77 protein-coding genes, 4 pseudogenes and 1 riboswitch are annotated in these 108,542 nt (G+C 71.2%); of the genes and pseudogenes, 60 read left to right on the plus strand and 21 right to left on the minus strand.

Annotated features, from left to right (window positions below; all coding sequences use genetic code 11):
- The first annotated feature begins 55 nt into the window (after nt 1–55).
- From ABZ621_RS25770 to ABZ621_RS25785, 4 genes are all read left to right on the plus strand, one after another.
- The gene (locus tag ABZ621_RS25770) at nt 56–1,408 is read left to right on the plus strand and encodes a pitrilysin family protein (protein WP_360608425.1); all 1,353 of its coding nucleotides are present in this window, start codon (nt 56–58) and stop codon (nt 1,406–1,408) included.
- A complete protein-coding gene (locus tag ABZ621_RS25775; RefSeq protein WP_360608427.1) occupies nt 1,405–2,799 on the plus strand; it encodes a pitrilysin family protein in 1,395 nt (464 codons plus the stop codon). The genes ABZ621_RS25770 and ABZ621_RS25775 overlap by 4 nt, the downstream gene beginning before the upstream one ends.
- A 246-nt stretch (nt 2,800–3,045) precedes the next feature.
- Nucleotides 3,046–3,206: riboswitch (cyclic di-AMP (ydaO/yuaA leader) on the plus strand.
- An 8-nt stretch (nt 3,207–3,214) separates the two neighbouring features.
- Entirely contained in the window at nt 3,215–3,985 is a 771-nt protein-coding gene (locus ABZ621_RS25780; protein WP_360608429.1) for a M23 family metallopeptidase, read from the plus strand.
- A 216-nt stretch (nt 3,986–4,201) separates the two neighbouring features.
- Nucleotides 4,202–4,885, plus strand: a complete 684-nt coding sequence (locus ABZ621_RS25785) for a GntR family transcriptional regulator (RefSeq protein ID WP_360608431.1) — start codon at nt 4,202–4,204, stop codon at nt 4,883–4,885.
- A 165-nt stretch (nt 4,886–5,050) separates the two neighbouring features.
- On the opposite strand, the gene ABZ621_RS25790 is transcribed toward ABZ621_RS25785, so the two are convergent.
- On the minus strand, nt 5,051–5,332 hold the full coding sequence (locus ABZ621_RS25790; protein WP_043227291.1) for an HPr family phosphocarrier protein: 282 nt from the start codon (nt 5,330–5,332) through the stop codon (nt 5,051–5,053).
- Nucleotides 5,333–5,535: 203 nt separating this feature from the next.
- Here ABZ621_RS25790 and ABZ621_RS25795 point away from each other — a divergent pair, with 203 nt between their 5' ends.
- The 7 genes from ABZ621_RS25795 to ABZ621_RS25825 all read left to right on the plus strand — a co-directional run bounded on the left by ABZ621_RS25795 (nt 5,536) and on the right by ABZ621_RS25825 (nt 16,472).
- Nucleotides 5,536–8,478, plus strand: coding sequence for a GNAT family N-acetyltransferase (locus ABZ621_RS25795; protein ID WP_360608433.1), 2,943 nt, complete (start codon nt 5,536–5,538; stop codon nt 8,476–8,478).
- A 39-nt stretch (nt 8,479–8,517) separates the two neighbouring features.
- A complete protein-coding gene (locus ABZ621_RS25800) occupies nt 8,518–9,117 on the plus strand; it encodes a DUF5998 family protein (protein ID WP_189955404.1) in 600 nt (199 codons plus the stop codon).
- Nucleotides 9,117–10,322: a nucleotide pyrophosphatase/phosphodiesterase family protein gene (locus ABZ621_RS25805; protein WP_360608435.1), complete on the plus strand. Its 1,206-nt coding sequence runs from the start codon at nt 9,117–9,119 to the stop codon at nt 10,320–10,322. The genes ABZ621_RS25800 and ABZ621_RS25805 overlap by 1 nt, the downstream gene beginning before the upstream one ends.
- A 65-nt stretch (nt 10,323–10,387) precedes the next feature.
- Entirely contained in the window at nt 10,388–11,038 is a 651-nt protein-coding gene (locus ABZ621_RS25810) for a thymidine kinase (protein ID WP_360608437.1), read from the plus strand.
- A gap of 357 nt (nt 11,039–11,395) precedes the next feature.
- Entirely contained in the window at nt 11,396–14,056 is a 2,661-nt protein-coding gene (locus tag ABZ621_RS25815; RefSeq protein WP_360608582.1) for a YfhO family protein, read from the plus strand.
- Between the two features lie 98 nt (nt 14,057–14,154).
- The gene (locus ABZ621_RS25820; protein WP_360608439.1) at nt 14,155–15,120 is read left to right on the plus strand and encodes a glycosyltransferase family 2 protein; all 966 of its coding nucleotides are present in this window, start codon (nt 14,155–14,157) and stop codon (nt 15,118–15,120) included.
- 2 nt (nt 15,121–15,122) lie between these two features.
- Complete coding sequence (locus ABZ621_RS25825; protein ID WP_360608441.1) at nt 15,123–16,472, plus strand: polysialyltransferase family glycosyltransferase; 1,350 nt, start codon at nt 15,123–15,125, stop codon at nt 16,470–16,472.
- A 43-nt stretch (nt 16,473–16,515) separates the two neighbouring features.
- On the opposite strand, the gene ABZ621_RS25830 is transcribed toward ABZ621_RS25825, so the two are convergent.
- Nucleotides 16,516–17,289, minus strand: a complete 774-nt coding sequence (locus ABZ621_RS25830; protein ID WP_360608443.1) for a VOC family protein — start codon at nt 17,287–17,289, stop codon at nt 16,516–16,518.
- Nucleotides 17,290–17,448: 159 nt separating this feature from the next.
- On the opposite strand from ABZ621_RS25830, the gene ABZ621_RS25835 reads away from it, so the two are divergent.
- Complete coding sequence (locus ABZ621_RS25835; protein WP_360608445.1) at nt 17,449–18,276, plus strand: sulfurtransferase; 828 nt, start codon at nt 17,449–17,451, stop codon at nt 18,274–18,276.
- A gap of 65 nt (nt 18,277–18,341) precedes the next feature.
- Here the strand turns inward: ABZ621_RS25835 and sepH are convergent, their stop codons facing one another.
- Nucleotides 18,342–19,391 carry a septation protein SepH gene (sepH, locus tag ABZ621_RS25840; protein WP_360608447.1) on the minus strand — a complete coding sequence of 350 codons (1,050 nt, stop codon included), beginning with the start codon at nt 19,389–19,391 and terminating at the stop codon, nt 18,342–18,344.
- 411 nt (nt 19,392–19,802) lie between these two features.
- Between sepH and ABZ621_RS25845 the strand changes: the two genes are divergently transcribed.
- A complete protein-coding gene (locus tag ABZ621_RS25845; protein WP_360608449.1) occupies nt 19,803–20,780 on the plus strand; it encodes a hypothetical protein in 978 nt (325 codons plus the stop codon).
- Between the two features lie 7 nt (nt 20,781–20,787).
- On the opposite strand, the gene ABZ621_RS25850 is transcribed toward ABZ621_RS25845, so the two are convergent.
- Entirely contained in the window at nt 20,788–22,125 is a 1,338-nt protein-coding gene (locus tag ABZ621_RS25850) for a D-arabinono-1,4-lactone oxidase (RefSeq protein ID WP_360608451.1), read from the minus strand.
- Nucleotides 22,067–23,326 (minus strand): MFS transporter, encoded by a 1,260-nt coding sequence (locus ABZ621_RS25855; RefSeq protein ID WP_360608453.1) that lies wholly within the window; start codon nt 23,324–23,326, stop codon nt 22,067–22,069. The genes ABZ621_RS25850 and ABZ621_RS25855 overlap by 59 nt, the downstream gene beginning before the upstream one ends.
- 161 nt (nt 23,327–23,487) lie before the next feature.
- Between ABZ621_RS25855 and ABZ621_RS25860 the strand changes: the two genes are divergently transcribed.
- Entirely contained in the window at nt 23,488–24,615 is a 1,128-nt protein-coding gene (locus tag ABZ621_RS25860; protein WP_360608455.1) for a ferrochelatase, read from the plus strand.
- A gap of 11 nt (nt 24,616–24,626) precedes the next feature.
- A complete protein-coding gene (locus ABZ621_RS25865) occupies nt 24,627–25,436 on the plus strand; it encodes an inositol monophosphatase family protein (RefSeq protein WP_360608457.1) in 810 nt (269 codons plus the stop codon).
- 90 nt (nt 25,437–25,526) lie between these two features.
- Here the strand turns inward: ABZ621_RS25865 and ABZ621_RS25870 are convergent, their stop codons facing one another.
- Nucleotides 25,527–25,709 carry a hypothetical protein gene (locus ABZ621_RS25870; protein ID WP_360608459.1) on the minus strand — a complete coding sequence of 61 codons (183 nt, stop codon included), beginning with the start codon at nt 25,707–25,709 and terminating at the stop codon, nt 25,527–25,529.
- A gap of 420 nt (nt 25,710–26,129) precedes the next feature.
- Between ABZ621_RS25870 and ABZ621_RS25875 the strand changes: the two genes are divergently transcribed.
- From ABZ621_RS25875 to ABZ621_RS25890, 4 genes are all read left to right on the plus strand, one after another.
- Nucleotides 26,130–26,783, plus strand: a complete 654-nt coding sequence (locus ABZ621_RS25875; protein ID WP_360608461.1) for a response regulator transcription factor — start codon at nt 26,130–26,132, stop codon at nt 26,781–26,783.
- Nucleotides 26,784–26,787: 4 nt separating this feature from the next.
- Nucleotides 26,788–28,026: a HAMP domain-containing sensor histidine kinase gene (locus ABZ621_RS25880; protein WP_360608463.1), complete on the plus strand. Its 1,239-nt coding sequence runs from the start codon at nt 26,788–26,790 to the stop codon at nt 28,024–28,026.
- 396 nt (nt 28,027–28,422) lie between these two features.
- Complete coding sequence (locus ABZ621_RS25885; protein ID WP_003955561.1) at nt 28,423–28,719, plus strand: DUF4193 domain-containing protein; 297 nt, start codon at nt 28,423–28,425, stop codon at nt 28,717–28,719.
- A 58-nt stretch (nt 28,720–28,777) separates the two neighbouring features.
- A complete protein-coding gene (locus tag ABZ621_RS25890; protein ID WP_360608465.1) occupies nt 28,778–29,797 on the plus strand; it encodes a hypothetical protein in 1,020 nt (339 codons plus the stop codon).
- Between the two features lie 99 nt (nt 29,798–29,896).
- On the opposite strand, the gene ABZ621_RS25895 is transcribed toward ABZ621_RS25890, so the two are convergent.
- Entirely contained in the window at nt 29,897–30,403 is a 507-nt protein-coding gene (locus tag ABZ621_RS25895; protein WP_360608467.1) for a DUF3093 domain-containing protein, read from the minus strand.
- Between the two features lie 58 nt (nt 30,404–30,461).
- Here ABZ621_RS25895 and ABZ621_RS25900 point away from each other — a divergent pair, with 58 nt between their 5' ends.
- From ABZ621_RS25900 to ABZ621_RS25935, 8 genes are all read left to right on the plus strand, one after another.
- Nucleotides 30,462–31,046: a PaaI family thioesterase gene (locus ABZ621_RS25900; RefSeq protein ID WP_189955336.1), complete on the plus strand. Its 585-nt coding sequence runs from the start codon at nt 30,462–30,464 to the stop codon at nt 31,044–31,046.
- The gene (gene dut / locus ABZ621_RS25905) at nt 31,046–31,558 is read left to right on the plus strand and encodes a dUTP diphosphatase (RefSeq protein WP_043230240.1); all 513 of its coding nucleotides are present in this window, start codon (nt 31,046–31,048) and stop codon (nt 31,556–31,558) included. Before ABZ621_RS25900 ends, dut begins: the two co-directional genes overlap by 1 nt.
- 1 nt (nt 31,559) lies before the next feature.
- Nucleotides 31,560–32,327 carry a DUF3710 domain-containing protein gene (locus ABZ621_RS25910; RefSeq protein WP_360608470.1) on the plus strand — a complete coding sequence of 256 codons (768 nt, stop codon included), beginning with the start codon at nt 31,560–31,562 and terminating at the stop codon, nt 32,325–32,327.
- Between the two features lie 252 nt (nt 32,328–32,579).
- Nucleotides 32,580–33,308, plus strand: coding sequence for an ABC transporter ATP-binding protein (locus ABZ621_RS25915; protein ID WP_360608472.1), 729 nt, complete (start codon nt 32,580–32,582; stop codon nt 33,306–33,308).
- 145 nt (nt 33,309–33,453) lie between these two features.
- Nucleotides 33,454–36,000 carry a sensor histidine kinase KdpD gene (locus ABZ621_RS25920; RefSeq protein WP_360608474.1) on the plus strand — a complete coding sequence of 849 codons (2,547 nt, stop codon included), beginning with the start codon at nt 33,454–33,456 and terminating at the stop codon, nt 35,998–36,000.
- A 129-nt stretch (nt 36,001–36,129) separates the two neighbouring features.
- Complete coding sequence (locus tag ABZ621_RS25925; RefSeq protein WP_360608476.1) at nt 36,130–36,816, plus strand: response regulator; 687 nt, start codon at nt 36,130–36,132, stop codon at nt 36,814–36,816.
- A 45-nt stretch (nt 36,817–36,861) separates the two neighbouring features.
- Nucleotides 36,862–37,260, plus strand: a complete 399-nt coding sequence (locus ABZ621_RS25930; RefSeq protein ID WP_360608478.1) for an OB-fold nucleic acid binding domain-containing protein — start codon at nt 36,862–36,864, stop codon at nt 37,258–37,260.
- A gap of 3 nt (nt 37,261–37,263) precedes the next feature.
- Nucleotides 37,264–38,007, plus strand: a complete 744-nt coding sequence (locus ABZ621_RS25935) for a DUF3159 domain-containing protein (RefSeq protein ID WP_360608480.1) — start codon at nt 37,264–37,266, stop codon at nt 38,005–38,007.
- Nucleotides 38,008–38,137: 130 nt separating this feature from the next.
- Here ABZ621_RS25935 and ABZ621_RS25940 read toward each other — a convergent pair whose 3' ends face one another.
- Nucleotides 38,138–38,812, minus strand: a complete 675-nt coding sequence (locus ABZ621_RS25940; protein ID WP_169094115.1) for a TrkA family potassium uptake protein — start codon at nt 38,810–38,812, stop codon at nt 38,138–38,140.
- A complete protein-coding gene (locus ABZ621_RS25945; RefSeq protein ID WP_360608482.1) occupies nt 38,812–39,480 on the minus strand; it encodes a TrkA family potassium uptake protein in 669 nt (222 codons plus the stop codon). Before ABZ621_RS25945 ends, ABZ621_RS25940 begins: the two co-directional genes overlap by 1 nt.
- Nucleotides 39,481–39,715: 235 nt before the next feature.
- Between ABZ621_RS25945 and ABZ621_RS25950 the strand changes: the two genes are divergently transcribed.
- The 9 genes from ABZ621_RS25950 to ABZ621_RS25990 all read left to right on the plus strand — a co-directional run bounded on the left by ABZ621_RS25950 (nt 39,716) and on the right by ABZ621_RS25990 (nt 49,857).
- Complete coding sequence (locus ABZ621_RS25950) at nt 39,716–41,767, plus strand: APC family permease (protein WP_360608484.1); 2,052 nt, start codon at nt 39,716–39,718, stop codon at nt 41,765–41,767.
- Between the two features lie 71 nt (nt 41,768–41,838).
- On the plus strand, nt 41,839–43,167 hold the full coding sequence (locus ABZ621_RS25955) for a TRAM domain-containing protein (RefSeq protein WP_360608486.1): 1,329 nt from the start codon (nt 41,839–41,841) through the stop codon (nt 43,165–43,167).
- Nucleotides 43,168–43,992: 825 nt separating this feature from the next.
- Nucleotides 43,993–44,178, plus strand: a complete 186-nt coding sequence (locus ABZ621_RS25960) for a hypothetical protein (protein WP_360608488.1) — start codon at nt 43,993–43,995, stop codon at nt 44,176–44,178.
- A 182-nt stretch (nt 44,179–44,360) separates the two neighbouring features.
- Entirely contained in the window at nt 44,361–45,602 is a 1,242-nt protein-coding gene (locus ABZ621_RS25965; protein ID WP_360608490.1) for an N-6 DNA methylase, read from the plus strand.
- The gene (locus tag ABZ621_RS25970) at nt 45,599–46,798 is read left to right on the plus strand and encodes a hypothetical protein (protein WP_360608492.1); all 1,200 of its coding nucleotides are present in this window, start codon (nt 45,599–45,601) and stop codon (nt 46,796–46,798) included. Before ABZ621_RS25965 ends, ABZ621_RS25970 begins: the two co-directional genes overlap by 4 nt.
- Nucleotides 46,799–46,803: 5 nt before the next feature.
- On the plus strand, nt 46,804–48,306 hold the full coding sequence (locus tag ABZ621_RS25975) for an N-6 DNA methylase (protein ID WP_360608494.1): 1,503 nt from the start codon (nt 46,804–46,806) through the stop codon (nt 48,304–48,306).
- Nucleotides 48,307–48,653: 347 nt separating this feature from the next.
- A complete protein-coding gene (locus ABZ621_RS25980) occupies nt 48,654–48,944 on the plus strand; it encodes a transposase (RefSeq protein ID WP_360608496.1) in 291 nt (96 codons plus the stop codon).
- 92 nt (nt 48,945–49,036) lie between these two features.
- A complete protein-coding gene (locus ABZ621_RS25985) occupies nt 49,037–49,483 on the plus strand; it encodes an IS3 family transposase (protein WP_360608498.1) in 447 nt (148 codons plus the stop codon).
- Nucleotides 49,453–49,857 carry an integrase core domain-containing protein gene (locus tag ABZ621_RS25990; RefSeq protein ID WP_360608500.1) on the plus strand — a complete coding sequence of 135 codons (405 nt, stop codon included), beginning with the start codon at nt 49,453–49,455 and terminating at the stop codon, nt 49,855–49,857. The genes ABZ621_RS25985 and ABZ621_RS25990 overlap by 31 nt, the downstream gene beginning before the upstream one ends.
- 165 nt (nt 49,858–50,022) lie before the next feature.
- Here the strand turns inward: ABZ621_RS25990 and ABZ621_RS25995 are convergent, their stop codons facing one another.
- Nucleotides 50,023–50,694 (minus strand): hypothetical protein, encoded by a 672-nt coding sequence (locus ABZ621_RS25995; protein WP_360608502.1) that lies wholly within the window; start codon nt 50,692–50,694, stop codon nt 50,023–50,025.
- Between the two features lie 278 nt (nt 50,695–50,972).
- Between ABZ621_RS25995 and ABZ621_RS26000 the strand changes: the two are divergent.
- From ABZ621_RS26000 to ABZ621_RS26035, 8 genes and pseudogenes are all read left to right on the plus strand, one after another.
- Nucleotides 50,973–52,641 (plus strand): annotated as a pseudogene (locus ABZ621_RS26000) (SWIM zinc finger family protein).
- Nucleotides 52,642–52,812: 171 nt separating this feature from the next.
- Nucleotides 52,813–53,202: a hypothetical protein gene (locus ABZ621_RS26005; protein ID WP_360608504.1), complete on the plus strand. Its 390-nt coding sequence runs from the start codon at nt 52,813–52,815 to the stop codon at nt 53,200–53,202.
- Between the two features lie 368 nt (nt 53,203–53,570).
- Nucleotides 53,571–54,830: a hypothetical protein gene (locus tag ABZ621_RS26010; RefSeq protein WP_360608506.1), complete on the plus strand. Its 1,260-nt coding sequence runs from the start codon at nt 53,571–53,573 to the stop codon at nt 54,828–54,830.
- A 159-nt stretch (nt 54,831–54,989) separates the two neighbouring features.
- Complete coding sequence (locus tag ABZ621_RS26015; protein WP_360608508.1) at nt 54,990–57,836, plus strand: competence protein CoiA family protein; 2,847 nt, start codon at nt 54,990–54,992, stop codon at nt 57,834–57,836.
- A 93-nt stretch (nt 57,837–57,929) separates the two neighbouring features.
- On the plus strand, nt 57,930–58,223 hold the full coding sequence (locus tag ABZ621_RS26020) for an AbrB/MazE/SpoVT family DNA-binding domain-containing protein (protein WP_360608510.1): 294 nt from the start codon (nt 57,930–57,932) through the stop codon (nt 58,221–58,223).
- 21 nt (nt 58,224–58,244) lie between these two features.
- Nucleotides 58,245–58,562 carry a hypothetical protein gene (locus ABZ621_RS26025; RefSeq protein ID WP_360608512.1) on the plus strand — a complete coding sequence of 106 codons (318 nt, stop codon included), beginning with the start codon at nt 58,245–58,247 and terminating at the stop codon, nt 58,560–58,562.
- Between the two features lie 137 nt (nt 58,563–58,699).
- Complete coding sequence (locus ABZ621_RS26030) at nt 58,700–59,896, plus strand: ATP-binding protein (RefSeq protein WP_360608514.1); 1,197 nt, start codon at nt 58,700–58,702, stop codon at nt 59,894–59,896.
- Entirely contained in the window at nt 59,893–60,963 is a 1,071-nt protein-coding gene (locus ABZ621_RS26035) for an AAA family ATPase (RefSeq protein WP_360608516.1), read from the plus strand. The genes ABZ621_RS26030 and ABZ621_RS26035 overlap by 4 nt, the downstream gene beginning before the upstream one ends.
- Here ABZ621_RS26035 and ABZ621_RS26040 read toward each other — a convergent pair.
- Nucleotides 60,960–61,136 (minus strand): annotated as a pseudogene (locus ABZ621_RS26040) (DUF397 domain-containing protein); the annotation flags it as partial. The gene ABZ621_RS26035 and the pseudogene ABZ621_RS26040 overlap by 4 nt on opposite strands.
- 345 nt (nt 61,137–61,481) lie before the next feature.
- Nucleotides 61,482–62,734 (minus strand): annotated as a pseudogene (locus tag ABZ621_RS26045) (IS256 family transposase).
- 445 nt (nt 62,735–63,179) lie between these two features.
- On the opposite strand from ABZ621_RS26045, the gene ABZ621_RS26050 reads away from it, so the two are divergent.
- A complete protein-coding gene (locus ABZ621_RS26050) occupies nt 63,180–64,841 on the plus strand; it encodes an N-6 DNA methylase (protein ID WP_360608518.1) in 1,662 nt (553 codons plus the stop codon).
- Between the two features lie 13 nt (nt 64,842–64,854).
- Here the strand turns inward: ABZ621_RS26050 and ABZ621_RS26055 are convergent, their stop codons facing one another.
- The 3 genes from ABZ621_RS26055 to ABZ621_RS26065 are packed head-to-tail and all read right to left on the minus strand — an operon-like array spanning nt 64,855 to nt 70,074.
- Nucleotides 64,855–66,996 (minus strand): UvrD-helicase domain-containing protein, encoded by a 2,142-nt coding sequence (locus tag ABZ621_RS26055; RefSeq protein WP_360608520.1) that lies wholly within the window; start codon nt 66,994–66,996, stop codon nt 64,855–64,857.
- Nucleotides 66,997–67,036: 40 nt separating this feature from the next.
- Nucleotides 67,037–68,248: a restriction endonuclease gene (locus ABZ621_RS26060; RefSeq protein WP_360608522.1), complete on the minus strand. Its 1,212-nt coding sequence runs from the start codon at nt 68,246–68,248 to the stop codon at nt 67,037–67,039.
- The gene (locus ABZ621_RS26065) at nt 68,245–70,074 is read right to left on the minus strand and encodes a DUF4357 domain-containing protein (protein WP_360608524.1); all 1,830 of its coding nucleotides are present in this window, start codon (nt 70,072–70,074) and stop codon (nt 68,245–68,247) included. The genes ABZ621_RS26060 and ABZ621_RS26065 overlap by 4 nt, the downstream gene beginning before the upstream one ends.
- Before the next feature lie 76 nt (nt 70,075–70,150).
- Here ABZ621_RS26065 and ABZ621_RS26070 point away from each other — a divergent pair, with 76 nt between their 5' ends.
- The gene (locus ABZ621_RS26070; RefSeq protein ID WP_360608526.1) at nt 70,151–72,439 is read left to right on the plus strand and encodes a DUF2786 domain-containing protein; all 2,289 of its coding nucleotides are present in this window, start codon (nt 70,151–70,153) and stop codon (nt 72,437–72,439) included.
- On the opposite strand, the gene ABZ621_RS26075 is transcribed toward ABZ621_RS26070, so the two are convergent.
- Nucleotides 72,429–72,884 (minus strand): ATP-binding protein, encoded by a 456-nt coding sequence (locus ABZ621_RS26075; RefSeq protein ID WP_360608528.1) that lies wholly within the window; start codon nt 72,882–72,884, stop codon nt 72,429–72,431. The two genes, ABZ621_RS26070 and ABZ621_RS26075, sit on opposite strands and share 11 nt — an antisense overlap.
- A gap of 250 nt (nt 72,885–73,134) precedes the next feature.
- On the opposite strand from ABZ621_RS26075, the pseudogene ABZ621_RS26080 reads away from it, so the two are divergent.
- Together ABZ621_RS26080 and ABZ621_RS26085 are read left to right on the plus strand one after the other, a co-directional pair.
- Nucleotides 73,135–73,577 (plus strand): annotated as a pseudogene (locus tag ABZ621_RS26080) (DUF5753 domain-containing protein); the annotation flags it as partial.
- Nucleotides 73,574–73,759, plus strand: a complete 186-nt coding sequence (locus ABZ621_RS26085) for a DUF397 domain-containing protein (RefSeq protein WP_360608530.1) — start codon at nt 73,574–73,576, stop codon at nt 73,757–73,759. The pseudogene ABZ621_RS26080 and the gene ABZ621_RS26085, both read left to right, overlap by 4 nt.
- A gap of 41 nt (nt 73,760–73,800) precedes the next feature.
- Here ABZ621_RS26085 and ABZ621_RS26090 read toward each other — a convergent pair whose 3' ends face one another.
- The 3 genes from ABZ621_RS26090 to ABZ621_RS26100 are packed head-to-tail and all read right to left on the minus strand — an operon-like array spanning nt 73,801 to nt 87,214.
- Nucleotides 73,801–77,958, minus strand: a complete 4,158-nt coding sequence (locus ABZ621_RS26090) for a DNA methyltransferase (protein WP_360608532.1) — start codon at nt 77,956–77,958, stop codon at nt 73,801–73,803.
- Entirely contained in the window at nt 77,958–80,870 is a 2,913-nt protein-coding gene (locus ABZ621_RS26095; RefSeq protein WP_360608534.1) for a DEAD/DEAH box helicase, read from the minus strand. The genes ABZ621_RS26090 and ABZ621_RS26095 overlap by 1 nt, the downstream gene beginning before the upstream one ends.
- A gap of 29 nt (nt 80,871–80,899) precedes the next feature.
- Nucleotides 80,900–87,214 carry a protein kinase gene (locus ABZ621_RS26100; protein ID WP_360608536.1) on the minus strand — a complete coding sequence of 2,105 codons (6,315 nt, stop codon included), beginning with the start codon at nt 87,212–87,214 and terminating at the stop codon, nt 80,900–80,902.
- 185 nt (nt 87,215–87,399) lie between these two features.
- On the opposite strand from ABZ621_RS26100, the gene ABZ621_RS26105 reads away from it, so the two are divergent.
- The 5 genes from ABZ621_RS26105 (at nt 87,400) to ABZ621_RS26125 (ending at nt 96,922) form a co-directional block, all read left to right on the plus strand.
- Nucleotides 87,400–89,466, plus strand: a complete 2,067-nt coding sequence (locus ABZ621_RS26105; RefSeq protein ID WP_360608538.1) for a sigma-70 family RNA polymerase sigma factor — start codon at nt 87,400–87,402, stop codon at nt 89,464–89,466.
- A gap of 53 nt (nt 89,467–89,519) precedes the next feature.
- Nucleotides 89,520–92,639, plus strand: coding sequence for a helicase-related protein (locus ABZ621_RS26110; RefSeq protein WP_360608540.1), 3,120 nt, complete (start codon nt 89,520–89,522; stop codon nt 92,637–92,639).
- A 32-nt stretch (nt 92,640–92,671) separates the two neighbouring features.
- Nucleotides 92,672–94,489, plus strand: coding sequence for a DrmB family protein (drmB, locus tag ABZ621_RS26115; protein ID WP_360608542.1), 1,818 nt, complete (start codon nt 92,672–92,674; stop codon nt 94,487–94,489).
- A gap of 8 nt (nt 94,490–94,497) precedes the next feature.
- Entirely contained in the window at nt 94,498–95,586 is a 1,089-nt protein-coding gene (locus ABZ621_RS26120) for a DNA helicase (RefSeq protein WP_360608544.1), read from the plus strand.
- A gap of 745 nt (nt 95,587–96,331) precedes the next feature.
- A complete protein-coding gene (locus tag ABZ621_RS26125; RefSeq protein ID WP_360608546.1) occupies nt 96,332–96,922 on the plus strand; it encodes a TetR/AcrR family transcriptional regulator in 591 nt (196 codons plus the stop codon).
- On the opposite strand, the gene ABZ621_RS26130 is transcribed toward ABZ621_RS26125, so the two are convergent.
- Together ABZ621_RS26130 and ABZ621_RS26135 are read right to left on the minus strand one after the other, a co-directional pair.
- Nucleotides 96,911–97,537, minus strand: a complete 627-nt coding sequence (locus ABZ621_RS26130; protein WP_360608548.1) for a ScbR family autoregulator-binding transcription factor — start codon at nt 97,535–97,537, stop codon at nt 96,911–96,913. The genes ABZ621_RS26125 and ABZ621_RS26130 overlap by 12 nt on opposite strands.
- A gap of 151 nt (nt 97,538–97,688) precedes the next feature.
- A complete protein-coding gene (locus ABZ621_RS26135) occupies nt 97,689–98,471 on the minus strand; it encodes a response regulator transcription factor (RefSeq protein ID WP_360608550.1) in 783 nt (260 codons plus the stop codon).
- A gap of 317 nt (nt 98,472–98,788) precedes the next feature.
- Here ABZ621_RS26135 and ABZ621_RS26140 point away from each other — a divergent pair, with 317 nt between their 5' ends.
- The 7 genes from ABZ621_RS26140 to ABZ621_RS26170 form a co-directional block, all read left to right on the plus strand.
- Nucleotides 98,789–99,796: a ScbA/BarX family gamma-butyrolactone biosynthesis protein gene (locus ABZ621_RS26140; protein ID WP_360608553.1), complete on the plus strand. Its 1,008-nt coding sequence runs from the start codon at nt 98,789–98,791 to the stop codon at nt 99,794–99,796.
- Between the two features lie 415 nt (nt 99,797–100,211).
- On the plus strand, nt 100,212–101,435 hold the full coding sequence (gene metK, locus ABZ621_RS26145; RefSeq protein WP_360608555.1) for a methionine adenosyltransferase: 1,224 nt from the start codon (nt 100,212–100,214) through the stop codon (nt 101,433–101,435).
- A 68-nt stretch (nt 101,436–101,503) separates the two neighbouring features.
- Complete coding sequence (locus ABZ621_RS26150; protein ID WP_360608557.1) at nt 101,504–102,487, plus strand: carbohydrate kinase family protein; 984 nt, start codon at nt 101,504–101,506, stop codon at nt 102,485–102,487.
- The gene (gene metH, locus ABZ621_RS26155; RefSeq protein WP_360608558.1) at nt 102,484–105,951 is read left to right on the plus strand and encodes a methionine synthase; all 3,468 of its coding nucleotides are present in this window, start codon (nt 102,484–102,486) and stop codon (nt 105,949–105,951) included. Before ABZ621_RS26150 ends, metH begins: the two co-directional genes overlap by 4 nt.
- A complete protein-coding gene (gene metF, locus ABZ621_RS26160) occupies nt 105,948–106,853 on the plus strand; it encodes a methylenetetrahydrofolate reductase [NAD(P)H] (protein ID WP_360608560.1) in 906 nt (301 codons plus the stop codon). The genes metH and metF overlap by 4 nt, the downstream gene beginning before the upstream one ends.
- The gene (gene ahcY / locus ABZ621_RS26165; RefSeq protein ID WP_360608562.1) at nt 106,831–108,240 is read left to right on the plus strand and encodes an adenosylhomocysteinase; all 1,410 of its coding nucleotides are present in this window, start codon (nt 106,831–106,833) and stop codon (nt 108,238–108,240) included. The genes metF and ahcY overlap by 23 nt, the downstream gene beginning before the upstream one ends.
- Nucleotides 108,241–108,468: 228 nt before the next feature.
- On the plus strand, nt 108,469–108,542 hold a 74-nt coding region (locus ABZ621_RS26170; protein ID WP_271058894.1), incomplete at its 3' end, for a biotin carboxylase N-terminal domain-containing protein.

A 108,542-nucleotide genomic window follows, 5' to 3' on the forward strand; every position in this document is an offset into this window, starting at 1 on the left:
CTTGCATACAGTGGCAGGACTTTTCCAGATCGCGATCGAAGGGATGTACATGCCCATGGGTCACACGGCCACGGCCGAGGCCGGCTCCGGCGGCCTGACAGCGACCGAGCACCGGCTGGCGAACGGCCTGCGGGTGGTCCTCTCCGAGGACCACCTGACCCCGGTCGCCGCGGTCTGCCTCTGGTACGACGTCGGTTCGCGCCACGAGGTCGAGGGCCGCACGGGCCTCGCCCACCTCTTCGAGCACCTGATGTTCCAGGGCTCGAAGCAGGTGCACGGCAACGGCCACTTCGAACTCGTCCAGGGCGCCGGCGGCTCGCTCAACGGCACGACCAGCTTCGAGCGCACCAACTACTTCGAGACGATGCCCACCCACCAGCTGGAGCTCGCGCTCTGGCTGGAGGCGGACCGGATGGGCTCGCTGCTCGCCGCCCTCGACGACGAGTCGATGGAGAACCAGCGGGACGTCGTGAAGAACGAGCGCCGCCAGCGGTACGACAACGTGCCGTACGGCACCGCCTTCGAGAGGCTCACCGCTCTCGCGTACCCCGAGGGCCACCCGTACCACCACACCCCCATCGGTTCGATGGCGGACCTGGACGCGGCCACCCTGGAGGACGCGCGGACCTTCTTCCGCACGTACTACGCGCCCAACAACGCGGTCCTGTCGGTGGTCGGCGACATCGACCCCGAGCAGACGCTCGCCTGGGTCGAGAAGTACTTCGGCTCCATCCCCGGCCACGACGGCAAGCAGGCCCCGCGCGACGGCGCCCTGCCCGACGTCATGGGCGGGCAGCTGCGCGAGGTCGTCGTCGAGGACGTCCCGGCCCGCGCCCTGATGGCCGCCTACCGGCTGCCGGAGGACGGCACGCGCGCGTGCGACGCGGCCGACCTCGCCCTCACCGTGCTCGGCGGCGGCGAGTCCTCCCGGCTGCACAACCGCCTGGTCCGCCGCGACCGCACCGCGGTCGCCGCCGGCTTCGGCCTGCTGCGGCTCGCCGGCGCCCCCTCGCTCGGCTGGCTGGACGTCAAGACCTCCGGCGGCGTCGAGGTCCCCGCCATCGAGGCGGCCGTCGACGAGGAGCTCGCCCGCTTCGCGGCCGAGGGCCCGACCGCCGAGGAGATGGAGCGCGCCCAGGCCCAGCTGGAGCGCGAATGGCTCGACCGGCTCGGCACGGTGGCCGGCCGCGCCGACGAACTGTGCCGCTTCGCCGTGCTGTTCGGCGACCCGCAGCTCGCCCTGACCGCGGTCGACCGCGTCCTCGCCGTCACCGCCGACGAGGTGCGCGAGGTGGCCGCGGCCCGGCTGCGCCCCGACAACCGCGCGGTGCTGGTCTACGAGCCGGTGTCCACCGACGGCACCGACGACAGCGCCGACGGCGACGACGAGGAAGGAGCGGACCGATGACCGACGCCGCCACGTCCCTGACCAGCATGGAGTTCCACCCGCAGCCGAAGGCCGGCACGGCCAGGCCCTGGGCCTTCCCGGCCCCCGAGCGCGGCGCGCTCGACAACGGCCTGACGGTGCTCCGCTGCCACCGCCCCGGCCAGCAGGTCGTGGCCGTCGAGATCTTCCTCGACGCGCCGCTGGACGCCGAGCCCGAGGGCCTCGACGGCGTCGCCACGATCATGGCGCGCGCCCTCTCCGAGGGGACCACCGAGCGCGGCGCCGAGGAGTTCGCGGCCGAGCTGGAGCGCTGTGGCGCCACGCTCGACGCGCACGCGGACCACCCCGGCGTCCGGGTCTCCCTGGAGGTCCCGGTCTCCCGGCTCACCAAGGCGCTCGGTCTGGTCGCCGAGGCGCTGATCTCCCCGGCCTTCGACCCCGACGAGGTCAAGCGCCTGGTGGACAACCGGCTCGACGAGATCCCGCACGAGGCCGCCAACCCGAGCCGCCGGGCAGCGAAGCAGCTCTACAAGGAGCTCTTCCCGGCCACGACCCGGATGTCCCGGCCCCGCCAGGGCACCGAGGAGACGGTGAAGGCCATCGACGCCGCCGCCGTCCGCGCCTTCTACGACGCGCACCTGCGGCCCGCCGCCGCCACCGCGGTCGTCGTCGGCGACCTCACCGGCGTCGACCTCGACAAGGTGCTCGCCGAGACCCTGGGCGGCTGGACCGGCAAGCCGGCCGCGCCTCGTCCGATGGCGCCGATCACCGCCGACGACACCGGACGGGTCGTCATCGTCGACCGCCCCGGGGCGGTCCAGACCCAGCTGCTGATCGGCCGGATCGGCCCGGACCGCCACGACTCCGTGTGGGCCGCGCAGGTCCTCGGCGTCTACTGCCTCGGCGGCACCCTGACGTCCCGTCTGGACGCCGTCCTGCGCGAGGAGAAGGGGTACACGTACGGCGTGCGCGCCTTCGGGCAGGTGCTCCGCTCGGACGGCGAGGGGCACGGCGCCTCGATGCTCGCGATCAGCGGCTCGGTCGACACCCCCAACACCGGTCCGGCCCTCGGCGACCTGTGGCAGGTGCTCCGCACCCTGGCGGAGGGCGGTCTGACCGACGCCGAGCGGGACGTGGCGGTGCAGAACCTGGTGGGCGTGGCCCCGCTCAAGTACGAGACGGCCGCGTCGGTCGCCGCGACCCTCTCCGACCAGGTGGAGCAGCACCTCCCGGACGACTACCAGGCCCGGCTGTACGCGCGGCTCGCCGAGACCGGCACGGTCGAGGCCACGGCCGCCGTCGTCAGCGCCTTCCCGGTGGACCGGCTCGTCACGGTCCTGGTGGGCGACGCGTCGCAGATCGAGGAGCCCGTGCGGGCCCTCGGCATCGGCGACGTGACCGTGGTGAGCTGACCCGTGGTGAGCTGACCCTGGGGTGAGTCGACCCGTGGTGAGTTGACCGGTCGTCAACCCCGGGCGGAGGTCTCCGGCGCGTAGAAGCGCCGGAGACCTCCGCTTTGTCCGTTACGGCGTCAAAGATGATTGTATGCCCTGTGGCATGTCTTACAAATGAGCGTGTCTGTTTGGCGATCGACATCCGTCCGGCCTAGCGTCGATCCGTCTGTCCGACCCGACGTACGCGCCGCACCCGCGGCAACCGGACAGACATCGCCGAGTCCCCGTCAGGCGCGAGCCTGGGGAGCCGGGGACCCACGCAGTCCCTGGGGTGAATCGGACGCCTTCGCCACGCGGAGGGGCCCGTAGGAGACCTTCCTGCTCCGAACCCGTCAGCTAACCCGGTAGGCGAGAAGGAAGGAAAGGAACCGTCTTGGCGTTCACCCGTGCCACCGGGAAGCATCGTGGTGCGAGCCGACTGGCTCGCCGCAGCGCCGGCATCGCCGGCGTGGCCGCCCTCGCGACCACCGGCGTCGTCGGCACCCTGGCCTCCCCGGCGCTCGCCGCCGACACGGACGACCGTTCCCCCGAGGACACCGGCCTCACCCAGGTGATCGCCGACGAGTCCATCGCCGACCAGGTCAGCGCGCAGGCCGCCGCCCAGGAGCGCGAGGCCACCGAGGCCGAGGCCCGGGCCAAGGCGCGCGCCGAGGCGAAGCGCAAGGCCGAGGCCCGCGCCCAGGAGATCCGCGAGGCCAAGGAGCGCGCCGCCCGTGAGGCCGAGCGCCGCCGGCTCGCCTCCTTCAACCTCCCGGTCGCCGGCTCGTACGTCTCCACCGGCTACAAGACCGGCGGCTCGCTCTGGTCCTCCGGCAGCCACTCCGGCGTCGACTTCCACGCCTCCTACGGCAGCTCGGTCGTCTCCGTCGGCTCCGGCACCGTCGTCGAGGCCGGCTGGGGCGGCGCGTACGGCAACAACATCGTGATCCGGATGAACGACGGCACGTACACCCAGTACGGCCACCTGTCGTCCATCGGCGTCTACGTCGGCCAGAGCGTCGAGCCCGGCCAGCAGATAGGCGTCTCCGGCTCGACCGGCAACTCCACCGGCCCGCACCTCCACTTCGAGGCCCGGACCACCGCCGAGTACGGCTCCGACATCAACCCCGTCGCGTACCTCCGCGCCCGCGGCGTCAGCCTCTGACGCTTCGCGGCCCCCGCTGCACCGAAAGCCCCGGCTCCCGCGAGCCGGGGCCTTTTCGCGCCCTGCCGGGCGCTGCGGAGCTCCGGATCCGGAGGGATTCCGCCGCGAACCGGACGAATTCCGAGGGGGCATCGGAATTTCCGGCGCCCTGCAATAGAGTCGCGTGAACGGCGCTGCTCGAATTCGGTGCGCGCGGAGCGAATACGGAGGTCGGACATGCGGGTTCCCGCGCAATCGGTATGCACGGCGATCCGGGACGACATCGTCTCGGGGATCTTCGAGCGCGGCAGCCGGCTGACCGAGGAACAGCTCGCCCGCCGTTACGGCGTCTCCCGCGTCCCGGTCCGCGAGGCGCTGCGCACCCTGGAGTCCGAGGGCTTCGTCGTCAGCCGCCGGCACGCGGGCGCCCATGTCGCCGAGCCCACCGACCAGGAGGCCTCCGACCTCCTCGACGTACGGGCGCTGCTCGAACCGCTCGCCGCCGCCCGGGCCGCCCAGCGGCGCACCGACGCCCACCTCAAGGTGCTGCGGGGCCTGGTCAGGCTGGGGCAGGAGCGGGCGCGGCGGGGGCAGGGCGAGGATCTGCGGGCGCTCGGCGGCTGGTTCCACGAGACGCTCGCCCAGGCCTCGGGCTCCCCGGCGCTCGCCGCGCTCCTCACCCAGCTGCGCCACAAGATCGCCTGGATGTACGCGGTGGACCAGCCGGACCGGCCCGTCGAGGCCTGGGCCGAGCACGGGGCGATCGTCGACGCCATCGCCCGCGGGGACGCCGAGCGGGCCCGCGGGCTCACCGCGCAGCACGCCGAGCACACGCTTCCGCTGCACCGGCTGAAAAGGCCCGAGCGGGGCCGTGTGAGGGTTTCGCAACATGCCGTCAACACGGCGAGCGTCCGGAATTAACACGGACGCCGTATACAAAGAATAGCAATTCCAGGGCTTCTTTCGGGCTGCCCGGAAACTCTCCGAAAAGGCAATTCTCTGACCCCGGAAATACCGGACGGCCGCGTCCGCCGGGAATTTCCGGGGACGCGGCCGTCGGGAAGAGCTGTGGATCGACCCGCCGGGTCAGACCGTCTCGGGGAGCTCGTCGAGGCCCTCGGCGACGAGCTTGGCGAGGCGCTCCAGCGCGGCCTCGGCACCCTCGGCGTCCGAGGCGAGCACGATCTCCTCGCCGCCCTGCGCGCCCAGGCCGAGGACCGCGAGCATCGACGCGGCGTTGACCGGGTTGCCGTCGGCCTTGGCGATGGTCACCGGGACACCGGAGGCCGTGGCGGCACGGACGAAGATGGAGGCGGGGCGGGCGTGCAGGCCCTCGGCCCAGCCGACGTTGACGCGGCGCTCAGCCATGGTGTTGCCCTTCAGGTCTTCAGCGGTTGTCTAGACCAGTCTCTCACGGGATGCGGCGTGCTCCTGCCGACCTGGGTCCCGCATCCGTGCGACGTTCGGCCCTCCTACCTTGCACGGGGCCGGGAGGCCGCGCGAGCCGTGTACCGCCAGGGAGTGGGCGCGCGGACGGTGCCGGTGCCGGACCCCGGCCGTAGGCTTTGCCCATGCGCAGCGCGTCGGAGCAGACGGACGGACCGGGCGGGGCCGGAGGCGGTACCGAGGCCGGGGCCGCGGGCGGGGCGGCGGCCGGCCGGCCGGAGCCGGAGGGGCACGCCTACCCCGACCACTGGGAGGCCGACGTCGTGCTCCGGGACGGCGGCACCGCGCGCATCCGGCCCATCACCGCCGACGACGCCGACCGGCTCGTCAGCTTCTACGAGCAGGTCTCGGACGAGTCGAAGTACTACCGCTTCTTCGCCCCCTACCCCCGGCTCTCCGCCAAGGACGTCCACCGCTTCACCCACCACGACTTCGTCGACCGGGTCGGCCTCGCCGCCACCGTCGGCGGCGAGTTCATCGCCACCGTCCGCTACGACCGGATCAACGACCTCGGCCGCCCCGCCTCCTTCCCCGCCGACGAGGCCGAGGTCGCCTTCCTCGTCCAGGACGCCCACCAGGGCCGCGGCGTCGCCTCCGCCCTCCTCGAACACATCGCGGCCGTCGCCCGCGAGCGCGGCATCCGCCGCTTCGCCGCCGAGGTGCTCCCCGCCAACACCAAGATGATCAAGGTGTTCACGGACGCCGGCTACACCCAGAAGCGCAGCTTCGAGGACGGCTCCGTCCGCCTCCACCTCGACCTCGAACCGACCGACCGCTCCCTCGCCGTCCAGCGCGCCCGCGAACAGCGCGCCGAGGCCCGGTCCGTCCAGCGGCTCCTCGCCCCCCGCTCGGTCGCCGTCGTCGGCGCCGGCCGGACCCCCGGCGGGGTCGGCAGGACCGTGCTGCGGAACGTCCTCGCGGGCGGCTTCACCGGGCAGGTGTACGCGGTCAACCCCGCGCTCGGCGCGGACGCGGAGGCCGAACTCGACGGCGTGCCCGCCTTCCCCTCCGTCGCCGCCGTCGGAGCCCCCGTCGACCTCGCGATCGTCGCCGTCCCCGCCGAGCGGGTCCCCGAGGTCGTCGCCGACTGCGGCGAACACGGGGTGCGCGGACTCGTCGTCCTCTCCGCCGGCTACGCCGAGAGCGGCGGCGCCGAGGGCCGCGAGCGGCAGCGGGCCCTGGTCCGCCAGGCCCGCTCGTACGGCATGCGGATCATCGGCCCCAACGCCTTCGGCATCATCGACACCGCCGAGGACGTGCGGCTCAACGCCTCCCTCGCCCCCGAGCTGCCCGCCGCCGGCCGCATCGGCCTCTTCACCCAGTCCGGCGCCATCGGCGTCGCCCTCCTCGCCCGGCTGCACCGGCGCGGCGCCGGCCTCTCCTCCTTCATCTCCGCCGGCAACCGCGCGGACGTCTCCGGCAACGACGTCCTCCAGCACTGGTACGACGACCCCGCGACCGACGTCGTCCTCCTCTACCTGGAGTCCCTCGGCAACCCCCGCAAGTTCGCCCGGCTCGCCCGTCGCACCGCCGCCGTCAAGCCCGTCGTCGTCGTCAAGGGCGCCCGGCACAGCGGCAGCGCCCCGCCCGGCCACCGCGTCCCCGTCAGCCGCATCCCGCACGCCACCGTCTCCGCGCTGCTGCGCCAGGCCGGCGTCATCCGCGTCGACACCGTCACCGAACTCGTCGACGCCGGGGTGCTGCTCGCCGGACAGCCGCTGCCCGCGGGCCCGCGCGTCGCGATCCTCGGCAACTCCGAGTCCCTCGGCCTCCTCGCGTACGACGCCTGCCTCACCGAGGGCCTGCGCCCGCAGCGGCCCCTCGACCTGACGACCGGCGCCACCCCGGCCGACTTCCGAGACGCGCTCGCCGCCGCGCTCGCCGACGACTCCTGCGACGCGGTCGTCGTCACCGCGATCCCCTGGGTCGGCATCGAAGGGACCACCGAGGTCCTGGCCGCCTCCCTCCGCGAGGCCGTCGCCGGCAGCGGCGCCGCGGGCGCCGCCAAGCCGGTCGTCGTCGTCCACGTCGAGATGGGCGGCCTCGCCGAGGCCCTCTCCGCCGCCACCAGCACCCGCCCCGCCCCCGCCCGCCCCCGCCGCACGACGGCCGCCGCGCCCGCCCCCGTACCGCAGGGGGACCGAGAGGCCCCGGAGGAGCGGGAGGCACCGGACCCGGCCGCCCCCGCCCGGAACATCCCCGCCTACCCCGCCGCCGAGCGGGCCGTCCGCGCCCTCGCCGAGGCCGTGCGGTACGCGCAGTGGCGGCGGCAGGCCGCCGACCCGGGACGCGTACCGGAGTACGACTCCATCGACGAGGCCGGCGCCGCCGCGCTCATCGACCGCGTGCTCGGCGAGCGCGGCGCCGGACAGGAGTCCCGGGGCGTCACCCTCACCGCCGACGAGACCGCCGAACTCCTCGGCCGGTACGGCATCGCGCTGCGCCCCACCCTGCCCGCGCCCGGACCCGACGCGGCCGTCGCGGCCGCCGCCCGGCTCGGCTACCCGGTGGCGCTCAAGACCACCGCCCCCCACCTGCGCCACCGTCCCGACCTCGGCGGCGTCCGGCTCGACCTGGCGACCGAGCAGCAGCTGCGCACCGCCTTCGCCGAGCTGACCGAGGCCCTCGGCAAGCCCGAGGAGCTGCAGCCGGTCGTCCAGGCGATGGCGCCCCGCGGCGTGGACACCGTCATCCGCGCCGCGATCGACCCCGCCGTCGGCGCCGTCCTCTCCTTCGGGCTCTCGGGCGCCGCCTCCGAACTCCTCGGCGACACCGCCCACCGCCTCGTCCCGGCCACCGACCGGGACGCCGCCGAGCTGGTCCGCTCCATCCGCACCGCCCCGCTGCTCTTCGGCTGGCGCGGCTCGGCCCCCGTCGACACCCCCGCCCTGGAGGAGCTGCTGCTCCGGGTCTCCCGGCTGGTCGACGACCATCCGGAGATCGTCTCCGTCGCGCTCGAACCGGCCGTCGTCGCCCCCTCCGGCGTCTCCGTCCTCGGCGCCGCGGTCCGGCTCGCCCCACCCGCGCCCACCACCGACCTCGGCCCCCGCCGCCTGCCCAGCTACTGAAGGGCCGGAGGGGCCGCGCGGCCCCGTAGGATGGAGTCCATGGTGAAGAGCGGTACGACGACCCAGGGGCTGCGCGCGGCGATCGAGCGCAGCGGCTACTACCCGGCCCTCGTGTCCGAGGCGGTGGAGGCCGCCGTCGGCGGCGAGGACGTGGCGTCGTACGTGGTCCACCAGGAGACCACCTTCGACGCCAACGAGGTCCGGCGCCACGTCACCGTCCTCGTCCTGACCCCGAGCCGTTTCATCGTCAGCCACACCGACGAGCAGGCGGCCGACAACAGCTCGCCCAGCCCGTACGCCACCACGTCCACCGAGTCCGTGAAGCTGGACCGGATCTCCTCGGTCGTGGTCAGCCGGGTCGTCGCCAACCCGGAGTCGTACACCCCGGGCTCCGTGCCCCGCGAGGTCGTCCTGACCATCGGCTGGGGCGCCGTCTCCCGGATCGACCTGGAGCCCGCCGCCTGCGGCGACCCGAACTGCGACGCCGACCACGGCTACACCGGCAACGCCACCGCGGACGACCTCAGCCTGCGCGTCAGCGAGGCCGGGGACGGCCCGGACACGGTCCGGCAGACCCTCACCTTCGCCCAGGCGCTCTCCGAGGCCACCGCCGACACCGCGCCGACGGCCGGCCGCTGATGGCGCAGCCGACCTCCGTCGCCCACGGCTGGCCGGACGATCCGGTTCCGCTCGCGCCCGAGTCCGCCCCGCTGCCCGAGTACGGCTCCGGCTCCCTCGCCGACCTGCTGCCCACGCTCGTCGCGGGCCAGGGCGTGCCCGGCCACGACGCGCGGATCGCCGAGCTGACCCCCGCCGACCGCGTCTGCGTCTTCCTCGTCGACGGGCTCGGCTGGGAGCAGATCAAGGCCCACCCGGACGAGGCCCCGTACCTGACCTCGCTGCTCGGCTCCTCGCGCGGCGGCACCGGCCGGCCCCTCACCGCCGGCTTCCCCGCCACCACCGCCACCTCGCTCGCCTCCGTCGGCACCGGCCGCGCCCCCGGGACCCACGGCCTCGGCGGCTACACGGTGCGCAACCCCGAGACCGGCGAGCTGATGAACCAGCTCAAGTGGCGGCCCTGGACGCCGCCGAAGGCCTGGCAGCCGTACCCGACGGTCTTCCAGCAGGCCCACGCGGCCGGGATCCACACCGCGCAGGTGTCCTCCCCGATCTTCGAGCAGACCCCGCTCACCCAGATCGCGCTCAGCGGCGGCACCTTCCACGGCCGCCTGTCCGGCGAGGAGCGCATGGACCTCGCCGCCGAGCAGCTGGCCGGCGGCGACCGCTCGCTCGTCTACACGTACTACAGCGAGCTCGACGGCGCCGGGCACCGCTTCGGCCTCGACTCCGACGCCTGGCGCGGTCAGCTCATGCTCGTCGACCGGCTGGTCCAGCGGCTCGCCGAGCAGCTGCCCGCCCGCTCGGCGCTGTACGTCACCGCCGACCACGGCATGGTCGACGTGCCCTTCGACGAGGAGCACCGGATCGACGTCGACGAGGACTGGGAGCTGCGCGCCGGCGTCGCCCTCCTCGGCGGCGAGGGCCGCGCCCGGCACGTCTACGCCGTCCCCGGCGCCGAGGCCGACGTCCTCACCTGCTGGCGCGAGGTCCTCGGCGAGCAGTTCTGGGTGGCGGGCCGCGACGAGGCCATCGCCCTCGGCTGGTTCGGCGACACGGTCGACGAGCGGGTGTACGGCCGGATCGGCGACGTCGTCGCCGCGGCCCACGACGACGTGGCCCTCGTCGCGTCCGTCGGCGAGCCGCTGGAGACGCGGATGACCGGCATGCACGGGTCGATGACCCCCGCCGAGCAGTTCGTGCCGCTGCTCGAAGTCCGGTCCTGACCCCGCCGCCGTCCCCCCCCCCCCGAACCCCCGTCCCTTCCCCTCCGAAAGGTCTTCGACCCGTCATGCCCGAGCTGGTGTTCTTCTCCGGAACGATGGACTGCGGAAAGAGCACGCTGGCGCTCCAGATCGCGCACAACCGCGACGCGCGCGGACTCCAGGGCGTGATCTTCACCCGGGACGACCGGGCGGGCGCCGGGAAGCTGTCCTCGCGGCTGGGCCTGGTGACCGAGGCCGTCGAGGCGCCGGACGGCATGGACCTGTACGCGTACCTCGTCGACCAGCTCTCCCAGGGCGGCAAGGCCGACTACGTGATCGTCGACGAGGCGCAGTTCCTCGCGCCGGTCCAGATCGACCAGCTCGCGAGGATCGTCGACGACCTCGGGCTCGACGTGTACGCCTTCGGCATCACCACCGACTTCCGGACCAAGCTCTTCCCCGGCTCGCAGCGGCTGATCGAGCTCGCCGACCGGATCGAGCAGCTCCAGGTGGAGGCGCTCTGCTGGTGCGGCGCCCGCGCCACCCACAACGCCCGGACCGTCGACGGCCACATGGTCGTCGAGGGCGAGCAGGTCGTCGTCGGCGATGTGAACACCGCCGCGGAGGTCGTCGGGTACGAGGTGCTGTGCCGGCGCCACCACCGCCGCCGGATGACGAGCGCGAGCGCCCGCGCGGCGGCGCTGTCCCCTGACGTACTGCCGGTGACCCCCGCCTGAGGCGCCGGGCGGGCGGCGACCGGAGGCCCGGGGCGCGGGGCGGGCGGTGACCGGAGGCCTGGGGCGTCCCGTTGGACCCGGCACCCGGGACGAGTGCCTCTCACCCGGTTTCCGCCGGACGCGGTACGCCTCCGGTCGGTGACACCGGGTGTTCACCTGGGCGCTGCCGGGACATCGCCCGGTGATCCACTCCGGGACGCTCCAACCGGGAGTAATGGGTTCGTCCCGCCGTGCGTTCGCCGCGGGTGATCGACGAGCCGTGCGCTCCCTGGAGGACCCGTGCCACCCGCCGCCCCGCCCGCGCCCACCCCTGCCCGGGACGGAGTACGGGGACTCCGCGCGGCCCGGAACCCGCTGCTGCTCGCCCCCGCCGGCGCCGGACTGCTCACCGCCCTGGTCTTCGTCCTGGCCACCGCGCTCGCCCGCAGCCACCCGCTCGGGCCGTACACCCGGAACGTCGTCGACCTGGGCCAGCAGTACCTCCCGTACCACGCCTACTGGCGCGCCTTCCTGCTCGGCGACACCCACGGCGACGCCTTCCTCAACTGGAACTCCGGCTTCGGCGCGGGCTTCCTCGGCGACATCGGCACCTATCTGAGCAGCCCGTTCTCGCTGCTCGTCGTCCTCTTCCCGGCCGACCGGCCCGAGCTCGCGCTGTACGTCATCACCGCGCTCAAGATCACCGCGGCGGGGGCGGCGATGGCCGCGCTGCTGATCCGGCTCCGCCCCGCCGGGCGGTCCGGCGGTCCCTGGCCGCTCGCCGCCCTCCTCGGGGCCGCGTACGCGCTCTCCGGCTGGACCTTCAACCACGGCGCGTCCGTGCCGATGTGGCTGGACGGGCTCATCGCCTTCCCGCTGCTCTGCCTGGTGGCGGAGTGGGCCCGGGCGGGGCGGCGGCCGGTCCTCGGCCCGCTGGTCGTCGCCGTCGCCTGGATCGCCAACTTCTACACCGCCTACATGGCCACCCTCGGCGCCGCGCTCTTCCTCGCCGTCCGACTCCTCACCGCCGACACCGCCGATACCTCCGGCGCCGCCGATACCGCCGATACCGCCGACACCTCTGGCACCTCCGGCACCTCCGGCACCTCCGGCACCTCCGGCACCGCCAGCACCGCCAGCACCGCCGGCACCTCCGGCGTCCGGCCGCGCCTCGCCGCGCTCCTGCGGGCCGTGTGGACCGTCGGTCTCGGCGTCGGGCTCGCCGCGCCGCTCGTCCTCGTCGTCTTCAGCGGCACCAAGTACGCCGACCCGACGCCCGAGTCGGTCTTCGCGCCCGCCTCCTGGGCCGAGCTGTTCGGGCGCTTCCTGCCCGCCACCGCCAACGTGCAGACGCCGGCGCTCTTCATCGGCACGCCCGCCCTCCTCCTCGCCCTCACGCTGCCCTTCAACCGGGCCGTCGCCCCGCGCGTACGGTACGGCTGGACGGCGCTGGTCGTGCTGGTCACGCTCTCCCTCCAGTGGGGCCCCACGCACCTCCTCTGGCACGCCGGCGCCTCGCCCAACGGCAACCCGTACCGCCAGACCTTCGTCCTGTGCGGCCTGCTCCTCGTCGCCGCCTGGCTCTCCGGCGCACCCGGCGTGCCCCGCCCGGCCGCCCTGCTCGGCGCCGCCGCCCTCCTCGGGGCGCTCGCCCTCGCCGCCCGCGCCGGCACCGACATCGACGCCTGGACGTACCCCGTCGCGGGTGCCGCCCTCCTGCTCGCCGTCGTCGCCGCGCTCCTCCTGCTCCTCCGCGGCCGCGTCCGGACCCCCGCCCTCGCCGCCGGCGCGGCCGCCCTCCTGCTCACCGCCCAGGCGGGCGAGGCGGCCCTCGGCGGGGCGCGCGTCGAGCGGCAGCAGCGCGCCGACGTGGCCTGGTCGCCCCGGATCGGCGACTGGCAGCGGGCGGTGGGCACCGAGGTGACCCGCGCCGACGCCTGGCCCGCGCACCGCACCGACCCCGGCCCGCTGCCCGGCGGCAACGAACCCCTCCTCCTCGGTGGTGAGGGCGCCGACGCCTACTCCAGCCTCACCACCGAGAACACCTCCCGCACCCTCGACTCCCTCGGCTTCGGCCACTACGCCAAGGGCCGGCACCCCGAGACCCTCGACAACCCGGTGACCGACGCGATCTTCTCCATCGGCACCCGGATCCGCTCCGAGGCCGCCGAGCCGGTGCGCCAGGACGCGGCGCCCCGCGGCACCGCGACCGCCACGACCACCCCCGTACCGCCGCTCGTCACCGTCCATCCGGGCCGCCCGGCCGCCGTCGACCCGGCGGACTCCGCCTTCCGGAACCAGGAACTGCTCCTCGGCTCCTCCGTCTACGCCCTGCCCGCCGTGCGCCGCACCGGCACCACGCTCACCGCCCGCTGCCCGGCCGGCGCCGAGGTCTGGTTCTGGGCGCCGGAGTACCACGGCACCGCCGCCCTCGACGGCGCCGCCCCCGCCGACTACGACGGCCGTCCGCCCGCCGTCCGCGCCCCGATGCGCGCCCTCGGCACCGTCCCGGCCGGCGGCGAGGTCCGCATCCGGCTCGTCCCCGAACGGAAGCCGGCCCTCCCGGGCCAGTCCGTCGGCTGCCTCGACCGCGCCCGGCTCGCCGCCGCCGTCACCCGGCTCACCGCCACCGGCGCCACCCGCGTCACCACCACCGGCCACACCCTCACCGCCGAACTGCCGCCCGGAAGCACCGGCCTCGCCGTCGTCGCCGTCCCCCGCGCCACCGGCTGGCGGTGCGCCGCCGGGGACGCCGAGCCCGTCTCCGCCCGCTCCCACCGGGGCCTGCTCGCCGTCCCCCTGGACGGCCGCGTCACCCGGGTGAGCTGCTCCTTCCGGCCCCCGGGCGTCCGGCTCGGCGCCGCCGCCGGAGTCGCCGCGCTCCTCGCGCTCGCCGGCACCGCGCTGCTCGCCCGGCGCCGCGCCCGGCGGCCGGAGGGCGGTTCGCACGAGGGACGACAAGAGTTCACCGGCCGTCCACACGAGGCTCGTTCGCGTGCTCAGGACGCCGATTACGCTGCCCGCCGTACCGGCGCCTGACAGCCGGACGACACCCCGAGTCCACCGCGTACGGCACTCCTCCGTACGCCCCCCGAGCCCTCCGTGTCCGTCTCCGATCCAGTGTGGGGATTCTCCGCGTGCCCAAACTCTCCGTCGTCGTCCCCTTCCACAACGTCGGGCCGTACGCCCCCGACACCGTGCGCAGCCTCGCCCACAACGCGGACCCGGACTTCGAGTTCCTGCTGATCGACGACTGCTCCACCGACGAGACCCCGGACGTCCTCGACCGCTGGCGGGACCGCATCCCGAACACCCGGGTGATCCGCCACGAGACCAACCTCGGGGTCGCCCAGGCCCGCAACACCGGCATCGACGCCGCCACCGGCGACTACATCACCTTCCTCGACGGCGACGACTGGTACGCCCCCGGCCACCTCCGGGCCGCCGTCGACGGCATAGAGCGGCTCGGCTGCGACTTCGCCCGCACCGACCACGTCCTCGCCGAGGGCCGCAAGCGGAACATCAAGTACGCCCCCGCCAAGGTCCGCGACGCGGTCATGGACCCCCGCGACGGCATCGCCCCGGCCAGCATGATCACGATGGTGGACTACCCCTTCGTCCCCTTCGGCGTCTACGGCCGCACCCTCTTCGAGAACGGCGAGTCACGCTTCGAGACCAAGCTGCGCACCGCCGAGGACCGGCTCTGGGTCTGGCGCCTCCACCTCAAGGCCCGCACCTACGCCGCCCTCTCCCTGCACGGCGTCTTCTACCGCCGCGGCGTCACCACCTCGCTGACCCAGATCAGCGACAACCGCCAGCTCGACTTCATCCCCTCCTACGACCTGCTCCTGGAGGAGGTCTCCCGGGACCGCGACGCCGAACGCTTCCTGCCCAAGGCCGTCCGCACCTACTGCGCCATGATCGCCTTCCACGTGAACAAGGCCGGGAAGTACGAGCCCGAGGTCGCCCAGCGGCTGCGCTCCGACGTCGCCGACGCCCTGCACCGCATGCCGCAGGACGTCCTCGAAGAGACCCTCGCCACCATGGACACCCCCCGCGCCACCCTTCTGCGGAGCCTGCGCGAGACCGGAAGGACCGTCTGACCATGACCACCGACACCGCCACCGGGGCCGGCACGGTCCAGATCTTCCAGGTCTCCACCCTCTACGGCGCCGCGACCGTCGCCGCCGCGATCGACGCCGGACTCTACGGCGCCCCCGGCGACGCCCGCCGCCTCCTGCTGCTCTCGCACAACGCCGAGATCCCGGAGACCGCGCTCCGCCTGGAGTCCATGACCGGCTACGCGCGGATCGCCGCCCGCTTCGACGGCGTCCTCGACTGGAACGAGACGATCCACCCGTACCACCCGGCCGCCTGGGCCCCCCGCCCCGAGGAGGCCCCGCTCTGGCAGCGGGTGCTGCGCACCGCCTGGGACCTCGGCACCGCACGCGTCGAGCTGATCGTGGAGTCCATCCAGGTCAACCCGGCCAAGGCGCTCGGCGCCTGCTTCCCGGAGAGCTCCGTGGAGGTGTACGCCGACGGACTGATGAGCTACGGCCCCACCCGCACGGACGTCGCCCAGTCCCTGGCCTGCCGCATCCGCCGGCTGCTCCACCTCGACCTGGTGCCCGGCCTCACCCCGATGCTCCTCACCGAGTACGGCACCCCCTCCGCGCTGGTCCCCGACGCCGCCTTCCGCGCGGTGCTCGCCGAGATCGCCGCCGACGCGGGCGACGACCCGGCGGTCGCCGAGGCCGTCGCCGCCGCGCCCACCGCGCTCCTCCTCGGCCAGTACCTCGCCGCCCTCGGCCTCCTCACCGTCGAGGAGGAAGAGGAACTGCACGTCCGGATGGTCCGCGGCGCCGCCGCCCTCGGTCACCGCAGCATCGTCTTCAAGCCGCACCCCACCGCGCCCGCCGGCTACTCGACCGTGCTGCGCGAGGCCGCCGAGGAGGCCGGCGTCCGGCTCACCGTCCTCGACGTGCCGCTGCTCGCCGAGACCTTCTACGAGCGCTGCGCGCTGCGGCTCGTCGTCGGCTGCTTCTCCACGGCGATGCTCACCGCGGCCGTCTACTACGGGGTCCCCGTCGCCCGGGTCGGCACCGAGGAGCTCCTCGAACGGCTGACCCCCTTCGAGAACAGCAACCGGATCCCGCTCACGGTGGTCGACCACCTCGTGCCCGGCCTGGAGTCCGGCGCGGAGCCCGTCGTGCCGGGACCGGCGCCGGCGTCGCTCGCCCCGCTCGTCCGCGCGGTGGGCTACTGCATGCGGCACAAGGCCCACCCCGGCCTGCGGGCCGAGACCGAGCTGTACCTGGCGGCGCACCACGCCGACCCGGCGGTCGCCCACCACTTCGGCGCCGTGCGCCTCACCCAGCTGGGCCTCCCGGGCGGCGAGCCCGCCCCGGCCGGTCCCTCGCTGCTCCGACGGAGCCTGGCCCGCGGCCGCCGCTGAGGCGGGCGGCGGTGCCGGTACGGGCCCCGGGGCCCGCGCGGCGTCAACGGGAGCGTGACCTCACGAGGGTGAACACCGCGCCCTCCGGGTCCGCCACCAGGGCGAGCCGCCCGGCCGTGCCGTCCCGGGGCGGCCGCAGCACCTGGCCGCCCAGCTCCACCACCAGCCGGGCCGCCGCGTCCGTGTCGTCGACCTCGAAGTACGTCATCCAGTGCGGGCCCCGGTCCCGGGCCAGCTCCTCGCCCACCCCGTGCAGCGAGGCGACCGGGCGCCCGTCGACGTGCAGGGTGGCGTAGTCGAAGTCGGCCGAGACGACGGGCTCGACCTCGTACCCGAAGACCGACCGGTAGAACTTGCCGACCGTGGCCGTCTCGTAGGTGAGCAGTTCGTTCCAGACCGGCGTCCCGGGCGGGCCGGCGAGCGCGGTGCCGTGGTGGGCCTCCGCCTCCCAGACGCCGAAGACGGCGCCCGTCGGGTCGGCGCAGATGACGAGGCGGCCCGCCTCGCCGGCGTCCAGCGGGCCCACCGCCACGGTCCCGCCGCAGCAGCGGATGGATTCGGCGGTCTCCCCGGCGTCGTCGGTGGCCAGGTAGGTGGTCCAGGCGGTGTTCAGGTGGCGGTCGGGGGGCAGCTGTCCGATGCCGGCCACCTCGCGCCCGCCGAGGAGCGCCCGCACGTACGGACCGAGCTGCCGCGGACCGGGGACGAACTCCCAGCCGAAGAGTTCCCGGTAGAAGTCCTGTGTGCCCTCGATCCCGTGCACCATCAGACTCACCCAGCAGGGTGTTCCCGGGCTGCGTCGAGCGGCCTCGGTCATCGTCACCCTCTCCTCGGACCTGGTCGTGGCCGTGCTCCGCCACCGGTGACTTCGCCGGGTCGCGCACGGCGCGCCCCGGTCGCACCCTGTCTGGCGCGATCCTCCGGGAGGACGCCGGGTCCGTCCCCGACGCGGGCATGGCTGCGCGAGGATGGCCCCATGAAGCCCATCATCTCCGCAAGCGAACTCGCGAGCGAGTCGGCGGGAGCCCGGCCGCCGGTGCTCCTGGACGTGCGCTGGACCCTCGGGGGCCCGCCCGGACGCCCCGCGTACGAGGCCGGGCACCTGCCCGGCGCGGTCTATGTGGACCTCGACGCCGAACTGGCGGGGCCGCCCGGGGAGGGCGGCCGGCACCCGCTGCCCGACCCGGAGGCCTTCGGGGCGGTGATGCGCCGGGCGGGGGTCCGCGCCGACCGCCCGGTGGTGGTCTACGACGGCGGGCTCGGCTGGGGCGCCGCCCGCGCCTGGTGGCTGCTGCGCTGGACCGGTCACCAGGACGTGCGGGTGCTCGACGGGGGCCTGGCGGCCTGGCCGGGGGAGCTGTCGACCGCGGTGCCGGAGCCGGAGCCGGGCGACTTCACGCCGAAGCCGGGCGGGCTGCGGCTGCTCGACGCGGACGAGGCGGCGGCGCTGGCCCGCTCCGGGCTGCTCCTGGACGCCCGGGCCGCCGAGCGGTACCGCGGCGACGTGGAGCCGATCGACCGGGTCGGCGGCCACATCCCGGGCGCCCACTCGGCGCCGACCACGGAGAACGTGGCGGGGGACGGCCTCTTCCTCGCCGCCGACGCGCTGCGGGAGCGGTTCGAGGGCCTCGGCGCGGTGGCGGCGGGGGAGGTGGGCGTCTACTGCGGTTCGGGCGTCTCGGGCGCCCACGAGGTGCTGGCCCTGGAGCTGGCAGGCATCCCGGCGGCCCTCTACGCGGGCTCCTGGTCGGAGTGGTCCTCGGACCCGTCCCGCCCGGTGGCCACCGGCCCGGACCCGCGGTAGCGGAGACGTACGGCGGGGGCCCGCGCCGAGGGTTCGGCGCGGGCCCCCGCCGGGGCGTACCGGGACTACTCCTGCTTCTTCCGGCGCGTCCCGAAGACGATCTCGTCCCAGCTGGGGACCGCCGCGCGGCGGCCCGGGCGGACGCCGTCGGCCTCCGCCTGCCGGTCGGTGGCGCCGTGCAGCCGGTCGCGGTGGCCGGAGACGGCGCGGGGCATGAGGACGTCGGCGTAGGCCGCGCCCGCCCCGGCGGAGGCGGCGGGAGCGGGTGGCTCCTCCGCCTCGACCTCGTCGGACGGCTCGGTGTCGGGCTGCTCCGGCACGACCAGGTCGCCGCGGAAGCTGGGCACCGCCTCCAGGAGGCTGGTGAGCGAGTCCCGCTCCTCCTCGGGCTCGGCCGAGGCGGTCAGCGGGGCCCGGTCGAGCTGCCGGTCGAGGGCGCGGTCGAGCGGCCGGTCCAGGGTCCGGTCGAGCGGCCGGTCCCGGGGCAGCCGGGCGATGCGCGGTACGAAGGGGAAGCTCGGCTCCGGCGCGGCGGCGAGGGTGTCGTCGGTCTCGCCGATCAGCGCCCGCGCCTCGTCGTCCACGGCCTGGACGAGCCGGCGCGGCGGGTCGTAGGTCCAGCTGGCGGTGTGCACCTCGCCCGCGACGCGGTAGACGAGCAGCACCTCCCAGGTGCCGTCGTCGCGCCGCCAGGAGTCCCACTGCACGGTGTCCTTGTCGGCGCCGCGCAGCAGCAGCCGCTCCTGCACCGCCTCGCCGAGCTGGGGGCCGGTGTTCTCGCCCGGACGGCGGACCGGGGTCTTCCGGGCGCGCTCGGCCATGAAGGCGCGCTCGGCGAGGACGGGGCCCTCGAAGCGGCGGACGCGGTCGACGGGGATGCCGGCGAGCTGGGCGACCTCCTCGGCGGAGGCACCGGCTCGTATCCGCGCCTGGATGTCCCGGGGGCGGAGGTGGCTCTCGACCTCGATCTCGATCTGGCCGAGGCGCGCGCGGTCGTTGCGCACGGCGGCCCGCAGCCGCTCGTCGATCGGAAGCGTGTACTCCGTGCTGTCGGCAGCCTTGAGCACCAGTCGTGTGCCGTCGTTGGAGACGGCCACGACACGCAGTTCGGGCATGGGGACCTCCCGGGTGGTGCCTGCCGACGTCACGTGCGTCGCTGCTTCCGCTAGTCGAGTGTGGCCTGCCCGGGTGCAGCCTGCCACTACCTTGCCGAGTTGCCCGGCGTGTCGGGCGTGGACCCGGAGCCGCCGTTATGGCACGGTTACCTGTTCACTACCCGGAGTGACCGAGGGTCACACTGTGTAGTGGTTCCGTTCCCGGGCGCCCCGGAAGGCGTCCGGGCCCAGGGTTCGCCAATGTACTCCATTCGGGCCACTCGGGTGGACCGGCGCGCCGCCCAACTTCTCGGGGTGGGCGGGAGTTGAGCCACCGTCTCCATTCCTCCCGCGTGGCACTCTTCACAGAACCCCCTGAACCGGAACTATTCGCTTCGCCTATCTGTCCCTTCTGGGTGCACGGTGGAACAGATGGGCGAACAGAGGGTGGAGATGCGTCACAGGCAGCCGACCGACACGGACGACCCGGAGATACGGACTCCGGCCCCCGGGAACGAACCCCCGGAGCCGGGGGAGAAGGCGCAGCGGAAGATCGACCTGAGCGTGCCCCAGGTCGCCGGCAGCGCGCTCGCCGCCGTGATCGCCGCCAAACTCGCCTCCACCCTCGGGGTCTACGGGACGATCCTCGGCGCCGGTGTGATCAGCGTCATCGCCACCTGCGGCGGGCCGCTCTTCCAGCAGCTCTTCAAACGGACCGGCGAGCAGGTGCGCGACGCGACGACCGCCGCCAAGCCGAAGGCGCGTCAGGTCCCGCTCCCCGCCCCGGCGGAGGCCCGCGACGACCGCCACACCCTGATGCTCGGCACCCTCCCCGAGACCGCGGCCCCCTTCCCGTACGACGAGGAGTTCGGCTCCGCCACCACCCACGGAACCCGGCTGCGTGGCTGGAAACGCCCCGTGCTGGCCGCCGCGCTCGTCTTCGGCGTCACCATGGGCGGCATCACCACCTACGAGCTGGTCTCCGGCGAGGACTTCAGCGGCACCAAGGGCACCACCACCTTCGGCTCCGTGGTCCGCGGCGACGGCGGCGGCCGGCAGGACGCCCCCGAACAACCCGTACGGGAGCGGCAGGGGCAGCAGCCGGAGACTCCCGCGCCGACCGGCTCCGCGAGCCCCGACGCCGAGCCGGACGCGGGCACCCCGTCCACCGGCGCCACCCCCGACCCCGGGACCGGGACGCCGGGCGACGGGGCCACGACCGCCCCGACCCCGGATCCGGACGGCTCCGCCGACGGCGGTACGACCCCCACGCAGGAGCCCACCGGGCCGACGACCGCGCCGACGGCACCCGAGTCCCCGACCGCGCCCACCGCGCCCACCGGGGACCCCGGTACGGGCCCGGCCCTCGGGGACGCCCCCACGGCCCCCTCCGGGGACACGGCGGGGTGAGCCCCCGTCAGTCGCCCAGGATCCGCCGCAGGTGGTCGTTGGCGAAGCGGCGCTCCGGGTCGAGCCGGTCGCGCAGCGCCGTGAACTCGGCGAAGCGCGGGTAGGCCGCCGCCAGCAGGGCCGCGTCCCGGGTGTGGACCTTGCCCCAGTGCGGGCGGCCGCCGTGCGCGGTCATGATGCGCTCCACCGCGGTGAAGTACCCGCGGTGGGGCGTTCCCTTGTACAGGTGCACGGCGATGTAGGCCGTCTCCCGGCCGGAGGCCGTGGAGAGCGCGATGTCGTCGGCGGGCGCGGTGCGCACCTCCACCGGGAAGCTCACCTTCAGCGGCGAACGCTCCACCATCGCCTTCAGTTCGCGCAGCGCCGTCGTCGCGGCCTCCCGCGGCAGCGCGTACTCCATCTCCAGGAAGCGGACGCGGCGCGGGGTGGTGAAGACCTTGTAAGGGATGTCCGTGTACGTACGGGCGGACAGGGCGCGGCTGGAGACCCGGGCGATCGAGGGGATGGCCGGCGGCACCGCCCGGCCGAGCGCGCAGGCCGCCCGGAAGACGCCGTTGGAGAGGAACTCGTCCTCGAACCAGCCGCCGAGGCGCGGCAGCGGGGCGGCGGGGCCGGCGCTGCGGTTGTTGCGCTTGGTGTTGCAGTTGTCCGTGTGGGGGAACCAGTAGAACTCGAAGTGCTCGTTCTCCGCGTGCAGCTGGTCGAACTCGGCGATCACCCGGTCGAAGCGTATCGGCTCCTCCCGCGCGGTCAGCAGGAAGAGCGGCTCCACGGCGAAGGTGATCGCGGTGACCACGCCGAGCGCGCCGAGGCCGATCCGGGCCGCCGCGAACACCTCGGGGTGCCGCTCCTCGGAGCAGGTCATGACCTGTCCGTCGGCCGTCACCAGCTCCAGGGCGCGGATCTGGGCGGCGAGCGAGGCGGAGTCCCGGCCGGTGCCGTGGGTGCCGGTCGAGGTGGCCCCGGCGACCGTCTGCTCCATGATGTCGCCCATGTTCGTGAGCGACAGGCCCTCCCGGGCCAGTGCCACGTTGAGCCGCTTCAGCGGGGTGCCGGACTCCACCGTCACCGTCATCGCCGCGCGGTCGATCCGCCGGATCCCGGTGAGCAGATCGGGGCGGATCAGCACCCCGTCGGTGGCCGCGATCGGGGTGAAGGAGTGGCCGGTGCCGACGGTCTTCACCCGCAGCCCGTCCCGGGCCGCCCGGCGGAGCTCGGCGGCCAGCTCCTCGGCCGAGGCCGGGCTCACCTCCCGCACCGGACGGGAGGTGACGTTCCCCGCCCAGTTACGCCACGGGCTGCCCGCCGTCCTGGCGCTCCCCGGTCCCGCTGTCCTCGTGCTCATCTCGCCCCTCCCGGTCCGGCGCCGGCGTACGCAGCCGGCGGTGGCCGAGAAGCGCCACCACGACCGCGAGCGCGCCCGCGACGACGGGCACCACGTACGCCGCCTCCGCCCCCGAGGCATCGACCACCCAGCCGGCCGCGGACGAGCCGAGGGCCACGCCGATCGCGAGGCCGGTGCCCGTCCAGGTCATGCCCTCGGTCAGCTGGGTGTGCGGTACGTGCTTCTCGACGAGGGCCATCGTGGTCACCATCGTCGGCGCGATGGAGAGGCCCGCGACAAAGAGCGCCACGGCCAGCAACGGCAGGTTCCCGGCCAGTAGGAGGGGGATCATACTCACGGCCATCGCGCAGACGCCCAGCAGCCACCGGCGGGACGGCTCGCCCTTGAGGTGCAGCAGCCCGAAGACCGCGCCGGCCAGGCAGGAGCCCAGCGCGTAGACGGCCAGGACCAGGCTGGCCGCGGCCTTCTGGCCCCGCTCCTCGGCGAAGGCCACGGTCACCACGTCCACCGCGCCGAAGATCGCGCCGGTCGCCACGAAGGCCAGGGCGAGGACCTGCAGGCCGGGGGAGCGGAGCGCCGAAGGGGCCTTGACGGCGGACTGCGGGTGCGGCTCCGGCTCGGTGGCCCGCTGGGAGGTCAGCCAGAAGACGCCGATCGCCAGGAAGACGCCGGCGAGGAGCGGGCCGGCCTCGGGGAACCAGGTGGTCGACAGGCCGATGGAGATGATCGGGCCGAAGATGAAGCACACCTCGTCGACGATCGACTCCCACGAGTACGCCGTGTGCAGCTTGCGCGCGTCGCCCCGGTAGATGCCCGCCCAGCGGGCCCGGGTCATCGCGCCCACGCTGGGCACGACGCCGATCACGGCCGTGAAGGCGAAGAGGGTCCAGTCCGGCGCCCCCTGCTGCACGCAGAGCAGCAGGCCGGCCGCGGCGGCCATGGAGATCAGGGTGACCGGGCGGAGCACCCGGCGCTGGCCGTACCGGTCGACGAGCCGGGAGACCTGGGGGCCGAGCACGGCCGCGGACATCGCGAGCGTCGCCGACAGGGCGCCGGCGAGCCCGTACCGGCCGGTGACCTGGGAGATCATCGTGACGATGCCGATGCCCATCATGGACAGCGGCATCCGGCCGAGGAACCCGGCGACGGAGAACGAGGCGGTACCGGGAGCGGAGAAGATCGCGCGGTAGGGACTGGGCAAGAGGTTCTCTCCGGCTCTGCGACGCGGCGTGCCGGCCGTGCGTCACGGTCAACACGTGTAATTAACGTCTAAAGCCTAAGGGTTCGAAGCGATCGGGTCACCCCCGAATTCCGGACGGGCCGCGCCCCGGGCCGTCACCGGCGGGTGGCAGGATCGGTGCCATGTCCGATCAGCACGATCCCGCCCCGTACGACGCCCTGCTGCTGCTCTCCTTCGGCGGCCCCGAGGGCCCGGACGACGTCGTCCCGTTCCTGGAGAACGTGACGCGCGGCCGCGGCATCCCCAAGGAGCGGCTCAAGGAGGTGGGGCAGCACTACTTCCTCTTCGGCGGCGTCAGCCCGATCAACGGCCAGAACCGCGCGCTGCTCGACGCGCTGCGGGCCGACTTCGACGGGGCCGGCCTGCGCCTGCCGGTCTACTGGGGCAACCGCAACTGGGCCCCGTACCTCACCGACACCCTCCGCGAGATGGTCCACGACGGACGCCGCCACATCGCCGTCCTCACCACCAGCGCGTACGCCTCCTACTCCGGCTGCCGCCAGTACCGCGAGAACCTCGCCGACGCGCTCGCCACCCTGGAGGCCGAGGGCCTGCCGCTGCCCCGCGTCGACAAGCTCCGCCACTACTTCAACCACCCCGGCTTCGTGGAGCCCATGGTGGAGGGCGTGCTCGCCTCCCTCGCCGAGCTCGACGAGGCCGTCCGGGCCGGCGCCCACCTCGCCTTCACCACCCACTCCATCCCGGACTCCGCCGCCGACACCTCGGGCCCCGTCGCCGACCACGGCCCCGGCGGCGCCTACGTGAAGCAGCACCTCGACGTGGCCCGGGTCATCGTCGACGCGGTGCGCGAGCGGACCGGCGCCGACCATCCCTGGCAGCTCGTCTACCAGTCCCGCAGCGGCGCCCCGCACATCCCGTGGCTGGAGCCGGACATCTGCGACCACCTGGAGGAGCTGCACGCCGGCGGCGCCCCCGCCGTCGTCATGGTGCCGATCGGCTTCGTCTCCGACCACATGGAGGTCCTGTACGACCTCGACACCGAGGCCACCGCCAAGGCCGCCGAGCTGGGGCTCCCGGTCCGCCGCTCGGCCACCGTCGGCGCCGACCCCCGCTTCGCCGCCGCCGTCCGCGAACTGGTCCTGGAGCGGGCCGCCGCCGAGCGCGGCACCCGCGCGGAGCGGTGCGCCCTCGGAGCCCTCGGCCCCTCCCACGACCTCTGCCCGATCGGCTGCTGCCCGGCCCGCGCCGAGCGCGCCGCGGCCGCCGGCGCCGACAGCCCCTACGCCTGAGGAGCCACGCCGTGACCCCCGCACCCCCGCCCCCGCTCGACGAGCTGCTCGCCCTGGCCCTGGAGGCCGCCCGGCGGGCCGGCGCCCTGCTGCGCGACGGCCGCCCCGACGACCTGGCCGTCGCCGCCACCAAGACCAGCGCCATCGATGTCGTCACCGAGATGGACATCGCCGCCGAGAAGCTGATCACCGGCTTCCTCACCGAGCACCGCCCCCAGGACGGCCTCCTCGGCGAGGAGGGCTCCGCCACCCCCGGCACCAGCGGCGTCCGCTGGGTCATCGACCCCCTCGACGGCACCGTGAACTACCTCTACGGCCTGCCGTCCTGGGCCGTCTCCATCGCCGCCGAGTACGACGGCGAGACCGTCGTCGGCGTCGTCGAGGCCCCGCTGCGCGGCGAGACCTTCCGGGCCGTCCGCGGCGGCGGTGCGTACCTGGGCGAGCGCCGGCTCGCGGTCCGCACCGCGCCCCCCTTCGACCAGGCCCTGCTCGGCACCGGCTTCGGCTACGTCCAGGCGCGCCGCGCCCACCAGGCGGAGGTCGTCCGGGAGATCCTGCCGCTGGTCAGGGACATCCGGCGCGGCGGCTCGGCCGCCATCGACCTCTGCGACGTGGCGGCCGGCCGGCTCGACGCGTACTACGAGCGCGGGCTCAACCCCTGGGACCACGCGGCGGGGGCCCTGATCGCCCGCGAGGCGGGCGCGCGCACCGGCGGACGCCCGGGAGAGCCCGAGTCCGGCGAACTGGCCGTGGCGGCCCCCGAGGGGCTCTTCGGGCCCCTCCAGGAGCTGCTCGACCGGCTGGGCGCCTGGCACGACTGAGACGGGCCCATGCCACGACACGGCGATGCCCCGGAGCCGGGAAGGCTCCGGGGCATCGCCGTGTCGTGGCTCCCGGGGGAGCGCCGACGCTCAGGCGCTCTGTGCGTAGACCGTCGCGATCTCCACGCCGTGCTCCGCGGCCAGTCGGTGCAGGTCGTCCAGCTCGGCCTGCTCGACCTCCGCGAGGTACTCGTCGCCGGTCTCGCGGGCCCGCGTGAGGTCCGACTGCGTGGTCCTGATGCGGTGCAGCAGTCCTGCGGTGAACGCGTCCATGCGCCCCTCCTCGTGGGTCCGGCGGCACGGGGGTGTGCCGAGGATGGATGGATCACGCTCTGCGACGCTCCCCGGGGGACGGAAGAGCCGTGGGCGTGCCACAGACAGGGCGTGATCGCGGGGTGTGCACTCCTCCTCCCCGGCGCCGTCCGCCGGGAAACCTCAACTGGTCCGTGATTCATGGTGAATTCTCCGTGCGCCGTGGCGAGTCCCCGCCACGCACCCGTCCCGCCCGCGCCGTGTCCCCGTCGCGTCCCCTCCCGTTCGCCGTCCCGTCACCCGCGCCCCTCCGTGACCCCCGCACCCCCGCCTTACAGCCGGTTTACGCGCGTCCGGGGCAGGATGGACACGCACAGTCAGTGTTCGAGAATCGCCCCCGGTCTGCCCGGACCGGGGCGCGCCGAGGGAAGGAAGAACGACGTGCGCGTACTCGTCGTCGAGGACGAGCAGCTGCTCGCCGATGCGGTGGCCACCGGACTGCGCCGGGAGGCCATGGCCGTCGACGTCGTGTACGACGGCGCCGCCGCCCTGGAGCGCGTGGGGGTCAACGACTACGACGTCGTCGTCCTCGACCGCGACCTTCCCCTGGTCCACGGCGACGACGTCTGCCGCAAGATCGTCGAGCTGGGGATGCCCACCCGCATCCTGATGCTCACCGCCGCCGGCGACGTCAGCGACCGCGTCGAGGGCCTGGAGCTGGGCGCCGACGACTACCTCCCCAAGCCCTTCGCCTTCACCGAGCTCACCGCGCGCGTGCGGGCCCTCGGCCGCCGCACCTCCGTGCCGCTGCCGCCCGTCCTGGAGCGCGCCGGCATCAAGCTCGACCCCAACCGCCGCGAGGTCTTCCGGGACGGCCGGGAGGTCCAGCTCGCCCCCAAGGAGTTCGCCGTCCTGGAGGTGCTGATGCGCTCCGAGGGCGCCGTCGTCTCGGCGGAGCAGCTCCTGGAGAAGGCCTGGGACGAGAACACCGACCCGTTCACCAACGTCGTCCGCGTCACCGTCATGACCCTGCGCCGCAAGCTGGGCGAGCCGCCCGTCATCGTCACCGTGCCCGGCTCCGGCTACCGGATCTGACCCGATGGCCGCGACCCCGGCGCCGCACCCGCAGGCGCCACCGAAGCCCACCTGGGACCCCAGGGACCCGGTGCGACCGCTGCTCCGGCCGACCATCCGGATACGGCTCACGCTGCTGTACGGCGGCATGTTCCTGATCGCCGGCATCCTGCTGCTGTCGATCATCTACCTGTTCACCGCGCAGGCCCTCGGCGACAGCGCGGCCCAGCTGCCGTTCAGGATCGTCAAGGGAGAGGTCCTGCCCACCACCTCGTGGTGCGTGCTGCCCGACAAGGGCACGGGCGAGCAGTTCAACGAAGCCGTGTCCGTCTGTCTGCACCAGCAGTCCGACCGGGCGCTGGAGGACCTCCTGCGCCGCTCGCTCTTCGCCCTGCTGGGTCTGAGCATCATCGCCTTCGCCTTCGGCTACGCCATGGCCGGGCGGGTGCTCTCGCCGCTCGGCAGGATCACCCGTACCGCCCGCCAGGTGGCCGGTTCCGACCTGGCCCGGCGGATCGAGCTGGACGGGCCGGACGACGAGCTGAAGGAGCTCGCGGACACCTTCGACGAGATGCTGGAGCGCCTGGAGCGGGCCTTCACCGCCCAGCAGCGCTTCGTCGCCAACGCCTCGCACGAGCTGAGGACCCCGCTGGCGATCAACCGCACGCTCCTGGAGGTGCACCTCTCCGACCCCGGGGCGCCCGTGGAGCTCCAGCAGCTCGGCAAGACCCTCCTGGCCACCAACGAGCGCAGCGAGCAGCTGGTCGAGGGCCTGCTGCTGCTCGCCCGGAGCGACAACCAGATCGTGGAGCGCAAGTCCGTCGACCTCGCCGAGGTCGCCGAGCGGGCCGTCGACCAGGTGCACAAGGAGGCCGCGGCGAAGGGCGTGGAGATCCGCGGCGAGCGGGCCCCCGTGGTCGTCCAGGGCAACGGCGTCCTCCTGGAGCGGATCGCCCTGAACCTGCTCCAGAACGCCGTGCGGTACAACGTTCCCGAGGACGGCTGGGTGGAGGTCACCACCGAGGCCCAGCACGGCCAGGCGGTGCTCGTGGTGTCCAACACGGGCCCCGTGGTCCCCGCGTACGAGATCGACAACCTCTTCGAGCCGTTCCGCAGGCTCCGCCAGGAGCGGACCGGCAGCGACAAGGGCGTCGGGCTCGGACTCTCGATCGCGCGCTCGGTGGCCCGGGCGCACGGCGGACGGATCAGCGCGGAGCCCCGGGAGGGCGGCGGGCTGGTGATGCGTGTCACTCTGCCGATCTGACACACTGCAGGGACGAAGCCCGATGTGTTCGCTTTGAGCGGAATTCGGCGAGTCCCGTCCTGAGACGGTCATGTGTGATCGATCACAAGCACGAGTGCCCGATCGACCGCGCTGCGTGACCGTGAATTCCGGGGGAAAACCCGGAAAAGTCCGGGTTTCCCGGGCGTCGGGCGGCGGAAAGTACACGGGGTGGCGCTCCACGCGGGCGCGGCGAGGACCGTGTACGGTCCGCTTCGCCACTCGTACCGATCACTCGTGAAGAGCCCGGGACGGGTGTCGATTGAGTAACAGACCTTGATGTGAGGCAAAATCTGCGCCTCAGGTCGGGCACAAGTCCGACCTCTCACGCGTTACGTGCGCTGAGACACCCGCAACCACCCAGAGGGGGAGAGCGACATGGCAACGGATTACGACACCCCACGCAAGACCGACGACGACGTCGACTCGGACAGCCTTGAGGAGCTCAAGGCCCGTCGGAACGACAAGTCGACCTCGACCGTCGACGTCGACGAGTTCGAGGCCGCAGAGGGCCTGGAGCTCCCGGGCGCCGATCTCTCGAACGAGGAACTGGCCGTCCGCGTCCTGCCCAAGCAGGCCGACGAGTTCACCTGCATGAGCTGCTTCCTGGTGCACCACCGCAGCCAGCTCGCGCGCGAGAAGAACGGCCAGCCGATCTGCCGCGACTGCGACTGAGCAGGGCGCGGCCGTGGCAGGCGACACACCGTCCCGGAAGCGGCGTCTGAGGCTTCCCGTGAAGCCCCGGACGTACAAGGGCGGCACAGGCCCGACGGAGGGCGCCCAGGAGGCTCCCGACGCCGAGCGGGCCGCCCCTCTGCCCTCCCTCGGCGTGGCGGACGACGAGCGAGGCCCCACGGCCTCGCTCGAAGCTGCCGCCGCCCCCGGACCGGACCAGGCCTCGCTCCCCGCGGAGCGGGACCCCGAAGGGTCCGCGGACCCCGAGGCGGCGGAGGACCGTGACGACCGCGGGCGCGGGAAGCGCGGCGCCGTCAGACGGCTGGCCGACCCGGCGCGCACCCAGCTCGACCGCATCAGGATCGACGCCTCGCGCATCGACGCCGTCCGCCGCAGCGTGGAGGGCGTCAGACAGGGCGTGAAGCGGAGCGGCGACGGAGCCAAGGCGGGCATCGGCTATCTGGCCGACCGGCTGATCGACCTGGCCCCGCGCGTCCCCGTCCGCGACCTCGCGACCCTGCGCAAGCAGTTCCCCGGGCTCGGCCCCGAGGAGCTGGCCGACAAACTGGTCTTCGGCGCGGCCAACGCGAGCTCGACCGTCGGTGCCGGCATCGGTGCCGCCGCCATGCTCCCCGTGCCGCCGGCCATGCCGGCCGAGCTGGCCGCGGAGATCACCGGCGTCGCCGCCATCGAACTCAAGCTCATCGCCGAGCTGCACGAGGTCTACGGACTCCGGCCGCCCGGCACCCTGCCCCAGCGCTCGGCCGCCTATCTGACCTCCTGGGCCGAGGAGCGGGGCATCGACCCCACCAAGCCCACGACGATCAACGCGGCCCTCGGCGGGCAGCTCAAGCGCGAACTGCGCCAGCAGATCATGAAGCGCATGGTCCGCAACCTGCCGAACCTCACCCCGTTCATGGTGGGCGCCGCCGTCGGCGCGGTCATGAACCGGCGCGACACCAGGAAGCTCGCCGGGCACATCCGCAAGGACCTCAGGGCCCGCCGGGTGCCCTGGGAGAAGCTGGTGGAGCTGCCGCCGCTGGAACAGCCCGACAACCCCAAGGAACTGGGTTTCTAGCGCGCTCCGGGCCGTCCAGGGCCGCCACCGGGCGGCCCGCGGTCCCTTCCCGGGCCAGGCCTCGCCTCCCGGGCCCAGGCCTCGCCTCCCCGGCGCGGCTCAGGCCTCGCCGCGTACCGCCTCCACGGCGGCCGCCAGGCCCTCCGGGTCACGGCTCGACAGGTACAGGTACGGCGTCGGGTCCGCCGGGTCCGTGACCTCGATCCGCACCGCCCGCGGCACATAGCTCCGCATCAGCATGAAGGCGCGCGGATCGGCCTTGTGCGAGCGCCAGGCGCGCGCCTCCTCCTCGTCGAGCACCTCGACCGCCCCCAGCGCCGACACCGGCACCCGGGCCTCGCCCGCCACCAGCGAACCGGCCACCACACGGATCCGGGCCGAGCCGTACGAGGACGCCGCCACACCGGCCGCCACGCCCGCCACGATCAGCCCGCCCAGCGCCGGCACCGTCCCCAGCGGGAAGGTGACGAGACCGCCGGAGAGCGCGAGCAGCGCGACGATCACCCACCACGAACCGGGCACGGTCAGCCGCTCGTCGAAGCGCGGCGCCGCCGGGGACGCGGAGGACTCGGGGGACGGGGCGGGAGACGGTGCGGAAGGCTGCATGCGTCCAAGCTTGGCACGGCGCGACCCGCCTCCGACCGCGCGGGTAAGGTCTGGGCCTGTGACTGCAACATCTGCCGCCCTCACCCCGCCGGCCGACGCCGTGGCGCCGACCCGCCACCCGGACGCGCCCGCCCCCGGCGAGGCGCTCGGCTCGCACTACGGCCACTGTTTCGGGTGCGGCGACGGACAGCCCCACGGGCTCCACCTGGACGCGCGCGCGGGAGAGGGCGTGACCGTCACCGCCGAGTTCACCGTGACCGCCGACCACCAGGGCGCCCCCGGCCTCGCCCACGGCGGCGTGCTCGCCACCGCGCTCGACGAGACCCTCGGCTCCCTGAACTGGCTGCTCCGCGTCATCGCCGTGACCGGCCGCCTGGAGACCGACTTCCGCCGGCCCGTCCCGGTCGGCACCGTCCTCCACCTCCAGGCCGAGGTCACCGCAGTCCACGGCCGCAAGATCTACTCGACCGCCACCGGCCGGATCGGCGGCCCCGACGGGCCCGTCGCCGTCCGCGCCGACGCCATGTTCGTCGAGGTCAAGGTCGACCACTTCATCGACAACGGCCGGCCGGAGGAGATCCAGGCCGCCATGGCCGATCCCGACCAGCTCCGGCGCGCCCGCGCCTTCGAGGTGAACCCCTGATGCGCCCTCCCGTCGACGTGCTGATCCGCCGGGTGGACCCGGACGTGCCGATCCCGGCCTACGGCCACCCCGGCGACGCCGGCGCCGACCTCGTCACCACCGAGGCCGCCGTCCTCGCCCCCGGGGAGCGCGCCGTGCTGCCCACCGGGGTCTCCATCGCCCTCCCGGACGGCTACGCCGCCTTCGTCCACCCGCGGTCGGGACTGGCCGCGCGCTGCGGAGTCGCGCTCGTGAATGCCCCAGGGACGGTCGATGCCGGGTACCGTGGAGAGATCAAGGTGATCGTGGTCAATCTCGACCCGCGCGAGAGTGTGCGGTTCGAGCGCTTCGACCGGATTGCCCAACTGGTCGTCCAGCAGGTCGAGAAGGTGCGCTTCCACGAGGTGGCGGAGCTTCCCGGCTCGGCGCGGGCCGAGGGGGGCTTCGGGTCCACCGGCGGTCATGCCGCCGTGGACGGCACGACGGGTGGGAATCGATACGCTTCGGTCGTATCCGACCGGGAAGGACAGTGACGTGTTCGGACGTCGCAAGAAGAGCGGTGCCGCCGACACGGCGGGCGAGGCCGAGCAGGTCGTCGACGCCGTGGACGGCGAGGACGCCGCGGACGCGGCCGACCAGCCGCGCAAGGTGAACCTTCCGCCGGCGCCCCGGCCCGACGGTCCCTGGGACATCTCCGAGGTCGCCAAGCCCGACGAGGGCCGCGTCGACCTCGGCGGGCTCTACGTCCCCGGTGTCGAGGGCATGGAACTCCGCGTGGAGGTGGCGGGCGACGCGATCGTCGCCGCGACCATCGTGCTGCGCGACAGCGCCGTGCAGCTCCAGGCGTTCGCCGCGCCCAAGAAGGAAGGCATCTGGGGCGAGGTCCGCGAGGAGATCGCCACCGGCATCGTCCAGCAGGGCGGTGCGATCGACGAGGTCGAGGGCCCGCTCGGCTGGGAGCTGCGCGCGCAGGTCCCCGTCCAGCTGCCCGACGGCAACCGCGGCGTGCAGATCGTGCGCTTCGTCGGCGTCGACGGCCCGCGCTGGTTCCTGCGCGGCGTCATCTCCGGCCAGGGCGCGGTGCAGCCCGAGGCGGCCGGCCTCCTGGAGCAGATCGTCCGGGACACCGTCGTCGCCCGCGGTGACGGCCCGATGGCCCCGCGCGACCCGATCGTCCTCAAGCTGCCGAACGACGCGCAGATGGTGCCGGACGGCGTCCAGCAGGAGGAGCAGGCCGGGTCCCGCTTCTCCGGCGGCATGGGCCAGCTGCAGCGCGGCCCGGAGATCTCCGAGATCCGCTGACGCGTCCCCCCGGGGACAGCGGGAACAGCGGAAAGAGCCGTTCCGGTGGGCCGTCGCCCGTACGCACGACGTACGGGCGACGGCCCACCTGCGCGTTTCCACGGCGTTCCCGCGTCCCCTACGGGTCCCCCAGGCGTCCGCAGTACGGGACGCGGCGTCCGGACTTCGGGGTCGGGTCGGGGTACCCGGCTCTGGTCCCGGTACGGGCGGCCGACCATACTGGAGCGCAGATGTTCGAGGAGGGGGACGCAGATGAGCGAGAACAGCACGCGGTCCGCGACGGCCGTCGTCGAGGACCCGGCCGGGGGGCCGATGATCCGGGTCGAGGGGCTGCGCCGTACGTTCGGCGAGGGCGAGGCCGCCGTCCACGCCCTCAAGGGCGTCTCCTTCGAGATCCCGCGCGGTGAGCTGGTCGCCCTCAAGGGCCGCTCCGGCTCCGGCAAGACCACCCTGCTCAATCTGGTCGGCGGGCTCGACAGCGCCGACGGCGGCCGGATCGTCATCGACGGCACCGACCTCTCCACCCTCGGCGAGGACGGCCTCCTGGAGCTGCGCCGGGACCGGATCGGCTTCATCTTCCAGTCCTTCGGCCTGCTGCCCATCCTCTCCGCCGCCGAGAACGTCGGCGTCCCGCTGCGGCTGCGGAAGGCGGACCCCGCCGAGCGGGAGAAGCGGGTCTCCCTGCTGCTCGCGCTCGTCGGCCTCGCCGACCACGCCGACCAGCGTCCCGGCGAGCTCTCCGGCGGCCAGCAGCAGCGGGTCGCCATCGCCCGCGCCCTCGCCAACAAGCCGGCCCTGCTCATCGCCGACGAGCCGACCGGCCAGCTCGACGCCGAGACCGGCCTCGCCGTGATGGAGCTGCTGCGGGCCGTGGTCCGCAGCGAGGGCTGCACCGCCCTCGTGGCCACCCACGACCACCAGCTGCTCGGTCTCGCCGACCGGGTGCTCGAACTGCGCGACGGGGAGATAGCCGAGGCCTGAGCCCGCCGGCGGCGCGGCGGGCCGGGCCGGCACCCGCCGACCGCGGCCGACCACCGTGCCGACGGGCATCAGGATCACGTCAATACCGCATCGGGGTGTTCCTCCGCGTGCGGAATGTCCGATCAGCCGGACGTATGGTCGGTCCATGGGACGTGGCAAGCTTCGGATCTACCTCGGCGCGGCACCCGGCGTCGGCAAGACCTACGCCATGCTCGCCGAGGCCCACCGCAGGGTCGAGCGGGGCACCGACTGCGTCGTCGGCTTCGTCGAGCACCACGGCCGGCCGCGCACCGAGGTCCTGCTGCACGGCCTGGAGCAGCTGCCCCGCCGCGAGCTCGAATACCGCGGCGCCGTCTTCACCGAGATGGACGTCGACGCCGTCCTGGCCCGCCGCCCCGCCGTCGCCCTCGTCGACGAGCTCGCCCACACCAACGTCCCCGGCTCACGGAACTCCAAGCGCTGGCAGGACGTCGCCGAACTGCTCGCCGCAGGCATCGACGTCGTCTCGACCGTGAACATCCAGCACCTGGAGTCGCTCGGCGACGTCGTCGAGTCGATCACCGGCGTCCGGCAGCAGGAGACCGTCCCCGACGAGATCGTCCGCCGCGCCGACCAGATCGAACTGGTCGACATGTCGCCCGAGGCGCTCCGCCGCCGCATGGCGCACGGCAACGTCTACACCCCCGACAAGGTCGACGCCGCCCTCTCCAACTACTTCCGCCCCGGCAACCTCACCGCCCTGCGCGAGCTCGCCCTCCTCTGGACCGCCGACCGGGTCGACGAGTACCTCCGGCGGTACCGGGGCGAGCACAACATCCGCTCCACCTGGCAGGCCCGCGAGCGGATCGTCGTCGGCCTCACCGGCGGCCCCGAGGGCCGCACCCTGATACGGCGCGCCACCCGGCTCGCCGAGAAGGGCGCGGGTGGCGAGGTCCTCGCCGTCTACATAGCGCGCAGCGACGGCCTCACCGCCGCCTCGCCGAAGGAGCTGGCCGTCCAGCGCACCCTCGTCGAGGACCTCGGCGGCACCTTCCACCACGTCATCGGCGACGACATACCGACCGCGCTCCTGGAGTTCGCCCGCGGGGTCAACGCCACCCAGATCGTCCTCGGCTCCAGCCGCCGCCGCACCTGGCAGTACGTCCTCGGGCCCGGCGTCGGCCAGACCGTCGCCCGCGAGTCCGGGCCCGACCTGGACGTCCACATCGTCACCCACGGCGAGGTCGCCAAGGGCCGGGGCCTCCCGGTCGCCCGCGGCGCCCGCCTCGGCCGCTCCCGGATCCTCGGCGGCTGGCTCGTCGGCGTGGCCGGCCCGGTGGCGCTCGCCCTGCTCCTCACCCACACCGACGCCGACCTCGGCCTCGCCAACGACATGCTGCTCTTCCTGGCGCTGACCGTCGGCTCCGCCCTGCTCGGCGGCTTCCTGCCGGCGCTCGCCTCGGCGGCCGTCGGCTCCCTGCTCCTGAACTGGTTCTTCACCCCGCCGATCCACCGGATCACCATCGCCGACCCGCTGAACATCGTGGCCATCGCGGTCTTCTTCGGCGTCGCGATGGCCGTCGCCTCCGTCGTCGACCTCGCCGCCCGCCGCACCCACCAGGCCGCCCGGCTGCGCGCCGAGTCCGAGGTGCTCTCCTATCTGGCGGGCAGCGTGCTGCGCGGCGAGACCAGCCTCGACGCCCTCCTGGAACGGGTCCGCGAGACCTTCTCCATGGAGTCCGTCGCCCTGCTCGAACGGGCCGACGGCGCCGAGCCCTGGAACCGGGCCGCCGCCGTCGGACCCCACCCGGCCGCCCGCCCCGAGGACGCCGACGTGGACATGCCGGTCGGCGACCACCTCGCCCTCGCCCTCAGCGGCCGGGTGCTGCCCGCCGAGGACCGCCGGGTGCTCGGCGCCTTCGCCGCCCAGGCCGCCGTCGTCCTCGACCGGCAGCGGCTCGTCGGCGAGGCCGAGGAGGCCCGCAAGCTGGCCGAGGGCAACAAGATCCGCACCTCGCTCCTCGCCGCCGTCAGCCACGACCTGCGCACCCCCCTCGCCGGCATCAAGGCCTCCGTCACCTCCCTGCGCTCCGACGACGTCGAGTGGTCCGAGGAGGACCGGGCCGAGCTCCTGGAGGGCATCGAGGCCGGCGCCGACCGCCTCGACCACCTCGTCGGCAACCTCCTCGACATGTCCCGCCTCCAGACCGGCACGGTCACCCCGCTGATCCGCGCCGTCGACCTCGACGAGGTCGTCCCCATGGCCCTGGGCGGCGTCCCGGACGGCAGCGCCGAGGCCGACGTCCCCGAGACCCTGCCGATGGTCGAGGTCGACAAGGGCCTGCTGGAACGGGCCGTCGCCAACATCGTCGAGAACGCCGTGAAGTACAGCCCCGAGGGCGTCCCCGTGGCCGTCACCGCCAGCACCCTCGGCGACCGGGTCGAACTCCGGGTCGTCGACCGCGGCCCCGGCGTCCCCGACGAGTCCAAGGACGGCATCTTCGAGCCCTTCCAGCGCTTCGGCGACGCCCCGCGCGGCTCCGGCGTCGGCCTCGGGCTCGCCGTCGCCCGCGGCTTCGTGGAGGCCATGGGCGGCACCCTCGGCGCCGAGGACACCCCGGGCGGCGGCCTCACCATGGTCCTCACCCTGCGGGCCGCGGGCCCCGCCGCCCCGCCGCCCGCCGCCGAGCTGCCGGCCCACACCATGGGCTGAGCCCGCGCCCCCCGTCCCGTACACCGCCCGGGAACGCCGTACCCGCCCCCGTACCCGGGGACCCCGTACCGCGGCCCCGCACCCCCTCCGTACCGCAGGAACAGCAGAGAGAGAAGGAAGGCCCCCGACATGACCCGGGTCCTCGTGGTCGACGACGAGCCACAGATCGTCCGCGCCCTGGTGATCAACCTCAAGGCGCGGAAGTACGAGGTCGACTCCGCCCCCGACGGCGCCACCGCCCTCAAGCTCGCCGCCGAGCGCCACCCCGACGTCGTCGTCCTCGACCTCGGCCTGCCCGACATCGACGGCGTCGACGTCATCAAGGGGCTGCGCGGCTGGACCCGGGTCCCGATCATCGTGCTCTCCGCCCGGCACACCTCCGACGAGAAGGTCAAGGCCCTCGACGCCGGCGCCGACGACTACGTCACCAAGCCCTTCGGCATGGACGAGCTCCTCGCCCGGCTGCGCGCCGCCGTCCGCCGCGCCGAGCCCGTCGGCGGCGGCGAGGACGGGGTCGTCGTGGTCGAGACCGCGGACTTCACCGTCGACCTCGCCGCCAAGAAGGTCCACCGCGACGGGCGGGACGTCCGGCTCACCCCCACCGAGTGGCACCTCCTGGAGGTCCTGGTCCGCAACGGCGGCCGCCTCGTCAGCCAGAAGCAGCTCCTCCAGGAGGTTTGGGGCCCCTCCTACGGCACCGAGACCAACTACCTGCGGGTCTACATGGCCCAGCTGCGCCGCAAGCTGGAGACCGACCCCTCGCACCCGCGCCACTTCGTCACCGAGCCGGGGATGGGGTACCGCTTCGAACGTTGAGACGGGCCCGTTCCCGTGTCGGCCGCGGCCGGTACGCTTTTGGGTATGAGTGCTGCACCCCGTACCGACAAGCCGGCAGGCCGGTTCCGCCGGATGCTCGACCGGCTCTCCTCCTCGCCGGAGGACCTGGAGTCGGAGGAGCTCCAGGAGGACACGGCCGCCTCGGGCTGCACGCGGATCTCCGACTGCGACGACCGCGAGATAGTCAAGGTCACTGGTACCTTGCGCACGGTCACGCTGCGCCCCAGGGCCGGTGTCCCGGCCCTGGAGGCCGAGCTGTTCGACGGCACGGCGCCGCTGGACGTCGTCTGGCTGGGCCGGCGCTCCATCGTGGGCATCGAGCCGGGCCGCAAGCTGATCGCCTCCGGCCGGATCTCCATGAGCCACGGCCGGCGGGTCCTCTTCAACCCCAAATACGAGCTCCGACCGCTCGGACAGGAGTAGCCGGTGACGTCCGTCGACAAGCCGACCACCGCACCGCCGACCCCGGACCAGGACGCCCGGACCGACAGGGCGGTGACCGAGGCCGCGCTCTTCGAGGCGTTCGGCGGCGTCCGCGGCATGGTCGAGACGGTCCTGCCCGGACTGCTCTTCGTCACGATCTACACGATCAACAAGGACCTGAAGAGCTCGGCCGTCGCCGCGCTCGCCGTCTCCCTGCTGCTCGTCGTCGTCCGGCTCGTCCGCCGCGACACCGTCAAGCACGCCTTCAGCGGGGTCTTCGGCGTCGGCTTCGGCGTCGTCTTCGCGATGATGACCGGGAACGCCAAGGACTTCTACCTCCCGGGCATGGTGTACACGCTGGGCCTCGGCCTCGCGTACATCGTCACCACGCTCGCCGGCGTCCCGCTGATCGGCCTCATCCTCGGCCCGGTCTTCAAGGAGAACCTCTCCTGGCGGACCCGGAACCCCGGCCGGAAGAAGGCCTACGCGAAGGCCAGCTGGGCCTGGGGCCTGATCCTGCTCGCCAAGTGCGCGATCCTCTTCCCGCTCTACTGGTGGGCCGACACCACCCAGCTCGGCTGGGTCCTCGTCGCCCTGAAGATCCCGCCCTTCCTGCTCGCGGTCTACCTCACCTGGGTCTTCCTGGCCAAGGCGCCGCCGCCGATCGACGTCTTCGCGGAGATGGAGGCCGAGGAGAAGGCCCAGAAGGAGCGCGAGGCCGCGGCCGCCCGCACCCCCGAGGTGTAACCGCCTCCGGCACGCCGGGCACGCCGGGCACGCCGGGCACGCCGGGCACGCCGGGCGGGCCGTCGTACCGTACGACGAAGGGCCCGGGACCTGTGAGGTCCCGGGCCCTTCCGCGTACCGTACGGCGCTGCTACTCCGCCGGCTCCCGGCGGACCTGGAGGAGCTCCTCCAGCTGCTCCTCGCGGGCCTGCGCCGCCACGAACAGGAGCTCGTCGCCGGCCTCCAGGGTCTCCTCGGGGCTCGGCGTCAGCACCCGTGAACCGCGGATGATCGTCACGAGCGAGGTGTCCTGCGGCCAGGCGACCTCGCCCACCTGCGTACCGGCCACCGCCGACTCCGGCGGCAGCGTCAGCTCCACCAGGTTGGCGTCGCCGTGGCTGAAGCGCAGCAGCCGGACCAGGTCGCCGACGCTCACCGCCTCCTCCACCAGGGCCGACATCAGACGCGGGGTGGAGACGGCGACGTCCACGCCCCAGGCCTCGTTGAACAGCCACTCGTTCTTCGGGTTGTTCACCCGGGCGACCACCCGGGGGACCCCGTACTCGGTCTTCGCGAGCAGCGAGACGACCAGGTTCACCTTGTCGTCGCCGGTGGCCGCGATGACCACGTTGCAGCGCTGCAGCGCCGCCTCGTCCAGCGAGGTGATCTCACAGGCGTCGGCGAGCAGCCACTCCGCCTGCGGCACCCGCTCCACCGAGATGGCGGTCGGCGCCTTGTCGATGAGCAGGACCTCGTGGCCGTTCTCCAGGAGTTCGCCGGCGATGGAACGGCCCACCGCGCCCGCGCCCGCAATCGCGACCCGCATCAGTGACCGCCCTCCTCGGGGCCCTCCGCGAAGGCCGCCTCGACCTTCGTGATCTCGTCCGTGCGCATCATCACGTGCACCAGATCGCCTTCCTGGAGCACCGTCTGCGAGCTCGGGATGACCGCCTCGCCCAGCCGGGTGAGGAAGGCGACCCGCACACCGGTCTCGTCCTGGAGCCGGCTGATCTTGTGCCCGATCCAGGAGGGGGAGGTGTGCACCTCGGCGAGCTGCACGCCGCCGCTCGGGTCGCTCCACAGCGGCTCCGCGCCCGAGGGCAGCAGCCGGCGCAGCATCTGGTCGGCGGTCCAGCGGACGGTCGCCACCGTCGGGATGCCGAGCCGCTGGTAGACCTCGGCGCGCCGGGGGTCGTAGATCCGCGCGGCGACGTTCTCGATGCCGAACATCTCGCGCGCCACCCGGGCCGCGATGATGTTGGAGTTGTCACCGCTGCTCACCGCGGCGAAGGCACCGGCCTCCTCGATCCCCGCCTCGCGCAGGGTGTCCTGGTCGAAGCCCACGCCGGTCACACGGCGGCCTCCGAAGCCGGAGCCCAGGCGGCGGAAAGCCGTCGGGTCCTGGTCCACGACGGCGACCGTGTGGCCCTGCTGCTCCAGGGTCTGCGCGAGAGCGGCTCCCACTCGCCCGCAGCCCATGATGACGATGTGCACGTCCCCGTTACCCCGCACTCCTGATCGCCTTGCTGACCTGCGAAAACACCCTGCTCACAACTTTCCTCGCCCGATCGGCCCGGGCCGTGGCGGACAACGCCCTGCCGGGTTGTCCGGTCCGAGCTTAAGCGGCAACCCTGGCCCGGACCTCATCCGAGGTGATACTCAGGGAGATTCGGTGCCGATCGGGGGTGCCGGTGCGCTTGGCTGTTTTCGAACGCTTACGATCCTCTGCGTGTCCAAACTGACCGACGTGCCCAAACGGATCCTGATCGGGCGGGCCCTGCGCAGCGACAAGCTGGGCGAGACCCTTCTCTCCAAGCGGATCGCCCTCCCCGTCTTCGCCTCCGACCCCCTCTCGTCGGTGGCGTACGCACCGGGTGAGGTGCTCCTCGTCCTCTCCGTCGCCGGTCTGTCGGCCTACCACTTCAGCCCGTGGATCGCGCTGGCCGTCGTCGTCCTGATGTTCACGGTCGTCGCCTCGTACCGGCAGAACGTGCACGCCTACCCGAGCGGCGGCGGCGACTACGAGGTCGCGACCACCAACCTCGGGCCGAAGGCCGGTCTCACCGTCGCGAGCGCCCTGCTCGTCGACTACGTCCTCACCGTCGCCGTGTCGATCTCCTCCGGCATCGAGAACCTCGGCTCCGCGGTCCCCTTCGTCGTCGAGCACAAGGTCGCCTGCGCCGTCGGCGTGATCGTCCTCCTCACCCTGATGAACCTCCGGGGCGTGAAGGAGTCCGGCAGCCTCTTCGCCATCCCGACGTACGTCTTCGTCTTCGGCGTCTTCTGCATGATCGCCTGGGGCGCCTGGCGGGGCATCGTCCTCGACGACACCATGAAGGCCCCGACGGCCGACTTCGAGATCAAGCCCGAGCACCAGGGCCTCGCCGGCTTCGCGCTGGTCTTCCTGCTGCTGCGCGCCTTCTCCTCCGGCTGCGCCGCCCTCACCGGCGTCGAGGCGATCTCCAACGGCGTGCCCGCCTTCCGCAAGCCGAAGTCGAAGAACGCCGCCACCACCCTCGCGCTCATGGGCGGCCTCGCCGTCACCATGTTCTGCGGCATCATCTTCCTGGCCATGGCCACCGACGTCCGGATGGCCGAGAAGCCCGCCGAGGACCTGCTCCACAACGGGGTCCCGGTCGGCGAGGGATACGTCCAGGACCCGGTCATCTCCCAGGTCGCGGCCGCCGTCTTCGGCGACGGAACGTTCTTCTTCGTGCTGCTCGCCGCCGCCACCGCGCTCGTCCTCTTCCTGGCCGCCAACACCGCGTACAACGGCTTCCCGCTCCTCGGCTCGATCCTCGCCCAGGACCGCTACCTGCCGCGCCAGCTGCACACCCGCGGCGACCGGCTCGCCTTCTCCAACGGCATCGTGCTCCTCGCGGGCGCCGCCGCGCTCCTCGTCTGGATCTACGGCGCGGACTCCACCCGCCTCATCCAGCTGTACATCGTCGGCGTCTTCGTCTCCTTCACGCTCAGCCAGATCGGCATGGTCCGGCACTGGAACCGGCACCTGAAGACCGAGCGCGAGCCCGCCAAGCGCCGCCACATGATCCGCTCCCGCGCGATCAACGCCTTCGGCGCCTTCTTCACCGGCCTCGTCCTCGTCGTCGTCCTCGCCACCAAGTTCACCCACGGCGCCTGGGTCGCCCTGCTGGGCATGGTGATCTTCTACGTGACGATGACCGCGATCCGCCGCCACTACGACTCCGTCGCCGACGAGATCGCCGCCGCCGAGCAGCGCCCCGACGAGTACGTCCGCCCCTCCCGGGTCCGCTCCATCGTCCTCGTCTCCAAGCTGCACAAGCCGACCCTCCGGGCCCTCGCCTACGCGAAGCTGCTGCACGCCAACGAGCTGGAGGCGCTGACCGTCAACGTCGACCCGGCCGAGACCAAGGCGCTCAAGGAGGAGTGGGAGCGGCGCGGCATCAACGTGCCGCTGAAGATCCTCGACTCGCCGTACCGCGAGATCACCCGGCCGGTCATCGAGTACGTGAAGAACCTCCGCAAGGAGAGCCCGCGCGACGCCGTCTCGGTCTACATCCCCGAGTACGTCGTCGGCCACTGGTACGAGCACCTGCTCCACAACCAGTCCGCGCTCCGCCTCAAGGGCCGGCTCCTCTTCACCCCCGGCGTCATGGTCACCTCCGTCCCGTACCAGCTCCAGTCCTCCGAGGCCGCCAAGCGCCGGGCCCGGAAGCGGCAGGACTGGAACGCGCCCGGCTCGGTCCGCCGCGGCCCGGTCGAGAAGGCCAAGAAGGAACCGACCGCGAAGAGCAACTAGACTGGTGGGCTGCTGTCCGAACAGCAGCCCCCTTTCTTTTCCTCCCCCCTCTGTCTCTGGAGCCCCCGATCATGCAGAACACCCCTGTGAAGTCCCTGATCGGGGAGGAGTACGAGGTCGAGGTCGGCCCGGTGGCCCACGGCGGCCACTGCATCGCCCGCACGGAGGAGGGCCGCGTCCTCTTCGTGCGCCACGCCCTGCCGGGCGAGCGCGTCCGGGCCCGCGTCACCGAGGGCGACGAGAGCAGCCGCTTCCTGCGCGCCGACGCCGTCGACGTCCTCGACGCCTCCAAGGACCGCATCGAGGCCCCCTGCCCCTTCGCCGGCCCCGGCAAGTGCGGCGGCTGCGACTGGCAGCATGCCAAGCCGGGCGCCCAGCGCCGCCTCAAGGGCGAGGTCATCGCCGAGCAGCTGCAGCGGCTCGCCGGCCTCACCCCGGAGGAGGCCGGCTGGGACGGCACGGTCGTCCCCGCGGAGGGCGACAAGCTCCCGGCGGGCGAGGTCCCGCAGTGGCGCACCCGCGTCCAGTACGCCATCGACACCGAGGGCCGCGCGGGCCTGCGCAAGCACCGCTCGCACGAGGTCGAGGTCATCGACCACTGCATGATCGCGGCGCAGGGCGTCTCGGAGCTCGGCATCGAGGCACGGACCTGGGAGGGCATGGCCACCGTCGAGGCGATCGCCGCCTCCGGCTCGAACGACCGCCAGGTCATCCTCACCCCCCGCCCCGGCGCCCGCCTCCCGCTGGTGGAGCTGGACAAGCCCGTCTCCGTCCTCCGCGTCGACGAGAAGGACGGCGGCGTCCACCGCGTCCACGGCCGCGCCTTCGTCCGCGAGCGCGCCGACGAGCGCACCCACCGCGTCGGCAGCGGCGGCTTCTGGCAGGTCCACCCGAAGGCCGCCGACACCCTGATGAAGGCCGTCATGCAGGGCCTCCTCCCGCGCAAGGGCGACACCGCGCTCGACCTCTACTGCGGCGTCGGCCTCTTCGCCGGCGCCCTCGCCGACCGCGTCGGCGAGCAGGGCGCTGTCCTCGGCATCGAGTCCGGCAAGCGCGCCGTCGAGGACGCCCGCCACAACCTGGCCGGCTTCCCGCGCGTCCGCGTCGAACAGGGCAAGGTCGAGTCGGTCCTCCCGCGCACCGGCATCACCGAGGTCGACCTCATCGTCCTCGACCCCCCGCGCGCCGGCGCCGGCAAGCAGACCGTCCACCACCTCGCCGGCCTCGGCGCCCGCCGCATCGCCTACGTCGCCTGCGACCCGGCCGCCCTCGCCCGCGACCTCTCCTACTTCGCCGAACGCGGCTACCGGGTCCGGACGCTGCGCGCTTTCGACCTCTTCCCGATGACCCACCACGTGGAGTGCGTCGCGATCCTTGAGCCGGTGAAGAAGGACGCCTGACCTGGGGTTTCTTGGCTTCGGGAGGCAGCCCGACCTGTTTTCGGACCGGCAACAGGTGGAAGGTGGTGCTCGCAGCTGAGGCCCCTTGACCTGCCGTTCTGGGGGCGGGCGCATTGGGAGGTCAAGATCGCGGCCGCGCACCCCGGAACAGGACAAGCGCCTTCCCTGGAAGCTCGGATGTGAAGGGCTCTGCACTCGCGAGTACAAGACCGGCACCGACCAGATCCGGGCGTGGCCGTACTGATTTCGGCGGGCTCCGATGTGCAGATGTCACTGTGTGCGATGGCGTGCTGGGTAGGCGAGTGCTCGGCTCGGACGAAAGCGGGCTCGGGCGCTGCCGCCCGAGCCGCCTGCCGACGCACTGGGCCAACGGCGGGACTGCGCGGAGCGCCTACAGATTTCGCCGACCCCCGCTGGATAGGTACCGCTGGCGGATTCCGGCCTTCATGAAGGCACAGCTTGTCGAGGTGGTCGGGCAGGTAGACCCCGGAGAGCCCGGATCGGTCATCGTTCGGCATCGGACCGGAGACCGGGGCGGTCTACTTCGTCATGTTGGACGGGGAGGCGTGGTTCGACAACTCGGGTGTCGACCTCTGGCTCGACGTCCTTCGCTATTACGGCAGCCGTCACCGCCTCAGAGCTTCTCGGCGAGCCGGACGGCCCCGAGGAGTACCTCTCGAAAGAAGAGAATCCCGTTCGCGCGCAAGGCGGAAGGCTGTGTCGGCTCAAAAACAAAATTGCATGCTGCCGTAGCCGTGCGGCCGGGCACGCATACCTTCGTCCCGTCAGAAGCGCTGTCGCTGAAGGATCGAGGGGAGTCGTAGCATGCAGCACAGGAGTCTGCTCTTCATTCTGGTCATCCAGGCCGCTGCGATCGTCGGCCTGTTGGCCGGCATCATCCAGTTCGCTGATGGGGGACAGCTGATGGGGGCGATCAAGTACGGCGGCGTGGCCTTCGCGGGTGCCATGGGGCTGGGCATTTCGACCGTCACCTGGCTGAAGCCGTCATGACGTTGTCCGCGCGGCACGGCTCGTCAGGGTTAAGAGGAGTGTGGCGCGCGTTGGACGCGTTGTGCGCCGCCTCAGCGCCGGAATCGGCCCACCAGCTCGCCCTCCAGGTGATCTTCCTGAGATCGTGGCCCGCACCCGATGGGGCAGGGCTCGACCGATCCTTCGGACCCGCGGAGCCTGCGTTGAACAGAGCATGGGCACTTCTGGAGTTCGGCCGTCTGTCCGACCCGGTGGCCCGTAGGGCCGTCCAGTCCCGCAGGCTGCACGGAGAGGCCGACCGCGCGCTCGCCGCGCTGATCACCCAGGTCGGCCGACTGGAACAGCCCGCAGACCTGTTCGACGCGTGCCTTGACCGGTACTCGTCCCGGTTCGGGGCGGGAGGGGACTATTACACCCCCCGCCCGCTGGCCCGGCTCATGGCCGGCCTGGCCGCGCCCCAGCCCGGAGAAAGCGTCCTTGACCCCGTCTGTGGAAGCGGAAGGCTCCTGGTTGCCGCAGACGAGTGGGCGCGCGGAAAGGAGCACGGGCCCGGTGTGCTGACGGTGCACGGCCGGGACATCCGTCCTGAGGCCCGTCGCGCCGCAGCGATGAATCTGACGCTCGGCGGCCTGCATTTCGACCTGGGCGGTGAAGCAGTCGACAGCCTGCACGCCGGTCCGACCGGCCTGTCCCCCGACATCGTTCTCGCCAACCCACCTCTGAACGTCAAGGACTGGGGATACCAGGAGCTGAGCCGAGACCCACGGTGGAGCCTCGGCCCTCCGCCGAAGGGAAACGCGAACTTCGCCTGGCTACAGCACGCCGTGCACGAGCTGACGGCTCAAGGGCGGGCAGTTGTACTGCTTCCGGACAGTTCGACGAGGGGGCTCAACACGGCGGAGTCGTACATCCGCCGCCGTCTGGTGGAGCGCGACCTGCTGGCCGGAGTGGTGGCCCTGCCCTCGGGGCTCTTCCCCCACACGAGGACGGGCACGACCCTTTGGCTGATCGCCAGGGACAAGAGCCCGAGCCCACACTGGGGCCGGAATTCCAGGGTGGGCGAAGTGCTCCTGGCGGACGCGCGCCGACTGGGCGGCACCCTCACTGACCTGGCGGCCGGCTCTCACCACGCGGACGAGATCATCGATCGGATCTGCCAGGTCTTCGCGAACTGGAGAGGAACCTCCACAGCCCAGGAGGGCGGAACCGGGCAAGTCGACTGGTGCCGCTCTGTGAACCATGACGACATCGCACGCCGTGGCTACGACCTCGGCCCGGGCGGCTACTTACAGAAGGCGCTCACGAGCATCGAGGACGCAGTGTCTGCGGCCGAGCACCGACATCCGAAAGACGCGCTGTACGAGCATTTCGAGCACGCCCTGCGCATGAGCGAGCAGCTCCGGGACGTACTCGGGACGGAACCGGCGAAGTGGGTGCAGGAGTGAAGCGCACAAGGGTAGACGGCGGATTCGACGAGCCGGGGTGGATCACCTGCGAGCTGGCCGAAATACCCGGAGTCGAGTCGGTTTCCTACGGCGTGGTGCGCCCAGGTGGGCACGACCCGGAGGGCGTCCCCATGATCCGGGCCCGCGACATCGCGGATGGAGCCGTGGGAACGAGCGACCTTGCACGGATCAGCCCGGACGTGCACCGGCAGAACCGGCGGACGTCACTTCGGGTGGACGATCTCCTCGTCGTGCTGGTCGGGAGGATCGGGGACACCGCAGTCGCCGGTCCGGACAACAACGACTGGAACGTCGCCCGATCAGTCGCCGTCATCCGGTTCACCCCGGCCGGACTGACCCACGGCATCGATATCTGGATTCGCTGGTGGCTCGGCACGCCCCGCGCCCGAGACCTGCTGCGGGTGGGATCCGCCGGCGCTGAGCACGCGACGCTCCCTCTCGCCGACCTCAAACAGCTTCCCGTTTCGCTTCCGCCGCGCCATCTTCGTGAGCGGATCCTGCAGACGATGGACCTTGCGCAACGGAAGATGGCGCTGAACGCGAAGATCGCCGATCGCGCGACCGAACTCGCGGACGCGTACTTCGGCCGTTTCGCGCAGGGCCACGCCCGTGGCGACGTACACCGGACAGGAGTGACTGTCGCGGACGTGGGCCAGGTAATCGGTGGTGCTCCCCAGGCCGGAGCGCTCGACGGTGGTCGAGCCATCGCGTGGGCATCGCCGAGGGAGGTACTCAACAACAGGACGGTTCATCTGGACCGGACTGCTGGAGTCACCTGGGCGTCACGTGATGTGGCCTGCGCACCGGGGACGCTGATGGTCGCACCACGGCCGGGCGAAGTCAGAACGGTCGCTGCGGCGATGCCTGTCGTTCCCGGGCGCGGCATGCTGGCGATCTGCACGGGAATCGAGGCGGACCGGATGTGGCTGCTGCACGAGTTGCGCGCCAGAAGCAAGGAGCTGGTCGCCACGGCGCAAGGAGAACAAGCGCGTGCGATGAGCCGGAAGGCGTTCTCGAAGTTCCCCCTGTTGTGGCCGCCGGAGGAGGTACGAGAACGGTTCGCCGGTATCGCCGCTCCGCTCCACTCCCGATCCCTCGAGGCCCTCAGGGAGACCCGCGCGCTCCAGGAACTGGTCGTGTTCGAAATGACCCAGCATGCGTCAGTCGAGAGGTGAGTAATGTGCCCCTACAGGGCGAGCAGCAGACAGCAGCCTCCAGCTTGTTGCGGAAGGTCACGAAGACCCTGCGCGGAACCATGGACACGGTCCGCTACAAGAGCGTCGTCCTGACACTGCTCTACCTTCGGTCCGTGTCCTGGGAGTTCGAGCAGGCACGACGATGGGCAGAGGCGGAGGGACTGCGCGAGGAACACCTCCTTCATGGCGTCAGAGGACAGCGGTGGATCCCTCCCCTGGCTCGTTGGGACACCCTCATTCGGCGTGTCCGGGATCCTGACGACGATCCGGTGACGGCCCTCGACGAGGCACTCGACGCCATGCGGCGAAGCGATGGTGATCTCGCCGACCTCTTTCCGCCCGCCGACGCCCTCATCGGAGACATGCGGCGATCGCAGGTCACCGAACTGTTCACCATCCTCGAAGAGCCCCTCGACGCCGCGTCGTACGAGAACCTTCTCGGAGAGTTCGCCCGTTTCGAAGGCAAGAAGGGCGGGGAGTTCCACACGCCGAGGAGTGTGGTGCGCCTTCTCGTCGAGACGTTGCAGCCGGAGCGTGGACGTGTGTACGACCCATGCTGCGGTTCCGGCGGGATGCTGATCCAGACGGCGAGGTTCGTGGAGGAGCAAGGGGGCGATCCGGATGCGGACATGGCGTACTACGGGCAGGAGGCGAATGTTAGGAGTTGGCAACTGGCGCGGATGAACCTGCACGTCAACGGCGTGCAGGCAGATGTGCGCCGCGCCGATGCGCTTGAGCGTGACCCGGTTTGGAGCCTCAAGGCGGACTGGGTGTTGGCCAACCCGCCCTTCAACATGCGGGACTGGGCGCGCGATGAGGGCGTTCTGCACTGGCGCTACGGGGTTTCGCCGCATAGCAACGCGAACTTCGCCTGGTTGCAGCACGCTGTCGACAGGCTAAGTGATCAAGGGAGTGCCGGCCTCGTACTGGCGAACGGTTCCATGTCATCCAAGCAGATGGGCGAAGACGAGATCCGCCGGGCGATGGTCGAGGGCGACCTGGTTGCGTGTGTCGTGGTGCTGCCTCCCCAGCTCTTTTCGATCACTCTGAAGTCGGCGTGTGTCTGGATCCTGACCAAGGACAAGTCGCCCCAGGGAAAGGCTGGTCTGACGGACCGTCGTGGTCAGACGCTGTTCATCGATGCCCGCGCCATGGGTGACATGGTCGGGCGAGCCCATCGCGTACTGACGAACAGTCAGCGATCGGAGATTGCCGGCGCCTACCACGCCTGGCGCGGAACGGGTCGTCGAGGCGCCGTATACCAAGATGTGCCTGGCTTCTGCCGTTCCGTAGGGGGAGATGAGATCCGGCGAAACCGGCACATCCTCACGCCGGGCCGATATGTCGGCGGGGCGCCCTTGGAGGCCCCGGCCCCCGGTGGCGGGCAGGGCGACGGGCTCATTGGCAAACTGGAGCGTGAGCTTCTCGAGCTGCTGGAGCGATCCGATCAACTGGCAGGGCGGATCCGTCTCCATCTGGACACGTGAGCTCGCCCAGTGAGGAGTGATCCAAGCGCTTCATCTGCCATCTGACGCTGGAACGGGAGGGCGTTGACCAGGCCCTGCCCGTGTACGACGAAACGCTGGGGCGGTCCTGGACCGGTACGGGCACGACGCGCGGCCGCCGCCGCGGGGTGCGCTGCAGGCCGTCGTGTTGCACTACATCGTCACGGAGTTACGCGCCCCCTCGGGCTGGCAGGCGAAGAGGCGCCGGATGCGGCCAAGACCATCTCGCGCTGTGCCTCTCCGACGGCCGGCTCTACATCGGTGAGATCACCGGAGGTGAGGTTCCCCTCGTAGCGTGGAGTCCGTGACAGCAGGGGATGTTGGTTGTCATGGCGGAGAAGCGTCGCAAGTTCACGGCGGAGTTTCGTGAGGGGGCGGTACGCATCGTGACGGAGACCGGGAAGCCGGCCCCCGAGGTCGCGAAGAACCTGGCGATCAACGAGACGACCCTGGCGAGCTGGGTCTCGCGGGCGAAGTGGTCCGGGAAGGCCGCGCCGGAGGACAAGGACGCGTTGGTCGCCCGGCTGACGGCGGAGAACGCGGCGTTGAAGAAGGAGAACAAGGAACCGGGGATGGAGCGCGATGTCCTCAAACGCTGCATGGTCCTGTGGGTGAAGTAGCTGCGGCGGCCCCGGCCGCCGTGGCCGGGGTGATCAGCGATAACAGGACCGAGCACGGCATCCCGCACACTGTCTCCTGCCGCGCTCTCGGCGTGAGCGAGTCATGGTTCTACAAGTGGCGCGATCGCAGACCCACCGGGCGTGAACTGCGCAGGCAGCGGCTGGCTGACGAGATCAAGGAGATCTTCACCGAGTCCGGTGGTACCTACGGATCACCGAAGATCTTCATCCTGCTGGTCCGCCAGGGCTGGCGGATATCTGTGAACACCGTCGCGAAGCTGATGGCGGGACTCGGCCTCGTCGCTCGGAAAGTGAGACGCCGAAGCGGGCCGGCCAGGCCGGGGAAGCGGCCGGCTGCACCGGACTTCGTCCAGCGGGACTTCACCGCCGAGGAACCCGACCTCGTCTGGGCGGGCGACATGATGGAGATCGTCACCGAAGAGGGCAAGCTCTACCTCGCCACGGTCGTCGACCTGTGCTCCCGGCGACTGCTCGGCTACGCAATGGGATGGGCGCCCACCACGACGCGGACCTGGTAGTTGCCGCGCTGAACGTGGCAGCGGCCACCCTCGGCGGTGACGTCCGCGGTGTGATCTTCCATTCGGACCGCGGCAGCGAGTACGGCTCGCGGAAGTTCGCCCGCGCCTGCCGCCGACTGGGAGTGACGCGGTCCATGGGCCGGGTCGGCTCGTGCTTCGACAACGCCGTCAGCGAGGCGTTCAACAGTGTCCTCAAGGTCGGGTACGTCCAGAGCCACACGTTCCGCACCCGCACCGAGGCCCGGATCAGGATCGCCACCTGGATCACCGACTTCTACAACGCCCGCCGACTGCACAGCGTGTGCGGGTTCAAGAGCCCGATCGACTACGAGAACGAGTACTGGGCCGGCCTCACCGTGGGACTGGCTGCATAGGAAGGACTCCACAGTTCGAGGGGATTGACAGGCGGTCGGAGTGCACAGGCGGCTGAGTGTGTCCGACCGCCGGGAACACGGGGCCTCCGGTAGCCGCGGGGCCGTATGCCAGTCGGGTGTCGAGTGCGCCTGAGGGCGTACGCGGTCGGTCCGTGGAAGGCGACGTCACTTCCGGCCGGGGGTCCATTTCATGCCGAGTCGGTAGGCGCGGGAGATGACGTCCTGGACTCCGGGGCCGTCCGCAGGGGTGAACCAGCGCACCTCGCGCCCGATGACGAGTTCGCCCTTTTGCCTCTTGATGAGGGCGATGGCACAGGCGTGCGCCTGGGGCGGGCAGTCGTCCAGAGCCACCCGGAAGCGGTCACCGCGGTCAGAGGTCAGGGTCACCACGGCGTCGAGGCCGCGGAAGTCGCCCGACCCTGCGTAGATGTAGACGAAGAGCAGGAGTTTCTGGAACTCGGCCTGATGGTCCAGGTTGATGACGAGGTTCTCTCCCGTCTCCCGGGCGCCGGTCCGGTCGTCCGTGTCAAGGGCGACGTACGGGAAGCGGTCCACCGCGCCGAACGCGTTGCCCAGCGCCTGCACCACGGTCTTGGAACCGTCGGTGCAGCGGATCATGCAGCCGAGGTCGAGATCCACCGTCCTGGCCGCGGCCGACCGCAGTGACGCCCGGATCCGACCGAACAGGCCACGGGCCTCGCCGGCCGCCCTCTGCGCGGCGGCCTGCGGAGAGGTCCAGTTGAGATTGACCTTGATCAGTCCCGAGGTCACGCCGTGCTTGTCCAGGGAGACCGCGGGCGAGGCCTTCGTCAGGTCCACGGTGGCGGGCTTGGTCATGCGGCACCTTTCGGAGAAGGCCCGGGGAACCGGGGTGATCGACGACCATACAGGCGGGGCGTGAGGCATCGCAGAAAATCGGTTGTTGACGGCCTGGCACGAGGATTGGGGCCGTCGGCCGGGCTGCGGAGTGGGAGACGGAAGGCGCGCGAGGTGCTGAAGACGGCAACGGTTCGTGGAGGTGACGCCGTACTGATCCCTGGGATTGTTCGCCCTGGCGGCCGTTAGCGTGAGGGCCGTTGTAGGGGAGTCCGAGCCGGAGCGGAGCGCGGAGAGTCGTGGGCGGTCTTACGGAAGCGAAGCTGAGGGCGCTGGCCGGGGAGCGTTCGTTCGAGCGTGGACGTGGCTATGTCGACGAGGCGTCCGGGGTCGAGTTCGGTGACGGCTGGATCAGGGCATCGGTACGCGGCACGAAGCGGTACGACGTGGAGCTGGTCCTCGCCGGGTGCAGGAAGCCGACGGGCACGTGCGACTGCCCGTACGGCCAGGAGGGCAACTTCTGCAAGCATCTGGTCGCGCTCGGTCTGACGGCGATCGCTCAGGAGGCCGACCTGCCTCGCCGGCGGAAGGCGGCCCGGGACCGTACCCGCGGCCTCGACGCCTGACTGACCGGCCTGTCACGGGACGGCCTCCTTGCTCTCGTGCGGGAGGAGATGGCCGAGGACCGGAACCTGCGGAGGCGACTGGAACTGCGGGCGGCGAGCGCCCGCGGAGACCTGGCTGAGATCCGGTCCCGTATCCGTGAACTGCTCGACATCGACCCGTTCGCCCAGCACGGCTCCGTCGAGTACGCCGACGCCCGTGCCTACGCCGACCAGGCCGGGCAGGCGGTCACCGCGATCCGGTCATTGACGACCTCCGGCCGGGCGGCCGACGCGACGGATCTGGCCCGGGAGGCGATCGGCCCGCTGGCCAAGGCGGCCGAGAACGTCGACGACTCCAATGGTCGGCTCGGTGAGATCGGCGCCGGCCTGGCCGACGCCCACCACGAGGCCAGTCGCGCGGCCGGCCCCGACCCGGAGGAACTCGCGCACTGGCTGGTGACCCACGCGCTCGGCGACGCGGCCGACCTGACGGGCATCGACCCGCTCGACTACGAGGACCTGCTCGGTGAGCGGGGGATGGCAGCCCTGCGTCGGTACGCGGTCGAGGCATGGCAGGTCAACCGCACCGGCTGGGCCGAGAAGTACCTGATGCAGCGCCTTGCGAAGTCGGGGCGGGACGTCGACACGGTGATCGCCGTGCACGCCGCCGACCTCGCGCCGAACGGTCACACCCACCTGCTCATCGCCCGTGAACTCGACACCGCCGGCCGTACCACCCATGCCCTGGAATGGGCCGAGCGCGGCATCCGGGAGACCGAGGACCTCGCCACCGTCGATACCTTCCTGATCGACTACCTCGCCGACCGCTACACCCGGACCGGCCGGCCTGCCGACGCCGTCACCCTGCGCCGGGACCACTTCGCAGCCCGTCGCTCTCTGCTCACCTACCAGCAGCTGCGTGCTGCTGCCAGGGCCGCCGCCTGCTGGCAGGCCGAGCGCGAGAAGGCGCTGGCGCTTCTCCGCGCCGATGCCAAACGGGGGGCATGCGCACAGTGGCCGGGTCCTCGTCCACATCCTGCTGGACGACGAGGACGTCGACGCCGCCTGGCGGACAGCCGGCGAGTACGGCGCCCACGACGGCCAGTGGCTCACCCTCGCCGACCAGTCCCACCCAACCCGCCCCGCGGACGCCCTCGCCGTCTACCGTCGCCTGGCCGCCCGCCTCACCCGCGAGACCGGCAACCACGCCTACGAACAGCTCGTCAGCCTGCTCCTGAGCATCCGCGACTGTCACCGCCGCCTCGGCACACCCGACGACTTCACCGCCTATGTCACCGGCCTGCGCGCCGTCCAGAAGCGCAAGCGGAACCTGATGCGACTGATGGACGACAGTGGGCTCTGACCCGCCCAGCTTGTCACGTTGACACTGTCAACGGATGGGTTTGTTGTTTATAATTGAATCCGCGTGTACGCTGTCTGCGGGGCTGGGGGTCTGCCCACGTCGCGAGACGGGCATTCTCCCGCGGGGAGTCGTGTGCTTGCAGGGCCATGCGAAGAGGCAAGGGAATGGGCTGTGGCGACGGAGATGATCGCGGAGCGGTTCCGGCTCCTGGGGGCTGTGGACTCGGGCAACATGGGCGAGGTCCACAAGGCCGAGGATCTGGATGCCGCTCCGTGCGACGTCGACCGTGTCGTGATGTCGAAGCGCCGGAAGCGAGAGTGGCTCCTCGGATGGCGCGACATCTGCCGTGCTACGGATGAGCGCACCGCAATTGTCGGAACATTTCCACGTGCAGCCGTCGGTAGTAATTTGCCGGTATCGGCCTTGGAAGTCTCCGATGGTCGACTTGTGGGAGCGTTGCAGGCATGCCTCGCCCGACGAGTGGCGGAGTTGAGCTACACGGCCCATGAAATGAAGCCGTTTGCCCGCGACCTCGGCGACACCGGCACCTCCTTCATCTGAGACGAAGACCGCCGCGCCGTCATCCGCGCCGAACTCGACGCCCTCTTCTTCCACCTCTGCGGGATCAACCGCGACGACGTCGATTACATCCTCGACGCCTTCCCCATCGTCAAGAGCAAGGACGAGGCCAAGTACGACACCTACCGCACCAAGGACCTCATCCTCGCCGAGTACGACCGCATGGCGGCGGCCGACGTCAGCCTGACCAAGCCCTCTCGTGGACGGCGAGAACTACATCTCCACCCTCACCTCGCCCCCGGGCCACGGCCCCGCCACCCGGAAGCCTGTCCCGCACCACGCCCACGTCTACGCGGCCCGGACCGGAAGAGAGCGCCCCGGTCCGGGCCACGACCTGAAATGGAGTGACCATGGATGATGAGATCCAGCTGATCAGGGACGGCGATGGCCTGGCGGTCATCGGGGATCGAGCGGCGGTCGACCGCTTCCTCATCTCAGAAGGGCTGCCGTCGCAGGCCCTGCGACCGCGACGGTTCCGGTCCGCCCTCGGTGACGCGGCCGGGTTCGCGCAGGCGGGTTCCGACTTCGCCGCCAACTCGGGTCGCTGGGTGAAACTGACCAAGGAGTCCGCGCAGCGTGTCGACAAGCTCGGGCTGAGGAAGAGCGCCAAGACGGGCCTCAGCACCGGCGTGCTGAAAGGGCCCAAGGGGCAGAGCAAGGGGTTCGTCGAGTTCGTGAAGGGGCCCGGGCCCTTTCGGGGCAACCCGGCGCAGCTGTCGAACGTCGCGACGGTCATGGCGCAGCTCGCGATGCAACAGGCCATGGACGAGATCACCGACTATCTCGCCGCTATCGACGAGAAGCTCGACGATGTGCTCCGTGCCCAGGAGGACGACGCGTTGTCGAAGATGATCGGAGCGGAACTCGTGATCGAGGACGCCATGACCATCCGGGACGAGGTGGGCCGGGTCTCCGACATCACGTGGTCGAAGGTGCAGGCCACGTCGGAGACGATCGCGACGACCCAGGTGTACGCGCTCCGCCGGCTCGACGCGCTCACGGAGAGGATGGAGCGCAAGGCCAAGATCGGTGAGCTGGCCGCGGCGGCGGAGGAAGCCGGGTCGAAGGCCCAGCAGTGGCTAGCCGTACTGGCTCGTTGCTTCCAGCTCCTGGACGCGATGGCTGTGCTCGAACTCGACCGGGTGCTGGACGCGGCTCCGGACGAGCTGGACCTGCACCGCGACGGGATACGGATCGCCCGCCAGAACCGACTGGATCTCATCTCGCGGAGCACCGAGCGACTGGTGGCCCGGATGAACGCGGCCGCCGAGGAGGCCAACGCGAAGGTGCTGCTGCACCCGACCAAGTCCCCGGCCGTGGTCCGGTCGAGCAACCAGGTCGTGGCCGGCGTCCATGACTTCCACGGGCGGCTCGGGATCGAGGCCAGTCGCGAGTCGTCGGAGACGAGACGATGGGCGGCCGCGGCGGTGGAGGTGAGGGACAAGGCGCTGGAGACGGGAGCGAAGGGCGTCGGCGCGGCCAGAAACCTCGGCAACGAGACCCTCGACCGGGCCAGTTCGGTGAAGGACAAGATCGTCGACGGGATCGCCGAGCGAGCGCGCCGTCGGCGCGCGGACAGGGACGCGGAGGAACGCGCCACGGAAGGCTGAGCGAGCAGCGCCGACCGTCAGCCACGTGGGTGCCCGCCTGACCGCTACTCGGGCAGAGCGGGCCTGTCACCCGACGACCCGCCTCGGCGAGCCTCGCTCCAGCCCGCGCCAGGACCAACCCGCCGTACCCATCCTCCACCGCCCGCCCGGAGCCGCGCCATGACGTCGTTCGCCGACTTGGAAGACACCCGCAAGGTTCAGACCGCCGTCATCGGCGGGGCGGGGTCTGACGACCCTGTCTTCCTCCCGTACGACCACGACGAGTTCGACCTCTTCATGCGGGGCCGCTCCCGCGACGACTTCTACTGCGGCACCCTCCTCGGCGGCTGCGGCAAGAAGCTCAGTGCCAAGCGCTACACCGAGAAGAAGTGCCACTTCGCCCACCGCCCGCCCGTCCACTGCCGTCGCACCGCGAACGGCGAGTCCAGCGCCGACCACCTCTACATCGGCCAGGCCCTGACCCGATGGCTCGCCCGCCAGAACCACAGGCAGGCCAAGGCGTCGTACCGGACGGTCGGGGACAGGCCGGGTGGAACCGTGGACTTCCGGCTGTCCGGTGGGCGGCAGCTCATTCGGGTGCAGATGGCCCGGCTGGGCCTGCACCCGTGGCGACAGGAGGCGGAGGGCCTCGCCCGGGGTGCCGACCACGTTGAGTGGCTCTTCGGACCGGACAGCATGCTGGCCTTCGACCGGGTGGAATCCCACGGGTACGCGATCCGGGTCGAGTGCCGGACCGTCGGCGTCACGCGTGAGATGCGGATCGGTACCCAGTTGCCCGGCAACACCATTGAATGGACCACGCTGGAGGAGTGCTCCCTGACTCCTCAGGGGATCGTCACCCCGGGCTTGGTGCCCACTCCTCGGGGCATCGTGCCGGGCGGGTCGGCCGAAGCGGCCACCACCGCTACGCCCCTGCTCTTCTTCGCGCTCGCCGACGACACGGTGGCGTTCACCGGAGCCGTGCCGAGGGCCGACGTGCAGTCGTCGACGGGGACACCAGGAAGCGTCTACGACGCGGACATCCAGCCTCTCGGCTCGGCCATGACCCGGGCCCGTATCGTCCTTCCTCATGCCTCGACGCCGCCCAATCCGTCGAGGGTGTACGCCCTCCGGGATCGGGTGACCCTGACCCCCGTCGACGGCACGACGACAGACATGCCCGCGTGGCTTCTCACCGCGGCGCAGGTGCGACGCCTCGACGCCCAGGAGGCGGCGGCCTGGACCGGACTGAAACCACCCCAGCCGGTACCCGCGGCAGCCACGCTCCTCCCCGTCGAGCAGCCGCCCGCACCTTCGCGTCCACGGCTCGACGATCGCGAGATCGTGGCCTCCTTCCGGAAGACCCTGGAGCGGACCGCCCGCGCACGTGGCCGGATCACATGGTCCAAGCTCGTCGGGAGTGCCAGGGCGACGCCTCAGCAGTTCACGTCGGAGCGCCAGCGCAGGCTTCTCATCGCGCTTGACTTCCCTCGCGCTCAGGACAAGCCGGTACTGTCCTCGCTCCTCAGAACGGAGAACGGCGAGGTCCCGTCCTTCTTCGCGGCGGTCCTCACCGGGCTGGGCTGGGCACCGGGCCTCCCGGGGAACCAGGTTCGCCATATCAACGAGGTGGAACGGCGGCGTGCCTACGAACTCTCCGGCGACGCCCCAGGAGTGGCCTCCCCGCCCCCGCCCGCCGCTCCGGTGCCGCCCGCGCCCCAGCCCGCACCGCGGCCACGGCAACCGCAGAGCTGGGCACGGGCCGCCGCCAAGCCGGCCTCGCCGGATGGTCTTTCGATCCACCAGCTCGTGCTCGCGGTGCGCGAGCACCTCAGGGAGCGAGGCAGGAGCGGGGCTGCGATCACCTGGCGCGAGCTTTCGGCGAACACCGGCATCGACTTCGAGGAGCTTTCGGACGAGCGGCGCGCCAACCTCCTGTTCCGTATTGATGATCCTCTGAAGGACCAGGACCTTATGTACGCGGCCCTCGTCGTGACGGACGAAGGTAAGCCGCTGCCGTACTTCCCCCAGCTCCTCCAGCGCCACGGACGTCCGGTGCCAGGTCTCCAGAGCGAGACTCACCTGGCCAGGCGGCTGGAGGTGGACCGTATTCGTCGCGCGCACGCGACCAGTGCGAGCCGGCCGGATGACGGGGAAACGGCAGCGTCGGCTGCCGCCACGGTCCCCGGCCCCGAACCGTCTGCCGCATCGGCTCCCGCTCCTGCTGAGCACCCCGTCGACACCTCTGTGGCTGCGGCCGTCGGAACGCTGACCGGACTGCGTTGGCGCTTCGATCACGCCCGGCAGGCCGGCGACCTCGCCGAGGCCAAGCGTGTCTGGCAGGCTGCGGGCAAGCTGTACGGCACGAAACTGCCCCCCGAGGAGCAGAGCGCGTACCGATCCCAGCTGCGCGACATGAGCGAGTGGGTGCGGGAGCGCGAGAACGAGAACATTCAGGCGGACCTCCGCGGGCTGCTCGATGATCTCGCGCGGCGAGAGGGGCTCGCTGAAATCGATGCCCTTCGTGACGGCCTGGCTCATGCGAAAGAGCTCAAGCGGAAGCACCACGGCAAACTCCCGCAGGACCTCCAGGGCACGTACGGCGCCTGCGAGGAACGACTTGCCGAGCTGCTTGCCGTGGACGAGCCCCGGCCGGACGAGACCAAGTTGTCGGAACTCGCCGCTGTCGTCCGCTCCCTGCTGGAGGACACCGCACGGGACCGGTCCGTGCTCACATGGTCCGCGATCCGGCACCGGCTGAACGTGGAGCTGCCGCACCTCCACCCGGACGATCAGGGACAGGTGCTTGTCCTCGCCGACGCGGACACGCCGGCGGACGAACCGCTCCTCTCCGCCCTGGTCACGACCAGCCAAGGGGATCTCCACCCGCTGTATCGACACGTGGCCTTCTCGCTCGGCCGGGAGACGCCCTCGGGGCAGGACGAACTCCACGCACGGTGGCAGCTGGACGTCCTTCGGCTCTACGGCATCTGGAAGCACCGCCGACCCACTGATGGAAGAATGTGAGAAACTCGGAAAGTGCGAGACTCGCACTTTCATCAGGTCCTGGGTAGCCTGGATGGACGAAGAAGACATGGGATGGAGAGAGGGAGGTCACCCATGGCCGCGACCACGTTCCATGCCAGCGTGCGCGACAAGGGGCAGCTGACGCTGCCCGCAGGGGTGCGCGAGGCGCTGGGAGTCTCCCCAGGTGACGAGCTTGAGTTCGCGATCAACGACGCGGGTGTCGTCGAGGTTCACGGGCTGCGGAAGATCCGCACCGACCAGGCGTGGTTCTGGACGGAGCGGTGGCAGACGGGTGAGCGCGAGGCGAGCGAGGACATCGCGGCCGGACGCACCACCCGGCACGAGGACGTGGACGAGATGTTCGCGCACCTCGGCAAGGAGAACTGACCCCGACCCCTGGGAGGCCCATTGCCGACTTTCGAGACGACCGCTCGCTTCGACCGCGATTTCAAGAAGCTCCTCCCGGAGGAGCGGGCGCGGTTCCAGGAGACCATTCGGGACAAGTTCGTGCCGGATGTGACCAGCGGGCGGTTTCGGCCCGGCCTCCGGGTCAAGCCGGTCCAGGGAGTTCCGCTCCCCGCCGGCGCGCGTCCCGTCATGGAGATGACCTGGGCGCCTGACGGACGTGCCACCTGGCAGTACGCGGACGAGGTCCGCGCGGGTGAGCCGCACATCATCTGGCGCAGGGTCGGCGGACACGAGATCTTCGATCCTGGTCCCGCCTGAGGGGTGGCTGGAGGGCCGTCGGCGGCGGATGTCGTCGGCGGCCCTCACGCGGTCCCCGGGCCCGCAGCCCTGACAAGGAGTCGAGCCAGGCTGTGTGCAAGCGGCCGGAGCGCGGAACCGCACGGCAGAATGGGCCCGTGAGCGACGAAGACGTGGACCTGGCCGAAATCCTGGGGACCCAGGAATCCGCATGGCTGGAGTTCAAGCGCAGTCCCAAGCGCGAGGGGAAGCGGGGCGACGCCATTGGCAACGCGGTGTGTGCCATGGCCAACGACCTGTGCGGTCGCGGCGGCGGCGACATCCTCGTCGGGGTGGACGACAACGGCATGCCAGTCGATGACGTCGACGTGAGCGATCGGGCGCTGCTCCAGCTCACCGAGATCCGGGACTCCGGGCTCATCCTCGACCGCCCCTCTCTGACCGTCGAGCGGGCCGTCTACCGGGGCAAGCCCGTCGTCCGGCTTCGCGTGGCCGCGTCCGCGACCCCGCCGGTACGGTTCGACGGCGTCATCTGGGTCCGCCCCGGCCCCACCACGCGGAAGGCCAACCGGGAGGACGAGCGGGTCCTCACGGAGCGCCGACGGGCCAGGGACCTGCCCTTCGACACGCGCCCGCTGGAGCTCTCTCGCATCGATGACCTGGACCTGGACGTGTTCCGTCGGTCCTACCTGCCGTCGATGGTCGCACCGGACGTCATCGAGGAGAACGGCCGCCCCATCGACCTTCAGCTCTCCTCGCTCCACCTCGCGACCCCCGCTGGCACGCCCACCACGCTCGGTGTACTCGCCGTCGGACTGGATCCGACCAGTCAGGTACCCGGTGCGTACGTCCAGTTCGTCCGCTACCAGGGCGCCGACCTCGACGCCCCGATCGCCGACGAGCAGGAGCTCCGGGAGAACCTGGTGGGCCTCTCGGCGCGCCTGGAACCCTTGCTGCGCAGCAACCTGCGCACGCGGCTCGTGGAGGACGGTTTCCGGGAGACCCCGCGCCCGGACTATCCGTTGGAGGCGCTGCGCGAGCTCTGTATGAACGCCCTCATGCACCGCAACTACGAGACGTCCTACGCGCCGACCAGAATCGTGTGGTTCGACGACCGGATCGAGATCACCAATCCCGGCGGACCCTTCGGACAGGTCCGGGACGACAACTTCGACCGGGTCACCGACTACCGCAATCCGTCCCTCGCCGCCGCGTTGAAGGGCCTCGGGTACGTGAACCGGTTCGGCCGTGGCATCGGCCGGGTGAGAAGGGCGCTGGAGGACAACGGGAATCCGCCCGCCGAGTTCCAGGTGGACGATTCGTCGTGGGTCGTCGTGATCAGGAGAGCCGTATGACGTCGATCGCGCTGTTCAACAACAAGGGAGGCGTGGGAAAGACCACCCTCACCTACCACCTCGCCCACATGATCCGGCGCCTAGGCATGAGCGTCCTGGCCGTCGATCTGGACCCCCAGGCCAACCTGACCTCCATGTGTCTGGACGAGACGGAGATCGAGGACTTGTGGGAGAACCCCTCCGAACTCATCAACCAGGGTGCGGCGAAGGCGGGACTCCCCGGCACCGGGCGGGTGCGCAGCGGACAGACCATCGCCGACGCCGTCCGTCCCATCCTCGAAGGGACCGGTGACATCGCGGCCGTCGAGCCCGTCGAGCTCCAACCGGGGCTCTGGCTGCTGCCGGGAAGCCTCGACCTCAGCCGCTTCGAGGACAAGCTGTCCAACGAATGGTCCCGCGCCTACGCGGGTGACATCGCGGCCATCCGCACGTCCACGGCGTTCCACCGGATCATCGAGCAGGCCACATGGACCGTCGGGGCGGACGTCGTGCTCATCGACGTCGGCCCCAACCTGGGGGCCATCAACCGCGCCGCCCTGATCTCGGCCGACACGGTACTGATGCCGCTGGCCGCCGACCTGTTCTCGCTCAAGGGCCTCAGCAACCTGGGGCCGACGCTACGCCAGTGGCGCGCCGACTGGCAGCAGCTCGTCCTGCCCAGGGTGCCCGCGAACATCTCCGCACCCCGGGCCGAGATGCGACCCCTCGGGTACGTCATCATGCAGCCGGAGATGCGCCTCGACCGGCCTGTCAAGGCGTACGAACGCTGGTTCAAGCGGATTCCGTGGGTCTACTCCTCGGCGGTCCTCGACGAGGCGGAACCCACCCGTGAGGACAACCGGCATCGCATCGCGACCATGCGGAACTATCGGAGCCTGATGCCGCTGGCGCACGACGCCCGGAAGCCCATGTTCGACCTGAGGCCGGCCGACGGCGCCCTGGGCAGTACCCAGCAGTACGTGAAGACCTGTTTCAAGGAGTTCCAGACGCTGTCCCGCGAGGTGCTCGCGCGGATCGGCGAGCCTCTGGACGAGGCCTGCCTGACGGCGCCGACGGACCGGCGTTAGCGCTCCGTCGCGAACGACACGAACCGCGCCCAGCCCTCGCGTCCGACCGAGAAGGGCCGACGCTCCACGTCCTTGGAGTCCCGGACGTGGACGGCCTGGGCGGTGAGGGCGACCTCGACGCAGCTGACGCCCTGGCTGCCGCTGTAACTGGACTTGAACCAGGCGAGTTCGGTGGCTTCTCAGTTTCGAGATGATCGGAGCTGGGTGGGTCCGCTGACGGCTGCAAGCTCGATGTCCAGGATCTGGGCTTCGGCTGGTGCGGTGACGATGAGGAGGACGGACACCTCGGGGTGCTCGTCCTCATAGAGATCGTCTTCCCCGTTGTCTCCGGGAATCGCGTTCGGCTGGACCTGGAGGCGGGTCGTGTCGGCGAGGGTGGCCAGGAAGTAGACGTCGCGGTAGTCGCTCTCGCGTTCGGCGAAGTCACGTTGAGCCGTTCGGCGAGCAGGTCGGCCAACTCCTTGGCCGTGTGGGCGTTCGTGCCGTAGGTGTCGAAGACGGTCATCTGCGCATTCCCCTCAGGCCGCGTGGCTCTCGGCGCGTTCGACCAGCAGACCGTCCTCGAAGCGGGCGCCCGCGCGGACGAGCGGGACCAGGTGGGCTCCGGTTATCGCCCGCCAGCGGGCCTGGACGGACTCGACGAGCTTGAACACCATCGCGAGGGCCGCGGCCGGGCGGCCGGCGCCGCGGGTGACCTTCGTCCTCAGCTTGACCGTGGAGAACGTCGACTCGATGGGGTTCGTGGTCCGCAGGTGGACCCAGTGCCCGGCCGGGAAGTCGTAGAACGCCGGCAGCTCGTCCCGGTCCTCGGTGATCTTCGCGACGGCCTTGGGCCACTTCGTGCCGTAGGCGCGGGCGAACGCGTCGATCGCCTTCTCCGCGTGCGCGCGGTCCTCCGCGTTGCAGATCTCTTGCATCGCCTTCGTCGCGCCCGGCTGTGCGGACTTCGGCAGGCAGTTCGTGACATTCCTGGTTTCGTGGATCCGGCAGCGCCGGTGCCGTGCGCCCGGGAACACCTCGACCAGCGCCCTCCACAGGCCCATCGCGTCGTCGCCGACGACCATCTCCGGGTCGCGCACGCCCCGGCGGCGGCAGTCGCGCAGCAGGTCCGCCCACGACTCGGTCGACTCCCGCAGCCCCTCCGCGAGTGCGATGAGCTCCTTCGTGCAGTCCAGTCGCACCCCGAGCAGCACCAGCACGCACGAGTGCGCCTGCCCGAGCCGGACCTTCGGGTGCACGCCGTCCGCCCACACGTAGACGAAGTCACGGTCCGACAGGTCCCGGTCCTGGAAGGCCGCGTGGCCCTCGCCCCACTGCTTCGTCAGCCGGGTCACCGCGGCCGGCGACAGTCCGGCCGCCGAGCCGAGGAACTGCTCCAGCGCGGGCACGAAGTCCCCGGACGACAGTCCGTGCAGGTAGAGCAGCGGCAGCACCTCGGAGATCTTCGGGGACTTGCGGCACCACGGCGCCAGGATCTTCGAGGAGAACCGCTTGCGCTCCCCGGTGGCCTCGTCGATCCGGTGGTCGTTCACGCGCGGCGCGGTGACCTCGACGGGGCCGCGGCGGTGACCACGGTCCGCGTCCGGTGGTGGCCGTTGCGGACCACCAGCCGATGCCCGCACTCGTCCCGCTCGGCGGCCAACTCGGCTATGCACTAGTTGACTTCGGTCTCCAGCGCGGCGGCCAGCATCAGCCGGGCGCCCTCACGGACGATCTCGTCGATCAGGGAGCCGGATTCGGTGGAGCCCTCGGAGGTGACTACGCTGAGCACGGGCAGCCCTTCCCGACCCGCGCTGCGAACGCGGGCCTACTCGGTGACCATCACAGGATCATTCGGGAAGGTACGCCCTCCGCGTCCCCGCCCGGGACTGATCCACAAGTTCTGAGCATTGCGCGAAAGACACCTGTCTCACCCTGCGCATGATGGCGGGCATCTACAAGGACCTCCTGCACGGCGAATACGTTCTGGTGGACAACACCACTTCCATGGCGCCTGCGGTTGTGTGGGAGGACGACTTCCGCACCAACAGCGCATGCGCCACACAAACCATCGACCGCACCGCCACGGAGCAGGGCAGGCCGCAGACTGGCATCCCACCGAGGGCGGCCTGGCGGCGGACCGGATCCCCAGCGTCGACAGAGCCGAGAAAAGTGTGTGTACGACGTCAACGCGTTGTTGATGGTGATGAATGGACCCTCTCGTGTACGCTCGACGTATGAGTGAAGCAGACGCGGCAGTGAAGGACCGGCTCGTATCCGGTTCTGAGATCGCTCGCCTCGCCGGTGTGACTCGGGCGGCGGTCTCCAACTGGCGTCGGCGTTACGAAGACTTCCCCGCACCCCGGGGCGGGGGCGCGAACAGTCCACTGTTCGCCCTGGGTGAGGTGCAGGCCTGGCTGGAGAAGCAGAACAAGGGCCAGGACATCTCGGCCGAGGTGCGGCTCTGGCAGGCACTGAGGGCCGCCTACGGGGAGGAGATCTCCGTAGGCGTCACGGATGTCGCCCGCCATCTGTCCCAGCAGGAGCCCACCCCAAACCTGCCCCCCGACGCGGCCCTGCTCTCCGACGAACTGGCGCGGACGGAATCGGCGGGCCTGCTGGTCGAGGGCCTGGTCGCTCGACTCGCCGCCTCGGCGGGCCGCGCGGGATCCGACAACGTCACCTCCGAGCGGATCGTCCGAGCCGTGCGCCACTTCGCGGGTGATGTACCAGCCGATGCCACGCTGTTCGATCCCGCTTGCGGCAATGGCACCCTGCTCCTCGCGGTCGGTCCGGGCCAGGGGCTGAAACGTTTCGGCCAGGAGCGCAACCCGCAGAGTGCGCGCCTGGCGCAGCTACGGGCGGAATTGGCAGGGCGTACGGACGTCACCGTTGTTGCGGGTGACTCCCTCGCCGCCGACCAGTGGACCGGCCTTCAAGCGGACCTCGTCGTCTGCGATCCACCCGTGGGCGTCACGGACTGGGGCCGGGAGTCCCTGCTGCTCGACTCCCGCTGGGAGTTCGGTACTCCGCCTCGCGCGGAGGGCGAGCTGGCCTGGCTCCAGCACGCCTACGCCCACGTGGCGCCGGGCGGCAGGGTCGTGATGGTCATGCCGGCGTCGGTGGCATACCGCAAAGCCGGCCGCCGGATCCGCGCCGAGATCGTGCGCCGGGGGCTGCTCGCCCGGATCGTCGCCCTTCCCGCGGGCATCGCCTCCACGCACGCGGTCCCGGTCCATGTGTGGGAGCTCGTTCGACCGCGTGTTCCCGGAGAGACGTCCGATGTCGTACGGCTGGTCGACCTGACGGGGAACAGCCCGGACGGACCGTTGGAGCCCGCCCCGCACCAGGTGGTGGACGTGCCGTTGATCGAGCTGCTCGACGATGTCGTCGACCTCACCCCCGGCCGGCACACCGCGGCGTCACACCGCGATTTCCGGGCCGAGTACGAGTCTCTGCGCGCGCGCCTCGAGCAGCAGCTGGAGCGGCTCGCCGCGCTGCTGCCCCCGCTCGCCGAGGGCGCGGGCCCGGGATCGCTCGACACCTCGACGGTCGGCGTCGCCGAGCTCGCCCGGGCGGGGCTCGTCGAGTACGGCGACGGGGAACCCGTGTCGGTCAGCGACCAGCTCGACACCGACTATCTGCGCGGCTTCCTGCGCAGCCCGGCGAACGTCCGCCATTCCACCAGCACCAGTGGCACGTACCGACTGGACAGCAGAGGCGCCCGCATCCCGCAGCTGGACATCGAGTTGCAGCGCCGCTACGGACAGGCCTTCAGGGAGCTCCAGGAGTTCGAGGAGCGCCTGAGCAGGGTGGCGCAGCTCGGCCGGGAAGCCGTGGAGTTGGCCCGGGGTGGCCTGGGGAACGGTGCGCTGACCCCGCCCGCCGCCGGCGACTGAGCGCGGCGGCCGGTCAGCGATCGTCCGAGCGGGGCACGAACTCGCTGGGGACCCCGGTCCAGGAAACGTGCAGAACCTCCCTGGCCCGGGTGCAGGCGACGAACAGCAAGCACCGCTCGCGCAGCAGATCCGACGCGTGCTGGATCGGGTCGAGCGCGGCCGGGGTCACCTCCCGGGCGAACGGCAGGGCGGTCGACGTCGTCCCGAGGACCGCCACGCACCGGAACTCCAGGCCCTTCATGGCGTGCATCGTGGCCACCCGTACCCCGTCCGACTCCGGCCCGGGGTTGTCCCGGACCCTCGCCACGGGGATGCCCGCCGCACGCAGCTTCTCGACCACCTTGTCGAGGAGCAGGTTGAAGCGCGCGCAGACGCCGATCTCGGACGGCCGGATGCCCTGCCCGATCCACTCCTCCACCCGCTCGACCAGCGCGGCGACCTCGGCTGCCTCGGAGGCGTATCCCTCGACCCGGGGCCTGCGGCCGTGCAGCAGGGAGCGGTAACCGGCGAGACTGTCCGCGCCCTGGCCGGCGAGATCCTCGACGGCCACCGACGTCAGGACGCCTGTCGACCAGGTCAGGATCTCCTCCGTGCTGCGGTAGTTGATGCGCAGGCGGTTCGACCGCCCCGCCACGGAGATGCCCAGCGAGCCGAGTGACACCTTGGAGTCGTAGATCCGCTGATGGGGGTCGCCCGTGAGGAACAGGTCGTCGCTCCCGGGCGCGGCGGCGCCGCGCAGCACGCGCCACTGGGCCGGGTGCAGGTCCTGCGCCTCGTCGACGACGACGTGGTCGTAGCCGGGGCCCGTCCGCTCCAGGATGCGGGCGGCCCGGGCACACACCTGAAGGTGCGTGCTCACCCCGCGCTCGCGCAGGATCGATTCGAAGAGTTCGACGGCGGGCCACAGCTGCTCACGGCGTGCCGTGGAGAGCGCGCTGCCCCGGCCCCGCCGCGGTGAGGTGCGGTACGTGTCGAGATCACGGATGTCCTGGGCCAGGATGACGTGCCGGTATTCCTGGGCGAGGAACTGCTCGGTCCACGGCAGGCCCAGCTTCTTGATCACCCGCTCCCACACCTGCCGCTCGTCCCGGTCGCCGACGGGCGAGGGTGCCCGGCCGTCGGCCTCGGTGACGGTGCGGTGCGCGTAGGCGTTCACCGTGGTCACGTCGACGCGGGCCAGCTGAGCCGCGTCGCCGTCGAGCAGCAGGGAGAGGCTCTCCCGCAGGGTGGCGGCGAGAGCGTTGGTGTACGTGGTGAGCAGCACGCGGGTGTCGGGCGCACGCGACAGCAGGTGCTTGACGCGGTGCAACGCCACGACCGTCTTGCCGGTGCCGGGCCCACCGCTCACCTGCACCGGGCCGCCGTAGGAGACGCGGTAGGCGATACGGCGCTGCGACGGATGCAGGAACACCCGCCACGCGGCGAACGGCTTCTCCAGGACCTCGGTCAACTCGTCCGGGCCCGTGACCAGGGTGATGCGGCTCGCGGTGTTGGCGATGACCACGGCGAGACTCTCGTCGGGATCCGGTCCGGCGTCGGCCGGGCGGCGCACGGCGACGACATCCCGGTAGACCTCGTCCGGGCTGAACCCCTCGGCGAGATACTGCAAAGCCTCGAACTGGTCCTCCGGCAGGAGCGTTCCGAACGCCTCCAGCTGAGGCTTGTCGACGACGGTGCGCACTGCCCGTAGTACCTGCTCGTCGATGCCGAGATCCCGCAACACGGTGTCCGAGTACGCCGCGAACAGCAGGGACGGGGCGCTTGCGGCCGCCTTCTCCAGGGCCGGGGTGAGCTGTTCGATCGCGACGACGTTGCGCACTTCGAGACCGCGCGTCGCCTTGTTCGTCGTGTAGAGCCGCTTGGCCGCCCAGGTGTACGCGTCGTCGTGCGGTACGACATTGACCAGCAGGAAGACATCACTGCCGTCGTCAGGGGCGAGGACGACGCCGCGCCAGAAGTCGTTGATGCGGATGGTGCGCATACGGGGATCGCGGGCGTTGTCCACGGACTCCAGGTGCAGTCCCTTGTCCGCGTGGAGTCCGGCGACGGTGAGGAGCTGGAACTTCGCCATCGCCTTGCGTACGCCGGCCTTGACGGGCTTCTCCAGGACGTCGTAGCTCTCCCAGAAGCTGTTGGCGAACGCGAGCTGCGGCACGACGTGAACTCCCCACCCTGGACGGACGCTCCGCCGTCGATCATACGGACCGGTCGGCCTGCATATGCCGGGAGACGGACGCGATGTCGGCGAGCAGGGCGGCGGGTGCCTGGTCGAGATCCAGCGCGTGCTGGTGGATGACGACCCCCGCGTTCCGTACCCGGTGGGCCGCGTGCGGCTCGTTCCCCTTCGCGTAGACGAGATGGCCCTCGGGGAGGCCGAGGGCCGTGCAGTAGGCCAGCATCTGGTACAGGTCGGCGTCCGGGTAGCCGTCGCGTTTCTCCGCCTTGTACTTGGCGTCGGCGACCGCCAGCGGCGTGGCGTCCGGCCGGTACAGCACGAAGTCGGGCTTCATGCGGATGGCGGCTGCCTCGTCGAGATGGTGGGAGTCCTGCAAGCGGCACCCGAGGTCCGTCCCGCGCAGGGACTCGCGCAGCGCGACCGTCACGAAGTCCTCGAAGAGCTTGTTCATGTTGAACAGGAATCCGTCGATGCGTAGCCCGCCCAGGGCGTGTTCGGGCGACGCGTCGTCGAGGACGGCGCGGGCGAGGTGCAGGGCGTGCTGATAGCGCGCGTTGAGACGGGACGGCTGCCAGCTGGGCAGCGACTGCCCCCGGACGATCGGTGTGACGTCGGCGAGCCGCAACCGGTGGTGCAGCAGCCGGCGCCGCACATCTCGCGGCACGCCGGGCAGGCGCAGCAGCCGCTCCACCGCGGTCCGCAGAATCCGGTTCTCGGCGATGTCCGTGGTGAACTCGTCATATGTCACCTCGACCGGTAGCGGGGCACCGAAACGCCGCCGTATCTGGTCGGTCTCCCGGGTCCTTCCCCGTACGACCAGAGCGGACTCCTCGGTCTCCCGGTACCCCTGAAGCAGCCCTTGCCGCAATGCCCGGTCGATCTGCCGCTCCACCGCGTGGGCGAGGGCTGGCAGCAGGTCGCGGTGCTCGGCCGCGTCGACCTGACCGCCGCGCCACCCGCCGCGTGGATCGAGGCTGTAGCCGAGCAGGAAGAACAGCCTGGCGATGGGCACTTTGGGCGTGATCCGGACGGTGGCGGGGGAGCCGAGCCCCGGGCCGTCGACGCTGACGGCCCCGACCTTGCTGCCGGCCCGCAGCAGCCAGGTGCCCGGCGTGTACGGATCGGGGGAGGCGTCCACGATCCGCGAAGCGGCCAGCGCGCGCCCCACCGCGTCCGGCAGGACGTGACCGGTGGCGGGCGCGTGCTCGACGAGCTCGACGGTGACGCTCACGCGGGCGACTCCGGAAGAGCCGGCAGGGACCGCCGCAGAGCGGAGAGCCCGTACCGCTTCTCGATGTCGACTCCCTCGCCGTAGTGGTGCTCTTCGAGGAGGGGAAGGATCTTCGTCCGCCAGGTCCGCTCCAGGCCGCCGTCCCGGTACACGCCCTTCTTCATCAGATACGAGGGCCCGATCCGGAAATCGGCGTCGTCGATACGGGAGTTGAGCGCGTCAAGGAGGTCGGCGGGCTCGGAGTCCCGCTCCTGGGAGGTCAGCCAGCGGCGGAGGAGCCCGATGGTCGGCTCGGTCCGCGGGGACAGCTCCACGAACGCGAACCGGCGTCGCATGGCGGCGTCCACGAGCGCGATCGAACGGTCGGCCGTGTTCATCGTGCCGATGACGAACAGGTTCGGCGGCAGCGCGAAGTCGTCGCCGGAGTAGGGCAGCTGGACCCCCCTGTCCCGGTACTCCAGGAGGAAGTACAGCTCGCCGAAGACCTTCGCCAGGTTGGCCCGGTTGATCTCGTCGATGATCAGGAAGTGCGGGATGTGCCGGTTACCCTCCTTGTTGGCGAGGTCGGCCAGGTCCCGCAGAGGCCCGGCGGTCAGGCGGAAGGCCACCTCGTGGGTCTTGGGGTCCTCCTTCGGGCGGATGCCTTCGACGAAGTCCTCGTAGGCGTACGAGGGGTGGAACTGCACCAGTTTCACCTGCTCGGGCCCGCCGCCCAGGAACTCCGCCAGCTTCAGGGCGAGATAGGTCTTGCCCGTGCCGGGCGGGCCGTAGAGCACCAGCTGCCGTTCGTCCCAGAGGAGATCACGGACCTCGCGCAGCCAGTCCGTGTCGTGGACCAGCAGTTCCGCGGCCAGCGCGTCCGTCGGCTCGGGCAGATCCAGTTCCCGTCGTACGGTGATCGCCGGAAGCTCCACGCTGGGGTCCCGCTCTATGGCCTCGGCCTCGTCCGCCAGCTCCTCGTCGGTGAGACCGAGCCCGTCGATCACCGACTGGACGGAGGTCAGCTCCACCACGTCGTGCTGGATGGAGAGCTTCTGCTTCAGCTCCTCGGGCAGATCGTCGTACGGGTGGCCGGCGTCCTGCCACGACACCGGTCGGCGAAGATTGGACCGGCGGTCGTCGGACTCGATCTGCTGGACCTCACCGGTGATCTGACCCACGTAGAGACGTCCGTCGGAGATGGTGCAGACCGTATCGCCCTCCTTCATCCGGGAGAGGAAGGCGTGCACCTCATCGGTGAGCTGCTGCTTCTGGCCGTACGTCGCCGTGGACTCGTAATCCTCCTCCACGAAGGTGCGCACCTGCTCCTTGCTGATGCCCTGCCCGACACCCTGCCGCAGCCGAGGGGCCGCCAGGGTCACCCGCTCCTCCGGCAGCCACATGCGGCGCACGAGGTCGAGACCGGTGACGTTGGATCCGCGCACGAGCCAGGCGCGGTTGGGGCCCCACGACGCGCCGGGCATGAAGTCCGACAGCGGGCGGCCGTCCTCGGTCTTCCAGGCGAGCCAGCCATTGATGCTGCTGCCGACGAGGACGTTTGCGGCTTCGGTGGGGGAGTTGAAGGTGAGTTCCTCCATGGTCTCCAGCCAGTCGGGCCACTTGTCCGAGGGCCTGATTGCGCCGGCTTCGATCAGCTTCTCGCGCAGGCGGTAGGCCGATGGCACGCGTGAGGGGAAGGAGGGGACTACGTCGTTCCGTACGGGTTGCCCTGGCCCGACGATGAACCTCCGGCTGCCGTTCGTCCCCATCTCGTTCGTCTGCCGGCCGCGCGCCACCGGCCCGCCGTTGGGCAGCCGCAGGCAGAATTCCGGATATTCCTCGGCCATGGTCACGGCCTCCCCGTCCGTAGACATCGATCTCTTACGGAAGACTAGGCGGCCGCACTGACAACAGGGGGATCTTGTGAGCTACTGGGGCCCGGAATCGCAGGCGGAACAGTTCTTCAGGAAGGCCCGCCAGGAATGGCTGGAGGCCCGGGTCCAGGACCTCGCCAAGGCCCTGGAGATCGACGGAGCTCAGCTGTACGGGCTGCTTCCGGCCGACTTCGGCGATCAATACCGACTGGCGGCAGCCACGATCGCGCGCGTGGCGGCCGACCAGGCGCGGGCCCGGTCCGTGGCCGAGACCGTCCACTGGCTGGAGCGGCTGATTCCGGGCGCCCACCCCCACGATCTGACGGATTCGGTGCGGGAACTGCGCTCCCGTCTCGCCCCGGGCGACGAGCCGGCCCTGTGGTCCTGGAACGCCGAGGCCTGGGAGCAGATGCTGCTCTGGTGGTGGAGGCGGAACCAGCCCCGCACCGGAGACATGGACCGGGACTTCGCCGAATGGAACTCCCGCTGGTCGGCCGAGGTTCCGTGGAACGGGCCCGTCGACACCCCGGAGCGCACGCCGCGCCACCACGGCCGGGAGCTCCTCACCCTGGCGGAGTTCTTCGCCCACGAGCCCGAGCCGGTGGGACTCCTCGCGCGAGCCGTGCTCGACGCTCCGGAGACCGCCGCGACGGTCCAGGACGCCGTGCTCCTGCGCGAGGAGCACCTCCAGGCCGCCGGGCATCTGGTGTGGCTGGCCGAGCAGCAGGCGTGTGCCGAAGCGCTCGAAGCCTGGCGGCGTGCGCATCAGGCGGGCGGCTCGGACGCCGCCCGGGCGTTCCTCGCGGAGCTGTCCGAGGCCGTCAAGCGGTACATGTCGGTTGTCCTCCAGCCTGTGATCGACGCGCTGTCCGCCTGCGAGCGCGCCCTCCTGAGCGACAGCAGACACGGTCCACGGCGGTCCGCCGCCGACTATCTGGACGCTTTCCTCGACTTCCTCGACTGGCAGGGCGAAGCCCCGGACGACGCCGAGGTCGTGAAGGCAGCGGAACTCGTGGCGCAGGGCAGGCCCACCTGGCACGGGATGGAGGGCTCGCTGCCCGTCTGGTACCACATCGTCACCTCCCCGCAGGAGAGAGCCGCGGCGAAGGCGTACTCGGGCGAGCCGTCGGCGTCCGTGCTGCGTGTCAGGACCGGGGCCGAGCCCGTACAGGAGTCCTTCGACCTCTTCGCGGATACAGGGTGGGGCACGTCCCTGGCGCCGGAGCCCGAGTGGTACCCCGAACCCGGGATCGACGTCCACTACGCGGCCGACAACGCGTTCGACCTCTGTGCACTCCTTGCCGTCGCACGACTCGGGTACGCACGACTGCAGTTCTTCACCGTGGGGGCCGACGGCGGACTTCAGCGGCTGCGTACGGTCCTCGCACGCGTACGGGAAGAGGACGCCCTGGCCTGGCGGCGGTGGGCACTGGCGTCGCTCGCGGTGCTGGCTCCCGAGCCCGACGATCTGGCCGACGCGATCGCCCGGCAGGACGGCGACAGCGACACGGACGACTGGTCGGACGACGACGGTCCTGAGGCGGGCAAGGCACCCGAGGAGCAGGTCGTACGTCCGGCCGCCGGTGGCCTGCCGGCCGCGCTGCTCGGCAAGGTCAGGGCGCTGCTGCGGCAGGCGGAGGACTCGAGCGTCACGGAGCAGGAGGCCCGCACCTTCCTCGACAAGGCCACCGAGCTCATGGCCAAGTACGGCATCGAACAGGCCATGCTCGACGACGTCTCCGAACCGGGGCGGCCGGTGGACAAGGTCATCGACGTGAGTCCTCCGTACGTCAAGGAGGCCCGGCGGCTGCTCAGCTGGATCGCGCACGAGATGCGGTGCCACGCGGTCTACCCCGGCGGAAAGGACAACCGGCACCGGGTGCACCTCTTCGGCTTCGATGCGGATCTCCACGCCACCGAGGTCCTGTTCACGAGCCTGCGCTTCCAGATGCTGAGCGGAGCGGACACGGCGGACGCCCTGCACCGGCCCGAGGGCGAGGACGTGCGCGCGTACAAGCGATCCTGGATGCTCGGTTTCATCCGCGAGGTCACCGCGCGCATCGGTGCGGCCCAGCGGGCGGCACGGGCGGCCGCCGACGAGCAGCAGTCCGACCCGCTGGACACGAGCGCGGGTGGGCGCAGTGTCGCCCTGGTCCTCGCGGACCGCTCGGCCGTCGTCGAGGCGCAGGTCTCCGCCCGTTATCCGAAGCTCGCCAAGGCGCGCCCGACCAAGTTCAAGGGCACGGGTTACTGGCAGGGCGTGGCCGACGGGAAGCACGCCGAGATCGGCGGGCCGGCCTTCGCCGAGCAGGAGGAGAACGCCCAGCTCACCCACTGAGCTCGGCACCCGGGCCGGGATCCAGGTGGATCGCCGCCCACACCGTCGTGCCGCCCGGCGGGAACGGCACCACTCCCCACCGGTCGGCGAGCCCGGACACCAGGAGCAGCCCCCGACCGCCCTCGTCGGCGAGGGCGCTCTCGGCGAGGACCGGCGGACGGTCGCCCCGCGCGTCGGTGACCTCGATGTGGAGGGCGCGCGGGCTGCCGCCGAGCAGCAGCCGGAGCCGGAAGCCGCGTCCCGGCACCCGCCCGTGCAGCGCCGCGTTGGCGGCGAGCTCGCCGATGATCTGCTCGGCACGCTCGGTGACGCCGGGCGCGAGATCCCAGGCGCGGAGCTCGTTCGCCGCGAGCAGCCGAGCGAGCCGGGCGCCCCTGCGGGTGCCCGACAGGAGCTGGCTGAACATGCTCTCGGTGTGCGGTGGTTGAGTCGCGGTGTGGTTCATGGGGGCCACGGTGGCCCGCGCGCGGGGGGCGTACGCGAGTACCACACTCCGTACGGGAAGTCAGCGTATGGAAACGCAGGGTGGACAGTACGCGGCGCTTCCCGTCACTCTGGGTGAGTCCCGCGCGGGGGAGGGCCCGCGGGGTGCGCACGTGGAGGTGGCTGCGTATGGCGGAGCACGGCGGCGACGGGGAGCGGGAGCCGGACGCCTCGGACAGTCTGCGGACGTTCGGGGCGGTCGTCCAGGCCCTGACAGCATCCCGCTGCTGACGGACGGGCAGGTAGAGGCGCAGGTCGCCGCGCGGTTGGAGCGGCAGAAGATGCTGCACGAGAGGCTGCATGTGGCGTTCAGCTTCATCGTGGAGGAGTCGGTCTTCCGTAGGCGGCTCGGCGGTGCGGAGGTGACGCGGTGCATGCTGGACTCCGTGCTGGAGCGCAGTGCTCCACGCAATGTGACGCTGCAAGTCGTACCGCAGGAGGCGGAGTTCCACTCCTGCCTGGACGGCTCGGTGCAGCTGTTGGAAACCCCGGAGGGGAAGCGCCTCGCGTACTCCGAAGGGCAGCAGAACGGGCGGCTGATCGCCGACCCGAAAGAGGTGAGCCTCCTTCAGCAGCGCTATGACACACTGCGCTCGCAGGCCTGAACCCCAAGGAATCGCGGGGTCTGCTGGAGCGACTGCGAGGAGAGCTATGACTACGACGGAACTCGCCTGGTTCAAGTCCAGCTACAGCGGCACACAGGGAGACGACTGCGTGGAGGTCGCCGTCGCCGACCATGCCATCCACGTCCGTGACTCCAAGGACCCGGCCCGCCCTGACTTCTCCGTCGGCCGCGACGGCTGGACGCAGTTCGTGCAGTACGCCGCGCGCGGCTGAGCCCCCTCTTTCGGCGGGCCCAGCCGCGCTGCGGCGACGGCTCAGCCGGCCTCGGGCCGGGCCTCGTGCCGGGGGCCCTGGCCCGGGGGCGGGGTGAGCGTTGACGTGTAGTTCTTGCCGTCGATCAGGGGCGTCTCCATGGTGAGACCGGCCTCGGCCATGCGGTCGTACTCGGCGAGGACGAGACGCTTGGTTCGGTACTCGCCGTATTTGCCGATCTCGTTGTTCTTCAAGCCGCCGTTCTCGGTTTGGAAGGACTCCAGAATGTAGTCGGCGTCCTCGCGTGACACGCCGTAGAGGTGGAAGAAGTACGCGTCGAGTTCGGCGCGGATCTGGGTGCGGCGGTCTTCGTTCCAGATGAAGGGAACGTCGGTGTCGCCGAGGTCGACGGCCAGGGGCTCCATCTCCCAGGACGAGTAGACGAGTTCCAGCACGCGCGGGGTGACGAAGGCGGTGTGGGGGGCCAAATCGTCGGGGTGCGGGACGGGGAGCTGCTTCCAGATGAAGAGGGCCATGCTGATGGCCCCCACCTTCTGCCGCGACACGTAATCAAACACCAGAGAACTCTGGGCAGCGATCAGAGCGGCCACGAGGTCCGCTGCGACAGCCGGGAACATCAGCGGGAACTTGTGGCCCACAGCCGCCTTCGGCAGAAACGCCGGAATGGCGGTCCGCTCATCCGTAGCCCGGGCGACGTCACGCCAACCCAGCAGCCAGCCCCGGTCCCATTCGAGTGCCTCTAGTCGAAGGTCCACGCCGGGGATGTCGACCTCCTTTCGGTTGCGGACCGTGCGGATGCGCCCGCTTTCCTGGACCCAGTGGCGCGGGAGCGTCACGCCAAACGCATCCCTCTTCTCCTCCAGCATGACGGGCTCGTAGTCGTCGTTGCCCGGACCGTGGTAGCGATTCCAGCGGTGGTCGAAGAGATGAGCCATCTTGCCCTCGTAGAGCGGGAGCATGCGCTTGTCGTCACGGACGAAGACGTTCCCCTCCAGGTCCCAGCCCTCTGCAGCGAGGGTGGCTCGGCTTCGGAACAGGTCGGAGTCGTCGGTCATGTTGAAGAAGTTCTTGAAGGTGATGCCCCAAGGGTTTCCCTCCTTGTCCCCCTCCCTCACCAGCACCGGAACACGCCGCTGAATGGAGGCGGTCAGGTCCGCGTCCTTCCGCGTCCGGAACACCGGCAGCGTCCCCGTGTTCGGGTTGATGAGCGCGATCTCCTCGGGCGACAGGGCGAAGACAGCCCCACCGTCGGCAAGCTCGTCCGGATGTCCCAGGAAGAACGCGAACCGCGCCGCCTCTTCCCTCGTGCCCCGCCCCGTCAGCGAGATCAGCGCGAACTGGTAGCTGGCGTGAACCGCCGGGAACAGCTTCTCCCGCTTGCCGTTCTCGAAGTCGTACAGGTGCTTCACCGCACCCCGCCGCGTCAGGTCCTGGAACAAGAACTGCGCGCCCGCGCCCGTGGCGATCTGCGTCGGTACGACCGTCCCGCACCGCCCCTCGGGCGCCGTCACGGACACGAACCGCTCCGTGAACAACTGGTCCGTCTGCAGGGAGTTGACGCCCTTGACCGACAACCCCTTCCGCAGCTGCGGATACGCCCCCGACGACCCCAGGAACAGGAACGACGACTTCACCCGCCGCCTGGCCGCCGTGTACCGCTCCCCCTCCTCCGGGTTCTCCGCCGCCCACTCGGCGATCGCCGTGCGCCGTGCCGTCCCGGAGATCTCGGCCAACGCCGGCTCGACCACGCTGAAGTACTTCTTGTCCTCGAAGTCGACCTTGTCCCACGGCGGGTTCCCCAGCACACAGCTGAAGCCCCCCGCCCACCCCGTCACCGGGTCGACCCCCTCCGCTGTCGGGTCCTCCGGGACGTTGAAGATCTCTGGGAACTCCAGGTGCCAGTGGAAGAACCGATACTCCTGGCTGAGTCGGCCGATCTCGTGATGGGTCTCCTCCAGCGCGCCCGCCCCCGGGCCCTCCTCCTTCTGGAGCGCCTTGAAGACGCCCTGGGTGACCGGTGCCGGCGCAGCGTCCGTCTTCTCCCACATGAACGCGGCACACCACGCGTTCGCGATGTGCAGAGCATCGCGGTACGCCGGGGACTGCTCCCACGCGTGGTAGCGCTCAGCAAGGGCACGGACCTGGCCCAGCTTGTCCGTGGGCGCGTTGTCCACAAGGGTGCGCAGCTCAGAGGCGAACGTCGCGTTCGTGACGCTCACCATGGCGTCGGCCTCGGCATCCAGCGTGAAGACGCCCTTGTGTTGCTCCTTGTTTTCCCGCTGCCATCTGCTGGCGACCTTCGTGTCGTCGCCCTCGACCGCTTTGAAGGCTTCGTCCGGGATTCCGCCGCGCAGCAGCGCAGGCGTCGCTCCGATGAGCCCGTTCCCCAGTTTGACGTGCGCGTCGAGGAATCCCAGCGCCTTGCCCGGCTCCAGTGCCTCCATCCACAGCGAGACCTTGGCCAGTTCCACGGCCATGGGGTTGAGGTCGACGCCGTACACGCACCTGGCCACGACTTCGTGCAGGGCGTGCCGCACGCTGTCCGGCGTCGGCTCCGGCGTGTTGTCCCGTACCGCCGCGACCCGCTTGGCGATACGGCGCGCCGCCGCCACCAGGAAGTGGCCGGAGCCGCAGGCCGGGTCGCAGACGGTCAGGGACAGCAGTTCGTCGATGATCGTCTCGGCCGCATCCGAGCCCGTCTGGTGGGCCTCGGCGGCCCGCTGTTCCCCCCGCTCCTGCGCCTTGTCGATCACCGGGTCGAGCGTCGAGTCGAGGAGGACGTCGACGAGGGAACTGGGGGTGTAGTACGAGCCGGTCTTCTTGCGCTCGTTGCCGGCTCGTACGACCAGCTCGAAGGAGCGGTTCTCGGCGCTGTACTTGGGGACGAGGGCGAGCAGCGACTCGTAGATCGCGCCCAACTCCTCGGCGTCCAGCGTGCGGTAGTCGACCTTCCGCCAGCGGGCGGCCTCAGTGTCCCGTACGACCGAGAGATGCCGTATGGCGGCGAGCAGGTGCTCGTTGGAGAGGCTCATGCCTCGCAGCGGGGCGTCGGCCTTCGTCACGTCGAACAGGCCGCCCAGGCCCGGCAGGCCGAGTTCGGGACGCCCCCTCTCGTCTCCCAGCGCGTCCAGGACCAGGGACAGAGCCTGGTACCGGTCCGTGTGGGAGGTGCCGCGGCGGCGGCGGGAGTGGTCACGGAGCCGCGAGGTGGAGAAGTAGGCCGCGTAGCGCTGCCGCGCCTCCGCGCTTGTCCCCTTCGGATGCAGCGCCTCGCGGTCCTCGGCGACGAAGATGAAGAGGAGTCGGTAGACGAGCCGCAGCAGAGCGGCGTGGTAGGCGTCGGCCTTGAGGTTGTCCCGCAGGGTGCTGTTCGCCGGGTGCTTCAGGAAGCCCGTGCCGAGCTCCTTGAGCGCCAGGCGCACGCCTTCGCTTATGTCGTCGAGGAAGCGTGCGCCGAGACGGATCGCTGCGTCCCGCCACACCTCCAGCCAGCAGTTCCACTGCGTCGCGGCACCGTCCGGGGAGCGGAACCGGGAGGCGTGCAGGAGCCGGTACAGGAGGACGAACTCGCTGAACAGCTCGCCGTCGAAGATCGCCTCCAGGTCGAACTCGACGTACGACGTGGTGGCGAGGGCGTTGGAGTCGCGCAGCAGCCGCAGCCGGCGGCCGTTCGTCAGGAGGGCCCACAGGTGCGGGTCCGTGCGGTTCAGCGCCTCTTGGAGGAGCGACTGAGGGGCCGGGAGGCCAGCCCCCGGACGCGTGTCCAGCTTCGCGTTCCAGGTGGTGATGTGTACGAGTGTGTTGTCACGGCGGTGGCTGACCGGAAACGTCTTGCTGCCATCGGAGGCGACGATGCCGCCTTCCCCGACCTGGTCGAGGTGGCCGAAGCCCAGCGCCTCGAACAGCGGCTCCACCCAGTTGGCGCGGGCATACCCAGTGCTGTCCGGGCGTACCGACGCCTCGGGCTCGACGGGCAGCTTCTCACGCAGCTCGCGCCAGAGCGACTTGAGGTTGTCCCAGTGGCGCTCGGCCTCGTCGCGCACGGACCGGGAGCCGGCGATGCGGTAGTCGGCGGGGGCTAGACCCCGCAGGTCCTTGGTGGACTTGGCCTCGGAGATCCGGACCAGCATGTCGGCCGGCAGCAGTGCGCCGACCGTGTGGACGGCGGTGAACACCTGGTTGCGGTTCGTGGCGGACATCAGGCGGACACTCCAGTGGAAGCGGCGGCGGGAGCGGCGGGCAGGTAGACGTAGGTGCCGAGGATGTCGGCGGGCTTCTGCGCCGTGACTGTCAGACCGCGGACGATCTCACCCGATGCGGCGCGCACCCGGCGGTGCGAGGCGTCGAGCTCGGCCGCCAGCTCGTCGCCGTACGCGGCCACGTGCTCCGCCACGTCCGGGAGCTGACCGAGGATGCGGGTCATGGTGCGCTCGCCGAAGTGCGGGTCGGTGTTCTCCGTCGCCGAGGCGTCGAGGAGCTCCACGGCCTCCTGCTGCCCGAGCCACACCGCGTTCTTCGGTGAACCCTGGAAGGCGAGCAGCCGGGTGTCCTCGGCGACAAGCTGCTTCTCGCCGCTGCGGGACGGCAGCGTGAGGTGGAAGCGGTACCGGACGAGGAGGAGCGTCGTCCGGGTGGCCACCGCGTCCGTGGTGATGACGCCGCAGCGGCGGGCCGGGCGGGCGCCGGCGGCCTCGGGGTCCAGGGCGGTGTTGAGGACGTGTGCGGCCAGGGCACCGACGACCGGGTCCGTGCGGACCAGGGCGGCCTCGCCGCGTGCCACGGCCGGGTCGACGCGGAAGGGGATGGGACGGTCGTGCTCGATGGCGGCCGCGCCGACGAGCGGCGCGAGCGCGTCCCGCAGTCCGGCGGGGGTGCCTCCGACCTGGGCGGTGAAGTCCTCACCGTTGTCGCGCAGGACCGCGCTCAGGGCCTGGAGGGAGTGGCGTACGAAGGTACGGATCTCGCCCGCACCGCCCAGGGCCTCGCGGATGGCGACGACCTCGCGGGCCACCTCCTCGGGGTGGATGGAGCGCTGGGCGAACCGCGAGCGGGAGGCCTTCTCCCGCTCGGCGGCCGAGTTCCAGTCACTCTCCAGCTTCTCCGTGCTGACCTTGAACGCGTCCGCGCTGAACAGCGCGTCCTGGTTCTCACGGCCCCGCATGAGCAGCCACTCGACGATCGCGTCCGTCACGCCCGTCGACATCTCGTCCGGGACGGACACGGAGATGCCCAGGTCCTTCTTGATCTGCCGGTGCTTCCTGATCAGCACCTCCAGGACCTTGCCGTCGATGCCGTTGTCCGCGCCGTACAGGGTGATGACGCGGACCTCGTCGCGCCGCTGGCCGTAGCGGTCGACGCGGCCTTCGCGCTGGTCGTGGCGGGTCGGGTTCCAGGCGAGGTCGTAATGGACGACGGCGTCGAAGTGGTGCTGGAGGTTGACGCCCTCGGAGAGGCAGTCGGTGGCGACCAGGACGCGGCGGGCGGCGGGGTCGTCGCCCGCCTGCTCGGCGAGCTTCTCGATCCGCTCGATGCGTTGTTGGGGAGAGAGCGTGCCGGTGACGGCCTCGACGGTGGCCTTGACCCCGCCCTTGTCCCTGAGCTTCTCCGCCACGTACTCGGCGGTCGGGATGTAGCGGCAGAAGACGATGGGGTGGTAGCCGTCGGCGAGCAGCGCCTTGAGGTGCTTGATCAGCGCCTTGAGCTTGAGGTCGTGCTCCGCTCCCTCCAGCTCTGCCGCGCGGTCGGCGAGTTCCTTCAGGCGGGCGCCGGCCTCGTCGGTCTCCGCGCCGGGGGCCACGTCCATGCCCTCCAGGTTGTTGCTGTCGACGGCGTCACTGTTCACGGACGCGCCCAGACGGTCGGCCTCCTCGGCGGAGGCGGCCACGGCGGCGGCCGAGCGCGTGAGTAGCGTCTGGGAGGCCGCGCGGGGTGACGACACCAGTGATCGCAGCAGGGCGATTGCCGACCACCAGGCGATCCGGGCCTCCCGCCTGCCCTGGCTGTTCGCGGCCTCGACGCGGTCGCTCGCGTAGGCGATGGCGTCGTCCAGCAGGGCCCGGTAGGCCGGGGAGAGCTTGTAGGTCTCGTCCTTGAAGTAGCGGTCCGAGGGGAACGCGGTCCGCTCGGCGAGGCTGTCGTCGCCGAGTCCGTCCTCCTTGGTGAGGTACTGGCGTACGTCCGCCCGCTTGCGCGCCACGAAGTGCGGGGCCAGGCGCTTACGGCCCGCCTCCGACTCCAGGTCAACCTGGGCGAGTTCCGGCTTGACCAGGCCGAGGAGGTTCCGGAAGGCGGATTCCTTGCCGCTGTGCGGGGTGGCCGTCACCAGGATCAGGTGGCGGTTCTCGTCCTCGGCGACACGGCGCAGCAGCTCGTAGCGGAGCTGGTTCTGCGTGCCCGCCGAGGTGTCGTCGGAGGCCACGCAGGTGTGGGCCTCGTCGACGATGACCAGGTCGGGGCAGTGGCGGACGAAGTCGTCACGGTGCCGTGGGGACTTGATGAAGTCGGTCGACACGATCACGTGGGGATACCGGTCGAAGAGCGACTGGCCGAGGTCGAGATCGCGTTCGAGGCGGGAGACCGTGGAAGCCAGGACGAGTTCGGCGTCGATGCCGAACTTGGACCGCAGCTCCTGCTGCCACTGCTCGGCGAGCGCGGGGGAGCAGAGCACGGCCAGGCCCGTGGCCTCGCCCTGGGCGAGGAGTTCGCTCGCGATCAGGCCCGCCTCGACCGTCTTGCCGATGCCGACGTCGTCCGAGATCAGCATCCGGACCGTCTTGTGCCGCAGCGCCATCAGGAGCGGCACGAGCTGGTAGGCACGGGGTTCCACCGCGATCCCGGCCAGCGAGCGGAACGGGCCCGCTCCGGACCGGAAGCCGATCCGCAGGGCTGTACGCAGCAGTCCGGCCGCCCGCTGGTCGCCGAGGTCGCTCGGCTCGGGCGCCGCGAACTCGGCCCCCTTGACCTCCTCGAAGGCCGGGAACACCGCGGCGATGTCGTCGTCCGAGCCGCCCAGGGGGCGCAGCACCAGCAGATCGGGAGCGCTCTCGGGAAGCACGACCCATTCGCGGCCGCGGGCCGTCACCAGGGATCCGGCCGTGTACGTGAGTGTCATGTGGATCGTCGAGTCCTCGTGGTGAACGGTCAGTTGGCGGACGGGGTGCCGAAGTAGCGGGTGTGCGGGGCCACGATCTCGTCCCAGTCGGCGTCGTGCGGGAAGCGGACGTAGTCCCAGCGGGCGTCCAGGAGGCGTTCCTCGGCGTCCTCGTCGCGCAGGGCGGTCATCTCCGTGTCCGGGCCGTCGACGAATACGGCGAGGTTGACGCCCGGGAGCCGGTAGACGTAGTCCGCGAGCACGTTGGCATCCGTGATGAAGGTTTCCTTCTCGTCCGGGAGACGCAGGCCGCGCGCGCTCAGCCAGGTCACCAGGTTGTCCTGGCCGACGGCCTCGGCCACCGCGGTCTCGACCGCGGTCGGCTCCGCCGGTGTCGCGTCGAGGAGCCGCCGGAACTGCTCGGAGCGCGACTCGCCCCGCGCGTCCCTCGTGGCCGTCGCCGTCGCAAGCCGGACCAGGGCCTCCCGTGCCGTGTGCCGGTTGATCAGGGCGTGGTTGAGCTGGTTGCCGTACGTCAGCAGGCACTCGTAGCAGCCGAGCGCGCACGGCCGGTCCGGGTGCGGGCCGCCCAGGTCCGTGCCGTCCTCGTCGAAGTGGCAGATGGCCAACGCGTACCGGGCCGCCTTCGCCAGAGCACCCTTCTCGGCCTGGAGGCGGCGCAGCACGCCCGCTCCGCCCTCGGCGGCCTCCGTGAACAGGATGCGGCGCCGCGGGCCGTCGTCCGGAGGCAGCAGCTCGCTGTTGAGCTCCGCGTCCTCCAGCTCGAACGCCGCCTCTATGCCTCGCTCAAGCGCGTACATGAGGGTGAGCGCGATGGGCTCGTGCAGGGCCTCGTCGAGCGTCACGACCAGGATGTTGCGGCGGTCCTCGACGTACGGGATGACCCGCTTCTTGCGGCGCCGCTCGTTGCCGTCGGCGTCGATCACAGGCAGTTCGCTGGAGTCGCCGGACGCCTCGGCGGCGTCACGGTCGTTCATCCATCGGCCGTCGGCCAGATCCAGCCAGTAGCCCGGCGGCTCGTCGTTCCTGGCGCGTACCCGGCCGGTGTTGGTGATCCGTACCGTCGCCGAATCCCCGTACGCGAGATCGGCGATCGACGCGCCGGAGGCGTCGGCGACGGACGCGTTGAGGCGGCCCTTGCGGGCGCCGCGGTCGTGGAAGCGGAACGAGGTCTCCAGCCGGAAGCCGGCGCGGCGCCGCTCCTCCTCGTCGGAGGAGATCCGTTCCCGGCGGGTGGTGTAGACGGTGTGCAGCTGGAGGAGGCCGTACGTCGCCGAGCCGAGCGGCTCGTCGCACATCTCGCACCGGTCGGCCCGCAGTTCCGGGTCGTGGTGGTAGCCGCACTGCGCGCACCGGCGGGCCTCGCTGGTGGCCAGATCGCCGGTGGAGTCCGGCGGGAGCTGGATCCGGGTCACCTGGTAGCGGGCGCCCTCGTGGTAGATCAGGGCCCCGGGCCCGAACTCGCGGATGGCGAGGAAGCGGGGCCGCTGGAGGTAGTCACCGTCCCCGCGTCGGCGGCCGACGGTCGGAATGTATGCGGCGAGGGGCAGTCGCGGGAAGCTGTAGCCCGGCAGGAAGCCCTCGGACGCCAGGTAGCGGTACGGGTTGAAGTCCGAGAGGACCGACTTGCTGTCCGCGCTCTCGTTCATCAGCAGATTGAGTTGGGTCCACGCCTCGCGCTGACGGGTGTTGGCGCGCTTGCGGTCGCCCTCGGTGAGGCTGTAGTCGATACGCCGCTCGCTCTGGATGTAGTAGTCCTTGAGAGCGGCGCGGAACAGCTTGCGCCAGCGGTCGAACGCCTCGTCGAAGCGCTCGGGGGCGGTGCGGACCTGGTCCTGGATCCACTCGTCGTACCACCACGTGGTGTCCGCGAATTCGGGCAGCAGCGGTCCCAGCACACGGAGCGCGGCATCGACCGTACGGCTCCTCGCCGCTTCGTCGAGGGAGCCGTCGCGGATGTCGGGGTGCAGTTCCAGGGCGGGAGTCAGACGGTCACCGCTGTCCGGAGCCGGCACGTCGAGGACGTCGGACATGGCCCGTCCCAGCTTCAGGCCCGTCTCCGCGATCCAGATGCCCTGGAGGTGGGAGCGGACCAGGTCCTCGTTGGCGAGGTCCAGGCGCGGCGGTGCGACCGTGCCCGCCACCATCCGCTCCGAGCGGCGGAAGTAGTACTGGTCGTGGCTGTTGCCGGTCGCGCAGTACGTGGTGACGAGAGCGGGCTGGCCGCTGCGGCCCGCGCGACCAGAGCGCTGCGCGTAGTTCGCGGGGGTCGGGGGCACGTTGCGCATCATCACCGCGTTCAGTGACGAGATGTCGACACCCAGCTCCATCGTCGGCGAGCAGTACAGCAGCTTCAGTTCGGCCTTGCGGAAGGCCTCCTCGCGTTCCTCCCGCTCCTGCGGCGCCACCTGCGCGGTGTGCTCGCGCGCGAACAGTCCGGACAGCGCACCGGCCGCGTCCTTGTACAGGTCACGGAAGAAGGTGTTGACGCGCGGACCGTCACCGCTCTGGTACGTCCGCGTCAGCGGGTCGTGCGTACCCGTCTCGCCCCTGCCGGCACGCCAGACCAGGGACTGCGCCGCCACCCGGTAGCCGGTCGGGACGGCCGAGGTCGCCCGGCGGTAGCGGCCCGCCCGCTCGGGGGCGTCCGCGACCTCCTTGACTAGGCCTGCCTTGGTCAGCACCTTGAGCAGCTGCTCGATGACCAGCTGGAGATCACCGGTGTCGAGTCTCCTGAACGAGGCGTCCGCCCGCCCGAGGTACTTGCCGAACTTGCCGCGAGCGGACAGGAAGAGCGCCGAGCGGTCCAGGCCGGGGCGGGAGGGGTACGGATAGGCGGTCCCGACCCTGGGCCGGTCCGAGGCGGACAGCACCCACGGGTCCACCAGACGTTCCTCGCTGGCCCGCTGCAACGCGTCGAAGTCCTCGCGGAAGTACGACACGTCGATGGCGAGAGAGCGGCGCATCTCGTTGAGGAGCGCCTTCATGATCTCGGCGCGCAGCGCGGGGTCGGCCTCGCGCAGCGCCTCATGGGTGCCGGCCCACCGGTCGTCCTTGGAGGCCACCCAGTCCAGGTCCTCGTAGCCGATCTCCAGGAGGCCGGTCTGCTCCAGATTGGGCATGGTGATGCGCCAGCCCCGCTCCAGGTCCAGATACAGCCGGAAGGCGATCACATCGCGCAGGGTCTTGGCGGCGTTGCGGGCGAGCGAGGGGGCCAGATCGTCCCTGCCGGTGTAGTCGACCGGGTCGAGGCCGAGCGCGCTGCCGACGAGTGCCGCCAGATCCTCGTGGTGGATGCCGTCCTCGCCCGCGTCGAGCGCAGCCTGGTACAGCGCACCCCGCAATTGCGTGATCTGGACGAAGTCGTTGAAGTGGCCGGCCTGGAGCGAGGCGTCCTGCCGGTTGTCGACGAAGGTGAGGAGCTTGCGCGCTTCCTTTTCGAGGGCTTCCTCCGGAACCGACTTCAGCGACCGGACCACCGAGGCCGAGATCAGCGACGTCGCCGAGGAACGGCCCTCCTGGTCCAGCGTCGCCAGCTTCGCGAAGTCCTTGCCGCGGGTCTGCTCGTACGCCACCCCGCAGTGCAGGCAGAACAGGAACGGCGACGGGATGAACGCGGCCCGCAGCTCGCCCTGCCCCTCGTGGCCCCGCGGGTCGACAGTGACGGCGCGCGGCCAGCGGTCGCGGTACGACCTCTTGACGACCTCCTGGCCCCTGTCGTCGAGCTCCAGCCAGGACTCGGGCAGGCGGCGGTCGTCCACCGCGTACTGCACGCCGGAGGGCCAGGGGCGGTCGTGGTCGACGTACAGGTAGCCGTCGCCCTGTCGGCCACCGGTCGCGGAGGTGTCCCGCCGCGCCTCGTAGCGGACTTCCCCGTCCTTCTCGGTGCGCCACACCGTCAGGTACTCCTGGCCGCACTCGCGGCAGAACGCCAGCGGCATCAGCAGCTTGCCACCGCTGTTGGGCTGTTCGAGCTGGTAGGAGCGGGTGAGGTGACGGGTGAGCTTGTCCTCCAGGGTGACGTACACGGTGTCGCCCTTGGACAGGAACTGGTGCAGCCGGAACGCGAACAGCGGCCGCTCCGTCACCGGGTGCCGGGCCTCGGAGCCGGCCTCCAGAGTGGCGCGGATCGCCGCCACGCACTGCTCGGCATCGACACCTGAGGCCTCCGCAAGCTCCTGCCCGGCCTCCTCGATCTTCGCGGGCTGCCGGCGGACCAGACGCCCCGCGTCCACGGCCAGGCCGAAGCGGGTCTCGATCCAGCGGGCCAGGGGGTCGCGTACCAGATCCGTGTAGGCGCGGGGCGCCGCCGGTGCGCGCAGCCGCTCCGGCGGGACGGTCTCCGGAGCTTCGTCAGTGGCCCGGATCAGCGTCTCGACGATCACGTTGCCGGGGTGGACGGGCGTCCCGAAGAGTGTGGTGGCGGTGTCGGCGACGACCTTGCGCTGGTCGTCGACGGTGCCCTCGGTGGACATGGTGGCGGACGTGCCGACGCACTGGAGGCGCTCGGCCTGGCAGGCCTCGCGGACCCGGCGGATCAGCAGGGCGACGTCGGCGCCCTGCCGGCCGCGGTAGGTGTGCAGTTCGTCGAAGACGAGGAAGTCCAGACCGCGGGCCATGCTGATGAGGCTGGCGCGGTCGGCCGGCCGGGTCAGCATCAGCTCCAGCATCACGTAATTGGTGAGCAGGATGTCTGGCGGATTGTCGCGGATCTCCTTGCGGCGGGCGTCGTCCTCCTGCCCGGTGTAACGGGCGAAGGTGACCGGTTCGTGGCCGCTGCCGTAGCCGTCGCTGAGGTACTTCTCCAGCTCCTTCAGCTGGCTGTTGGCGAGCGCGTTCATCGGGTACACGACGATCGCCCGTACGCGCTTGGCCGCCCGGGGTCCCGCGGCCTCCCGCTCGCGCAGGACCCGGTCGACGATCGGGACGATGTACGAGAGGGACTTGCCGGACCCCGTGCCGGTGGTCAGGACGTACGAGTCGCCGGAGGCGGCGGCGTCGATCGCCTCCCGCTGATGCTGGTGCAGGGTGAGCGGACGTCCGTCGCACACGGTGCCGCCCGGGGTCTTCCGTGCCTGGAAGATCTGGGCGCACTCGCGGTGCAGCACGCCCTGCGCGGCCAGCTCGACGACCGTGCCGCCGTTCGCGAAGAACGGGTTGAGGGACAGCCAGGGGTCAGGCCACTGCGACTTGGCGTTGAGGTCGTCCTCGACGAAGGCGGCGAGGCGGTCGTCCCGGATGACGGTGCCGCCCTCGGTGAAGGAGCGGTAGTCCTTGATGAGTGTGCGGTGGACGCCGAAGACGTCCATGCCGGCGCCCGTGCCCGTGGTCGTACGGGGCTCCTCCACGGGCGTGATGGTCGGGGCGACCGTGGCCGTGGTGGCCGGGCGAAGCGCCCGGACCGGATCGAGCGCACTCCAGTGAGGGAGCACGGAGGTTTCGCCGGCGAGATCCGTGCCGTCCGCCGCGCAGGCTTCGGCGAGCAGGGGCAGCAGGGCGTCGCGTACGGCGACCGCGTCGGCGGGTCGCTCGGCGGGGTCCTTCGCCAGCAGGCGGTCGACCAGGCGGACCAGTCCGGCGGGCGTGGTGGGCCGCACGATCCGTACGGACGGAGGCACCTCTTCCACGTGCTTGCGCCCCAGCTCGTACGCGGAGCCGCTGGTGAACGGCGGTACCCCGGCCAGCATCTCGTACAGCACGCAGCCGAGGGCGTACAGGTCGGCGGCCTGCGTCACCTGCCGGGCTTCGAACTGCTCGGGAGCCATGTAGCGGGCGGTGCCGACGCTGACGCCGGTGCTGGTGAGGCGGGTCTCCTCCGGGTCGTCGGCGATCCGGCCCATGCCGAAGTCGAGGACCTTCACGATGCCGCCGGTGACCAGCATGGTGTTCGCGGGCTTCAGATCGCGGTGGACGACGCCTGCCGTGTGGGCGGCGGCGAGCCCGGACGCGATCTGCGCGCCGATGGCGACGGCCCAGGAGACCGGGAGCTGCCGCTCCTCCTCGATGAGGTCACGGAGGGTTTCGCCGTCCAGGTACTCCATGACGAGGTAGGGGCGGCCGCCGTCGGTCTCGTCGACACCACCGTCGATGAGACGTGTGAGGTGGGGGTGGTCCAGGCGGCGCATGATCCGGACCTCGCGGGCGAACCGCTGGACGGCCTTGTTCTCGGGGCCTGTGTCGATCACGGCGCCGGAGCGGCGGCGGAGCACGGTCTTCACGGCGACGGTGCGAGCAGGGTCGCCTTCCGCCCGGTGCAGGTCCTCGGCGCGGTGGACCTCGCCCATGTTCCCCGCCCCGATGACTCCTGTCACCCGGAACCGGCCCCCGATCAGCCGCTCGGTCACAGCCGCCCCTCTCTCTTGCGCATGGCCCCACTGCTCATGGTCGCAGAGACGAGGGATGCCTTCGCACGTATCGCTTTCCTCCGAGAAGGTACACAGCGGACAGGTCGACTTTCAATGCTTTGCGCGTTGACATTGTCAACGCGTTTCTCGTAGGGTCGTTTCGGTAACGAGCGAGGAGGGCGACCGTGGGGGAAGCAGCTCGGCGTGAGCAGGATGCGGCCGGACTCAGGAACGCGCTTCGCTCGCTCTATGCGGACCTCGGTGCCGCGGCTGTGGACGGGGTGGTCTCCGAGAGCGTGTTCCACGGCCGCATCGGGAGTCTCGGCCTTGCGCAGGCCGAGCAGGAGCGCCTGCGGGGCGAGTTGGCGCGCCTGGGGCTGCACGTCCGGCGGGAAGCGGAACATGCGGATCACGACCCGCATGACGCGGAAAAGGTTGTACGCCTCGAGTCGACGGGGCGGGTCTCCGCTGCGTACGCCTTGCTCCACCGATACATGGACCAGCAGGGTCGGGTGCACGAAGAGACCGTCGACGGCGTGGCTCGCCTCGCCGGTCTGACGCCCGCGGAGACGCTGGAGCTCCTGAAGACGGCGGGATCGGCAGCGGTCTCGTCCCTGGAACCCGAGGACGGGTACGAACCCGAGCCCCCTGAATGGGAGGACTTCGACTCGGCCGCCGGCGAAACTACTTCAACTCCCGTGGATGTCGCCTGCGCCGTTCTGGCCGCCCACACGGTGCTGAACGAGGACCGCTTCAGCCGGTGCCCCGAGAAGCGCAGGCTCACGGCCGAGGAGGAAGTCGGGCTCGGTGTTCTGGTGCGCGGTGGCGCGGACAGGATCGAGTTACGGCCCACCGATGAGGAGCTCGCAGCCCTGCCGGCCACCGACATCCGGGTCAAGGCGCGCAACTGCCTGGTCGTCCACAACCAGGGCCTCGCGCACAGCGTCACTCAGCGCCACGGGGGGCAGGGTCTGGACTACGAGGACCTCTTCCAGCACGGGGCCATTGGGCTCATGAAAGCGGCGGTGAGGTTCGACCCCGCCAGCGGCTACAAGTTCTCCACGTATGCCACCTGGTGGATTCGGCAGTCGATCAGCCGGGCCATCGCGGACACGGGGGCGGTCATCCGCCTCCCCGTGCACTTCCACGAGCAGGTCAGGAAGGTCGCCGCGGCCGAGCGGAAGCTGCAGTCGGAGGGGCGTCCGTGGCGCGCTGCGGACGTCGCTGTGGTCTGCGATCTGACGGTGAGCCGCGTGGAGGAGATCCGCAGGGTCAGCCGACGGACCACCTCGCTGGACCGGGTGATCGGAGACGGCGTACACCTGGGCGACCTCGTCGCGCTGGACCGTCCGCTGCCCTCGGCGGAACACCTGGCCATGGAGGCCGTGAACCACGCGTACCTGTCGTCGTTGCTGGCCCGCTTCGAGGGGCGGGAGGCACGCATCCTGCTGCGCCGCACCGGATTCGACGGCGGTGAGACGTCGACGCTCGAAGAGCTCGGCAAGGAGTTCGGCGTCACCCGCGAACGTATCCGCCAGCTGGAGAAGAAGGCGTTCGATTTGCTGCGCCCGATGCTGCGGGAGAGCGGGTTCGGCCCGGGGCACGCCGAGCCGCCCGATCCCAAGCCCGTCAGGCGCCGGCGCCCGGCCCGGCGGATCGTCCGGCGCCGGAAGGCCACCGTCGTCCCCGCTCCGCGGACCCCTCAGCTGCCGGAGGGGGTGGTACCGGCACAGACGGCGTTGTTCGAGCAGGCCGCGATCGGAGCGGCGGCTGAAGAGCCCCCGCGTGAAGACGTGACCGTCGCGCCACCGGAAGCCTCCGAGGCATCGGGCGAACCGGGCGGACAGGAGCGGATCTCAGCAGTGAACGAGGAACACGCGCGGCAGCTCGACGAGCTGGAATCCGTCATGCTCCACCGCGTCGACCGGGCCCTGCGGCGTCAGGAACGCTCACTGCGGCGAGAGGCCGATGACCGCCTTGCCGCACACCAGGCACGGATCAGCGCCTTGGAAGGGCGGTTGCGAGATGCAGAGCACGTGGTTGCTCAGCGGGAGGCCGCCCTCCAAGAGGCGGAAGTGAGCGCGGCAGAGCAGATCGAGGCCGTGGAGCGTTACGCAGCCCAGCGGATCGCCGAGATCGAAGCCATCGAGCGTGACGCCCGCCACCGCATCGCGGAACTGGAGAGCCGGCTCGAAGCCCTCGCGGGAGACCCCGGCCGCCGGCCGCCGGACGACCGGCGGTCCCACGGCTGATCCCACCCCTCTCGCCAGGCCCCGCATCCCGTACCCCTTCCCGAGGAACCACCATGGACCCGAGGCAAGAACTCGTCGACTACCTGAGCAGCCAGCTCGTCGGCCCCGTGCACGGCGACGACGAGATCCTCGACGCGCCGCCCGATCGCCAGTACCTCATGGGCACGCTCTATCCCCAGGACGCCGACCTGCAACGCCAGCTGACGCTGGCAGCCGAGGACACGGACGGTCTCGGAACCGAAGGAGCGGCCGCCGACACCGCCCCCGCCGACGACCCGGTGCCGGAGTCCAACGCCTGGCTGCCCTCCTCCCTCGGCCTCAGCTTCTACACCGACGCGGACACCGTGGAAATCGAATGCGGCGGTGCCCGCTACCGCACCCTGCGAGCCCAGGGAGATCAGGGGCGCCGCTGGCAGCGCGTCCCGTTGCCCCCGGAGACGCATCGGGTCGGACCTGACCGGGACGTGGTGTCCGTTCTCGACGGGCGGGCCGAGCTGCGGCTGCGCCGTCGGCCACTCGGCGCGGGACAGCTGGTCACCATCGCCCTGGTCAACAGCGCCCGGACCGAACCGGCCCTGGGGCGCGCCGCCCAGTGGGACCGCATGCTCTTCCAGGTCGAGCTCGCCGTACGGCCCCGTGAAGGACGGGTGCTCCAGTACCCCAGTGTTCGGCTCGCCAGCCGGGACCTCGAGGAACAGGAGCTGAGGCTCCAGTACCGGCATGTCCGCACGTACGCGGTGGGGCACGGCTGCGCCGTCGAGGAGCAACGTGACGGCGAAGCCGTGACCGGACTGCGCGCCAACGTGCTGCCGACGGCCGAGGTGCCCGCCACCCGGCCCGCAGGGCTCACCGACGCCCCCGTCCTCGATGTCCTGCACCTCTCCGATCCCGGCGTGCCCGTCGAGCAGGTGCGGCAGGAACTCTCGGACTTCACGGCCGACTACCGCCGCTGGTACGAGGACCAGCGGGACACCGGCGTCCCCGCCTGGGGCCGCGAGGCCGCCGACCGGGTAGGGGAACGCATCGGCACCGCCGTCACCCGCATGGAATCCGGAGTACGCACGCTCTGCGACCCCGCACGCCCCGAACTCCTTGAGGCCTTCCGCACCGCCAACCTCGCCATGGCCCTGCAGATGAGACACTCGGCGCCCGACCAGGCAGGCGAGCGGCGCTCCCGGCACGATCCCGTACACCTGGAGCCCGCGCCTGATCCGTCAGCCGCCTGGCGCCCGTTCCAGCTCGCGTTCTTCCTCCTGACCCTGGACGGCGTCGCCGACCCGCGCCACCCCGACCGGAGCATGACCGACCTCATCTGGTTCCCCACCGGTGGAGGCAAGACGGAGGCGTACCTGCTGCTCGCGGCGTTCGTCATGGTGCTGCGCCGTCGCGACCCGAACGGCGGCGGCACCGCCGTACTCAGCCGCTACACCCTCAGCCTGCTGACCACACAGCAGTTCCAGCGCGCCGCCACCACCGTCTGCGCTCTGGAAGCGCTGCGCCGTGCCGACCCCGACCGTTACGGCGACGAGCCGTTCTCCATCGGCCTGTGGGTCGGCGAGGCGACCTCGCCCAACTCGTACGAGGCCGCGATGACGGCCGCACGGGACGTCCGTTCCGCGGCCCGCCCCGAGGACGTCTTCATCCTCGACCGCTGTCCGTGGTGCGGAACCCGCATCCTCCCGGCCCACCGGTCGGCCGACCACGCCGACTACGGCATCCGGGCCGCCACCGACTCCTTCGCGTTCTTCTGCCCCCGCGACGCATGCACTTTCCACGACGAGCTGCCCGTCGCCGTCGTCGACCAGCAGCTCTACGACCGGCCCCCGACCTTCGTGCTCGGCACCGTCGACAAGTTCGCCCGGCTCGCCTGGGAACCCCGCGCCGGACGCCTGTTCGGGACGGGTGTCGGCTGTCTGCCGCCCACCCTGATCATCCAGGACGAGCTGCACCTGCTGACCGGGCCACTCGGCACCACCGTGGGCTTGTACGAATCGGCCATTCTCGGGCTGTGCGCCGCGACCGACGGCACGGGACCGAAGGTGGTCGCGTCCACCGCCACGATCCGCCGGTCCGGCGAACAGGTACGCGCCCTGTACGGCTCCGAGGTGCAGCTGTTCCCGCCGGCCGGCATCGATGCCCGCCACTCGTACTTCGCCGAACCCGACACCTCACGCCCCGGGCGTCTCTACCTCGGCGTCATGGCGCAGGGCCACACCGCCGGCCGGGCCGCGGTCGCCACCGCAGCCGCGATGCTCCAGGGCGCCTGGGAACTGCCCGAAGAACACCGGGACGCATACTGGACCCTCGTCGCCTACCACCACAGCCTGCGGGAACTCGGCCGCACCGTCACGGCGGCCGCGGACGACATCCCGGCCCAACTGGCAGGCCTGGAAGCCCGATCGGGGCGCCGGGAACTCGCCGACCACCAGGTGCAGGAACTGACCAGCAACCTGGCCAGGGCCGAACAACCGGTGCTGCTCGACCGGCTGGAGAAGCCCTGGACGCACCCGGAAGCCGTCTCCTTCCTGCCCTGCACCAACATGCTGTCGGTCGGCGTGGACGTCAAACGGCTCGCGCTGATGCTGATGCAGGGCCAGCCCAAGACCACCGCCGAGTACATTCAGGCCACCAGCCGCGTCGGCCGGCACAGCGTGCCCGGGCTCGTCGTCACGTTCTTCAACGCGACCCGCCCCAGGGACCGCTCGCACTACGAGGCCTTCGACCCCTACCACCGAGCCCTCTACCGGCACGTCGAACCCACCAGCGTCACCCCCTGGTCCATCCCCTCGCGCCGCCGCGCGCTGCACGCAGCGCTCGTCATCCTCGTACGACACGGCCTCGGCCTGAGCGCGGAGAACCAGGCCGGGGAGCTGCCCGACCGGATCGGCGAGGCACGGGAGCTCGCCGAGCAGCTGGCGCGTAAGGCCGGCGCGAGCGACCGCCGCGCCGCCCACGCCGTCCGGACCGAACTGTCCGAACTGCTCGCAGCGTGGGAGGAGGCCGCCCGGAACGCCAGGCAGGAAGGCAAGGAGCTGTACTACCGCAGTCAGGGCAAGGGGCAGCACAACCTCCTGAAGAACTTCGAGCAGCACGGAGGCCTCTGGGAGACCCTCCATTCCATGCGCAGCGTCGACCGCGAGTGCCAGGTGACGGTCAAGGGAGCCGACCAGTGAACCGCAAGCTTCGAGTCCGCCAAGCTCAGACGGTGCTGCCGTTCGGAGTCGGCGCGGTCTTCGACATCCAGGGCGAGTCCTTCGTCGCGACCGGAATCGGCGACTGGCCGCGGCTGCGCCAGCCCGTGGCGTCTCCACGCCTCGCCGCTCGACTCGGCGTGACCGGGTTCTTTGCGGCACCGGCCACACTCAACGACCGGTTCGACCGCGCAGACGCACCCGGCGCACCCTACATCCGGTTCCCGGCCTGGCTGTTCTGTGGATCGTGCCGGCGCATGGTGCGCTGGCGCATCGCCGACGAGAAGCCCGGAGAGCCGCCGAGCTGCTCGTTCTGCACACCGAAGCGCCGGCTCGCCCCCATGCGTTTCGTCCAGATCTGCGCGGCGGGACACCTCGGTGACGTCGACTGGTGGTTCTGGGCACACGCCCGGCTCGACGCCGCCCAGCGGCAGTCCTGCGGCTCGCGCGAGCAACTGCGGTTCCGGGTGTCGGACCGGGCGACGGGCCTTGAGGCGCTGACCGTCTCGTGCGTGGCGCCCGGCTGCGGCGCGAGCCGGGACCTCCTGGACATCCTCGGCACGCACGGCATGCGGTGTTCCGGCAGGAACCCGTGGCAGAGGGTGTCCGAAGCCGTGGACTGCGCCAAGCCGGTTCAGGTCGTGCAGCGCACCGCGGGCAACCTGTACTACCCGGTGGTCCACTCGGCGCTCTCCCTCCCCGAGACCGAGCTTCCGGCCGCGGGCGGAGAGGAGCTCGCGGGAAGGGTGCGCGAGAGCGACTACTGGGTGCCCTTGTGCAAGGCCACCGGCGACCGCGCCGAGATCCTCCGGGACATGATCAAAGAGGACACGGGGGCCGATGACGCCCTCCTGGACGCCCTTCTCTCCGAGGAGACGGGGACCGGCACGGTGGCCCACCCGGACAGCCCCCACCTCGCCACCGGCGTCTCCGCGGCATCTGCCGCCGGAACCGATCTGCGCCGCGAGGAGTGGGCGGCGCTGACGGCCGCCGAACCACCGGTCACCCGCGAATTCTCGGTACGCGGCTCCGGCCTCGGCCTCGCCTCCGAAACCACGGAGCCCTGGGCCGGCCTGCACCGGAGGGTGGGCCGCATCGTTCTCGCCGACCGGCTCCGCGAGGTGCGTGCGCTGTCCGGCTTCAGCCGGGTGTCACCGGACGCCGCCGTCGTTCCCGCTGACACCTCCCGCAGGCTGCGCTGGCTGCCCGCCGTCGAGGTCTTCGGCGAAGGCATTCTGCTCACCCTGGACCCGGCCGAACTGGCGACCTGGGAGCAGCAGCCCGCCGTCAGGTCCCGGGTGGCGGCGCTCCGAGCGGATCTGGACCGGTCCTTCCAGAGCGACCGCCTTCAGGTACTGACCGGCCCCGATCTCGCACCACGCTTCGTGCTGCTGCACACCCTCGCCCACCTCCTGGTGCGCCAGCTGTCGTTCGAATCCGGATACACCACCGCCAGCCTGCGGGAGCGCGTCTACGCCCGGCCCGAGCACGACCAGTACGGCATCCTCGTCTACACCGCGGCGGGCGACGCCGAAGGCACACTGGGAGGCCTCGTCCAGCAGGGCGAACCGCCCCGGCTCGCCGAGACACTGCTGCGGATGGCCGAGGCCGCCGCATGGTGCTCGGCAGACCCCCTGTGCTCGGAACACACCGGCCAGGGCTTCGGCAACCTGAACCGCGCCGCCTGCCACGCCTGCGCACTCCTCCCGGAGACCAGCTGCGAGACGGGCAACACTCTGCTCGACCGAGCCCTCGTCGTCGGCGGAGGCGGCGTTCCGGGCTTTTTCGAGCCGATCGTTGCCGCAGCCCGCGCTGCCGCCGTCCAGGAATGAGCACGACGATGACACCGACCTACCTCGACCTCACGCCTCCCCAGCGCGCACTGCTCGACGGGCTGCCGTTCGAGGGCAACCACGTGATCGACGGGCCCCCGGGGAGCGGAAAGAGTGTGCTGGCCGCCCAGCGTGCCGTGATGCTCGCCCTCACCGGCACACCGGTCCTCCTGCTGACCCGTTCCAACCTCCTGCGGCAGTCCTTGGCGCCACTGGTATCCGCCCTGTGCTCCGACCGTGCGGACGTCACCGTGGCCACCGCCCACTCCTGGCTTGCCGGGTGGTACGGCACGGACATCCCGCGCGCCGACGACGGCTGGTTCGATTGGCCGGCGTTCTACGAGCGGGCCGCGCTCACCGAGCCGAACCAGCCGCTGACACTGGTAGTGGACGAGGGGCAGGATCTGCCGCCCGCGTTCTACCGGCTGTGTCGGATTCTCGGGGCCCGCACGACGGTCTTCGCGGACGAATGCCAGCGGCTGACGACAACCCACTCCACTCTCGCGGAGGTCGCCGGAGGCCTGGGGCGATGCTTCGTCCACGAGCTCCACGGCAATCATCGCAACACGCGGCAGACCGCTGAACTCGCCGCGCGGTTCCATACCGGTTCCTGCCCGCCCGAACTGCCCGGTCGAGAGGGCCTCCTGCCCCGATTGCACGCACTCCCGAACCGGGCAGCGGTCACCGATCTGCTGCTTGCGCTGCTTGCGAGCCGGCCCGACCGGAGCATCGGAGTGGTGGTGCACTCCACCGAGACACAGCTCGAACTCCTCACCTGCCTGGAGAAGAAGGCCCCGAGAGTTCGGGCGCAGATGTACACATCGCAAGCAAGCGGAGGCCGATATCGGACGCTCGACCTGTCCCGACCGGGCATTGTCATTGTTCACCGGTCCAGTGCGAAGGGGCTTCAGTTCGACACGGTCGTGGTGCCGGACTCGGAGGCGGACGCAGGGGTGGACCCCACCTCCGGGGCACTCCGCATGGCGTACTACGTGATGGCCACTCGAGCTCGCCATGAACTTCACTTCGCTTATGCGGGCGACAGCGAACCGGGGCTGCTGAAGGACATCCCGCCCCGCGTTCTGGCTCGAGGATGATGCTGGGTTACAGAGTTCGGGGACCCGACACCGGTTGTGACGCTTGTTTGACGCTCTGGGCGGCCGAGAGGGCACTCAGAGCGGCTACAGCCCTGCGCCGACCTGCGGCTATGTCAGCTCCCGCGTCACGTGACCTCTTTCCGATACCCACCACGTGGAGTGCGTGGCGATTCTGGAGCCCGTGAAGTAGGGCACACCTGATCCGTGGTTTCCGCGCCCTCCGGCGTCGTCCGGGGGGCGCGGACGTGTTTTCCGGCACGGTCGAGGGTGTTCTCCCGTCCGGAGGCCTGTCTCGGCAGGCGTACTTGCCGCCTTCGAGCCCCTCGTGATCGCGCTGTCGTCGTGGCGTGGTGGAGCCCCGCTTGAGCGTTGCTTGAGGGCTGCTGGAGGGGGGTGGGGGGTCGGGATGGGTTGTCGGGTGGGGGGAGTTCAGTCGGTTGGGGTCGGGGAGGGGGGCTGGGGCGTGGCGGGGGAGAGGTGTAAACCGACTTCCCTGTTTTGTTTTTTTGGTGAAGAGGGGGGATCGGGGGGTAGGCGGGTGACAAGTGGCCGTGATTCCGGCGAAAGAATCCGGTTGCTGTGCCTGGTGGTTGGGGGGAGCGGGGGAGGGCTGGCGTAGAAGAGACAGTGTTGTATGATTCCGCGTGGCTGTCACGCCCGGGGGGTTGAACATTCGACGGATGCCATGAAAAGAGGGCCCATGCAGACCCGGTCGCACCGGACCCGGCAAGCACTTGTGCGGGCCATGGCCGAGCTGGTCGCGGACGGTCCGCCCTCGGACGCGGGGCTGGTCAACGTCTGCCAGAAGGCGGGGGTGAGCAGGGGTGCGCTCTATCACCACTTCGCCTCTACCGCGATGCTGGCCGCCGCGGTCTACGAGGAAGCGCACGACCGGATCGTCGCGCTCATCGACGAGGCGTTCAGCCGGGAGCCGGCGGAGGCCTTGCGGACTTTTCTCGTCACCTTGGGCGAGTCGCTGCGTACGGATCCGATCGTGCGGGCAGGAATGAAGCTGGCGGGCGACGGTACGTTCCAGTCGCCCCGGCTGCGGGACCAGATGCTGGCCATGCTCCACGAGCGGCTCGTGCTCGCCGGGCGGCGGGCGGCGTTTCCCGTGGAGGACCTCGCCGACCTCGTGGTGCTCCTCGCCGCGGGCGTGGAGAGCCTGGGGCGCAGTGACCCCAAGTGGTGGGAGGGGCGGAGCGTCGATCGGCTGTGGCCGATGCTCCAGGCCCTGTTCGACTCCGCCGGCGGTTCCGGTGACGGTCGTGGGGCGGCGCGGGTGGGGTCGTCGGTGCCGTCGCCCGCCGGGCCTGAGCGGCCCTCAGTCCGCTGAGGGCCGCGGGGCGCCGGGCGGGGCCGTGGTCCGCATCCGGCTGATGAGGCCGGGTGTGGCCAGGCCGGGCAGGACGAACCGCCACATGGAGCTGATCCGGTCGATGAGGTCGGCGCGGTCGCTGTAGGCCTGGTCCATGGTCTGGACGCCGGTGTAGGCGCCGACGATGAAGAGCGTCGCCTCGTCGATGTCCAGGCCGGGCAGCATCTCGCCCTGGTCCATGGCCTGCCGCAGGAGGCTCCGTATGACCTCGATGGACTGCTCGTAGCCGGTCTGGAACGCGGTGAACGAGGACTGTTCCACGGACAGGCGGACGCTGGCGCGGAGCGCCGGATCGCGCTGCAGCTGCTGGGCGAACCTGAAGGTCAGGTCGATCAGGCTCTGGAGCTTCACCGGCTGCTCCTCCACCTGGAGGGCGTCGACGTGCGTGTCGAGCAGGGCGAGGGCGATCGCTTCCTTCGACGGGAAGTGGTGGTAGAGCGCCCCGCGGGTGAGGCCGGCCCGCGCCAGGATGTCGGTGGTGCTCGCCGAGTCGTAACCGCGCTCGTCGAACAGCTCCGCCGCGGCGGTGAGGATGGCTTGACGCGTCCGCTGTGCCCGTTCTTGTTTGGCCATCTTCACTCTCTCGCCGCGAAAAATTTTGACATACTTGTCTGTATCTTAACGCAACGTGGTGTGGGGCTGAGGCGGGACCGGGGCGGGACGGGGGCGGGGCTGGGGCGGGGCTGGGGCGGATCGACGCTGATCGGCCCTTTTCCCGGCCCGATTACGGGCATCCGAGGCGGAAACCGATGCCCCGGACGGTGTGGATCCACTCGCTGGAGCCGAGCTTGCCCCGCAGGGTTCCTACGTGGGTGTCGATGGTACGGCCCCGGGGGGACCAGGCGTCCCCCCAGACCTGGGCCATGATCTGGCGGCGCGAGATGACCGTGTCCGGCTGCGAGGCGAGCAGGAACAGCAGGTCGAACTCCTTGCGGGTCAGGTCCAGCGGCTCGTCGTCCAGCGTGGCCGTGCGTGCGTCGGCGTCGACGCGCAGGCCCTGGTGGACGGCGACGCGCGCCGGCGTGGTCTGGCGGTGGACCCGCCGCATGATGGCCTCCATCCGGGCCAGCAGCTCCCGGAACCCGTACGGCTTGACCAGGTAGTCGTCGGCCCCGGCCTGCAGGCCGAGGACGCGGTCGAGTTCGGAGTCGCGCGCCGTCACGGTGATGATCGGCGTCTCGCTGACGGTGCGGATGCCCCGGCACACTTCGAGCCCGTCGAGGTCGGGAAGGTCGAGGTCGAGCAGGACGAGGTCGGCGTCGCAGTGGGAACGCAGCGCCTGGGCGCCGTTCTTCGCACTCTGCGTCACATATCCCTGCCTGGTCAGTCCCTGGAGGAGCGTGTCGGCGTCCCGGGTGTTGGCCTCGACGACCAGGACGCGCAGTCCTTCCTGCCGGTGAGGGGTCGGGGAGGCGGCGAACTGGGGCCGGGAGGGGCCGCCCTGCGGGTGCCGGGGGCGGTGGTGCTCGGTCGGTGCGGTGAGGAGATCCACGGCCTGCCGATTCATCTGTTCCTCCTGTGGCGTGGCCGCAGCGGCTGGGGCGCTGCAGTCGGCGACGAGGACGATAACAAACAGACGTGTCTGAATGTCAAGGGGCTTCCACCCCTGCGTGTCAAGGGTTCCGTTGGGTGAATGCATGCCCTGAAGTGGCTGCGGCGTGCTAGATGGCACCGCGACTGCGGCAGGCGATCCAAAAAGCTTGGCAAGTTGTTAACCGAGACCACGCAGACCTGTCTGTATGTTGGGGGCGGAAGGTTAGCCGCAGCGGGGGGCGACGGCGTGCCGTAGGTGTCCCCTGCCCGCATACGACAGGAGTCCTGCACATGCCGCACTTCGCTGAGCAGTCGTCCACGGCACGGGTCATGGGAACGCGACCGGTCTCGGTGGCGGAGCAGGCCTTAACCCGGGTCCCGGCGCAGCGCCTGACGTCGACGGTCCCGCGGGAGTACGTCCACCGCGCGGCGGTCTCCGAGGTCTTCCTGACGGGGTGGGACGCGGTCGGCCCCGTCGACCCGCAGGGCGGTTCCCAGGAATTCGTGGTCCGCGCCCAATGGCCGCGCAGCCACTCCCTGTTCGCCCGAGACGGCGAGTACCAGGACCCCTTGCTCCTGATCGAGTCGGTGCGACAGGTTGGATCCCTGCTGGCCCACGCCGAGTTCGACGTCCCCTTCGGCTACCAGTTCCTGATGCGGGACATGTCCGTCTCGCTCGAACCCGAGCTGCTGCGTGCGGGAAGCACGCCCACCGAGGTCGTCCTCCGCACCGAGTGCCGGGACATCGTCCGCCGCAACGGCGCGCTGGCCTCCATGGCGTACGTCGTCACCGTGGAGCGGGACGGCAGGAGACTCGGCACCGCGGAGGCCTCCTTCAGGTGCATGAGCCCGCAGGTGTTCCAGCGCTTGCGCGGCGGCACACCCACACACAGCGATCAACCGATCCCGCCGGCCGTCGAGCCGGCCCTCGTGGGGCACACCAGCCCCCGGCACGTCGTGCTCGGCGTGCCCGCGCCGGACACGGCCGGCCGCTGGGAACTGCGGGTCGACACCGCTCACCCGACCTACTTCGACCACCCGGTGGACCACGTCCCGGGCATGGTCCTCCTGGAGGCCGCCCGGCAGGCCGCGCACGCGGTCAGCGGCATGCCCGACGCGCTCGTGCTCGGCCTGAACAGCTCCTTCACCTGTTACGCCGAGTTCGAGGCGCCGTGCTGGATCGAGGCCCGGACCGTTCCGGGCGAACGGGGCGACGGCGTGCTGGTGCGGGTCGAGGGAACCCAGCGGGGCAAGCCGGTGTTCACCACCGACCTCGTCGTGGCGGCCCGGACCCGCTGATCCGTCGCCCCGCGACGCGACACACACCCGCGGCGCCGGGTACACGCGCCACAACGCACACGCACGCGCCGGCGAGTACGCACGCCAGGAAGCACACGCACGCGTCGCCGAGTACGCCGTCCACTCGGGTGACGATCGGTGCCGGCTGACGAACCCTGGCCCCCCACGTACCGATCGCCCGTGTGTGAACCGACCGTTCCGGGTCCGGTGGACGAGCCACCGGACCCGGAGCTCTTGGCAAAGATCTGACCCCGACTTGGCGGCACCGGGAAGTGCCACCGGCCGCTTGCCGATCCCGACAGAGTCCTGCAACGGATCGTCTGGAGGCCGGCGCCCTCCCCGAACATGCTTGAGCCGGACCCTGCTCACCGCACCGTCCCCTGTCTCACCCATGCCCTCGTCACTCAGGAGAGCCATGTCCCGACGCCTTTTCACCTCGGAGTCCGTCACCGAGGGACATCCGGACAAGATCGCCGACCAGATCAGCGACACGATCCTCGACGCGCTTCTCGCCCAGGACCCGAACGCCCGTGTCGCCGTGGAGGCGTTGGTCACCACCGGCCAGGTGCACGTCGCGGGAGAGGTGACGACCTCGGCGTACGCCGACATCGCCACCCTCGTGCGCGCGAAGATCCTGGACATCGGATACGACTCCTCCGCCAAGGGCTTCGACGGCGCGTCCTGCGGCGTCTCGGTCTCCATCGGCCAGCAGTCGCCCGACATCGCGCAGGGCGTGGACACCGCCTACGAGAAGCGCGTCGAGGGCGACTCCCGGAAGGACGAGGGCGACGAGCTCGACAAGCAGGGCGCGGGCGACCAGGGCCTGATGTTCGGCTACGCGTCCGCCGAGACGCCCTCCCTGATGCCGCTGCCGATCGACCTGGCCCACCGGCTGTCGCGCCGCCTGACGGAGGTCCGCAAGGAGGGGATCGTCCCCTACCTGCGCCCGGACGGAAAGACCCAGGTCACCATCGCGTACGAGGATGACCGGCCGGTCCGCCTGGACACGATCGTCGTCTCCTCCCAGCACGCCCCGGGCATCGACCTGGACTCCCTCCTCGCCCCCGACATCCGGCTCCACGTGGTCGAGCACGTGCTGGCGCAGCTCGCGGCCGACGGCATCAAGCTGGCGACCGACGACTACCGCCTCCTGGTGAACCCCACCGGAAAGTTCGAGATCGGCGGCCCCATGGGCGACGCCGGCCTCACCGGACGGAAGATCATCGTCGACACGTACGGCGGCTACGCCCGCCACGGCGGCGGCGCCTTCTCCGGCAAGGACCCGTCGAAGGTGGACCGTTCGGCCGCCTACGCCATGCGCTGGGTCGCCAAGAACGTCGTCGCCGCCGGACTCGCCGAGCGGTGCGAGGTGCAGGTCGCGTACGCGATCGGCAAGGCCGAGCCGGTCGGCCTGTTCGTGGAGACCTTCGGCACCGCCACCGTCCCCCAGGAGGACCTGGAGCGGGCGATCGGCGAGGTCTTCGACCTGCGCCCGGCCGCCATCATCCGCGACCTCGACCTGCTGCGCCCCGTCTACGCCGCCACCGCCGCGTACGGCCACTTCGGCCGCGACGACGAGGGCTTCACCTGGGAGCGGACCGACCGCGCCGAGCGACTGAAGGCCGCCGCAGGGCTCTGACAGTGACGTGAGGGCCCCGAAAGAGACGGGCCTGACGGCCTGAGAGCCCCTATCCCAGGAGTGACGACGTGCGCATCGCGGTGACTGGATCCATCGCAACAGACCATCTCATGGTGTTCCCCGGCCGGTTCGCGGACCAGCTGGTCCCCGACCGGCTCGCCCACCTCTCGCTGTCCTTCCTCGTCGACGACCTCGAAGTACGCCGGGGCGGAGTGGCGGCCAACATCGCCTTCGGGCTCGGTAGCCTCGGCCTCACCCCCCAGCTCGTCGGCTCGGTGGGCGACGACTTCGCCGAGTACGAGCTCTGGCTCAAGCGGCACGGTGTCGACACCGGCGCGGTCCATGTGTCCACGACACGGCAGACCGCCCGGTTCATGTGCCTCACCGACCAGGACGGCAACCAGATCGCCGCGTTCTACGCCGGCGCCATGGCCGAGGCCGCGGACACCGGCCTGGGCGGCATGCTGACGGGCCCCGCCCGGCCCGACCTGGTGCTGGTCTGCCCGAACGAGCCGGCGGCCATGCTGCGCTTCACCCAGGAGTGCCGGGACCACGGAGTCCCCTTCGCGGCCGACCCCTCGCAGCAGCTGGCCCGGCTGAACGGCGAGGAGGTGCGCCGGCTCGTGGACGGCGCCGCCTGGCTGTTCACCAACGAGTACGAGAAGGCCCTGGTCCTGGAACGCCTCGGCTGTACGGAGGACGACGTGCTCGACATGGTGGGCGCCTGGGTGACCACGCTGGGGGCGGCCGGAGTCCGCATCGACCGCCGCGGCGAGGAACCGCTCACCGTGCCCGCGGTCCCCGGGGTGCGCGCCCTGGATCCGACCGGCGCGGGCGACGCCTTCCGGGCCGGATTCCTCACCGCGCTCAGCCGCGGCCTGTCCGAACGGACCGCCGCGAGACTGGGATGCGTGGTGGCGGGCGCGGCCCTGGAGTCGGTGGGCTCGCAGGCGTACGAGGCCGACGCCGCCCGGCTGACGGAGGTGTTCGCCGCCGCGTACGGCCAGGAGGCCGCGCGGGAGGTCGAACCGTCGTGGGGAGCGCGGTCGTGACCGCGAGCCGGGCCACCGCCCTCCGTGAGGCGCTGGCCGAGCGGGTGGTCGTCGCCGACGGCGCGATGGGGACGATGCTCCAGGCCCAGGAGCCGACCCTCGCGGACTTCGAGAACCTCGAAGGCTGCAACGAGATCCTCAATCTCACCCGACCGGACATCGTCGCCTCCGTCCACCGCGAGTACTTCGCGGCGGGTGTGGACTGCGTCGAGACGAACACCTTCGGTGCCAACCACGCGGCCCTGGGGGAGTACGACATCGCCCACCGCGTGCACGAGCTGTCCGTGGCCGGCGCGCGGGTGGCGCGCGAGGTCGCGGACGAGTTCACGGCCGCCGACGGCCGGCAGCGCTGGGTCCTGGGCTCCATCGGCCCGGGCACCAAGCTGCCGACCCTCGGGCACGCCCCGTACACGGTGCTGCGCGACGCCTACCAGCAGAACGCCGAAGGGCTCGTCACCGGCGGCGCCGACGCGCTGATCGTGGAGACGACGCAGGACCTCCTCCAGACCAAGGCCTCCGTCATCGGCGCCCGCCGCGCCCTGGCGGAGCTCGGCGCCGACGTGCCGCTGATCGTCTCGGTCACGGTGGAGGCGACCGGCACGATGCTGCTCGGTTCGGAGATCGGCGCGGCGCTGACGGCCCTGGAGCCGCTCGGCATCGACATGATCGGCCTGAACTGCGCCACCGGTCCGGCCGAGATGGCCGAGCACCTGCGCCATCTCGCCCGCCACTCCCGGATCCCGCTGTCGGTGATGCCGAACGCGGGCCTGCCGGTGCTGACCTCCGAGGGTGCCCACTACCCGCTGGGCCCGGCCGAGCTGGCCGACGCGCAGGAGCAGTTCGTGCGCGAGTACGGCCTCTCGCTGGTGGGCGGCTGCTGCGGTACGACTCCGGATCACCTGCGGGCGATCGTGGAACGCGTACGGGGCAGGGAGCCCGCCGCGCGGGAGCCCCGGCCGGAGCCCGGCGCGGCGTCCCTGTACAGCCATGTCCCGTTCCGGCAGGACACCTCGTACCTCGCCATCGGCGAGCGGACGAACGCGAACGGGTCGAAGAAGTTCCGCGAGGCCATGCTCGACGGCCGGTGGGAGGACTGCGTGGAGATGGCCCGGGACCAGATCCGCGAGGGCGCGCACATGCTCGACCTGTGCGTGGACTACGTCGGGCGTGACGGCGTCGCCGACATGGAGGAGCTGGCGGGCCGCTTCGCCACCGCCTCCACCCTGCCGATCGTGCTCGACTCCACCGAAGTGCCGGTGCTGCGGGCGGGCCTGGAGAAGATCGGCGGCCGGGCGGTCATCAACTCCGTCAACTACGAGGACGGCGACGGCCCCGAGTCCCGCTTCGCGCAGGTCACGCGCCTCGCCCAGGAGCACGGCGCGGCGCTGATCGCGCTCACCATCGACGAGGAGGGCCAGGCCCGCACCGTCGAGAACAAGGTCGCCATCGCCGAGCGGATCATCGGCGACCTGACGGAGAACTGGGGGTTCAGGGAGTCGGATCTCCTCATCGACACGCTGACCTTCACCATCTGCACCGGTCAGGAGGAGTCGCGCAAGGACGGCATCGCGACGATCGAGGCGATCCGGGAGCTGAAGCGGCGCCACCCGGAGGTGCAGACGACGCTCGGTCTGTCGAACATCTCCTTCGGTCTCAACCCGGCCGCCCGCATCCTGCTGAACTCGGTCTTTCTCGACGAGTGCGTGAAGGCCGGTCTGGACTCGGCGATCGTGCACGCCTCGAAGATCCTGCCGATCGCCCGCTTCGACGAGGAGCAGGTCACCACCGCGCTCGACCTGATCTACGACCGGCGTGCCGAGGGCTACGACCCGCTGCAGAAGCTGATGGCGCTCTTCGAGGGCGCCACCGCCAAGTCCCTCAAGGCCGGCAAGGCCGAGGAGCTGGCCGCGCTGCCGCTGGAGGAGCGCCTCAAGCGGCGGATCATCGACGGCGAGAAGAACGGCCTGGAGGCCGACCTCGACGAGGCGCTGGGCGAGCGGCCGGCGCTGGAGATCGTCAACGAGGTGCTGCTCGACGGGATGAAGACGGTCGGCGAGCTGTTCGGCGCGGGGAAGATGCAGCTGCCGTTCGTGCTCCAGTCCGCCGAGGTCATGAAGACGGCGGTGGCCCACCTGGAGCCGCACATGGAGAAGTCGGACGCCGACGGCAAGGGCACGATCGTGCTCGCCACCGTCCGCGGCGACGTCCACGACATCGGCAAGAACCTCGTCGACATCATCCTCTCCAACAACGGCTACGACGTCGTCAACATCGGCATCAAGCAGCCGGTCTCCGCGATCCTCGAAGCCGCCGAGGAGCACAAGGCGGACGTCATCGGCATGTCCGGGCTCCTCGTGAAGTCCACCGTGATCATGAAGGAGAACCTGGAGGAGCTGAACACCCGGGGCCTGGCGGAGAAGTACCCCGTCATCCTCGGTGGTGCGGCCCTGACCAGGGCCTATGTCGAGCAGGACCTCCACGAGATCTACCAGGGCGAGGTCCGCTACGCCCGCGACGCCTTCGAGGGGCTGCGTCTCATGGACGCGCTGATGGCGGTGAAGCGCGGCGTCCCCGGGGCCGTGCTGCCCGAGCTGAAGCAGCGGAGGGTGCCGAAGCGGGAGGTGCCCCTGGAGGTGCGGGAGCCCGAGCCCGGAGGCCGCTCCGACGTGGCCACCGACAACCCCGTGCCCGCCCCGCCGTTCTGGGGCACGCGGGTCGTCAAGGGCATCCCGCTCAAGGACTACGCCTCCTGGCTCGACGAGGCCGCGCTCTTCAAGGGGCAGTGGGGGCTGAAGGATCCCGCGTCGATCGAGTCCGAGGGGCGGCCGCGGCTGCGGGCGCTGCTCGACCGGGTCGAGCGCGAGGGCCTGGTGGAGGCGGCCGTGGTCTACGGCTGGTTCCCCTGCGTGTCCAAGGGCGAGGACCTGATCCTCCTGGACGAGCACGGGAGCGAGCGGACCCGCTTCACCTTCCCCCGCCAGGAGCGCGGCCGCCGTCTCTGCCTCGCCGACTTCCACCGGGCGGAGGAGACCGGCGAGATCGACGCCGTCGCCCTCCAGGTGGTCACGGTCGGTCCGCGGATCGGCGAGGCCACCGCCGAGCTGTTCGCCGCCGACGCCTACCGCGACTACCTCGAACTCCACGGTCTGTCCGTGCAGTTGGCGGAGGCGCTGGCCGAGTACTGGCACGCGCGGGTGCGGCGGGAGTGGGGCATCGGCGGCGCGGACCCGGCGGGTCTCGCCGGCATGCTCCGCACCGAGTACCAGGGCTGCCGCTACTCCCTCGGCTACCCGGCCTGCCCCGACCTGGAGGACCGGGCGAAGATCGCCGACCTGCTCCGGCCGGAGCGGATCGGGGTCGAGCTCTCGGAGGAGTACCAGCTCCATCCCGAGCAGTCGACGGACGCGATCGTCGTCCACCACCCCGAGGCGAGCTACTTCAACGCGGGAGGCCGACGCCTGTGACCCCGACACGTGTGACGCCCACCTTCTCCTTCGAGTTCTTCCCGCCGAAGACCGACAAGGGCGAGCGGACCCTGTGGGACGCGATCCGGCGCGTGGAGGCGCTCGGGCCGGACTTCGTCTCCGTCACGTACGGCGCCGGCGGCTCCTCCCGGGAGCGGACGGTCGAGGTCACGAAGCGGATCGCCGCCGAGACCACGCTCCGGCCCGTCGCCCACCTGACCGCCGTCGGCCACTCCGTCGCCGAACTCCGGCACATCATCGGGCAGTACGCCGACGCCGGCGTCCGGGACGTGCTCGTCCTGCGCGGGGACCCGCCCGGCGACCCCATGGGCCCCTGGACCCCCCACCCGGAGGGCTTCGCCTACGCCCACGAGCTGGTCGAACTCGTGCGCTCGCTCGGCGACTTCAGGATCGGCGTCGCCGCCTTCCCGGAGCGCCATCCGCGGTCGCCGGACTGGGAGAGCGAGATCCGGCACTTCGTCGCCAAGTGCGCGGCGGGCGCCGACTACGCGATCACCCAGATGTTCTTCGACCCGGAGGACTACCTGCGGCTGCGCGACCGGGTCGCCGCCGCGGGCTGCGACACCCCGATCATCCCCGAGATCATGCCGGCCACCGACGTCCGGCAGATCCGCCGCTTCGCCGAGCTCAGCGGCGCCGCCTTCCCGGAGGACCTGGCGCACCGCCTGGAGGCCGCCAAGGACGACCCGGCGCGCGCTCACCGCATCGGCGTCGAGCACGCCACCGCGATGGCCGAGCGGCTGCTCGCCGAGGGCGCGCCGGGCCTGCACTACATCACGCTCAACAAGTCGACGGCGACGGTCGAGATCCACCGCAACGTCCTGAACTCCACCGCAACGAACCCTAGGAGCACACCGCATGTCCTCGCAGCCGCCCGCTGACTTCACCGACTTCAAGGTCGCCGACCTGTCCCTGGCCACCTTCGGCCGCAAGGAGATCACCCTCGCCGAGCACGAGATGCCCGGTCTGATGGCCATCCGCCGCGAGTACGCGGAGGCCCAGCCCCTCGCCGGCGCCCGCATCACCGGCTCCCTGCACATGACCGTGCAGACCGCCGTCCTCATCGAGACGCTCGTCGCCCTCGGCGCCGAGGTCCGCTGGGTGTCCTGCAACATCTACTCCACCCAGGACCACGCGGCCGCCGCGATCGCCGCCGCCGGGATCCCGGTCTTCGCCTGGAAGGGCGAGACCCTGGAGGAGTACTGGTGGTGCACCGAGCAGGCCCTCACCTGGCCCGGCGGCGACGGCCCGAACATGATCCTCGACGACGGCGGTGACGCCACGCTCCTCGTCCACAAGGGCGTCGAGTACCGCAAGACCGGCGCGCTGCCGGAGGCGGAGAACGAGGAACTCGCCGTCGTGCGCGCCCTGTTGGAGAACAGCCCGCTGGACTGGCCGGCGCTCGCCGCCGGCATCCGGGGCGTCACGGAGGAGACCACCACCGGTGTCCACCGCCTGTACGAGATGCACCGGGACGGCGTCCTGCTCTTCCCGGCGATCAACGTGAACGACGCCGTGACGAAGTCGAAGTTCGACAACAAGTACGGCTGCCGCCACTCGCTCATCGACGGCATCAACCGCGCCACGGACGTCCTCATCGGCGGCAAGACGGCCGTGGTCTGCGGCTACGGCGACGTCGGCAAGGGCTGCGCCGAGTCGCTGCGGGGCCAGGGTGCCCGTGTCATCGTCACGGAGATCGACCCGATCTGCGCGCTGCAGGCGGCGATGGACGGCTACCAGGTCACGACGCTGGACGAGGTCGTGGAGACGGCGGACATCTTCATCACCACGACGGGCAACAAGGACATCATCATGGCGTCCGACATCGCCCGCATGAAGCACCAGGCGATCGTCGGCAACATCGGCCACTTCGACAACGAGATCGACATGGCCGGCCTGGCGAAGATCCCGGGCGTCGTGAAGGACGAGGTCAAGCCGCAGGTCCACACCTGGACGTTCGAGGACGGCAAGGTCGTCATCGTCCTGTCGGAGGGCCGTCTGCTGAACCTGGGCAACGCCACCGGTCACCCGTCCTTCGTGATGTCGAACTCCTTCGCGGACCAGACCCTGGCCCAGATCGAGCTGTTCACGAAGCCGGAGGAGTACCCGACGGACGTGTACACGCTGCCGAAGCACCTGGACGAGAAGGTCGCCCGCCTCCACCTCGACGCGCTCGGCGTCAAGCTGACGACCCTCCGCCCGGAGCAGGCCTCCTACATCGGCGTCGGGATCGACGGCCCGTACAAGCCGGAGCACTACCGCTACTGAGTCCGCACCGCCCCCGTCCGCGCAGGCCGGCTTCCGCGAGGAATTCGGCCTGCGCGGATTCTTTTTCCGCGTTTGACGAGGATTTGACGTTCCCCTGTCCTCGGTGGGGAAGTGTTGCGCTCTCTTGCCGATCCGGTCCCATTTCTGGAGGGCGGTCCATTGAAGCGGATATGGGGCTCCTAGGAGGCTTGTGGCTCTAAGAGAGCTGAGGGAGCCATCGTGCGCAAGGTGCTCATCGCCAACCGTGGCGAAATCGCTGTTCGTGTCGCCCGTGCCTGCCGGGATGCCGGGATCGCGAGCGT

Origin of the sequence: Streptomyces sp. NPDC007863, assembly GCF_040633895.1 — a bacterium.
GTDB lineage: Bacteria > Actinomycetota > Actinomycetes > Streptomycetales > Streptomycetaceae > Streptomyces.

Coding starts and splice junctions, on each gene's coding strand:
- ABZ621_RS25895 (WP_360608467.1), bottom strand. CDS start 30,403: ATGCAGCCTTCCGCACCGTCTCCCGCCCCGTCCCCCGAGTCCTCCGCG.
- ABZ621_RS25775 (WP_360608427.1), top strand. CDS start 1,405: ATGACCGACGCCGCCACGTCCCTGACCAGCATGGAGTTCCACCCGCAG.
- ABZ621_RS25885 (WP_003955561.1), top strand. CDS start 28,423: ATGGCAACGGATTACGACACCCCACGCAAGACCGACGACGACGTCGAC.
- ABZ621_RS26110 (WP_360608540.1), top strand. CDS start 89,520: ATGGACCCGAGGCAAGAACTCGTCGACTACCTGAGCAGCCAGCTCGTC.
- ABZ621_RS26140 (WP_360608553.1), top strand. CDS start 98,789: ATGCCGCACTTCGCTGAGCAGTCGTCCACGGCACGGGTCATGGGAACG.
- metK (WP_360608555.1), top strand. CDS start 100,212: ATGTCCCGACGCCTTTTCACCTCGGAGTCCGTCACCGAGGGACATCCG.
- ABZ621_RS25920 (WP_360608474.1), top strand. CDS start 33,454: ATGGGACGTGGCAAGCTTCGGATCTACCTCGGCGCGGCACCCGGCGTC.
- ABZ621_RS25790 (WP_043227291.1), bottom strand. CDS start 5,332: ATGGCTGAGCGCCGCGTCAACGTCGGCTGGGCCGAGGGCCTGCACGCC.
- sepH (WP_360608447.1), bottom strand. CDS start 19,391: ATGCCCGAACTGCGTGTCGTGGCCGTCTCCAACGACGGCACACGACTG.
- ABZ621_RS26130 (WP_360608548.1), bottom strand. CDS start 97,537: ATGGCCAAACAAGAACGGGCACAGCGGACGCGTCAAGCCATCCTCACC.
- ABZ621_RS26090 (WP_360608532.1), bottom strand. CDS start 77,958: ATGTCCGCCACGAACCGCAACCAGGTGTTCACCGCCGTCCACACGGTC.
- ABZ621_RS25845 (WP_360608449.1), top strand. CDS start 19,803: ATGGGCGAACAGAGGGTGGAGATGCGTCACAGGCAGCCGACCGACACG.
- ABZ621_RS25785 (WP_360608431.1), top strand. CDS start 4,202: ATGCGGGTTCCCGCGCAATCGGTATGCACGGCGATCCGGGACGACATC.
- ABZ621_RS25915 (WP_360608472.1), top strand. CDS start 32,580: ATGAGCGAGAACAGCACGCGGTCCGCGACGGCCGTCGTCGAGGACCCG.
- ABZ621_RS25960 (WP_360608488.1), top strand. CDS start 43,993: ATGCAGCACAGGAGTCTGCTCTTCATTCTGGTCATCCAGGCCGCTGCG.
- ABZ621_RS25810 (WP_360608437.1), top strand. CDS start 10,388: ATGCCCGAGCTGGTGTTCTTCTCCGGAACGATGGACTGCGGAAAGAGC.
- ABZ621_RS25995 (WP_360608502.1), bottom strand. CDS start 50,694: ATGACCAAGCCCGCCACCGTGGACCTGACGAAGGCCTCGCCCGCGGTC.
- ABZ621_RS26050 (WP_360608518.1), top strand. CDS start 63,180: ATGAGTGAAGCAGACGCGGCAGTGAAGGACCGGCTCGTATCCGGTTCT.
- ABZ621_RS26015 (WP_360608508.1), top strand. CDS start 54,990: ATGACGTCGTTCGCCGACTTGGAAGACACCCGCAAGGTTCAGACCGCC.
- ABZ621_RS25980 (WP_360608496.1), top strand. CDS start 48,654: ATGGCGGAGAAGCGTCGCAAGTTCACGGCGGAGTTTCGTGAGGGGGCG.
- ABZ621_RS25805 (WP_360608435.1), top strand. CDS start 9,117: ATGGCGCAGCCGACCTCCGTCGCCCACGGCTGGCCGGACGATCCGGTT.
- ABZ621_RS26095 (WP_360608534.1), bottom strand. CDS start 80,870: ATGACACTCACGTACACGGCCGGATCCCTGGTGACGGCCCGCGGCCGC.
- ABZ621_RS25940 (WP_169094115.1), bottom strand. CDS start 38,812: ATGCGGGTCGCGATTGCGGGCGCGGGCGCGGTGGGCCGTTCCATCGCC.
- ABZ621_RS26065 (WP_360608524.1), bottom strand. CDS start 70,074: ATGGCCGAGGAATATCCGGAATTCTGCCTGCGGCTGCCCAACGGCGGG.
- ABZ621_RS25800 (WP_189955404.1), top strand. CDS start 8,518: ATGGTGAAGAGCGGTACGACGACCCAGGGGCTGCGCGCGGCGATCGAG.
- ABZ621_RS26120 (WP_360608544.1), top strand. CDS start 94,498: ATGACACCGACCTACCTCGACCTCACGCCTCCCCAGCGCGCACTGCTC.
- ABZ621_RS25830 (WP_360608443.1), bottom strand. CDS start 17,289: ATGACCGAGGCCGCTCGACGCAGCCCGGGAACACCCTGCTGGGTGAGT.
- ABZ621_RS25835 (WP_360608445.1), top strand. CDS start 17,449: ATGAAGCCCATCATCTCCGCAAGCGAACTCGCGAGCGAGTCGGCGGGA.
- ABZ621_RS25930 (WP_360608478.1), top strand. CDS start 36,862: ATGAGTGCTGCACCCCGTACCGACAAGCCGGCAGGCCGGTTCCGCCGG.
- ABZ621_RS25795 (WP_360608433.1), top strand. CDS start 5,536: ATGCGCAGCGCGTCGGAGCAGACGGACGGACCGGGCGGGGCCGGAGGC.
- ABZ621_RS26085 (WP_360608530.1), top strand. CDS start 73,574: ATGACTACGACGGAACTCGCCTGGTTCAAGTCCAGCTACAGCGGCACA.
- ABZ621_RS26010 (WP_360608506.1), top strand. CDS start 53,571: ATGGATGATGAGATCCAGCTGATCAGGGACGGCGATGGCCTGGCGGTC.
- ABZ621_RS25850 (WP_360608451.1), bottom strand. CDS start 22,125: ATGAGCACGAGGACAGCGGGACCGGGGAGCGCCAGGACGGCGGGCAGC.
- ABZ621_RS25925 (WP_360608476.1), top strand. CDS start 36,130: ATGACCCGGGTCCTCGTGGTCGACGACGAGCCACAGATCGTCCGCGCC.
- ahcY (WP_360608562.1), top strand. CDS start 106,831: ATGTCCTCGCAGCCGCCCGCTGACTTCACCGACTTCAAGGTCGCCGAC.
- ABZ621_RS25860 (WP_360608455.1), top strand. CDS start 23,488: ATGTCCGATCAGCACGATCCCGCCCCGTACGACGCCCTGCTGCTGCTC.
- ABZ621_RS26075 (WP_360608528.1), bottom strand. CDS start 72,884: ATGAACCACACCGCGACTCAACCACCGCACACCGAGAGCATGTTCAGC.
- dut (WP_043230240.1), top strand. CDS start 31,046: ATGCGCCCTCCCGTCGACGTGCTGATCCGCCGGGTGGACCCGGACGTG.
- ABZ621_RS26035 (WP_360608516.1), top strand. CDS start 59,893: ATGACGTCGATCGCGCTGTTCAACAACAAGGGAGGCGTGGGAAAGACC.
- ABZ621_RS25870 (WP_360608459.1), bottom strand. CDS start 25,709: ATGGACGCGTTCACCGCAGGACTGCTGCACCGCATCAGGACCACGCAG.
- ABZ621_RS25880 (WP_360608463.1), top strand. CDS start 26,788: ATGGCCGCGACCCCGGCGCCGCACCCGCAGGCGCCACCGAAGCCCACC.
- ABZ621_RS25990 (WP_360608500.1), top strand. CDS start 49,453: ATGGGCGCCCACCACGACGCGGACCTGGTAGTTGCCGCGCTGAACGTG.
- ABZ621_RS26125 (WP_360608546.1), top strand. CDS start 96,332: ATGGCCGAGCTGGTCGCGGACGGTCCGCCCTCGGACGCGGGGCTGGTC.
- ABZ621_RS25770 (WP_360608425.1), top strand. CDS start 56: ATGGGTCACACGGCCACGGCCGAGGCCGGCTCCGGCGGCCTGACAGCG.
- ABZ621_RS26135 (WP_360608550.1), bottom strand. CDS start 98,471: ATGAATCGGCAGGCCGTGGATCTCCTCACCGCACCGACCGAGCACCAC.
- ABZ621_RS26020 (WP_360608510.1), top strand. CDS start 57,930: ATGGCCGCGACCACGTTCCATGCCAGCGTGCGCGACAAGGGGCAGCTG.
- ABZ621_RS25825 (WP_360608441.1), top strand. CDS start 15,123: ATGACCACCGACACCGCCACCGGGGCCGGCACGGTCCAGATCTTCCAG.
- ABZ621_RS25955 (WP_360608486.1), top strand. CDS start 41,839: ATGCAGAACACCCCTGTGAAGTCCCTGATCGGGGAGGAGTACGAGGTC.